Origin of the sequence: Pseudoalteromonas sp. S3776 (genome assembly GCF_005886915.1) — a bacterium.
Taxonomy (GTDB): domain Bacteria; phylum Pseudomonadota; class Gammaproteobacteria; order Enterobacterales; family Alteromonadaceae; genus Pseudoalteromonas.
The window spans coordinates 57,672-161,008 of sequence record NZ_PNCU01000027.1; the positions used below are offsets into that span (position 1 = coordinate 57,672).

The 103,337-nt window shown below is 40.7% G+C and carries 98 protein-coding genes and 1 tRNA gene (1 of these 99 only partly in view); 39 read left to right on the plus strand and 60 right to left on the minus strand.

Annotated elements, in window-relative coordinates; genetic code table 11:
* From CWC16_RS11855 to CWC16_RS11870, 4 genes are all read left to right on the plus strand, one after another.
* Nucleotides 1–665: the 3' portion of a sugar porter family MFS transporter gene (locus CWC16_RS11855; RefSeq protein WP_138541678.1), read on the plus strand. It extends 766 nt beyond the left edge of the window; the window shows 665 of its 1,431 coding nt (coding positions 767–1,431); its start codon lies off the left edge, out of view; the stop codon is at nucleotides 663–665.
* 135 nt (nucleotides 666–800) lie between these two features.
* On the plus strand, nucleotides 801–1,214 hold the full coding sequence (locus tag CWC16_RS11860; RefSeq protein ID WP_138541679.1) for a YeeE/YedE family protein: 414 nt from the start codon (nucleotides 801–803) through the stop codon (nucleotides 1,212–1,214).
* Between the two features lie 2 nt (nucleotides 1,215–1,216).
* Entirely contained in the window at nucleotides 1,217–1,618 is a 402-nt protein-coding gene (locus CWC16_RS11865) for a DUF6691 family protein (RefSeq protein WP_138541680.1), read from the plus strand.
* A 196-nt stretch (nucleotides 1,619–1,814) separates the two neighbouring features.
* A complete protein-coding gene (locus CWC16_RS11870) occupies nucleotides 1,815–2,339 on the plus strand; it encodes a CIA30 family protein (RefSeq protein WP_138541681.1) in 525 nt (174 codons plus the stop codon).
* An 18-nt stretch (nucleotides 2,340–2,357) separates the two neighbouring features.
* Here CWC16_RS11870 and CWC16_RS11875 read toward each other — a convergent pair whose 3' ends face one another.
* From CWC16_RS11875 to CWC16_RS11890, 4 genes are all read right to left on the minus strand, one after another.
* Entirely contained in the window at nucleotides 2,358–2,870 is a 513-nt protein-coding gene (locus tag CWC16_RS11875) for a hypothetical protein (protein ID WP_138541682.1), read from the minus strand.
* A gap of 138 nt (nucleotides 2,871–3,008) precedes the next feature.
* Nucleotides 3,009–3,485, minus strand: coding sequence for a BamJ family beta-barrel-assembly machinery protein (gene bamJ, locus CWC16_RS11880; RefSeq protein ID WP_138541683.1), 477 nt, complete (start codon nucleotides 3,483–3,485; stop codon nucleotides 3,009–3,011).
* Nucleotides 3,486–5,909: a Lon protease family protein gene (locus tag CWC16_RS11885; protein ID WP_249929242.1), complete on the minus strand. Its 2,424-nt coding sequence runs from the start codon at nucleotides 5,907–5,909 to the stop codon at nucleotides 3,486–3,488.
* A 77-nt stretch (nucleotides 5,910–5,986) separates the two neighbouring features.
* Nucleotides 5,987–6,445 carry a zinc ribbon-containing protein gene (locus CWC16_RS11890; RefSeq protein WP_138541685.1) on the minus strand — a complete coding sequence of 153 codons (459 nt, stop codon included), beginning with the start codon at nucleotides 6,443–6,445 and terminating at the stop codon, nucleotides 5,987–5,989.
* A 174-nt stretch (nucleotides 6,446–6,619) separates the two neighbouring features.
* Here CWC16_RS11890 and leuS point away from each other — a divergent pair, with 174 nt between their 5' ends.
* From leuS to lipA, 13 genes are all read left to right on the plus strand, one after another.
* A complete protein-coding gene (leuS, locus tag CWC16_RS11895; protein ID WP_138541686.1) occupies nucleotides 6,620–9,208 on the plus strand; it encodes a leucine--tRNA ligase in 2,589 nt (862 codons plus the stop codon).
* Nucleotides 9,209–9,700, plus strand: coding sequence for an LPS-assembly lipoprotein LptE (locus CWC16_RS11900; protein WP_138541687.1), 492 nt, complete (start codon nucleotides 9,209–9,211; stop codon nucleotides 9,698–9,700).
* On the plus strand, nucleotides 9,700–10,737 hold the full coding sequence (gene holA, locus CWC16_RS11905) for a DNA polymerase III subunit delta (RefSeq protein WP_138541688.1): 1,038 nt from the start codon (nucleotides 9,700–9,702) through the stop codon (nucleotides 10,735–10,737). The genes CWC16_RS11900 and holA overlap by 1 nt, the downstream gene beginning before the upstream one ends.
* Nucleotides 10,738–10,748: 11 nt before the next feature.
* Nucleotides 10,749–11,384: a nicotinate-nucleotide adenylyltransferase gene (nadD, locus tag CWC16_RS11910; RefSeq protein ID WP_138541689.1), complete on the plus strand. Its 636-nt coding sequence runs from the start codon at nucleotides 10,749–10,751 to the stop codon at nucleotides 11,382–11,384.
* Between the two features lie 54 nt (nucleotides 11,385–11,438).
* Nucleotides 11,439–11,756, plus strand: a complete 318-nt coding sequence (gene rsfS / locus CWC16_RS11915) for a ribosome silencing factor (protein ID WP_024033760.1) — start codon at nucleotides 11,439–11,441, stop codon at nucleotides 11,754–11,756.
* A 36-nt stretch (nucleotides 11,757–11,792) separates the two neighbouring features.
* Nucleotides 11,793–12,263 (plus strand): 23S rRNA (pseudouridine(1915)-N(3))-methyltransferase RlmH, encoded by a 471-nt coding sequence (gene rlmH / locus CWC16_RS11920; RefSeq protein ID WP_004585918.1) that lies wholly within the window; start codon nucleotides 11,793–11,795, stop codon nucleotides 12,261–12,263.
* Between the two features lie 9 nt (nucleotides 12,264–12,272).
* Entirely contained in the window at nucleotides 12,273–14,153 is a 1,881-nt protein-coding gene (gene mrdA, locus CWC16_RS11925; RefSeq protein ID WP_138541690.1) for a penicillin-binding protein 2, read from the plus strand.
* The gene (rodA, locus tag CWC16_RS11930; protein ID WP_138541691.1) at nucleotides 14,150–15,256 is read left to right on the plus strand and encodes a rod shape-determining protein RodA; all 1,107 of its coding nucleotides are present in this window, start codon (nucleotides 14,150–14,152) and stop codon (nucleotides 15,254–15,256) included. The genes mrdA and rodA overlap by 4 nt, the downstream gene beginning before the upstream one ends.
* The gene (locus tag CWC16_RS11935; RefSeq protein ID WP_138541692.1) at nucleotides 15,256–16,020 is read left to right on the plus strand and encodes a septal ring lytic transglycosylase RlpA family protein; all 765 of its coding nucleotides are present in this window, start codon (nucleotides 15,256–15,258) and stop codon (nucleotides 16,018–16,020) included. Before rodA ends, CWC16_RS11935 begins: the two co-directional genes overlap by 1 nt.
* Nucleotides 16,021–16,328: 308 nt before the next feature.
* Nucleotides 16,329–17,489, plus strand: coding sequence for a serine hydrolase (locus tag CWC16_RS11940; protein ID WP_138541743.1), 1,161 nt, complete (start codon nucleotides 16,329–16,331; stop codon nucleotides 17,487–17,489).
* Between the two features lie 179 nt (nucleotides 17,490–17,668).
* Nucleotides 17,669–17,947 (plus strand): DUF493 family protein YbeD, encoded by a 279-nt coding sequence (gene ybeD / locus CWC16_RS11945; protein ID WP_138541693.1) that lies wholly within the window; start codon nucleotides 17,669–17,671, stop codon nucleotides 17,945–17,947.
* A 19-nt stretch (nucleotides 17,948–17,966) separates the two neighbouring features.
* Nucleotides 17,967–18,620, plus strand: coding sequence for a lipoyl(octanoyl) transferase LipB (gene lipB / locus CWC16_RS11950; RefSeq protein ID WP_055017212.1), 654 nt, complete (start codon nucleotides 17,967–17,969; stop codon nucleotides 18,618–18,620).
* Nucleotides 18,617–19,582 carry a lipoyl synthase gene (lipA, locus tag CWC16_RS11955; RefSeq protein ID WP_004585911.1) on the plus strand — a complete coding sequence of 322 codons (966 nt, stop codon included), beginning with the start codon at nucleotides 18,617–18,619 and terminating at the stop codon, nucleotides 19,580–19,582. Before lipB ends, lipA begins: the two co-directional genes overlap by 4 nt.
* A 77-nt stretch (nucleotides 19,583–19,659) precedes the next feature.
* Here lipA and CWC16_RS11960 read toward each other — a convergent pair whose 3' ends face one another.
* Nucleotides 19,660–20,937: a VCBS domain-containing protein gene (locus CWC16_RS11960; protein WP_138541694.1), complete on the minus strand. Its 1,278-nt coding sequence runs from the start codon at nucleotides 20,935–20,937 to the stop codon at nucleotides 19,660–19,662.
* Between the two features lie 214 nt (nucleotides 20,938–21,151).
* The gene (locus tag CWC16_RS11965) at nucleotides 21,152–21,406 is read right to left on the minus strand and encodes a hypothetical protein (protein WP_138541695.1); all 255 of its coding nucleotides are present in this window, start codon (nucleotides 21,404–21,406) and stop codon (nucleotides 21,152–21,154) included.
* Nucleotides 21,407–21,567: 161 nt separating this feature from the next.
* On the opposite strand from CWC16_RS11965, the gene CWC16_RS11970 reads away from it, so the two are divergent.
* Nucleotides 21,568–21,807, plus strand: a complete 240-nt coding sequence (locus CWC16_RS11970) for an RNA recognition motif domain-containing protein (protein ID WP_055013969.1) — start codon at nucleotides 21,568–21,570, stop codon at nucleotides 21,805–21,807.
* A 110-nt stretch (nucleotides 21,808–21,917) separates the two neighbouring features.
* On the opposite strand, the gene CWC16_RS19880 is transcribed toward CWC16_RS11970, so the two are convergent.
* A complete protein-coding gene (locus CWC16_RS19880) occupies nucleotides 21,918–22,070 on the minus strand; it encodes a hypothetical protein (RefSeq protein WP_162838338.1) in 153 nt (50 codons plus the stop codon).
* Between the two features lie 155 nt (nucleotides 22,071–22,225).
* Here CWC16_RS19880 and CWC16_RS11975 point away from each other — a divergent pair, with 155 nt between their 5' ends.
* Nucleotides 22,226–23,848 (plus strand): M28 family metallopeptidase, encoded by a 1,623-nt coding sequence (locus tag CWC16_RS11975; RefSeq protein ID WP_138541696.1) that lies wholly within the window; start codon nucleotides 22,226–22,228, stop codon nucleotides 23,846–23,848.
* Nucleotides 23,849–23,900: 52 nt separating this feature from the next.
* On the opposite strand, the gene CWC16_RS11980 is transcribed toward CWC16_RS11975, so the two are convergent.
* From CWC16_RS11980 to CWC16_RS12100, 25 genes are all read right to left on the minus strand, one after another.
* Nucleotides 23,901–24,845: a general glycosylation pathway protein gene (locus tag CWC16_RS11980; protein ID WP_138541697.1), complete on the minus strand. Its 945-nt coding sequence runs from the start codon at nucleotides 24,843–24,845 to the stop codon at nucleotides 23,901–23,903.
* 242 nt (nucleotides 24,846–25,087) lie between these two features.
* Nucleotides 25,088–25,303, minus strand: a complete 216-nt coding sequence (locus tag CWC16_RS11985) for an EF-hand domain-containing protein (RefSeq protein ID WP_126006420.1) — start codon at nucleotides 25,301–25,303, stop codon at nucleotides 25,088–25,090.
* Between the two features lie 72 nt (nucleotides 25,304–25,375).
* Nucleotides 25,376–25,576, minus strand: a complete 201-nt coding sequence (locus CWC16_RS11990; protein ID WP_055013973.1) for a hypothetical protein — start codon at nucleotides 25,574–25,576, stop codon at nucleotides 25,376–25,378.
* Nucleotides 25,577–26,000: 424 nt separating this feature from the next.
* A complete protein-coding gene (locus tag CWC16_RS11995; protein ID WP_004585903.1) occupies nucleotides 26,001–26,213 on the minus strand; it encodes an EF-hand domain-containing protein in 213 nt (70 codons plus the stop codon).
* A gap of 543 nt (nucleotides 26,214–26,756) precedes the next feature.
* The gene (locus CWC16_RS12000) at nucleotides 26,757–26,972 is read right to left on the minus strand and encodes a TIGR02450 family Trp-rich protein (RefSeq protein ID WP_024033778.1); all 216 of its coding nucleotides are present in this window, start codon (nucleotides 26,970–26,972) and stop codon (nucleotides 26,757–26,759) included.
* A 101-nt stretch (nucleotides 26,973–27,073) separates the two neighbouring features.
* Nucleotides 27,074–27,424 (minus strand): cupredoxin domain-containing protein, encoded by a 351-nt coding sequence (locus CWC16_RS12005; protein ID WP_138541698.1) that lies wholly within the window; start codon nucleotides 27,422–27,424, stop codon nucleotides 27,074–27,076.
* 10 nt (nucleotides 27,425–27,434) lie between these two features.
* Entirely contained in the window at nucleotides 27,435–29,678 is a 2,244-nt protein-coding gene (locus tag CWC16_RS12010; protein WP_138541699.1) for a heavy metal translocating P-type ATPase, read from the minus strand.
* Nucleotides 29,678–30,112: a MerR family transcriptional regulator gene (locus CWC16_RS12015; protein ID WP_138541700.1), complete on the minus strand. Its 435-nt coding sequence runs from the start codon at nucleotides 30,110–30,112 to the stop codon at nucleotides 29,678–29,680. Before CWC16_RS12015 ends, CWC16_RS12010 begins: the two co-directional genes overlap by 1 nt.
* Before the next feature lie 149 nt (nucleotides 30,113–30,261).
* The gene (locus CWC16_RS12020; protein WP_138541701.1) at nucleotides 30,262–30,759 is read right to left on the minus strand and encodes a DUF2059 domain-containing protein; all 498 of its coding nucleotides are present in this window, start codon (nucleotides 30,757–30,759) and stop codon (nucleotides 30,262–30,264) included.
* Nucleotides 30,760–31,044: 285 nt separating this feature from the next.
* Nucleotides 31,045–31,377, minus strand: coding sequence for a Na+/H+ antiporter subunit G (locus CWC16_RS12025; protein ID WP_138541702.1), 333 nt, complete (start codon nucleotides 31,375–31,377; stop codon nucleotides 31,045–31,047).
* 9 nt (nucleotides 31,378–31,386) lie between these two features.
* Nucleotides 31,387–31,656, minus strand: coding sequence for a K+/H+ antiporter subunit F (locus tag CWC16_RS12030; protein ID WP_013464545.1), 270 nt, complete (start codon nucleotides 31,654–31,656; stop codon nucleotides 31,387–31,389).
* The gene (locus tag CWC16_RS12035) at nucleotides 31,650–32,186 is read right to left on the minus strand and encodes a Na+/H+ antiporter subunit E (RefSeq protein ID WP_055013981.1); all 537 of its coding nucleotides are present in this window, start codon (nucleotides 32,184–32,186) and stop codon (nucleotides 31,650–31,652) included. Before CWC16_RS12035 ends, CWC16_RS12030 begins: the two co-directional genes overlap by 7 nt.
* Nucleotides 32,186–33,703, minus strand: a complete 1,518-nt coding sequence (locus CWC16_RS12040; RefSeq protein WP_138541703.1) for a monovalent cation/H+ antiporter subunit D — start codon at nucleotides 33,701–33,703, stop codon at nucleotides 32,186–32,188. The genes CWC16_RS12035 and CWC16_RS12040 overlap by 1 nt, the downstream gene beginning before the upstream one ends.
* Nucleotides 33,700–34,053, minus strand: coding sequence for a Na+/H+ antiporter subunit C (locus CWC16_RS12045; RefSeq protein WP_055013983.1), 354 nt, complete (start codon nucleotides 34,051–34,053; stop codon nucleotides 33,700–33,702). The genes CWC16_RS12040 and CWC16_RS12045 overlap by 4 nt, the downstream gene beginning before the upstream one ends.
* Nucleotides 34,053–36,845: a monovalent cation/H+ antiporter subunit A gene (locus tag CWC16_RS12050; RefSeq protein ID WP_138541704.1), complete on the minus strand. Its 2,793-nt coding sequence runs from the start codon at nucleotides 36,843–36,845 to the stop codon at nucleotides 34,053–34,055. Before CWC16_RS12050 ends, CWC16_RS12045 begins: the two co-directional genes overlap by 1 nt.
* A 154-nt stretch (nucleotides 36,846–36,999) precedes the next feature.
* Entirely contained in the window at nucleotides 37,000–38,133 is a 1,134-nt protein-coding gene (locus tag CWC16_RS12055) for a hypothetical protein (protein WP_138541705.1), read from the minus strand.
* Nucleotides 38,117–38,995 (minus strand): lipoprotein NlpI, encoded by an 879-nt coding sequence (gene nlpI / locus CWC16_RS12060; RefSeq protein WP_138541706.1) that lies wholly within the window; start codon nucleotides 38,993–38,995, stop codon nucleotides 38,117–38,119. The genes CWC16_RS12055 and nlpI overlap by 17 nt, the downstream gene beginning before the upstream one ends.
* Before the next feature lie 140 nt (nucleotides 38,996–39,135).
* Complete coding sequence (gene pnp / locus CWC16_RS12065) at nucleotides 39,136–41,262, minus strand: polyribonucleotide nucleotidyltransferase (RefSeq protein ID WP_055017204.1); 2,127 nt, start codon at nucleotides 41,260–41,262, stop codon at nucleotides 39,136–39,138.
* A 324-nt stretch (nucleotides 41,263–41,586) separates the two neighbouring features.
* Nucleotides 41,587–41,856, minus strand: coding sequence for a 30S ribosomal protein S15 (rpsO, locus tag CWC16_RS12070; RefSeq protein ID WP_004585888.1), 270 nt, complete (start codon nucleotides 41,854–41,856; stop codon nucleotides 41,587–41,589).
* A gap of 109 nt (nucleotides 41,857–41,965) precedes the next feature.
* Nucleotides 41,966–42,910, minus strand: coding sequence for a tRNA pseudouridine(55) synthase TruB (gene truB / locus CWC16_RS12075; RefSeq protein ID WP_138541707.1), 945 nt, complete (start codon nucleotides 42,908–42,910; stop codon nucleotides 41,966–41,968).
* Nucleotides 42,910–43,317, minus strand: a complete 408-nt coding sequence (gene rbfA / locus CWC16_RS12080) for a 30S ribosome-binding factor RbfA (RefSeq protein WP_004585886.1) — start codon at nucleotides 43,315–43,317, stop codon at nucleotides 42,910–42,912. Before rbfA ends, truB begins: the two co-directional genes overlap by 1 nt.
* A 109-nt stretch (nucleotides 43,318–43,426) precedes the next feature.
* The gene (gene infB / locus CWC16_RS12085; protein WP_055013989.1) at nucleotides 43,427–46,084 is read right to left on the minus strand and encodes a translation initiation factor IF-2; all 2,658 of its coding nucleotides are present in this window, start codon (nucleotides 46,082–46,084) and stop codon (nucleotides 43,427–43,429) included.
* Between the two features lie 25 nt (nucleotides 46,085–46,109).
* On the minus strand, nucleotides 46,110–47,609 hold the full coding sequence (gene nusA, locus CWC16_RS12090) for a transcription termination factor NusA (RefSeq protein WP_138541708.1): 1,500 nt from the start codon (nucleotides 47,607–47,609) through the stop codon (nucleotides 46,110–46,112).
* A 38-nt stretch (nucleotides 47,610–47,647) separates the two neighbouring features.
* Entirely contained in the window at nucleotides 47,648–48,103 is a 456-nt protein-coding gene (gene rimP / locus CWC16_RS12095; protein WP_004585883.1) for a ribosome maturation factor RimP, read from the minus strand.
* Between the two features lie 281 nt (nucleotides 48,104–48,384).
* Nucleotides 48,385–48,461 (minus strand) — tRNA-Met (locus CWC16_RS12100).
* A 376-nt stretch (nucleotides 48,462–48,837) separates the two neighbouring features.
* Here CWC16_RS12100 and CWC16_RS12105 point away from each other — a divergent pair.
* Nucleotides 48,838–49,299: a globin gene (locus CWC16_RS12105; RefSeq protein ID WP_055013991.1), complete on the plus strand. Its 462-nt coding sequence runs from the start codon at nucleotides 48,838–48,840 to the stop codon at nucleotides 49,297–49,299.
* 83 nt (nucleotides 49,300–49,382) lie between these two features.
* The gene (locus CWC16_RS12110; protein ID WP_138541709.1) at nucleotides 49,383–50,939 is read left to right on the plus strand and encodes a cryptochrome/photolyase family protein; all 1,557 of its coding nucleotides are present in this window, start codon (nucleotides 49,383–49,385) and stop codon (nucleotides 50,937–50,939) included.
* 59 nt (nucleotides 50,940–50,998) lie between these two features.
* On the opposite strand, the gene CWC16_RS12115 is transcribed toward CWC16_RS12110, so the two are convergent.
* The 9 genes from CWC16_RS12115 to CWC16_RS12155 form a co-directional block, all read right to left on the minus strand.
* Complete coding sequence (locus CWC16_RS12115) at nucleotides 50,999–51,445, minus strand: Hsp20 family protein (RefSeq protein WP_055013993.1); 447 nt, start codon at nucleotides 51,443–51,445, stop codon at nucleotides 50,999–51,001.
* Between the two features lie 244 nt (nucleotides 51,446–51,689).
* On the minus strand, nucleotides 51,690–52,220 hold the full coding sequence (locus tag CWC16_RS12120) for a peroxiredoxin-like family protein (protein ID WP_138541710.1): 531 nt from the start codon (nucleotides 52,218–52,220) through the stop codon (nucleotides 51,690–51,692).
* 170 nt (nucleotides 52,221–52,390) lie between these two features.
* On the minus strand, nucleotides 52,391–53,785 hold the full coding sequence (locus tag CWC16_RS12125) for a sigma-54-dependent transcriptional regulator (RefSeq protein ID WP_055013995.1): 1,395 nt from the start codon (nucleotides 53,783–53,785) through the stop codon (nucleotides 52,391–52,393).
* 11 nt (nucleotides 53,786–53,796) lie between these two features.
* On the minus strand, nucleotides 53,797–54,168 hold the full coding sequence (locus CWC16_RS12130; RefSeq protein ID WP_055013996.1) for an Hpt domain-containing protein: 372 nt from the start codon (nucleotides 54,166–54,168) through the stop codon (nucleotides 53,797–53,799).
* 100 nt (nucleotides 54,169–54,268) lie between these two features.
* Nucleotides 54,269–55,084 carry a putative bifunctional diguanylate cyclase/phosphodiesterase gene (locus CWC16_RS12135; RefSeq protein WP_249929243.1) on the minus strand — a complete coding sequence of 272 codons (816 nt, stop codon included), beginning with the start codon at nucleotides 55,082–55,084 and terminating at the stop codon, nucleotides 54,269–54,271.
* Between the two features lie 289 nt (nucleotides 55,085–55,373).
* Complete coding sequence (locus tag CWC16_RS12140; protein ID WP_055013997.1) at nucleotides 55,374–55,664, minus strand: hypothetical protein; 291 nt, start codon at nucleotides 55,662–55,664, stop codon at nucleotides 55,374–55,376.
* 480 nt (nucleotides 55,665–56,144) lie between these two features.
* Nucleotides 56,145–58,949, minus strand: a complete 2,805-nt coding sequence (locus CWC16_RS12145) for a PAS domain-containing hybrid sensor histidine kinase/response regulator (RefSeq protein WP_171037654.1) — start codon at nucleotides 58,947–58,949, stop codon at nucleotides 56,145–56,147.
* Nucleotides 58,950–58,956: 7 nt separating this feature from the next.
* Complete coding sequence (locus tag CWC16_RS12150; protein WP_138541712.1) at nucleotides 58,957–59,553, minus strand: cysteine hydrolase family protein; 597 nt, start codon at nucleotides 59,551–59,553, stop codon at nucleotides 58,957–58,959.
* A 21-nt stretch (nucleotides 59,554–59,574) separates the two neighbouring features.
* Nucleotides 59,575–60,603: a response regulator gene (locus CWC16_RS12155; RefSeq protein ID WP_138541713.1), complete on the minus strand. Its 1,029-nt coding sequence runs from the start codon at nucleotides 60,601–60,603 to the stop codon at nucleotides 59,575–59,577.
* Between the two features lie 262 nt (nucleotides 60,604–60,865).
* Between CWC16_RS12155 and CWC16_RS12160 the strand changes: the two genes are divergently transcribed.
* Complete coding sequence (locus CWC16_RS12160; protein ID WP_004587283.1) at nucleotides 60,866–61,129, plus strand: GrxA family glutaredoxin; 264 nt, start codon at nucleotides 60,866–60,868, stop codon at nucleotides 61,127–61,129.
* A gap of 162 nt (nucleotides 61,130–61,291) precedes the next feature.
* Nucleotides 61,292–63,094 (plus strand): DEAD/DEAH box helicase, encoded by a 1,803-nt coding sequence (locus tag CWC16_RS12165; RefSeq protein WP_055017198.1) that lies wholly within the window; start codon nucleotides 61,292–61,294, stop codon nucleotides 63,092–63,094.
* Nucleotides 63,095–63,897: 803 nt separating this feature from the next.
* Here CWC16_RS12165 and CWC16_RS12175 read toward each other — a convergent pair.
* The 8 genes from CWC16_RS12175 to prmB form a co-directional block, all read right to left on the minus strand.
* Nucleotides 63,898–65,454, minus strand: a complete 1,557-nt coding sequence (locus CWC16_RS12175) for an AbgT family transporter (RefSeq protein ID WP_138541715.1) — start codon at nucleotides 65,452–65,454, stop codon at nucleotides 63,898–63,900.
* 151 nt (nucleotides 65,455–65,605) lie between these two features.
* A complete protein-coding gene (locus CWC16_RS12180) occupies nucleotides 65,606–65,881 on the minus strand; it encodes a YfcL family protein (RefSeq protein WP_055014003.1) in 276 nt (91 codons plus the stop codon).
* 4 nt (nucleotides 65,882–65,885) lie between these two features.
* Nucleotides 65,886–67,016 carry an ATP-NAD kinase family protein gene (locus tag CWC16_RS12185; RefSeq protein ID WP_055017195.1) on the minus strand — a complete coding sequence of 377 codons (1,131 nt, stop codon included), beginning with the start codon at nucleotides 67,014–67,016 and terminating at the stop codon, nucleotides 65,886–65,888.
* Nucleotides 67,006–67,560, minus strand: a complete 555-nt coding sequence (locus CWC16_RS12190) for an elongation factor P hydroxylase (protein WP_138541716.1) — start codon at nucleotides 67,558–67,560, stop codon at nucleotides 67,006–67,008. Before CWC16_RS12190 ends, CWC16_RS12185 begins: the two co-directional genes overlap by 11 nt.
* Before the next feature lie 101 nt (nucleotides 67,561–67,661).
* Nucleotides 67,662–68,309 carry a glutathione S-transferase family protein gene (locus CWC16_RS12195; RefSeq protein ID WP_138541717.1) on the minus strand — a complete coding sequence of 216 codons (648 nt, stop codon included), beginning with the start codon at nucleotides 68,307–68,309 and terminating at the stop codon, nucleotides 67,662–67,664.
* 117 nt (nucleotides 68,310–68,426) lie between these two features.
* Nucleotides 68,427–68,804, minus strand: a complete 378-nt coding sequence (locus tag CWC16_RS12200; protein ID WP_138541718.1) for a DUF4112 domain-containing protein — start codon at nucleotides 68,802–68,804, stop codon at nucleotides 68,427–68,429.
* Nucleotides 68,805–68,923: 119 nt separating this feature from the next.
* Nucleotides 68,924–70,021: a chorismate synthase gene (gene aroC / locus CWC16_RS12205; protein ID WP_138541719.1), complete on the minus strand. Its 1,098-nt coding sequence runs from the start codon at nucleotides 70,019–70,021 to the stop codon at nucleotides 68,924–68,926.
* Between the two features lie 58 nt (nucleotides 70,022–70,079).
* Nucleotides 70,080–71,015, minus strand: a complete 936-nt coding sequence (gene prmB, locus CWC16_RS12210) for a 50S ribosomal protein L3 N(5)-glutamine methyltransferase (RefSeq protein ID WP_138541720.1) — start codon at nucleotides 71,013–71,015, stop codon at nucleotides 70,080–70,082.
* A gap of 151 nt (nucleotides 71,016–71,166) precedes the next feature.
* Here prmB and smrB point away from each other — a divergent pair, with 151 nt between their 5' ends.
* Nucleotides 71,167–71,724 (plus strand): endonuclease SmrB, encoded by a 558-nt coding sequence (smrB, locus tag CWC16_RS12215; protein WP_138541721.1) that lies wholly within the window; start codon nucleotides 71,167–71,169, stop codon nucleotides 71,722–71,724.
* A 15-nt stretch (nucleotides 71,725–71,739) separates the two neighbouring features.
* Nucleotides 71,740–72,672 (plus strand): AEC family transporter, encoded by a 933-nt coding sequence (locus CWC16_RS12220; RefSeq protein WP_138541722.1) that lies wholly within the window; start codon nucleotides 71,740–71,742, stop codon nucleotides 72,670–72,672.
* Nucleotides 72,673–72,678: 6 nt separating this feature from the next.
* Here CWC16_RS12220 and CWC16_RS12225 read toward each other — a convergent pair whose 3' ends face one another.
* Together CWC16_RS12225 and sixA are read right to left on the minus strand one after the other, a co-directional pair.
* Nucleotides 72,679–73,029, minus strand: a complete 351-nt coding sequence (locus CWC16_RS12225) for a RidA family protein (protein ID WP_138541723.1) — start codon at nucleotides 73,027–73,029, stop codon at nucleotides 72,679–72,681.
* A 15-nt stretch (nucleotides 73,030–73,044) separates the two neighbouring features.
* Nucleotides 73,045–73,515 (minus strand): phosphohistidine phosphatase SixA, encoded by a 471-nt coding sequence (gene sixA, locus CWC16_RS12230; protein WP_055014015.1) that lies wholly within the window; start codon nucleotides 73,513–73,515, stop codon nucleotides 73,045–73,047.
* Nucleotides 73,516–73,697: 182 nt separating this feature from the next.
* Here sixA and CWC16_RS12235 point away from each other — a divergent pair, with 182 nt between their 5' ends.
* Nucleotides 73,698–76,421: an insulinase family protein gene (locus tag CWC16_RS12235; RefSeq protein WP_138541724.1), complete on the plus strand. Its 2,724-nt coding sequence runs from the start codon at nucleotides 73,698–73,700 to the stop codon at nucleotides 76,419–76,421.
* 55 nt (nucleotides 76,422–76,476) lie between these two features.
* On the plus strand, nucleotides 76,477–78,735 hold the full coding sequence (locus tag CWC16_RS12240) for a sensor domain-containing protein (protein WP_138541725.1): 2,259 nt from the start codon (nucleotides 76,477–76,479) through the stop codon (nucleotides 78,733–78,735).
* Nucleotides 78,736–78,997: 262 nt separating this feature from the next.
* Here CWC16_RS12240 and efpL read toward each other — a convergent pair whose 3' ends face one another.
* The gene (gene efpL, locus CWC16_RS12245) at nucleotides 78,998–79,570 is read right to left on the minus strand and encodes an elongation factor P-like protein EfpL (RefSeq protein WP_055014018.1); all 573 of its coding nucleotides are present in this window, start codon (nucleotides 79,568–79,570) and stop codon (nucleotides 78,998–79,000) included.
* 194 nt (nucleotides 79,571–79,764) lie between these two features.
* Here efpL and CWC16_RS12250 point away from each other — a divergent pair, with 194 nt between their 5' ends.
* On the plus strand, nucleotides 79,765–80,151 hold the full coding sequence (locus tag CWC16_RS12250; protein ID WP_004587303.1) for an MmcQ/YjbR family DNA-binding protein: 387 nt from the start codon (nucleotides 79,765–79,767) through the stop codon (nucleotides 80,149–80,151).
* Nucleotides 80,152–80,188: 37 nt separating this feature from the next.
* Here CWC16_RS12250 and CWC16_RS12255 read toward each other — a convergent pair whose 3' ends face one another.
* The 3 genes from CWC16_RS12255 to fadI all read right to left on the minus strand — a co-directional run bounded on the left by CWC16_RS12255 (nucleotide 80,189) and on the right by fadI (nucleotide 84,502).
* Nucleotides 80,189–80,698 carry a GNAT family N-acetyltransferase gene (locus CWC16_RS12255; RefSeq protein WP_138541726.1) on the minus strand — a complete coding sequence of 170 codons (510 nt, stop codon included), beginning with the start codon at nucleotides 80,696–80,698 and terminating at the stop codon, nucleotides 80,189–80,191.
* A gap of 271 nt (nucleotides 80,699–80,969) precedes the next feature.
* Complete coding sequence (gene fadJ, locus CWC16_RS12260; protein WP_138541727.1) at nucleotides 80,970–83,192, minus strand: fatty acid oxidation complex subunit alpha FadJ; 2,223 nt, start codon at nucleotides 83,190–83,192, stop codon at nucleotides 80,970–80,972.
* Nucleotides 83,192–84,502: an acetyl-CoA C-acyltransferase FadI gene (fadI, locus tag CWC16_RS12265; RefSeq protein WP_138541728.1), complete on the minus strand. Its 1,311-nt coding sequence runs from the start codon at nucleotides 84,500–84,502 to the stop codon at nucleotides 83,192–83,194. The genes fadJ and fadI overlap by 1 nt, the downstream gene beginning before the upstream one ends.
* Nucleotides 84,503–84,831: 329 nt before the next feature.
* Between fadI and CWC16_RS12270 the strand changes: the two genes are divergently transcribed.
* The 9 genes from CWC16_RS12270 to CWC16_RS12310 all read left to right on the plus strand — a co-directional run bounded on the left by CWC16_RS12270 (nucleotide 84,832) and on the right by CWC16_RS12310 (nucleotide 94,093).
* On the plus strand, nucleotides 84,832–85,788 hold the full coding sequence (locus tag CWC16_RS12270) for an AAA family ATPase (RefSeq protein ID WP_029773481.1): 957 nt from the start codon (nucleotides 84,832–84,834) through the stop codon (nucleotides 85,786–85,788).
* Between the two features lie 3 nt (nucleotides 85,789–85,791).
* Nucleotides 85,792–86,736 carry a DUF58 domain-containing protein gene (locus CWC16_RS12275; RefSeq protein WP_138541729.1) on the plus strand — a complete coding sequence of 315 codons (945 nt, stop codon included), beginning with the start codon at nucleotides 85,792–85,794 and terminating at the stop codon, nucleotides 86,734–86,736.
* A gap of 2 nt (nucleotides 86,737–86,738) precedes the next feature.
* Entirely contained in the window at nucleotides 86,739–87,173 is a 435-nt protein-coding gene (locus CWC16_RS12280) for a DUF4381 domain-containing protein (RefSeq protein ID WP_138541730.1), read from the plus strand.
* Nucleotides 87,166–88,152, plus strand: a complete 987-nt coding sequence (locus tag CWC16_RS12285; RefSeq protein WP_138541731.1) for a vWA domain-containing protein — start codon at nucleotides 87,166–87,168, stop codon at nucleotides 88,150–88,152. Before CWC16_RS12280 ends, CWC16_RS12285 begins: the two co-directional genes overlap by 8 nt.
* Nucleotides 88,152–90,053: a VWA domain-containing protein gene (locus CWC16_RS12290; protein WP_138541732.1), complete on the plus strand. Its 1,902-nt coding sequence runs from the start codon at nucleotides 88,152–88,154 to the stop codon at nucleotides 90,051–90,053. The genes CWC16_RS12285 and CWC16_RS12290 overlap by 1 nt, the downstream gene beginning before the upstream one ends.
* Nucleotides 90,047–91,711: a BatD family protein gene (locus CWC16_RS12295; protein WP_138541733.1), complete on the plus strand. Its 1,665-nt coding sequence runs from the start codon at nucleotides 90,047–90,049 to the stop codon at nucleotides 91,709–91,711. The genes CWC16_RS12290 and CWC16_RS12295 overlap by 7 nt, the downstream gene beginning before the upstream one ends.
* Before the next feature lie 63 nt (nucleotides 91,712–91,774).
* On the plus strand, nucleotides 91,775–92,332 hold the full coding sequence (locus CWC16_RS12300; protein WP_039972214.1) for a sigma-70 family RNA polymerase sigma factor: 558 nt from the start codon (nucleotides 91,775–91,777) through the stop codon (nucleotides 92,330–92,332).
* On the plus strand, nucleotides 92,332–93,084 hold the full coding sequence (locus CWC16_RS12305; RefSeq protein WP_138541734.1) for a DUF3379 family protein: 753 nt from the start codon (nucleotides 92,332–92,334) through the stop codon (nucleotides 93,082–93,084). Before CWC16_RS12300 ends, CWC16_RS12305 begins: the two co-directional genes overlap by 1 nt.
* Before the next feature lie 163 nt (nucleotides 93,085–93,247).
* On the plus strand, nucleotides 93,248–94,093 hold the full coding sequence (locus tag CWC16_RS12310; RefSeq protein ID WP_138541735.1) for a Tim44 domain-containing protein: 846 nt from the start codon (nucleotides 93,248–93,250) through the stop codon (nucleotides 94,091–94,093).
* A 114-nt stretch (nucleotides 94,094–94,207) separates the two neighbouring features.
* Here CWC16_RS12310 and CWC16_RS12315 read toward each other — a convergent pair whose 3' ends face one another.
* From CWC16_RS12315 to CWC16_RS12330, 4 genes are all read right to left on the minus strand, one after another.
* Nucleotides 94,208–95,398 carry an amino acid aminotransferase gene (locus tag CWC16_RS12315; protein WP_138541736.1) on the minus strand — a complete coding sequence of 397 codons (1,191 nt, stop codon included), beginning with the start codon at nucleotides 95,396–95,398 and terminating at the stop codon, nucleotides 94,208–94,210.
* A gap of 80 nt (nucleotides 95,399–95,478) precedes the next feature.
* The gene (locus tag CWC16_RS12320) at nucleotides 95,479–96,138 is read right to left on the minus strand and encodes a GAF domain-containing protein (RefSeq protein WP_138541737.1); all 660 of its coding nucleotides are present in this window, start codon (nucleotides 96,136–96,138) and stop codon (nucleotides 95,479–95,481) included.
* A gap of 56 nt (nucleotides 96,139–96,194) precedes the next feature.
* Complete coding sequence (locus CWC16_RS12325) at nucleotides 96,195–97,844, minus strand: SpoIIE family protein phosphatase (protein ID WP_055017183.1); 1,650 nt, start codon at nucleotides 97,842–97,844, stop codon at nucleotides 96,195–96,197.
* Nucleotides 97,844–98,149, minus strand: a complete 306-nt coding sequence (locus tag CWC16_RS12330; protein WP_004587319.1) for an STAS domain-containing protein — start codon at nucleotides 98,147–98,149, stop codon at nucleotides 97,844–97,846. Before CWC16_RS12330 ends, CWC16_RS12325 begins: the two co-directional genes overlap by 1 nt.
* A gap of 129 nt (nucleotides 98,150–98,278) precedes the next feature.
* On the opposite strand from CWC16_RS12330, the gene CWC16_RS12335 reads away from it, so the two are divergent.
* Nucleotides 98,279–98,608, plus strand: a complete 330-nt coding sequence (locus CWC16_RS12335) for an SUI1 family translation initiation factor (protein WP_138541738.1) — start codon at nucleotides 98,279–98,281, stop codon at nucleotides 98,606–98,608.
* Nucleotides 98,609–98,620: 12 nt separating this feature from the next.
* Here the strand turns inward: CWC16_RS12335 and CWC16_RS12340 are convergent, their stop codons facing one another.
* Entirely contained in the window at nucleotides 98,621–101,635 is a 3,015-nt protein-coding gene (locus tag CWC16_RS12340; RefSeq protein WP_171037655.1) for a bifunctional diguanylate cyclase/phosphodiesterase, read from the minus strand.
* A gap of 359 nt (nucleotides 101,636–101,994) precedes the next feature.
* Between CWC16_RS12340 and CWC16_RS12345 the strand changes: the two genes are divergently transcribed.
* Nucleotides 101,995–103,152 carry a chorismate mutase gene (locus CWC16_RS12345; RefSeq protein WP_055014034.1) on the plus strand — a complete coding sequence of 386 codons (1,158 nt, stop codon included), beginning with the start codon at nucleotides 101,995–101,997 and terminating at the stop codon, nucleotides 103,150–103,152.
* The last annotated feature ends 185 nt before the right edge of the window (nucleotides 103,153–103,337 follow it).

Sequence of the window (103,337 nt, forward strand, 5' to 3'; positions counted from 1 at the left end):
AGCCGAGTATTCGTGATTTATTTATTGATGGCAGTAAAAAAGTACACCCGATTGTATGGGCAGGTGTTGCGCTGAGTGTGTTTCAGCAATTTGTAGGTATTAACGTGGTATTTTATTACGGCTCTGAGCTTTGGCAAGCCGCTGGGTTTGACGAGTCGCAATCGTTATTTATAAATGTATTAGCAGGTACGACTAATATTGTATCGACCTTTATAGCTATTGCCCTTATTGACAAAATTGGCCGTAAACCACTGCTATTAGTAGGCAGTATTGGTATGTTTATCAGCTTAAGCGCGCTTACTTATATATTTGGCAGCGCAGGTCTTGATGAAGCAGGCAAACTTGCTCTTAGCGATAACATGGGTACGCTTGCGCTTATAATGGCTAACTTATTTGTAGTATTTTTTGGCTTAAGTTGGGGCCCTGTTGTATGGGTGTTATTAGGCGAGATGTTTAATAACCGTATTCGCGGTGCAGCGCTTGCTGTTGCAGCAAGCGCTCAGTGGGTTGCTAACTTTGCCATTACCATGACCTTTCCTATTATGCTGGCTAACATTGGCCTGGCAGGTGCGTACGGCTTTTATGCGTTATCGGCACTTATTAGCATATTTTTTGTGGCTAAATACATTACAGAAACCCGTGGTAAAACACTTGAGTCTATGTAATAGGCCTAATTAAAAGCGGTGATATTAACCGCCAGCTAAAAAGGTATCGGGTGCTAATTACTTTGCACCAAATCAATAAATATCAATGAAATGGAGCAATCAGGCTGAGGTATGTCTGTTGTTTGGAGAATTTAAATGGTTACCGAGTTTACACCAATAGCCGCAGCGATAGGTGGTGCTTTAATAGGAATAGTGTGTGCACTATTACTTATTCTATATGGGAAAATAGCTGGCATATCTGGCCTTGTTAAATCTGTGTTTAACAAACACACGACTGAGTCGCGCTGGAAATTATATTTTATTGTAGGGCTATTATTGGCCGGTATTGCGGTGCGAATATTTGCGCCGTCTTTATTAGAAGGTGAGCTGAGCTTATCTCCTGTGCTTATTGTTGTAGCTGGGCTACTTGTTGGTATGGGTACCTCGCTCGCCAATGGCTGTACAAGCGGCCATGGCGTATGTGGTATGTCGCGTTTTTCTACCCGCTCGTGGGTTTCAACATGTATATTTATGGCCGTGGCTATAATTACAGCAAACTTGGTGGGGTAAAAATGACTGCATTAATTCATGTTGTTTTAGGGTTTATGTTTGGTTTAGGGCTCATTATTAGTGGTATGACCAACCCCGACAAAGTACTTAATTTTTTAAATTTTCAAAATCAATGGGATGGCAGTTTAATTATTGTGATGGCTGTTGCTATGGGAATAATGATGCTTGCGTGGTTTTGGGTAGCTAAAAAAGATAAACCACTACTTGGTGAAGCTTTTACATTAAGTGACGTTAAAAACGTTAGTCCTCGGCTAATAACTGGCTCTGTTTTGTTTGGCTTGGGCTGGGGATTAAGCGGAATATGCCCAGGTCCGGGCTTAGTACAACTTACCTCACTAAAAATGGAGTATTGGTTATTCTTTGCAGCCGTACTGAGCGGTATGTGGATAGCTAAAAAAGTATAAACTTAACTATTACTGCTTATCAAAACTGGCAGCTATAAGCTGCCAATTTTAACTACTGTAATAACCTCTCTACTCGTTTGAGTATTGACTGCCCATTTTGGGGCATAACATGCTGCTTACACCATAAAGTTTACAACTAAGTGAACAAATAATCTGTTGCGCCGTATAAACAGCTTAACGTTACTCATAATAAGCCATATCCATGAAACAGCTCTCATCACTTTTTGTATTTAATGCGTTATTTTTAACGGCAAATGCGAATGCCAGTTTAAATTGGTATGTAGTAAACGACTCCGTAATGGGCGGTGTATCTAATAGCCAAGTGAGCCAAACTGCTACAAGTTTAATATTTAAAGGGAATGTATCGCTTGAAAACAACGGCGGTTTCGCATCAATACGTACCGAACTTGACACCCAAGGTCAAAATGCTAGCGCTATAGCGCTGCGGGTTAAAGGGGATGGCAAAACCTATCAGCTAAGACTTAGAACATCCGACTACCTTGATGGGCCAGCCTATATGCACTCATTTAACACAACTAAAAACGAATGGATGGATATTCACTTTACTCAACGTGATTTTACGTTAACTTTTCGTGGCCGCGTGCTTGAACAACAACCAACTATTAATTTTAATGACATTAAACAACTAGGCTTTTTAATTGCAGGTAAACAAGAGGGTGAATTCAAACTTGAGGTAAGCAAAATCGAGTTTAAAAGCTAACTTATAAGCCCTAAGTTGTTAAATTCTATAGCTATCGCCACGCCTTTTAATTTCACTAATAACCAGCTCAATCATTTGCTGCTTTATGGCCGCTTGCTCTGATTTTAATTCCACGAGTTGTAGTTCAAGCCTATCTATTTGATCTTGCTGTTGTGTATTTTTATATTTTTTTGCACCTAGGTGATCAGCATCTAAAGCTGAATTTGCATCACTTTTATTTAGCTCATAGGCGCTACTATTTACTGATAAACTTCGCTGAACTGGGCTTTGCTTAAGTTTATTAATTTGCTCTTGTAATGCAACAATTTGACCTGTGAAATGTTTATATACTTTTTCTAAGCTTTTATACTGGTTGCCAAACGTTGCGTTATCTTCGCTGTATTTTTGTGCTTTAGTATCTAAAAACTTTGATAACACATAGTTTGGTTCTTCCTCACTCTCTTGCTCGGTAAGTTGTTTATCTGGCTGCTTTAGAGGCTGAGAGTTATTACTAAGTACTTTATAGGAAATGGGAGACGGTGAAATATTCATTACTTTATCCCTAAAATAGTGTGTCACTATTATAGGTATCGACCTATTAATAAAATCCTTGAGTAAATTTTATTGTTAGCCAATAGCAAAAAGCCCCACTTTATTAAAGTGAGGCTTTAGTAGTTTATTACTAAAAACTTACGATTCTATTGCTAATAATTCTACTTCAAAAATAAGCAGTGATGCAGGGGGTATGCTCCCTACTCGCTTTTCACCGTAGGCGAGTTGATGCGGTACATAAAATATGTATTTATCACCTGGGCTCATAAGTTGTAAGCCTTCGGTCCAGCCTTTAATAACTTGATTTAAACCAAAGCTTATTGGCGTTTTACGCTCTACTGAGCTGTCAAATACGGTGCCATCTATTAACGTGCCATGGTAATGCACGTTTACTTTACTAGTAGGGTTAGGTGTATTTTCGCTTTCACCTTTGTGCAGCACTTTGTACTGTAGGCTTGAAGCGGTTTCTATTACGCCCTCTACTTTTGCGTTAGCGACAAGGTAGTCGGCTTCAATTTGCGCGTTAATGCCAGCTTGTTGCTTTGCTTTTTTACTATTTTGAAAAATTAAAAAACAAAATATAGCGATGATCACCGCTAAAATTATATTGATCATTTAGTGTTTGTCCTCATCTTCATCGGCTTCTTTATCTTCTTCGCTATCGCCATTAACTATGTCGGCTATGTCTTTTAAGCGTGCCAAAGCAATACCGTTGACAGAATCCTCTGGGTATTGCCCTTCAATAATATCGCCTGCATCAATATCCATTAATAAGTTAAGTGCTTGGTCTACCGTTTCTACTGCGTAAATATTAAATTTACCACGCTCAACCGCTTCAAGTATTTCATCATCAAGTACTAAGTTAACTTGGTTTGATTTAGGAATAATAACGCCTTGCTCGCCTGTTAAGCCGCGCATTTTACACAGCTTAAAAAAGCCTTCTATTTTTTCGTTTACACCACCAATGGCTTGCACATCACCGTGTTGGTTAATAGAGCCTGTAAGGGCTATAGACTGGCTAATTGGTAAACTGGTAATAGCCGAAATAAGCGCACATAACTCAGCAAGTGAGGCGCTATCGCCATCTATATAACCGTAGCTTTGCTCTATAGCTATGTTAGCACTTAGCGTTAAGCTAAAGTGCTGGGCGTATTTGTTACCTAAATAACCGGTAAGTAGCATTACACCTTTTGAGTGAATTGCTTTACCTAGCTCGGCTTCGCGTTCTACATCTATTACACCATCGGCGCCAGCGTATACGGTAGCGGTAATACGTGCGGGTGTACCAAACGACGTATCGCCAATGTGCAGCACTGTTAAGCCGTTAACTTTACCAATGGCTTGGCCTTGTGTGGCAATAAGCGTGTGGCCTTCTTTTATATCGCTTAGCATGTTTTCGCTTATTTGGCCGGTGCGGTACTGCTTACCTTCAATGGCTTCATCAATATGATGCGCATCAATTAGTATTTGCTTATCTTGCTTGGCGTAAAAGCTGGCCTCAGCTACCAATTCAAGTACATCGGCAAAACGCGCCGATAATTTATTATGGTGCTCTGCTTGGCGGTAGCTAAATTTAAGTAACCGCACCATGGCGGCCTCTGTGGTTGTGCACTTTAACGTTTGCTGACAGTACTCACTCACTTTAGTAATAAATTGGTACTGAAGTTTATCGCTACTAGGTAAATAGTAATCAAAGTCGGCAAGTACTCTAAAAAGCTCTGCAAATTCTTCATCGTACTCACCTATGGTGTAATACAAATCTCGCGAGCCTAATAAAATAATTTTTACATCAAGCGGAATTAATTGCGGGCGCAGTGTAAAACTGCTGCCAACTGAGCTGTCTTGGTACGGTAAATCGTTTTTAATTTGGTGCGTTTTAAGCGACAGCTTTAAACCATCCCACACTTGCGGGTTAGCCATTACTTTTTCGGCATCCATAATTAAATAACCGCCATTTGCACGGTGCAATGCACCTGGCTGTATAGAGCGATAACTTGTTATAAGCGAGCCTTGCGATGTTGAATACTCAATTTTGCCAAATATATTGCCAAAGGTTGGGTTTGGCTCATACACCACAGGTGCGGCATCGTCTTCTTTAAATTCAACTAAAATGTTAGGCGCAAAAAAGTCGGTAAGCATGCCTTTACGATCAAAGTCTTCTTTGCTTTCTTCGCTTTCATCTTCGTCGTCTAGCCATTCAAGTACTGCGTCAATTATTTCTACGCGAATGTCTTTTAAGTAGCGCAGAACACCAATATGTGCAGCGTATTTATGCTCTAAATCTTTTAATAGCGGCTTAGTTGCTTGCTCGGCTGTGGCTTTTTTAAGGTTACGCTGTTTTTCTTTTGATTCGCGTTTCCAGCGTGGCAGCTCAATTAGCGCTTCAATTAAGGCATCTTCTAGTTTTTCTATTTTTTCAAAAAACTCATCGCGAAGCTCTTCATCTAGGGCGGCAAATTCGTTATCGCTTAACTGTCTGCCTTCAACTAAAGGCGCAAAACCCACGGCGTTTTTCTCTTCTATTAGCGCTACGCTTTGCTCAAGCGCCATTTCTTCTACTGCGGTAATAGCGCTGTCGTAAGCGTCGTTAAATTCGCTCTCGATTGACTTTTTTTTGCGTTGGTAAGCTGGGTTATCAAAAGCTGCCGGAAAGGTGTCGAGTACTTCATCTAAAAATGAGTCGATATCGTCACTTAATTGCTTGCTTTGCCCTGCTTGCATAAATAGCGCAATTGGCTCGCGGTGGTCGTCGTAATTATTAACATACAACCACTCGTTAGGTGTGGGGCGATCTTTTGCGTGTTGTTTAAGCTTGTCTTTTACGAGTGTAAATCGGCCATGGGCGGCCTCACCCATTACATACACATTGTAACCTGGTAAATCCATTCCTAATGAAAAGTCGAGGGCACTTTGGGCACGTTGTTGCCCTATAAAGGTAAGTTGCTCTGGGTATGGATTGCTCATACACGTGCTAACGTGATTAGTAGAAATGCTCGGAGCGAGCTGTGAAACAGATAATGGCAGCAGTTTTTTCGTCATTCTAACTTCTTTTTGTACCAACATACTCGCTGGCTTTGGGCGTATTAAGTGGCCTACAAGCCACTTAATACATATATTTAGGGTTGTAATGCCTTACGGCTAAAATAAATACCATCACATTCAATGCACGGTGTAATTTGTGTAGCGTGATAAATATCAAAACTATGGGTGCAATTCTTACATACTAATGTGCCCATGGCTATCCATTCGCCAACGTGGTACACCCCATTGTGCTTAAAATCTTGACTAAGAGACTGCCATTCAAGCTGGGTTTTGTCTTCTATGTGCGAGAGTTCATACCATAACGATTCTTTAAGCTCTTGCCATGCAAGCGAATTATAGTGCGATTCGTTTTCTTGAACGTGTTCTATGTCACGCTGCAAATAACTTTTATAGAGTCCGTATTTTTCTTTGCCTAGGTTTTTAAGTGCTTGCTCAGATTCAACAAATCGGGTCATTGCATCTTTTACTTCGTGATCTTTTACATCTTTTAACCACGTGGTGAGCTCGTTAAGCCATGTTTTATAATCTGCCATTTTATACTCCATCAAAATCAAGGGCGTGTTGGCCTTTAACATAGATAAATATAGGTTAACCTGCACTGAAAGTGAGATTTTAACAAAACCGTGCTTATACGCTGTGATTAGGCTTTTATTTGGGGTATCCTATCGGCAATTTTTTATTAGTTTGCAAGAAGTCTGGAATCATAGATGCAAGAGCAATATAACCCGCAAGACATAGAGTCAAAAGTCCAAAGTTACTGGGAAGAAAACCAGGTATTTAAAGTCACCGAAGATGAGAGCAAAGAAAAGTATTACTGTCTTTCTATGTTCCCATACCCAAGTGGCCGACTGCATATGGGTCATGTGCGTAATTACACCATTGGTGATGTTGTTTCTCGTTTCCAGCGCCTGCAAGGCAAAAACGTAATGCAACCAATGGGTTGGGATGCGTTTGGTTTACCTGCAGAAAACGCCGCTATCAAAAACAAAACAGCGCCAGCTAAGTGGACATACGAAAACATTGATTACATGCGTAACCAACTTAAGCAATTAGGCTTTGGTTACGACTGGGATCGTGAAATTGCAACCTGTCACCCAGAGTATTACAAGTGGGAACAATGGTTTTTCACTAAGCTGTACGAAAAAGGCCTAGTGTATAAAAAAATGTCGACGGTTAACTGGGATCCGGTTGATCAAACTGTACTTGCAAACGAGCAAGTAATAGATGGCCGCGGATGGCGCTCTGGTGCAGTGGTTGAGCAAAAAGAAATTCCACAGTGGTTTATTAAAATTACCGACTACGCACAAGAGCTTTTAGACGATTTAGACAAGCTAGAAGACTGGCCTGAGCAAGTTAAAACCATGCAGCGCAACTGGATTGGTCGCTCTGAAGGGTTAGACATTGAGTTTACACGCACCGACAACAACGAAAAATTTAGCGTATACACTACCCGCCCAGATACCTTTATGGGTGTAACTTACCTAGCCGTTGCCGGTGGCCACCCTATTGCACAAGAAGCCGCTAAAAACAGCGATGCAATTGCAATGTTTGTTGAAGAATGCAAAAACACCAAAGTTGCCGAAGCAGACATGGCCACAATGGAGAAAAAAGGCATTGCAACCGGCTTTTACGCGACTCACCCATTAACGGGCGAGCAAGTACCAATTTGGGTTGCTAACTTTGTATTAATGCATTACGGCTCAGGCGCGGTTATGGCAGTACCTGCACACGACCAACGCGACTATGAATTTGCCACAGCATACGGCCTAGATATAAAACAAGTAATTGCACCGGTTGAAGGCTCTGAGCTTGAAGTAAATCTAAAAGAAGAAGCATTCACTGAAAAAGGCGTGTTAGTTAATTCTGGCGAATTTGATGGCCTTGATTTTGAAGGCGCATTTAACGCTATTGCCGACAAACTAGAAGCACTGGGTGTAGGTAAGCGTAAAGTTAACTTCCGCTTACGCGACTGGGGTGTTAGCCGCCAGCGTTACTGGGGCTCACCAATCCCAATGCTGAGCGACGAAAACGGTAACGAATTAGCCGCCACCGAAGAAATGCTGCCAGTACGTTTACCAGAAGATGTAGTTATGAATGGCGTTACTTCGCCAATCAAAGCAGACCCAGAATGGGCAAAAGCAACGGTAAATGGCGTACCAGCAACACATGAAACAGATACCTTTGACACCTTTATGGAGTCGTCTTGGTACTACGCACGTTACTGTAGCCCACGTCATGACGAAGGCATGCTAGACCCAGCAGCAGCTAACTACTGGCTACCAGTAAACCAATACATAGGTGGTATTGAGCACGCTATTTTACATTTATTGTACTCGCGTTTTTTCCATAAGTTATTACGTGACTTTGGTTTAGTAAATTCAGACGAGCCATTCGATCGTTTACTTTGTCAGGGCATGGTACTTGCCGAAACGTTCTACCGTAAAGATGACAAAGGCGGTGACGTATGGATTTCGCCAAGCGATGTAAATACCGAAACTGACGAAAAAGGCCGCGTAACGAAAGCATGGCATAAAGAAGATGGTGAACCTGTGTTCTCATCGGGCATGAGCAAAATGTCTAAGTCTAAAAACAACGGTATAGACCCACAAGAAGTAATTGCCCAATACGGTGCAGATACTGTGCGTTTATTTATGATGTTTACCGCACCACCAGAGCAAACGCTTGAATGGTCAGACTCAGGCGTAGAAGGAGCGCACCGCTTCTTAAAACGTATTTGGAAATACGCAGTAGATGTGAAAACAGTTGGCTACCAAGCTCTTGATAAATCAGCGCTTAGTAACCCACAAAAAGTACTGCGTCGTGAGCTACACAAAGCCATTGCAAAAGTGAGCGATGATATTGAGCGCCGTCAAACGTTTAACACCGCAATTGCTGCCATTATGGAGCTCTCTAATAAGTTATTAAAAGCGCCATTAAACGATACGCAAGATGTTGCTATTGCTAACGAAGCATTAGAAGCCCTACTTATTATGCTTGCACCAATTACGCCGCATTTATCGCACCAGTTATGGCAAGAGCTTGGTAAAAAGGGCGACATTTTAGATGCAGCATGGCCTAAAGTTGATGAGTCTGCCCTTGTTGAAGATGAAAAATTAATCATCGTACAAGTAAACGGCAAACTACGCGCTAAGCTAACCGTAGCCGCCGATGCAACACAAGAGCAGGTAGAAGCACTTGCGTTTGCTGAGTCTAACGTAACTAAATTTACTGATGGCGCAACCATTCGTAAAATTATTTACGTACCGGGTAAACTACTTAACGTGGTAGCTAACTAAATGGTTAGCTTTAACACCCTTAAAAACACATTAGCCTTAGTGCTAATGTGTTTTGTGTTATCTAGCTGTGGCTTTCATTTAAAGAAAGCCTCTAGCCTGCCTGATAACCTTAAAACGCTTACACTTAAAGGTGATGATGAAAAATCATCGTTATTTTTAAACCTTAAAAAAGAGCTTAAAGCCAGTAACGTAGAACTAACGCCTTCGGCTAAAAATGTTGCTCAGCTGTACTTACGCAAAGAAAGCATTGAGCGCCAAACCTTGTCGTTGTTTCAAAATGGTCAGGTGGCTGAATACGAGCTTGCCTACGGGGTTAGCTACGTTGTTAAACGCCCGGGCGAGAAAGCCATTGAAAAACGCTTTGAGCTTTATCGTAACTACCAAGACGACCCCGATCATGCACTTGCAAAAGCAAAAGAGCTTGAGCTGCTTATTAGCGAAATTCGTCAGCAAGCTAGTCGTCGTATTGTTAGAGAGCTGTCGCAACTATAATGCGCTGTTATGCTAATCAGTTACCGAGTGAATTAAATAAAGGTTTAAAACCTTTTTATTTAGTGTTTGGTGAAGAACCGTTTCAAGAAGCGCAATGTGTGCAGCAAATACGCGACACGGCAAAAGCCCAAGGCTTTGATGAGGTAATAAAATTTACCCTAATGCAAGGGTTTGATTGGCAAGAAATTATAGCTCAATATCAAAGCATGTCTTTGTTTAGCGCGCGCACTATTATTGAGCTTGATTTAAACCAACAAAAACCTGGCCCCCCAGGTAGTAATACCTTTAAAAAAATAGTCGAGTTAATTAACCCCGACACCATTTTAATTGTAAAAGGGGCTAAAGCCAGCCAAGACGTACAACGTGGCGCCTGGTTTAAAGCGCTCGATAAACACGGTGTATTTGTACCGTGCTACCCGCTTGCAGGAAACCATTTAAAACGCTGGTTAGATGACCAAGTAACGCGCCTTTCTCTGAATATGCAAAACGAAGCAAAACTGAGCTTAATTAACGCCACCGAAGGCAATTTGTTAGCGTGCTTTCAGGAGCTCGAAAAGCTCTCGCTACTGCATGGTAATGCCTTAATAACTCAGCAACTTGTGATGCAAGGGCTATTAAATCAAGCCAAGTTTGATATTTTTGACTTAAGCGATGCCCTATTAAATGGTCACGCCAAGCAAGCAATTAAAGTACTTAATAAACTGGCCAGCGATAACACCGAAGTGGTGAGTATTTTATGGGCTATAAATAAAGAGCTCACCAATTTGCTCACTATTCAGCAAGGGCTTTTAAATGGCGAGCCTATCGCACAGTTATTTAAAAAAAATGGTATTTGGAAAAACCAGCAAGGCCCAGTGCAAAATGCGATTAACCGCTTAAATATTAATACCCTTGAGCAAATAAGCAGTGAGCTTGCACTGTTTGATTCAAGCTACAAACAAGGCAACTTAATTGCGCCTTACCAAGCGCTTGCGCATATTTGTATTAAGTTTTGCCAGCCGCTTGATATTCCAATGCCTTGCCACGCACTTAACTAAAGATATTTAACATGATTGCAATTTTTGGCGGCACCTTCAACCCTGTGCATTTAGGCCACCTCAATATGGCCTCGCAGTGTGTAAATACATTTAACTTATCTACGTTATATTTTATGCCCTGTGCCCTACCCGCGCACAAAGCTGCGCCGGGAGTAAGTACAGCGCACCGTATTAACATGCTCAATGCCGCTATAGCCCCTTACCCTCATTTTGCACTTGATTTAAGAGAGCTTAATCGCACCGGCCCGTCGTATTCATTGTTGAGTTTACAAGAACTAAGAGCAAAGCACCCAGATACGCCCATTCTTTTTTTAATGGGCATGGACTCGTTTAATAACCTCGACAAATGGTACGAATGGCAGACCATTACACAGCTTTGCCATATTGTTGTATACCAACGCCCGGGGCAAACGTGTAACCCAAATAAAGCGCTTAAAAGCTATATCAGCAACGCCCACACTGAAGCGCCACACCAACTTGACACACACAACTTTGGTAAGCTTTATTTTTTACCGGGTGAACCCCTTGATGCCGCCTCAAGTACTATTCGAGAGCAATTAAAAAAAACCAATAAAAATAATGAACTATTACCCGAACCTGTCAGTCACTACATTAAGCAACACCAGCTTTATCAAAGTGATGATTAAAACCCCCTAGCATGTTAAAATGCACGCTATTAAATTTAAAATTGAGACAATACCTTGGATTCGAAACAACTACTTGCCTTTGCACTAGACAAAATTGACGATATGAAAGCACGCGACGTGGTACAACTTGACGTACGTGACAGCTCAGACATTACCGATTACATGGTTGTGTGTTCGGGTACTTCTAAGCGTCATGTGCAATCAATTGCTGATAACGTAGCAAAAGAAGCTCGCCACGCTGGCGAAGAACCTTTAGGTTACGAAGGTCAAGACGAAGGCGAATGGGTACTGGTAGATTTAGGTGATGTAGTTGTACACGTGATGCAAGATCACGCACGTAGCTATTACGATCTAGAAAAACTGTGGGGCTAAGCGCCACTCTTTTTTAATTGAGCTTGGAAGTATTACGTGAAAATACAAATGATTGCCGTTGGCACAAAAATGCCAGCGTGGGTGGAAACCGGATTTGCAGAGTACCAACGCCGTTTTCCTAAAGATATGGCGCTTGAGTTAATAGAAATTCCGGCCGGTAAACGCGGTAAAAATGCCGATATTAAACGCATTTTACATACCGAAGGTGAAAAAACCTTAGCCGCTATTCCAAAAGGTAATCGTATTGTTACTCTAGAAGTAACAGGTAAACCACTTGATACTCACCAGCTTGCTAAAAATATGGAAAAATGGCAGCTCGATGGCCGCGACGTTAGTTTGCTTATTGGTGGTCCTGAAGGGTTAGCCCCTGAGTGCATTGCCGCCTCTGAGCAAAAATGGTCGTTATCTAACCTAACGTTGCCGCACCCTTTAGTGCGTATTATCGTTGCCGAAAGCCTATACCGAGGCTGGAGCTTAAATAACAACCATCCTTATCATCGCGAGTAACGCCTTGTTATGATTAAGCAAAGACCCACAATACGCGACCATTCCGCTGAGGCAAACCTATTTGCACGGCGCGCATTTGTGGGTTTTATTTTTGTTTTAGGCTTAGTGGCAATTTTGCTCTCTAACCTCTATACCATTCAGGTAAAAGAACACACCGACTATCAAACCCGCTCTAACGATAACCGTATTAAAGTCATTCCTATTGCGCCGAACCGTGGCCTTATATACGACCGCAACGGTGTACTGCTTGCTGAAAACAAACCCGTTTATAACCTCGAGGTTATTCCTGAAGAGGTCGACGATTTAGCTGAGTCACTCGAGCAAGTTAGCAAAATAATTACGATTACCGAGCAGCAAAAAAAAGACTTTATCGATGATATAAAGCATACACGCCGCTTTAAGTCGCAAGTACTAAAAGCCCGCTTAGATGAAACTGAAGTGGCCAAATTTGCGGTTAACCAACATAAATTTCCTGGTTTTAGTATCGAAGCCCGCCTTGCTCGCTTTTACCCGTATGGCGATACACTCACCCATGCTCTAGGCTACGTGGCAAAATTAAACCGCAAAGAGCTCAATAAGTTAGAACAAGAAGACCAAGCCACTAATTACCGTGCTACACATGATATTGGAAAGCTTGGTATAGAAAAATATTATGAGCAGCTTTTGCATGGCCAAGTAGGCTCTCAACGCGTTGAAGTAAATAATCGCGGTCGGGTTATTCGTACATTAAGTATGACCCCCCCGCAGCCTGGCAGCGATTTAGTACTTACCTTAGATATCGGTTTACAACAAATAGCTCAACATGCGCTTAAAGATATGCGCGGCGCGGTTGTAGTAATGGATGCTAAAGACGGTGGCGTATTAGCACTTTATTCAAACCCAAGTTACGACCCTAATTTATTTGTGCACGGTATTAGCAGTAAAGATTATAAAGCACTGCTAAACCCCGACCGCCCCCTTATTAACCGTGCCACTCAAGGACGCTATGCACCGGCTTCCACAGTAAAACCCCATATGGCCATACTGGCACTTGAAGAGAACATTGTCAGTGAAAGTACTTCAGTGTGGGACCCTGGTTTTTTTCAAATACCCAATGTTGAACATAAATGGCGCGATTGGAAACGCTGGGGCCATGGCCACGTAGATGTTTACAAAGCGATTGAAGAGTCGTGCGACACTTACTTTTACGATGCAGCATACCGCTTAGGCATTACAAAAATTAGTAATTTTATGGCCCGCTTTGGCTTTGGTGACTTATCGGGGATAGACATACACGAAGAAACCACCGCCATATTGCCCTCAAAAGAATGGAAAGAAGGCCGCTTTAAAGAGTCGTGGTGGCGTGGCGACACGATTTCCGTAGGCATTGGGCAAGGCTATTGGACAGCTACCCCTATTCAAATAGCTAATGCGACTAATATATTGGTTAATAAAGGCATAAACCATCCGCCACATTTAGCACAAGTGGCTAAAAAAGAAGACCAAGTGACGCAAATTAACAACGAAGAAAAACCGCCGGTAGTACTTAACAACCCAGATAACTGGCGTATTGCGCTCGATGCGATGCACAATACCGTGAAAAAAGTAACAGGTACTGCGCACCGTGCATTTAAAGGCGCTAATTATGATCCGGCGGGTAAAACAGGTACCGCGCAAGTAGTGAGTATTGCCCAAGGTGAGCGTTACGATGCCAAGTCATTAAAAGAACGCCAACGCGATAACGCGATTTATATTGGTTTTGCTCCGTATGACGACCCTAAAATTGTGGTTTCGATTGTAGTTGAAAACACCGGTGGCGGCAGCTCTGTGGGTGCGCCAATTGCACGTGAGCTAATGGATTATTATTTTGCAGCTAACCCAATAGAACTTGCTAGGAATTCCGCGCAATGACCGTACTTCATAACAAGCGCTCTATATGGATGCGCATGCATCTAGACTTACCGTTACTAATTGCTTTATTACTCATGATGGCTGGCAGTATTACTATCGTATATAGCGCAAGCGGCCAAGATTCAGCCATGATGATCCGCCATATTACCCGTATGGGTAGCGCTATTATAGGCATGATAGTGCTTGCTCAGTTCTCTCCCGCGACACTTAAACGCTTAGTGATCCCCCTTTATTGTGTTGGGTTACTCATGTTGGTCGGCGTATTGCTATTTGGCGTGAGCTCAAAAGGTGCTCAGCGTTGGTTAAATTTAGGCATTACTCGTTTTCAGCCCTCAGAGCTCATGAAACTGGCTGTCCCTATGATGGTGGCTTGGTATATTGGCCGAAATCAACTACCCCCTCGCCCGTTACACCTAATTATTGGCTTTGTCATAGTGATGCTGCCTACCTTATTAATCAAAGAACAGCCCGACTTAGGCACCTCAATTTTAATTGCCAGCTCAGGAATATTTGTGTTGTTTTTATCCGGTTTAAGCTGGCGTTTAATTGGCTTTTTAAGCTCTGTTGTCGCACTGGCTGCATGGCCATTTTGGCACTACGGTATGCACGACTACCAAAAGCAGCGGGTATTAACGTTTTTAGATCCAGAGAGCGATCCGCTGGGCTCGGGGTATCATATTATTCAATCTAAAATAGCTATCGGCTCTGGCGGTATAGAAGGCAAAGGTTGGCTTCAAGGCACGCAATCACAACTCGAATTTTTACCAGAGCGCCATACAGACTTTATTTTTTCGGTATTAAGTGAAGAGTTTGGCTTATTTGGTGTGTGTATTTTATTGAGCCTGTACTTATTTATTATTGGTCGAGGTTTATACATTGCGGTAAACGCGCAAGATGCGTTTGGCAAATTATTGGCCGGCGCCCTAACCCTCACCTTTTTTGTATATATTTTTGTAAATATAGGCATGGTATCGGGGTTGTTGCCTGTTGTAGGTGTACCTTTACCCCTTATTAGTTATGGCGGCACCTCTATGGTGACGTTAATGGCCGGATTTGGCATTATTATGTCAATTGCGACAGATAAAAGGATGCTTTTAAAATAATGAATAAGCCTACCCAGCTGTTATTTATTTCAGCCTTAATATTTATGTTAAGCGCATGTAGTAGCGGCTCTAATAGTCGTTATCATATGAAGCACGATGCCGCACCACTTCGCGCGCCAACCGCACTTGAAATGCAAGATGCCGTTGTGGTGGATGTTAAAAAAAGTGCCAGTGCAAGTCGCCCGTACGAGGTATTAGGCAAGCGTTATACGCCAATGCTTGATGAAAAAGGGTATACAGAGGAAGGGATCGCTTCGTGGTATGGCCGTAAGTTTCATGGTTACCATACCTCAAACGGTGAAATTTACGATATGTTTGCCATGAGCGCAGCGCATAAAACCTTACCTCTGCCAAGCTTTGTACGCGTTACTAATATTGCCAACAATAAATCGGTGATTGTACGTGTAAACGACCGTGGCCCGTTTCATGATGACAGAATAATAGATCTTTCGTATGCTGCAGCTTATAAATTAGGCTATTACACTCACGGTACAGCCAAGGTTAAGCTAGAGGCGATTACGCTCGACAGCATTCCTGCACGTAAAACATATATACAGGTAGCTGCGGGTAGTACGCTTAGCAATATAGAAGCGTTAGCTTCTACATTACGCCTGCAATATCAAGTGCCTACTAATATAGTAAAAGCAGACAACATATATCGTTTGCATTTGGGCCCGATTAAAGATGCCCAACATGCACAAGACGTATTAAAAAAATTAAAACAAAACCAATTTCAAAACGCGTTCTTGCTTTACACTCAGTAAGACTAATAACTAAACCATCCCAAGGTGCAAATTAAGCGTTGCGCAGGGGCTTAAATCTAGGTGTTACTTTTTAAATGGTTGGCCCTTTTAAAAAAACATTACAGAGAGTAGGTACTAGTAAAACGTGCTTAGTGTTGGTTTAAAAACGTTTAAGACTAGGTTATTGATTTAAACAATGGAGTGACTATTATTGACAATCAATACCTTGCCTAAGTAGTTTTTAATACCAACGATGCTCGCATCTTGGGTTAGTTTGGGTATAAGATGGACATAACGCGAATTTTTAACTTTAACCATTAATGAGTATGATGAAATCAATTAAACATAAAATCCTCAAAGGTGTATGCGGCTTAGTTTGCACAGCCGCCGTATTTTCAGCCAGCGCCCAAATTATTCCGGCACCACCTCAAATTAATGCAAAAGGTTATTTTTTAGTAGACTTTACAACCGGTAAGGTTATTGCTGAAGGCGAATCTGATACAAAGCTAGCCCCAGCGAGCTTAACTAAAATGATGACCAGTTATGTAATTGGTACTGAAATTAACGCCGGTAACATTGCGCCAACCGATATGGTTACAGTGAGCGAAAAAGCCTGGGCTAAAAACTTTCCTGAATCGTCAAAAATGTTTATTGAAGTAGGCAAGCAAATAAGTGTTGATGAGCTTAACCACGGTATTATTATTCAATCAGGTAATGATGCGTGTGTAGCCATGGCCGAGCACATTGCAGGAAGCGAAAGCGCATTTGCTGATTTAATGAATGCCCATGCTGCTAAATTAGGCATGAGCAACAGCCACTTTATTAATAGCCACGGCCTAGATACAGATGAGCATTACACTACCCCACGTGATATGGCAACGCTCGGCGCTGCACTTATACGTGATGTCCCTGATGAATACGCACTTTATAAGCAAAAATCGTTTACGTATAACGGCATTAAGCAATATAACCGCAACTCGTTGTTATGGGATGAAAGCCTAGATGTTGATGGCATTAAAACGGGTCATACATCCGAAGCTGGATACAGCTTAGTAACGTCTGCGACTAAAAACGACATGCGTTTAATAGCGGTAGTTATGGGCACATCAAGCGAGCGCGCACGTAAAGTAGAAAGCAAAAAGTTACTTAACTACGGATTTCGCTTTTTTGAAACAATTACACCTTACAAAGCCGGCGACAGCTTTGCAGAACAACGTATTTGGATGGGTAATAAAGAAAATGTATCGTTAGGTATTTTAGAAGATACGCCAATTACTATTCCACGTGGTCAACATAAAAACCTTAAAGCTAACTTTGAGCTAGATAATACGCTTGAAGCACCTTTAGCGAAAGGCACTAAAGTAGGTACCTTATTCTTACAACTAGAGGGCGAAGACATTGCACAATACCCACTGGTTACACTTGAAGAAGTGGAAGAAGGCAGCTTCTTTAGCAAAATTTACGACTACTTACGCTTACAAATTATGTAAACGTAAAAATAAACCCACAGTTGTTGGGTTGTTAAACAAAGCGCCTCTGTTATGAGGCGTTTTTTTTTGCTTGAAAAATGCTAGAATGCGCCCCATATATGCAACACTGCTAATTGCCTATCTGTATTAAGCTTCGAGCTTTGCATAGAGTCCACACTTTTGTATGAGGAGTCACCGTCGTGGTTCAACCTGTTAAAGATACTAAATTTGATGAGTACCTAGAGTACCCTTGCCCATTCACATTCAAAATTATGGGTTTAGCGAACGTTAATCTAACAGATCAAATTCTAACTAAATTACAACCTATTGCCCCTGGTGACTACGCACCAAAAGTAAAGCCAAGCAGTAAGGGCAATTATGAATCTGTTACCTTAGTGGCTACGGTTACCAGCGGTAAGCATATAGAAGAAATTTACAACGTGATCAGCAGCATTGATGACGTACGCCACATGCTTTAAGCCATAGTTGAGACTTATTGTGAACGAAAATACGTTAATCGTACGCCAACTCGGCCGCCAGCGTTACATGCCAATTTGGCAAAAAATGCAAGCCTATACCGACACCCGTGATGACAGCTCGCCAGATGAAATTTGGCTTGTAGAGCACGAGAGTGTATTTACACAAGGCCAAGCAGGTAAAGATGAGCATTTACTTGCCCCCGGTGATATAGAAGTCATTAAGGTAGACCGTGGCGGGCAAGTTACTTACCACGGCCCTGGCCAACAAATGATGTACGTATTATTTAATTTGCGCCGCTTAAAAATTGGCGTGCGTGAGCTTGTTACGTGGCTTGAAGAGTGCATTATTGATACCCTTAGCGAGTATAATATTAAAGCCTATGCAAAAGCCGATGCACCCGGTGTGTACGTAAACGACAGTAAAATTGCATCGTTAGGATTACGTGTTCGTCGTGGTTGCTCGTTTCATGGATTAGCATTAAATGTTAACATGGACTTAAGCCCGTTTTTACGCATCAACCCATGCGGTTATGCCGGCATGAACATGGTGCAAACGAAAGAATTAAACGGTCCTCAAAACTTAGCACAAGCAGGTGAAGGACTGGTAAAACACATGATAAAGAAGCTTAATGCAACACAGGTTAAGCATACTGAAGGGTTTGAAAACGAATGAATAAACCAGTCAAAATGGAACCAGGTGTAAAACTACGCGACGCAGAAAAAATGGCGTTGATCCCCGTTAAAGTTTTACCAACAGAAAAAACTGAAATGTTGCGCAAGCCAGAGTGGCTTAAAATCCGCTTACCAAAATCAACAGAGCGTATTGACGGTATTAAACAAGCAATGCGTAAACACGGCTTGCACTCTGTATGTGAAGAGGCCTCGTGCCCTAACCTTTCTGAGTGTTTTAACCACGGTACTGCTACCTTTATGATTTTAGGGGCTATTTGTACTCGTCGTTGCCCATTTTGTGATGTTGCCCATGGTCGTCCATTAAAACCTGATGCAGCAGAGCCTGAAAAGCTTGCACTAACAATTAAAGACATGAAGCTTAGCTACGTGGTTATTACCTCGGTTGACCGTGATGATTTACGTGATGGCGGCGCACAGCACTTTGCCGATTGTATTCGCGAAATTCGTAAGCACAACCCAACCATTACCATTGAAATTTTAGTACCTGATTTCCGTGGCCGTATGGACCGAGCTCTTGAAATTTTAATTGAGACACCACCTGATGTGTTTAACCACAACCTAGAAACAGCGCCGCGTTTATACAAACTTGCGCGCCCAGGTGCCGATTATAAATGGTCATTAGAGTTACTTCGTCGCTTTAAAGAAGCGCATCCAGAAGTTAAAACCAAATCTGGCTTAATGGTTGGTTTAGGTGAAGAAATTAGCGAAATTGAAGAAGTGCTACGTGATTTACGTGCGCATAACGTAGACATGCTTACTGTTGGCCAATACTTACAACCTTCTAAGCATCACTTGCCAGTTAAACGCTACGTGCCACCAGCGGAATTTGACGCATTAAAAGAATACGCTGATGAAATTGGCTTTACACATGCTGCCTCTGGCCCATTTGTTCGTTCCAGCTATCACGCTGACCAACAAGCTGCAGGTAAAGAAGTAAAATAATTGCTTTTTAAAACGCATTAAAAAAGCCCTTAGCAATTAATTTGCTAAGGGCTTTTTTCTTTATACTCAATTATATATCACTGTGCTAAAACGCCCTTTTTAATCACAAAATCAGCAAACCGTACTTGCTCTTCCTCAGCGCGAAGGCTATCAGTTTCGACTATTGAGCGATAGATGCCCCATTTAGGGCGAGCAAAGTCCTCATCGCTAAAGCCACGCCACATATCTATGTTTTGCTCGCTAATGCTAAATAGCTCTTCGTTGTCACTTAAACGCCTTAGGGTCATTTCAAATTGCCCCGCTTCACTAAATGTAGCTTGTATAAATACCGCAACCCATTCATCAGTAATGAGTGACCAGTCAGTTTCTACAAGGTTTTTATCAAGCCCCGTGCTGTTACCATTTTCGTCAAAGCCAGCGCTATAACGCACTTGCAATTGATTACCCGTACTGTTTTTTTGCGCCCCAGAGAGCGTAATAATAGGTTGGTCGTCGTTGCCATTAGTATTATCGTTGCTGTCATTTCGAGCTTTTATTTGAAAAAAATGACTAAATTTACTACTTAGCTCAAGTTCGCTAGAGACTTTAAACCTCCAATGGTATTGTACTGTTTCGTCTTTAAACGCAAGTGTCGCTGCGGGTGATTTGTCATACGATTTAATTTCGTTGCGCTGGCGGTCGGTTGCGCCTTTGTCTTTATCTTGGTCTTCATCACGATGTGCTAAAAACACAAAGTGATTACCTACTATTGAGTCAGTATCTTCAATAATATGCACAACACCTTGATGATTACCGCTATACATATCAGGCGACTCTATTGCCCCTTCACTAAACGCATTTTCTATTAGTGTATAAGCAGTTAACCCTGTATTTTCGCCATCGGCATTGAGGGTTGTTTCTTGCGTTACTGTAAAGTCATCACCCCGTGCAGCGCCTATAATGGTTATAGACACTGTCGCTTCGGTACCATCTGCCGATGTGACAGTTATTTCATCAAGTAAGGTTTCATTTTCGTTTAGTGCAATCACAGCGGCATGGTCGCTATTAAGCATATATGACCAATTCCCATCCTCAGCTAAGTTAAATAAACCATAAACTGTCGTGATATTACTTTGTGCTTTAAATACTGCTTCGCTGGCTTGTGCATCGGTTATAGATAACGCTCCTGTTATTGCAATATCACGAGTGTTTTCAATACTTACAGCCATTTCACCACTAATTACTGCAGCGCTTTGTGCGACTACCGATGCATTGACAGGCTCACTTTTTGATCCTGAGCTACCGCACCCTACAGCTAAAATACCCAAAGAACAAACAGAAGAAATAGTTAAAACACGCAAGCCAAATTTCGACATAAACAACCAACTCAAGTTAATGGTAAGTAAATAAAATAAAATATAACTTACCAATTATTTGTTTTAATAACTAGATTTTTATTACCAGAATAACGAAATCGGTTTTAACTTAATAAGGAGATAACTTGATTTTAGCAGTATACTTGGAAGGATGGCTTCATTGGACAAGGAAAGTACAAAATGAAAAAGCCGATTATCTACCGGCTTTTATAAGTTAACCTTCACAAGTAGCTAATTTAAAACCACTAACATGTGATGACCTATTTGCAACAGAGTTGCGGGCCCATTCAGCTTTACTTCTAATGTCTTGCAAAATTTTTGCGGATTGACACTCTTTATATGTTTTATGATAACTAATAGCATTTGTTTTTTCAGCGTTCAGCAAAACAATGGTATCATTATTTGAACTTGTGGTGGAATTACAAGCTGTTAACAATAAAGCAGAAATACAAACTAGTACTTTTTTCATAATCGTCCCTCTTAATTTAAACTTATTTTTAATTTAGTATGTTTTTTATGCATTGTAAATATTTGCTCTTTTCTCCCAAATTAAATAAAAGGCTAAATAAAATTAGGTTAAAGGCAAGTTACTTGAGATAATCCACAACGAACCCCTTATTTAGGTTATATATGAAATTATTAGTTCGTAATTTGTCTCGCGCTACCACAGAGCAAGACCTTCGCACGTTGTTTGCAGCACACGGTAAAGTAACTACCTGTAACTTGGTGCTTGATAAAGAGACTGGTTTATCAAAAGGCTTTGCCTTTGTAGAAATGCCAAACGACATAGAAAGTAGAGGCGCTATTAAAGCTCTTAATCAAACAAGCGTTGATAAAAGCAAAATTCGCGTAAAATACGCAGATGAATAATTAGCTACTTGCTATATATGATTAAAACCAGCTATTTGCTGGTTTTTTACGTTTTAAGTTACGCTATAGGACAGATTAATATTAGCGCGACGCTTTAAAACATTAATCGCCTAGGGTGCCGCTTTTTTTATACTAATTGTACCTAACACTACAAAGGATGCAGCTAAAGCAAAAAACATCGCTTGTTGTGCGAGCAAAGCTGCTGCAAAAAATGCTACACCGCTGCCTATAAACAGGTATCCGCTTTTTTTAGATTGGTTCATTGTGTGTGCTCCATTTATTGTTGTCGATTATTTATACACCCCATACCAAATATTTTCAATTTTTCAAAAATAGAACAGGCAAAGTGATAAATATTCGACTCAAATTAATGCATCCTTTATATTAAAAGCCAATTTAAAAAACTATTCAGAAAACTATGGCATCATCTCTTTTAAAAAGCGCTAGCTTAAGCCTGCTAGTCGCTCTCTTTGGTTGCTCTGAGCCTGCAAGCGAGCATTCTTCTTTAGAAAATACCCCAGGCGTTAGCCTAAATAACGTTAAACAGCATATAAAAATGCTTGCCTCTGATGACTTTCAAGGTCGTGGTCCACTTACCCATGGTGAAGTAAAAACAGTGGGTTACTTGAGCGAGCAATACGAAGCAATGGGTTTAACTGGGGCCTATAATGGCAAGTATTTACAGCCAGTAAAAATGGCCATGGTCACGGCTAATCAAAACATGCAATTACAGGTAGGCGACTTAAAGTTTAAAGCAGGTAACGATTTTACCGCCCGCACAGAGCAATTACAGCCACTAATTGATGTACGAAACTCTGACATTGTATTTGTGGGTTACGGTATTAATGCCCCCGAATACAACTGGAATGATTACAAAAACATTAATGTTGAAGGTAAAACCGTTATTGTATTGGTAAACGACCCAGGCTTTGCGACGCAAAACGATACGTTATTTACAGGTAACGCTATGACCTACTACGGCCGGTGGACTTACAAATACGAAGAAGCAGCACGCCAAGGTGCCAAAGCGGTATTTATTGTGCACGAAACGGCCCCTGCTGCTTACCCTTGGGGTGTGGTTGAAAGTTCAAACACGGGGACTAAATACACCCTAATGGACAATAACCTAAACGCCTCTAAGCTCCCTGTTATGGGTTGGCTAACACTTAATACTACAGAGCAAATTTTTAATGCCGCACAACTTAACTACGAAAATTTAAAACAAAAGGCTTTAAGTGATGACTTTAAAGCCACAGCGCTTAATTTAACAGCCAACCTTTCATTTAAAAATGAAGTATCGCATGCCAAATCACATAACGTGGTTGCGCAAATTACGGGAAACGACGCCCCTAATGAGTACGTGGTAATAGGTGCGCATTGGGATCATTTTGGTACCAAACAAACCGACAGTGGCCCTAAAATTTATAACGGCGCAGTAGATAATGCTTCTGGCACAGCGGCCACACTTGAAATTGCCCGCATTATGAATCAAATCCACCAGCAAACACCGTTTAAGCGCTCTATTTTATTTGCTAATTTTACCGCTGAGGAAACTGGCCTCATCGGCTCACAAGAGTTTGCAACCGGTGGTGTTGTGCCCACTAAACAAATGGTTGCTCTATTAAATATTGACGGGATGAACGTGTTAGATGGCACTGATTACATTTTGCAATACGGTAACGATTTATCCACCCTAGAGAGCTACCTAGCAAATGCGGCAAAAGCACAAGATCGTGTTGTTAAAATGGATCCTCGCCCGCAAAATGGATTGTTTTTTAGATCGGATCATTTTTCTTTAGCTAAGCAAGGTGTGCCTAGTTTATTGTTTATGAGCCTTGGCGATACCGACCCTGATTACATTGCGCAAAAATACCATAAAGAAGCAGACGATTACTCGCCGCAGTGGTCATTAGGTGGTGTAAAACAAGACATAGAGCTTATTGTTGATATAGCCACAAAACTTGCTAACAATGGCGATTGGCCTACATGGACGAGTGACTCAGACTTTAAAACAAAGCGCGAGCAAGATAAGCCGCATTAGTAAGCAATGTTTAAAGCTAAATAGCAATTATACCCATCTTATTGAAATCCTCCTACTTGGAGGATTTTAATTTTGAGCGCGCCCGCATTAGTAAGGTTTCGGCTTTAGCCCCTAAATACACATAAATAGCCAAGGCTATTAAAAGCCCTACCACCGCAAGCATCATCGCAATGGCCGGTAATAAGTATTCAGCTTGCCCGAGCGCCGCTTTAAACATGGTTAATAGCGCCTCAATAGATATTGCAATTAGCACGGTAGATATAAACCGAGTAATTGTGCGCCGTGTAGATGAGTGCCTAAATATATCCTTATGCATTAAAATCTCTTCTTCGAGAATGGTTTTCCCTAAATCAAACACGGCCAACGCTAAAGTAATATATATAATAATGCTAAAGGGCTCGAGGGGATCAGAGGCTGAGTCAAAGTGGGTTAATAATGCATATATATCGTTAAATACGATGCTCAGTAAAAACAGAACCAAAGTAAATAAACACGCCACAATCACCCCATAACCCGCTTTAAAATAAGGCGAAATACCGGCTCGCGCGCTGTCTCCCATTACAAACTCAATTAACTGGGTTAAGCATACGTCTAGCACTAAATAATGTTGCTGGTTAATTGGCTTTTTCAGCTCTTTAATAGCCGAAATACATAAATGATTAGTTGCGATAGAAATATACGGATCGGTAAAGCACACCGAATCGGTTTGTTTAGATTGTGAAAAGTAAGGGCGCTCACTTAAATCTTGCTGATTACCTTGCTCAGCTAATTTTTTATAAGCACGCTTAAAGCACACATTATTGCCTTGCTGAAGCCCAGATTCGTTTAAACAATATTGCAGCTCTAAAAAGGGGTATTGCTTTACTAAAAAACGCGTATCTCGATTTTTGTTAAGCCCATCTTCAATACTCATTAAAATAGAGTCAAGCAAGCTGTGTATTACTTGCTCATACTCATGGTAGCGCTCAACGCTACTTATATAACTCATTCGCGCCATAATTGTTTACTCACTCAGTTGCTCTAGCGTTAACTAAGCAAGTTTAAAACCACTTAAATATATTGTTTAAAATCAATATGTTATGAATAAACATAATTGAAATTGCACCCTTTTGGTGATAAAACGGCATTTATATTTTATTCGGCGCACAAAAAAGCAGCTAAGTATTAAATACTTAGCTGCTTGGCGAGTATGATCTTTAAACATTTGGTTAGTGCGTAAACCTACGTATGCGCCTAATTTTATTGTACCTTTGAAAACTCTTGCTGAGAAAGCTCACCATTTCCATCTGTATCTAACTTATCAAATAGCTGAACTAACTGAGCATTAGCCTGTGCTTCTGATTTGCTAATAACGCCATCGCCGTCAGCATCAAAAGAGTTAAAATCTACCGCAGCAAAGGCTGCTGAAGATGATAAAAGAGCAACAAGTGCTAGCGTTTTATTTACTGTTTTCATAATCGTTCCTTAGGCATAATAAACAGATTAAAGGTGAGAAATCCTTTTCGAAGATCCATTAAGGGGTAATTGTTAATATTCAAAAAAGTCATTTTCGGTAACGCCATTTCGGCTTTGCATATTTAATTGCTGCATTATTTGTTCTGCTGAATGATCACTTTGGTTTGCTAAATCACCCTCGCCTTGCATAGGTGTTTTAAACTCTGTATTTGCCAATACCACCGATGATGACACCAAGGTGATAAGTACAAATGTTGTTTTGAGCTTAGTCATAATGTAATCCTTCAATAATATGCATTACCTGTATAAATTTGCGCTGAGGTGGTTACAATTCACTTCCTTGTTATTCTTTTTAATAAGCTCCCTTGCCTATTTAGGTTGTCTTTGGCAACTCAGAATCATGCTTACACCACAGCGCATTAATCGTCTGCGCTTGTAAAACCTTTGCTTAAAAAAAGTTTACCGTTTGTGTTGGTATCAAACTTTGCAAATGTGCCAGAAAATACCAGCGCTATTGCAAGCAAAGTTGGGTATCGCTTTTACATATCGATTCCTTCGCTATGCGTTTATAATAAAATGCCCTGTGTATTACACTGTCCTTGTTATTCTTTATGGTAAGCTCCCTTGCCTACTTAGGTTGTCTTTGGCAACTCAGAATTAAACGTGCCACTGGGCGTTAACTACTCAAAGCACTCACTTATGCTTTGTCGAACTCACTCTTAGATAGCTCGTTGTTTTTGTCAGTATCAAGTTTTGTAAACTGACTCATTAATTCAGCATCAGCAGATGCTTCTAACGGGCTTAATGTGCCACTGCCATCTTTATCGAGTGTGTCAAAATCTGTTACTGCAAAAGCCGCTGATGAAGAGGCTAAAGCCATTAATACCAATGTTGATTGTGCCTTTTTCATAATGAAATCCTTCATAGGGTTGGAGGAGTAACCAATTAACGTTACCCACGTTTTGCTTAATACAGCTTAGTTATTACAACTTCAGTGCCATTTTTTATTTTTAATTGATAAACAATGAGTTACATGAAAAGTACATGTATAGATGAAGTTTCGAGGGGTATTTTTGTTGCTTTTTAGCAACAGCTAGATGAGCCACTTAATATAAACATTTAAAATCAATAGCTTATACTTTATAAAAAAGCCACACATGAGCTAAAAGCTAACAAAAAACATAATGTGGGGAAGTTTAAGAATAAACTAGAGCTGAACAGCTTAATTAAAACAATTAAACACTATAAAACCTAAATTATAAACAACTGAAATATAATAATATTTATAAAGTATTTGGCGTTTATTTTCTAAAAACACGGCAAGCCTGTAAAAAACAGGCATTTGTTGCCAAATGGCGAATTTAGTAAAAAACAGGGATCAAAAAAAGGATGCGCATAGCATTTATTTGGGGATAACAAATTGACGTTTTTTTAAAGTATAAAAACAATTTTACTACTTCCACCCTTGACGCCATTTTTGTGTGTCTTTTAAATCTCGCCAGCGTATTGAGTACTGATTTTTAGAAAACACCGACTCGGTAATACATTCAATTACATTACCTTCTTCATCGTATTCTACTTCTACAATTATAAAGTGTTTTTCTTTATTAATAGCTGGGGTAGCAGTCCACTTACTGTTTAGTAATTTTTTAGGGTTTAAGTTATTCATTAAATAATCTAGTGTGCTTAAATAACACTAATACGACATAACCCGTTGTTTAGCTCAACATAAAGTTAGACCGTATTAATGTTACTTCATCAACTCACTGGTTACTCAGCGATTAACTTACCTTTATACATTTTCATTTGGCATTGAAAGTCATACTCACCTGCTTTAAGTGCTGGCAAAGTGATTTTATTCTCTCCCATTGCAAGGCTTTCACTTACATCAAGCTGTGGGAACACCACCGTTTCGGTGCACGGTGCACTGTCTTTTCTATCAAATGTAAGTGTTACTTTTTTATTGGCAGCCACCTTTATATGGCTTGGTTGATAAACGCCGTTATCTACCACTATGGTTTGCGTATTGTCATTACTGTGTATTTGCTTTGGCTTATAAAGCCAAAACCAATAAATAATGGCCACAATTAATACTGCACCCAGTAAATTTATGATTAACATTATCGACTCCTTAGCGCTTATTGGGTTTATAAAAACGTAAGCGATTAGCATTGGTGACGACTGTCAGTGATGAAAGCGCCATAGCTGCGCCCGCCACTACAGGATTTAGTAGCACACCAATAAAGGGATACAACACACCGGCAGCAATAGGAATGCCCGCAACGTTATAAATAAAGGCACCAAACAAGTTTTGTTTAATGTTTTTAATTGTTGCGCTGCTAATGGCAATAGCATCGGCAAGGCCATGCAGCGAGCCACGCATTAAAGTAATATCGGCGCTTTCGATGGCTACATCGGTACCTGTGCCAATCGCAAAACCGACATCTGCCTTAGCAAGCGCGGGGGCGTCATTGATCCCATCACCCGTCATACCTACAATTTCGCCTTGCTGCTGGCGTTTAGTGACTTCATTTACTTTATCCTCTGGTAACACTTCTGCGATAAAATCATCAATACCGACTTTTTTAGCCACAGCGTGTGCGGTCGCTTTATTATCGCCAGTGAGCATTACTAGATGAATACCTTCATTTTGCAGGCGCTTAATTGCCTGTACTGAGTCTTCTTTTAGCGGGTCCGCCACCGCAATTAAGGCCATAAGTTGGTTATTACAGGAAAAATACATCGGCGTTTTAGCTTCTTTTGCAAAGGTGTGTGCTTGCTCAGCGGCCTCATCAACAACAATCTCGTATTTATCCATAAGCGCTTTATTACCAAATAACAAAGTCTGCTCATTCACCTTACCGCTTACACCTTTGCCGGTAATGGCGTCGAAGTCAGTCGCTTTACTCAAGGTGACGTTTTGTTTTTTAGCGTGCTGCATAATAGCCTCTGCCAGAGGGTGCTCAGAGCTACTTTCGAGGCTTGCAACTAATTGCATTACGTTATTTTCATCTGCGTTATTAAACGTTACAACATCTGTTACCTGGGGTGCACCTTGGGTGATGGTGCCGGTTTTATCTAAAATCATGGTAGTAATTTTAGAGGTAGTTTGCAGTGACTCGCCATTGCGAATTAATATGCCAAACTCGGCGGCTTTACCTATTCCCACCATTACCGACATAGGCGTTGCTAAACCCAGCGCACACGGGCATGCAATAATCAGCACGGTGGTTAACGCTACCACCGCATAAGCAATTGAAGGGGCTGGACCAAAATTTAGCCATGCAAGGGCTGCTAATATCGCAATTATCATTACTGTGGGCACAAATATGCCTGAAATAACATCGGCTAATCGCCCTATTGAAGGCTTAGAGTTTTGCGCACGTTTTACCATATTAATAATATTGGCAAGGGTTGTTTCTTGCCCTATATGTGTGGCTTCAAATAATAATGTGCCGCTTTTATTAATGCTGCCAGCAACTACTTTGTCGCCGGTTTGTTTACTCACAGGCATAGGCTCACCCGTGAGCATAGATTCATCTAATCTGCTGCTACCTTCGAGGACATCACCATCTACCGGGATTTTTTCGCCTGGGCGTACCCGTACATGGTCGCCCTTTTGCACATCACTAATGTCTATATCTTGCTCTTTGCCGTCGCGTATTACGCGGGCTGTTTTTGCTTGTAAGCCAATTAAACGCTTAATAGCCTGCGAAGTACGTCCACGCGCTTTCACTTCAAAAGCCAAGCCTAAACTAATTAACCCAATTATCATTGAAGAAGCTTCAAAATAAACGTGCCTTGCAACCTCAGGTAGTAAGCTAGGCGCAAGTACAACACACATTGAATATAACCACGCAGTGCCCGTTCCGAGGGCAATAAGTGTATCCATGTTAGCACCATGATTTTTAAATGACTGCCACGCGCCTTTATAAAACTGCTTACCTGCTACAGCCATAACGAAAAACGTGATAATACCGACCACACCCCAAGCTATGCGCTGGTTAGTGGTTGTCACGCTCATATCAAAAATAAGCCCATAAATCATAAGCGGCACGCCCACACCTAAAGCCAGCATCATGTTGCGCATTAGCTTTTTGTAATGTGCCTCGTCTGACTTGGCTTTTTCATCAAGCGCATCTTGCTCTGATGTGTTATCCATAGGTTTTGCGCCATAACCTATATTTTCAACGGCGCTAATTAATGTGCTTTGCTGCGCGCTGCCCTCTACTCGTACCGTGCGATCTGCAAAGTTCATTTCTACATTGTTTGCGCCTTGCACACTATTAAGGGCTTTTTCTATTTTGGCTACGCAACTGCCACAATTAGCCCCTTCAATAATAAAGTTTTGCTCTGTTGTTTTATTGCTACTCATTACACATCCCCGCTTTTTTCTTGCTCTGCAAGAGGGTCAACAAACGTCTCTATTAAGCTACACACATCACTTACAACAGCGCCGTCTGCCGATGTTTCCCACTGCTTTAACGCCGCCTGCATACGCACTCGTAATTTAAGGGTTTCTTGAAACAAGGCTTCGGTTTCTTCTAAACGCTTTGCAATAATTTGCCGTGTAAGTGGGCATGGGCAATGCCCTTGTTCTGACTCACCAATGATATGCTGTATATCTTTAAGGGAAAACCCGAGCTTTCGGGCGCTTATAATAAACTTTAAACGTTGGCGGTCTGCTTTTGTATATTGTTGATAGCCGTTACTTTGGCTACGTATGGGCCTTAAAAGGCCTATTCGTGTGTAATGACGAACTGTATCAGGCGTTACACCCATTAACGTCGCTAATTGCTTAACATACATAATTTAGCCCCCTTAGATTTTAGAGCTCAATTGTAAACCTATGTGTGACACACAGGTCAATAGAGAGGCCACATTAAAATATAATTAAAAAATTACTGGAGCTGATAAAATAAAAGCGCGCTAATGAGCGCGCTTAAGAGAAAGGGGGATTAATTTTCTTGTTGGCGAGAGGCTTTTAGCTCTTCACTTAGCTCACCGGCTATTTGCTGAATTTTTGGCATTGCATCTTGTACTAAGCTTTGCGACATTTGCATAGACTCTTGCATTACTACAGGCATTTTTTGAAGAATTTTTTGCCCTGTTTCAGTTTTATAAAACGCCAACATGTCGGCAATTTCTTGCTCGTTAAAATGTTTGTCGTAAACGTTAACCATCATCGGCTGCATTTTTTTCCAACTCATTTCAGTTTTAAGTACATTGGTCATATCTGCATAGTATTTATCAAAAATAGCTTGCTCAGAGGACTTAACACCCATTTGTGCAGACATATTTTTCATCATGCCTTCAACTTGCCCGTACATAGAGTCAACCATAGCATCCATGTTCATCACGTTAATTAGCTCATCTATTTTTTGCTGCTTAGTGGCCTCGTCAGCCAATACGCTGCCAGAAAATATAAGTAACGAAAGTAATAGTGCCTTAGCCATTGTCATATCCTTAAAAATAAAAAGTAAGGCCATACTCACATGATTTATATCAATCCGCAATAATACTTAATCATTTTCGGGGCGAAACGTGTTGCTGCCTAGATTAAAAAATCTTATTTAGAACAACTAAATAGAGAGTTTTTGCCTAGTTATCAATGCGCTTTTCCAACCTCAGAGCAAATCACTTAAAGCTAATGAGTAAAAAATAGTTCGTAAATGCGCATGCCCATACTAAAAAGGCCAAATAAAACATGTTTATTTGGCCTTTTTATGAATGTCCTAGGACTAATCTTCTTCTACGTTATCGAGCCCTTTTGTACCTTCTTTAGCTTTAAGCTTATGATGAATTGCTGACTTTATTAACATATACCCACTAATCGGGGCGGTAATTAATAAAAACACGGTAATCAATATCTCTTTAACACTAAAGCCGTGCCCTGAATTCGCAAAAAACACCATTGCTGCAATAAGTATACTTGCCATGCCTAAGGTTGTTGCTTTAGTTGGTCCATGCAATCGCATGTAAAAGTCAGGCAATTTAATCAAGCCTAATGAACCAATTAAAATAAACAGCCCACCAAACAATAACAATATGGATACAACCCATTCGCTTATCATTTTAAAATCCTATTCAATTATGTCGCCACGCAGTAAATACTTACACACAGCAACTGTACTAATAAAACCAAGCATAGCTATTAGCAATGCGGCTTCAAAATACAGGCCTGTGCCCATGCTAATACTGTATAAAATAATTAATGCAATGACGTTTATATACATAGTGTCCAGCGCCAAAATGCGGTCTGGCACCGATGGGCCTATAATAAGTCGCCATAAATTCAGTAATAGCGATAAGCCAATCATAGAAAAAACAATGAGTAATACAGTATCTAGCATTGAAAAATCTCCTTTAGGGGAGCTTCGTAGCGTTGTTTAATTTGTTTAATAAGTGCCTCTTCGTCTTTTAAATCGAGTACATGTATAAGTAAATAACGCTGTGTGGGCGTTTCACCTTCGTTAAGCGATTCTGGGATAGGGTACACTTCGGCACTTACTGTACCCGGTGTGAGTGATACACAACTGGCAAGAATCGTAATTGGCATATCATGGCTCAAATCTATAGGGACTTTTACAAAAGCAGGGCGTAATTTTTTAGCCGGACCCACTATTAACAAGGCCACCTGTAAATTAGCGACTACTATATCGTAAAGAACAATAAGTAGTTGTTTTAAAGCCAACCCCGGTTTTAGTATTAGCGGTTGTGGATCACGTAATGAAAAACTCAATAAGGGTATAAATATCGCTAAAAACGTTGCTAATACCAAGTGCCCTGGCGATACACTATTATTGAGTAGCAACCAGATCACAAATAAAAAGAAACTACGAAACGGCGTTGGCAACCAACGATAACGGGCTTGTAATCTCATTACTTCCCTCCTCTCATTACGGCATTAATACCACCATTAATGTCATGCAGTTGCGTAGCAGCACTGAGCATATAATCGCTGATAGGACCACCAAAAATAACTAACAATGGAGAACATGCCAATAACCCAACAATTATTAAAATTTGTAATGGGTGGGCATTAACGCCATCAGTACTCTCGCCCTTCTTTGCTTTTCGCTCCCAAAACAAACTGGTGCCAGCACGCGAAAGTGCAACTAATAAAACAAAGCTAGTAATTAAATAAACAGGCCAAAATAGTAAGGCTTGCTCGCTATTCAAGGTTGTTTTGAGGATCCAAACTTTTCCAACAAACCCCGATAGCGGTGGCATTCCTACAACGGTTAATACAGCAATTACAAAGCACGCCCCTAACAAATAGGGTTGGCTTACAGCGCGGCCAGCAACAAGTCTATCCCCTACTTTCCCTCTTTGTGTGGCAATTAAATCAGCTAATAAAAACAGTGCGGCACTGACTAAAGTAGAATGTACTAAATAATAAAGCAGTGCAGCTGTTGCTGTGACGTTTTGCAAGGCAATTAGAGCAACTAATGTGCCCACTGATACAACTACTAGGTTTGCCGTTAACTTGCGTAAATCTTGTGCTGCCATTACGCCAATTCCACCGACCACTATGGTGGCAATAGCTAAGCCCCATAACCAAGTTTGCGCCATATGCTCAAGCTCGCCGGCTTGTTCACCAAATATAACGGTATAAACGCGCAACATCGCGTATACGCCTACTTTGGTCATAATCGCAAACAACGCAGCAACGACAGGTTTTGCACTTGCATAGGTATTAGGTAACCATAAATGCAAAGGTAATAGCGCACCTTTTAAAGCAAATACAACTAACAATAGCAAGCCACCCGCTTTGGCTAAGTAAACATCGTCCCCTGTTAGCAGCGATACTTTTTGAGCCATATCGGCAATGTTTAATGTACCCAGTACGCCGTATAAAATACCCAACCCAATTAAAAATACGCTCGAGCCAACTAAGTTTAATATTACATATTGAAGTGCGGCGCGCGTATTTTGCTTATCACCTGCGTGCATAAGTAATGAGTATGAGGCAATAAGAAGTACTTCAAAAAATACAAATACATTAAACAGATCGCCTGTTAAAAATGCGCCATTTACACCTAATATTAAAAAGTGCACTAAAGGGTGAAAGAAATTACCTTTAGCATCATCACCTGCACAGCCATATAAAATGACTCCCATTCCTAAAAAGGATGTAAGTGCAACCAATAAAGTAGAAAGCATATCGGCAACAAGTACTATGCCAAAAGGCGCTGACCAATTACCAATTGCGTATACATTGATACCACTGTTATACACATGGATTAGCAGCATTGCACTGGCGATAAACGTGACCACCGCCATGATTGATGAGGCAATACGACGAATACGTAAGCTTTTACCACATGGCGGCAAAAGCAATATGACTGCTGCCAGCATAGGTAACAGAATAGGCAAAGAGCTTAAATGTTGAATCATTTTTGCTCCTTGCTATCGGCCGTGCTTTTTATTATTTGCCCATCAACATGATCGCTACCCAAATCGGCTCTACCACGTATTGCTAAAATAACCACAAATGCAGTCATAGCAAAACCTATTACAATGGCGGTTAACACTAAAGCTTGAGGCAATGGGTCTGCATAATCAGTACCTGTCCCAAGCACGACTGCTTTATTAATGGTTAAACGACCTGCAGAAAATAAAAATAAATTGACTGCATATGAAATCATAGTAAGTCCAAGCACCACTGGGAACGTACGCGCCCTAAGTAGTAAGTAAACACCACAACTCACTAACACTCCAACGCAAGATGCGTACAATAGCTCCATTAAATATTTACCTCTTTTTTCTGGGTATCTGCTGTCATGTTGCCAAGGCTTGCTAATATCATTAATGTAGCTCCAACTACTGTTAAGTATACGCCCAAATCAAACACAATCGCACTTGCAAGCTCTGTTTTGCCAATAAATGGAATATCAAAATAATCAAACCACGTTGTTAAAAATGGCCTATCGAAGAACCAGCTGCCTACACCAGTAAACAAGGCAATACCAATACCCGAAGCGATGATTTTGCGATAGTTAACTGCAAAGCGCTCACTTATCCAAGCTGACCCATGAGCCATGTACTGCAATATAAAGGCAATCGACGTTACTAAACCTGCAATAAAGCCACCGCCAGGTAAGTTATGGCCACGTAAGAAAATATAAGCCGATACTAATAATGCAAGCGGTAATAAACTATGCGAAATACTGGCAAGTAGTATAGGGTGGCGTTCACGCGCCCAAGGTCGCCCTTCACCATCACTTGCAGGCATAAACAGAGGAATACGCGACAGCACTTTAAATATTCCCAATGCTGCAATACCTAACACCGTGATCTCACCCAAGGTATCAAAGCCCCTAAAATCGACCAAAATAACGTTTACTACATTCGTACCGCCACCGCCTGTTTTAGCATTAGCGATAAAGAAATCAGATATTGATTCAAGCGGTCGTGTAAGAAGTGCGTAGCAAATACTTGCAACAACTACACCTAATGTTGATGCAATGCCTAAATCTCGTAATACCCTAAGTGAACTAGACTCTTTAGGTGTATGCTGAGGTAGGAAAAACAATGCTAGCATTAGTAAAATTACGGTGGCTACTTCAACGGTAAGTTGCGTAAGCGCTAAATCAGGGGCAGAAAAACGAGTGAACGCAACTGACACCATAAGCCCCACAATAGAAATCATTAATAAAGCAACTACACGAGAACGATGCCAAATAACCGTAGCCAATGCGCCAATAATTAATAACCCAGCGCCAATAGCATTGTGCACATCGACAGGGATACTCGCCATACTGCCGGCTAACTGTTGCATTTCAAACAATGGCCACCCCGCACACAATAGCACCACAGCCAGCATTACAAAAACGTAGCGCTGCAATGAGCCGTTTTCGATGCTACTTACTCTGTTTTGAGACCAAGTAATAGCCCTAAGGACAATTACCTCGAACGTTTTTTTAGCATTAAGGGGTGGTAACGAGGCTTGAAATTGAAATAAGTATTTGCGGTTAATATAAATAAATAAACCGCCCACCACAGCCATGGCACTCATCAATAAAGGAAGGTTAAAGCCATGCCAAATAGCCAGTTCGTACTCTGGAACTTGTTGACCAAGGACAGCCAATGATGCGGCATGTAAAATTCCATCAACAGAGAAATGTGGAAACATACCTACAAGCACACACAGCACAACCAGCACTTCAATTGGCAATCGCATATAACGTGGAGCTTCATGTGGTTGGCGTGGTAAATCTATGGGGTCGCCGTTAAAAAATACATCATGGATAAAGCGTGAGGAGTACGCCACAGAGAGCGCCCCTGCAATGGTCGCTAAAACCGGGATTAACCACGACATAGAGCCCAACACTTGTTGATGTAAGGTTTCGGCAAAAAACATTTCTTTAGATAAAAAACCGTTGAGCAATGGCACACCCGCCATTGAGGCTGCTGCGACCATTGCGAGTGTCGCCGTGTAAGGTAAATACCGCCACATGCCGTTGAGCTTACGCATATCACGCGTACCCGTTTCGTGATCGATTATACCCGTTGCCATAAATAATGAGGCTTTAAAAGTGGCGTGATTAATAATATGGAATATCGCCGCTACAGTAGAGAGCTCAGTATCAAGGCCCAGTAACAACGTAATTAAACCTAAATGGCTAATAGTTGAGTATGCTAACAGGCCCTTTAAATCGTGTTTGAACAACGCGATATAAGCACCAAACAAAAGCGTTGCTAAACCAGTCAAACCCACCAGTAAAAACCATGTGTCTGTGCCTGAAAGCACAGGATGAAAACGCGCTAATAAAAATATACCTGCTTTTACCATCGTCGCAGAATGCAAATACGCGCTTACTGGGGTTGGGGCTGCCATAGCGTGAGGGAGCCAAAAATGAAATGGAAACTGTGCCGATTTAGTAAATGCGCCTAGCAAAACTAATACAAGTGCAGTTTCGTATAAGTCATGAGATTGCACAATTGCCTTGCTAGCTAAAATTACATCCAGGTCGTAACTACCAACAATATCGGCCACTAACATTAAACCTGCCAGCAATGCTAAACCACCGGCACCGGTAACAGCTAGTGCCATACGCGCGCCCTTTCGCGCTTCTGTTTTATGCCACCAATAGCTAATTAATAAAAATGAGCTAATGCTGGTTAATTCCCAAAACAGCCAAAGTTGAATAACATTGTTAGACATAACAATGCCTAGCATGGCCGTCATGAACAACAATAAGTAACTATACAGCTTAGCTAAGGAGTCGTTTTTACTCAGATAGTAACGTGCGTAGGTAATGACCAGTATGCCTATGCCCAAAATCATAAACATAAACAGTAGGCTCAAGCCATCAAGACGAAATGATAAATCCAGCCCAAGTGCGGGGATCCACGTTACAGCATAACGAATTGTTTCACCTGCTAAAATAGCGGGAGTGTGGTATAGCGTAATACCTAAAGCTGTTAAAGGCGCAAGCACAGTCACAGCTGCAGCTTGCGTACGGGATAGTTTGCCGGTGCATGAAGAAATAACACTGCCAATTAAGGATAACAAAGGTATCCAGAGCAAAGTCATAATGTAGGGCCTTTTATAATCATAAGTTTATCCTTACGTTTTATACATCACGAAAAGATGCTTTTACTGTCTGTTTTTAAACGACATTAATACGTACAGTTATACTTATAAACAGCCATTTTGTCTATAGATAGCAAGCCTATTCGATTTAATTTTAATCAAGGGTTAAGGTTTCTTGTTGTTGTATTTGTTTCTGCCACAACGCCCTGTACCTCTTTGATAAACCTAGTTGTTGATACTGCATAATAGACCAATCCTTACTAGGCTTATATGCTACGCCCCCTTGCTGGCAGCTCTCACTTTTGTGCCAACCTGTAGGAGGCGGCTCGCCCTGTGAAATATATAAATTAGGCGCAACATAACCTTGCTTTGAACAAAGCCACTTTTGTTTGCTCTGCGGGAGCGTATATTCATCTTCAAACCCGCTAAAATGCATAAGCTCGTGTAAAAAAACATGATAGTTAGCGCTGGTACTTAGCTGCATTTGTTTGCCCATAACATTAGCCGTACCGTTTTTACTCATTATCACACTGTAGCCAAACTCTTTTGCAACCTTGGCTTTCAAAGCTTTATTTTTCCATTTACAGTTGGCCATAGAAAGTGTGTTTTTACACTCCAATGCGCCAGCGGCGTAAACCGGTTCGCTAAAACAAAACACCCCTTTTTGCGGTTCGGGTACTTTATTAAACTGTTTAGTGAAGCTTTGTAATTTATAAAGCCCTTCGCGATGAACGCCTATCATAACGACATTGTAGATACAGGTGCTATTACTAGCCGGTAAGGTATTTAAAGCCGTGAACCCAAGATTTTTTAAAAAAGCGTTTGGGATACGTTTGTAATGATTTGAAGTATGAAGTGCTAAGTGGTTATACGCATCCCCTTTGGGCAATAATTCTTGCTGCTTTAATAATAGTAAATCGTCCCAGCGCGATCGTGCCAAGAGAAGATTAGCTAAATCCTGTCGCTGGGCGTGGGTAATGTAAGTTATACTTTGTAGCCAAAATAACTTAGCTTGCTCGTTTTTATTTTTTTTTATCAGCTTTAAAGAATAATTGTATTGGGCTGATGGGATGTTTTCACGCGCTAAAAAGCCCAAGGTTAATCTGGGAAGATGCGCGATATTATTTGAAAAGTAGCGAGGGAATTGCCAATAGCTTTGCAGCGGATCAGCCTTCGTATTAAGTACATGCCAAAAACCATTACTGCTTAAATGGTTGCTAGAGCCCGCAATAAGCAGGCTAAATAGCAAACCACTTAAATAACACAGGTATTTAACTAGCGTCTGCACCAGCCATAAGCTCAAGCTCTAAACGCGCATATTTATATTCAATAAACTCATGCACATTAGTGGATAATGCCAATCTAAAGTAATCCGCAGCTAAGTACTGCTTGCCTGCTGCTTGGTGCATTTTGGCTAAATAAAAATACGCCTCGCACAAACGCTGTGCGTATTCTTGCTCAGATTTAACACCTTCGCTAATACCCGATAAAAACGTATGCTCACTCATATCGCCAGTATAAAGCGAAATTAACTGATACGCCCATTGCGATTCATCAAGTGCTGCGGCATTTGTTTTAAGAGCGGCTAATGCTTGTTGTTTATCCTCTTGCGACTGTGCAAGATAAAGCCATAGCACTCGGTAAGGATCGTTTGGTGATCGCGCTAAAAACTCATCAAAGTCACTTTGCGCCAAGTTTGCTCTTTCACCATAATACAGTGCAATACCACGGTTTAAATAAGCGTATTCATGCTCTTCATTAAGCTCAAGGGCTGAGTCAAAAAACTCATACGCTTTTTCGTATTGCTGCATTAAAGTATGCTGAATACCTAAAAAGTTATACACCTCAGCTAAATCAGGCTTTAGTTTTATAGCGCGGTTAAAATCAATGCGCGATAACGTGGTCATTCCTAGGCTATCAAATAATACCCCACGGTCATAATAAAGCTTAGCTTGTTGCTCGGTACTTAAATCGGCTCTATTTAATAGCTCAGAGTAACGTGCAATCGCAATTTCGCTTCTAAAGTCGGATGCAAGGGGTGCAGTAAAAGGCACATTAACAATCGGCGTAGGTTTTGATTCAGTCGTGGTTTGGCAAGCGCTTAAAGACAAAATAGCAAAAGATGCCAAAGCTAAGTGTTTGAGTATCATTAAAATCCTTAATACCAAGATATATCGCAATAAAAATAAGACAGACCTTGTCTAATAAGGTTTCATTAAAGCATAAAAAAAGGGGCTAAACAGCCCCTTTTTTATTATCCCGCGTATATTAACGGGTTAAAGTTTAGCAATTATGCGTCTTTTGACTCATCAGCTGCAGGTGCTGCTGATTCCATTGCTTCTTTAATGCTTAGACGTACACGGCCTTGGCGGTCTACTTCTAATACTTTAACTTTAACTTCTTGACCTTCACTTAAGTGGTCAGTTACGTTGTTAACACGCTCTGTGCTGATTTGAGAAATGTGCACAAGGCCATCTTTACCAGGAAGAATGTTTACAAACGCACCAAAGTCAACAATACGTACCACTTTACCAGTGTAGATAGTACCTACTTCTAGTTCTGCTGTTAATTGCTCAATACGTGTAATTGCGTTTTGCGCGCTTTCACCGTCTGTTGCAGCAATCTTAATTGTACCGTCATCTTCAATTTCAATTGTTGTGCCTGTCTCTTCGGTAAGTTGACGAATTGTAGCGCCACCTTTACCAATTACTTCAGCAATCTTCTTAGCAGGAATTTGCATAGTGTAGATGCGAGGAGCAAACATTGATAATTCTTCAGAAGGAGCAGAAATCGCTTCATCCATTACACCTAAAATATGTAAACGTGCCGCTTTAGCTTGTTTAAGCGCAATTTGCATGATTTCTTGTGTGATGCCTTCAATCTTGATATCCATTTGTAGTGCAGTGATACCGTTAGTAGTACCTGCAACTTTAAAGTCCATGTCACCTAAGTGATCTTCATCACCTAAGATATCTGAAAGAACAACAAACTTCTCATCTTCTTTCACTAGACCCATCGCGATACCCGCTACAGATGCTTTAATTGGTACACCCGCGTTCATAAGTGCTAATGACGTACCACAAACAGATGCCATTGAAGACGAACCGTTAGATTCAGTGATTTCAGATACAACACGAATTGAGTAAGGGAACTCAGTAAGTGTAGGCATTACAGCTTGAATACCACGCTTAGCTAGGTTACCGTGACCAATTTCACGACGCTTAGGAGAGCCTACAAAACCAGTTTCACCTACACAGAATGGAGGGAAGTTGTAGTTAAGCATAAAGTGGTTTTTATGAGTACCCGTTAAATCATCGATTAACTGCGAATCACGTTCTGTACCCAGTGTAGCAGTAACAAGCGCTTGTGTTTCACCACGAGTAAAGATTGCAGAACCGTGAGTACGTGGTAATACACCCGTCATTACGTCTAGTGCACGGATCATGTCTGGTTCACGACCATCGATACGTTTTTCACCTGCAGTGATGCGGCCACGTACAATTTTCTTCTCAAGTGAACCGAATACTTTACCTACTTCTTGCTTATCAAGCGTTTCATCTTCAGCAAGCTCGCTTGTAAGCGCTTCAATTACTGCGTCTTTTGCTGCAGTTAATGCTTCTTTACGCGCTACTTTATCAGTAATACGGTAAGCTTCACCTACTTTTTCAGAAGCAAGTTCAGCTACTTTTTCTTCAAGCGATACGTTTTTCTCAGGTGCAGTCCAATCCCATGTAGGTTTACCTGCTTCTGCTTTAAATTCGTTTATTGCATTGATGATAGCTTGAGATTGCTCATGGCCGTATACAACCGCACCTAGCATTACATCTTCAGCAAGTACATCAGCTTCAGACTCAACCATTAGTACTGCGTTATCAGTACCTGCAACAACTAAATCTAGTTGGCTTTCTTCAAGCTCTTTTAATGTCGGGTTTAGTACGTATTCACCGTTGATGTAACCAACGCGTGATGCACCAATTGGGCCGTTAAAAGGGATACCAGAGATAGCAAGTGCTGCTGATGTACCAATCATCGCAACCATATCTGGTTGGATTTCAGGGTTTACAGATACAACGGTTGCAATAACTTGTACTTCGTTTACGAAACCATTTGGGAAAAGTGGACGAATTGGACGGTCAATAAGACGTGCAATAAGTGTTTCGCCATCGTTAGGACGACCTTCACGCTTTAAGAAACCGCCAGGGATACGGCCGGCAGCGTACATACGCTCTTGGTAGTTAACTGTTAATGGGAAAAAATCTTGACCAGGTTGAGCTTCACGCTTACCAACTACAGTAACTAATACTGATGTATCGCCAATACTTGCTAATACTGCACCGTCAGCTTGACGTGCGATTGCACCTGTTTCTAGGGTAACTGTGTGTTGGCCTAGTTGAAATTCTTTAATAATTGCTTGCACTTAAAATATTCCTTAAATGTTTTTATATTTCAATAATAAGTGTCATTAAAAGGGCCAATTACAGTACATAATTGTATTCAGTTGGAAATCAATTAAGTACTACAATTGGCAAAATTTTTAATGACTGCAGATAACCTATTTATCTACGCGCATAGTATATACCAAAGCGACCTAAAATTGCGAGCCTACCCAAAGATAAAACACAATCGCTTTTGCCTAATCGTTTATTGATTTTTACTTATATTTTAAGAAGGTGTATTGGTAGGTTAAAAATTTAGGCACAAAAAAAGGAGCTATAAAGCTCCTTTTCTCGTAATCTAGTTCTTAGCGACGTAGGCCAAGCTCTTGGATTAGTGCAGTATAACGCGAGATATCTTTACCTTTAAGGTAATCAAGCAATTTACGGCGAGTACTTACTTTACGAAGCAGACCACGACGTGAGTGGAAGTCATGCTTGTGGTCAGCAAAGTGACCTTGAAGCTTGTTGATATCAAAAGTAAGTAAAGCTACTTGTACTTCAGGTGAACCAGTGTCGCCTTCAGCACGTGCAAATTTAGCAATGATATCGATTTTTTCTTGATTGCTTAGTGACATAATAACTCCAAAAGTTAAATTTAATAGGTGCTTTAGCCGATCACTAATTCAGCCAAAACGATTGAGCGGGCGTATTCTACCAACTATGAGGATAACTACAAGTGAAAGTTTACTCAGGTTGCTGATTAGATAAGCCGCGCTTTGATTTTAAATGCCCATCAGGGTTGCGCTCACCGGTCCCAATAAACACACCATCAGCTAAGACCTTAATGGCCCCTTCGGGTAAATCTGTGCCTACTACTACGGCTTGGCCATGGCTAAACGCAACACCCTGCTCTTTACTAATTTCTACAACGGGTAAATCAACCAGCGCACTATCCATTGGCAATAGCAGTTCATCAAGGTATGTAGAAGGGGCAACCTCCTCTTCTTTAGCCTTCGCTAATAGAGTTTCAAGGTGCTCAAGCGAGACCATTTTGTCTTTAGGATAATGGCCAACCGCCGAACGATGCAACATAATAACATGTGCGCCACAGCCTAGGTTTTCGCCTAAATCATCTACAATGGTACGGATGTATGTACCCTTAGATACATGCGCAGTCATTTGCACTTCATTGTTTGCTTCATCAAACTCATCAAGCGACAAACTAAACACGTTTATTTTTCGACACTTTCGCGGTACTTCAATGCCCTCACGCGCGTATTTATATAAAGGTTTACCTTCATATTTAAGTGCCGAGTACATTGATGGATACTGATCTGACTCGCCTAAAAACTTTTCAACTTCTGTAGCTAACTGTTCCGTGGTAACGTTTACATCACGGGTTTCTACCACTTCGCCATCTGAATCAGAGGTAGTTGTTCGCTCCCCTAGTTTTGCTCTTACCACATAGGTTTTATCTGTATCGAGCAAAAATTGGGTAAATTTAGTCGCTTCACCAAAGCAAATAGGCAGCATGCCAGTGGCCAGTGGATCTAGCGCACCGGTATGGCCAGCTTTTTGAGCAAAATAAATACCTTTAGCTTGCTGTAGGGCTTTGTTCGACGAAATGCCTTGAGGTTTGTTTAACAACAAAATACCATCAATCGGACGGCCTTTACTGCGTCTAGCCATTAGTCTTTAGTGCCTTCTTCGCTATCAGTTTCATCATCAACATGTTTAGCGTTATCTTCGCGAATAACCGAGTCCACTAAGTTAGAGATACGCATCCCTTCCATTAGTGAGTTATCTACTACAAACTTAAGCTCAGGCATTATACGAGCACGAATACGCTTACCCAGTAACGAGCGAATATAGCCCGTTGCTTCGTTAAGTATTTTTGCGCTTTCTTTTGCTTTGTTCTCATCTTCGGTATTAAACACCGTAATAAAAACTTTTGCGTAAGATAAATCGCGCGATACTTCTACCGCAGACACTGTCACCATGCCTAAGCGCGGATCTTTAATTTCGCGTTGTAAAATAACAGCAATTTCTTTTTGAATTTGCTGAGCAACACGATCAGTGCGAGAAAATTCTCTCATGATTGTTTTCCTAAAATCATAACTTACTGAATTAAAATAATAAGTTAATTAAATAATGGATACAGAAATGGGGGCAAAGCCCCCATTTACAATCTTAGCTTACGAGCAATTAAAGTGTACGTTGTACTTCAACTGTCTCAAATACTTCGATTTGGTCACCAACGCGCACGTCATTGTAGTTCTTAACACCGATACCACATTCCATGCCGTTACGTACTTCTTGAACGTCATCTTTAAAGCGACGTAGTGACTCAAGCTCACCTTCGTAAATAACCACGTTATCACGTAATACACGAATTGGTGCGCTGCGTTTAATAGTACCTTCAGTCACCATACAACCAGCAATTGCGCCAATTTTTGGAGACTTAAATACGTCACGCACTTCAGCAAGACCGATAATCTCTTGCTTAAACTCAGGCGCAAGCATACCCGACATGGCCTGCTTAACTTCTTCAATTAAGCTGTAGATAACACTGTAGTAACGTAAGTCTAAGTTTTCAGTATCAATCACTTTACGTGCAGATGCGTCAGCACGCACGTTGAAGCCAACTACGATTGCGTTAGATGCAGCAGCAAGTGTTGCATCAGTTTCAGTGATACCACCTACGCCAGAACCAACAATCTTCACTTTTACTTCATCAGTAGAAAGCTTAGTTAGTGAGTCTGAAATCGCTTCGATTGAACCTTGAACGTCTGCTTTAAGTACCACGTTAACTTCAGATACATCGCCTTCAGCCATGTTAGTAAACATGTTTTCAAGCTTAGCTTTTTGCTGACGAGCAAGTTTAACGTCGCGGAATTTACCTTGACGGTATAAAGCAACTTCACGCGCTTTACGCTCATCTTTAACAACAGTCGCTTCATCACCTGCTGCCGGAATACCTGATAGACCTAGAATCTCTACAGGAATAGAAGGACCCGCTGATTTAATGTCTTTACCGTTTTCGTCTTTCATTGCACGAACACGGCCGTATTCAAGGCCACACAGTACGATATCACCTTGGTTAAGGGTACCGGATTGAACTAAGATAGAAGCAACTGGGCCGCGTCCTTTATCAAGACGAGATTCAATTACAACACCTGCTGCCATGCCTTCTGATGGAGCGCGAAGCTCTAAAAGCTCAGATTGCATAAGAACAGCTTCTAGTAAGTCATCAATACCTAAGCCTGTTTTAGCTGAGATATGAACGTACTGCGTATCACCGCCCCAATCTTCAGGAATAACGTCTAGCTGAGCTAGTTCGTTTTTAACGCGATCTGGGTCTGCGCCTTCTTTATCCATTTTGTTTACAGCAATGATTAAAGGAACGCCAGCTGCGCGAGCATGCTGTACCGCTTCTTTAGTCTGTGGCATTACACCATCGTCTGCTGCAACCACTAGGATTACAATATCTGTTGCTTTAGCACCACGTGCACGCATTGATGTAAACGCGGCGTGACCTGGTGTATCTAAGAAAGTGATCATGTTGCCGTTAGTTTCAACGTGGTATGCACCAATGTGCTGTGTAATACCACCGGCTTCGCCTGATGCAACTTTAGCAGAACGAATGTAATCAAGCGTTGATGTTTTACCGTGGTCAACGTGACCCATTACAGTTACTACTGGTGCACGCGGCTCAGACTTACCATCTTCATGGCGGTCATTTAGTACTGTTTGCTCTAATTCGTTTTCTTTAACAATGATAACTTTGTGGCCCATTTCTTCAGCAACAAGTTGTGCTGTTTCTTGGTCAATTACCTGGTTAATGGTAACCATGTCACCCATTTTCATCATTGTTTTAACAACTTCAGCGCCTTTAACTGCCATGCGTGATGCAAGCTCTGCAACTGTAATTGTTTCGCTAATACGCACTTCGTTTTTAACATCTGCTGTTGGTTTTTGGAAACCGTGTTGTAACGATGTAGGTGCTTTTAGCTTACCTTTACGGCCTTTACCACCTGCAAATTTATCTTTTGCTGGGGCTTTTTTCTTTTTCTTAGCACGGCGTGCGCCTTGCTCATCACGTGCATCGGCAACATCTTCTGCCTCACGTGCGTAAGTAGAAGTCGTAAGATGGTGATCCGCTGTTTCTTCGCGTTTCTTACGTTCTTCTTCCTCTTTCTTCCAGCGAGCTTCATTCTCTTCAGCTAGCTTTCTTGCCTCTTCTGCTTGACGTTTCGCTTCTTCTTCAGCTTTCTTCAATGCGGCCTCTTCTGCTTCTTTTTGCAGACGCTCAGCTTCGATGCGATCTTTCTCAGACTTAGCACTTTGCTCTGGGGTCATCTGCTGTTGTTTAGCCTTACGCTCTGCTTCTGCTTTGCGCTTAGCTTCTTCTTTGGCTTTACGATCAGCTTCTTCTTTTGCTTTACGTTCTGCCTCTTGTTTCGCTTTTAATTCTGCGGCTTCTTGTGCAGCTTTTTGCTGCTCTTCGATACGCGCTTTTTCTTCAGCGGCTAGACGCTGCTGCTCTTGTTCTTGCTCAATTGCGCTTTTTTTCACGTAAGTACGTGTTTTGCGAACTTCAACTTGAACAGCCTTTGCTTTACCCGTAGAACCAGTCACACTTAATGTGCTTTTGCTCTTACGCTGTAAAGTCATGCGTGCTGGGCCTTCTGAACCAGTACCACCGTGCGATTTGCTTAAGTGATCTAGTAGCTGTGCTTTTTCAGCCTCAGTTACATTATCACCCGCTTTTTTAGTGATACCCGCTTGTGAAAATTGCTGAAGCAATTTATCAACAGTTGTACCTATATCGCCGGCTAGTTTTTCAACATTTACTTCTGCCATAGTGTGTAATACCTCCGTTAATAAATTACTCGTCTGCGAACCAACAAATATTACGTGCAGCCATAATTAGCTCACCTGCTTTTTCAGGTAAAAGCTCTGTAATATCTACTAATTCATCAATACCTTGCTCAGCTAAGTCTTCAAGTGTTACTACACCTTTGCTTGCCATAACAAATGCTAGATGGCGTTCTAAACCCTCAAGCGCAAGTAAGTCTTCAGCCGGTTCTACACCTTCTAAGCTTTCTTCCGTTTTAAGTGCTTTAGTTGTTAATGCATCTTTAGCGCGTGAACGCAGCACATCAACTGTTTCTTCATCTAAGCCGTCGATTTCTAAAAACTCTGAAGCAGGCACATAGGCTACTTCTTCAAGTGTTGAGAAACCTTCGTTAATAAGTAATGATGCAAATTCATCATCAATATCTAAATTTTCAGTAAATAAGTTGATTAACTTATCTGACTCGGCTTCATTTTTAGCGCGCATGTCATCAACCGTCATTACGTTTAGTTCCCAACCAGTTAATTGGCTAGCTAAACGAACATTTTGACCATTACGACCAATTGCTTGTGCTAGGTTATCGGCTTCTACTGCGATATCCATTGAGTGAGTATCTTCATCCATTACGATTGAAGCCACTTCTGCTGGTGCCATTGCATTAATTACAAATTGTGCCGGGTTGTCATCGTAAAGTACGATATCAACACGCTCGCCACCAAGTTCTGATGATACAGCTTGAACACGGGCACCACGCATACCAACACACGCACCTACTGGGTCAATACGCTTGTCATTTGATTTAACGGCAATTTTAGCGCGTGAACCCGGATCGCGTGCTGCAGCACGAAGCTCAATCATTTCTTCGCCAATCTCTGGCACCTCAATGCGGAATAATTCCATCAGCATTTCTGGTTTTGAACGCGTTACGAATAACTGTGCGCCGCGTGCTTCAGGTTTAACTTCGTATAGAAGACCACGGATACGATCTCCTGGACGGAAGTTTTCACGTGGCAGCATATCGTCACGGTAAATAACTGCTTCGGCGTTGTTACCTAAATCAAGTACGATTGCATCACGTGTTGCTTTTTTAACGACACCTGTTACTAGCTCGCCTTCTTGATCTTTATACGCTTCTACAACTAAAGCGCGCTCAGCTTCACGTACTTTTTGTACGATAACTTGCTTTGCCATTTGTGTAGTTATGCGGTCGAATTTGATAGATTCAATCTGTTCTTCAACATAATCACCCAGTTGCAAGTCAGGTTCTTCAACCTGAGCTGCTTCTAATGTGATTTCGCTGTAAGGGTTTTCTAATGAACCATCTTCTTGAATTTCTGCAATCTTCCAACGACGGAATGTATCGTAATCGCCAGTTTTGCGGTCGATAGATACGCGCACTTCAATTTCGCCATCGTGTTTTTTCTTTGTCGCTGTTGCTAGAGCGAACTCTAACGCTTCAAAAATCTTTTCTTTTGGAACCGCTTTCTCATTGGAAACGGCTTCAGCAACTAATAATATCTCTTTTGCCATGGGTAATGCCTCGCTTGCCCTATTCCTTCGCACTCGAATTAAAACTTTGCGATGATGTTCGCACGTTCGATATTGCTAAGCATGATTAAGTGCTCTTCGCCATCGCTTTTAAGTGTGATCATATCACTGCTAACTGCTACTAAGTCGCCTTTAAAATTACGGCGACCATCTTGTGGAAGCTTAGTACGCACGCGTACTTCCTCTCCTTGCGCCTTCTCGTAGTGATCTTGTTTGAATAATGGACGATCAACACCAGGAGACGATACTTCCAAATCATATTCGTTTGTAATTGGGTCTTCGACGTCTAAAATCGCACTAATTTGGCGACTCGCATCCGCACAATTATCAACAGATATCCCATCCTCATGGTCAATATAAACCCTTAAGGTAGAATGGCGGCCTGCTTGTACAAACTCAAGACCATGTAATTCAAAGCCTAACATTTCTACTGCAGGCGTTAGCATGGTTAATAAATCTTGCTCAAGTTTTGTCACGAAAATCCTCCATACAAACAAAAAAAGGGCTTATAGCCCTAAAATACTGAGTTTAAGTTTTGATTTAATGACAAGACAAAAAATCAATGGTGCAGATACAACAACGCCCCGAACCAAGCGGGGCGTCACACCAATAAAGCATAAAACTGTGTGGCCTTTGGCCAAGCTTGGCTGCGGGTCATTTTACTGACCTAATTAAACTACATTAGCTTAAACGCAAAACGCGCATTACTTAGAATGCGCGATACAGAATTAGTAAGGTTATACCTAACTATAAAAATTGGTTGCGGGAGCCGGATTTGAACCGACGACCTTCGGGTTATGAGCCCGACGAGCTACCAGGCTGCTCCATCCCGCGCCAATAGATATCAAACCTAAAATTCAATATCGCTGTTAGTGGTTAATCAACCGCTAAACAATGGCGGCTATTATAAGGATATACGGGGTAATTAGCAACCATAATAACTAATAAGTTTGATAAAATCAGTGACCCCCCATTTTAAGCTTCGCTAGTATGTATTATGATTATACAGACATTAAAATGGTAATTGTAGCGTCACTAACATCTACGTAAAAAGCCGTATATTCATAAATAAAATGTCTAAAATTCATAAAAATGATACAAATTTATGCTTTTTACGTTTAGATTACGTGCGATATGTGAGCGACGCACTATACTAAAAGCTCTCCGATGTGGATAAAAATAAAAATTACAAAATTTAATGAGATTGCTAATGAATACTTATCAGCCACAATTAATTAAAAGTTTGCATATAGTTAAGCCAAACTTTCACGCGTTTACAGCACGCTTTCATGCCAAGCTTGAAGAGTCAAATATTACAATGCAATACCCAAGTGCGGCCTACTTTAACGAAAAAAGTTATATACTGTATTGCGTTTTAGAACGCATAGTTAGGCATTTGAATAACCCATCATCTGTTGCCCCCTTTTTAGCCTTTCACTTGCAATATTTAAAAAAGAGGAATGTTACGCCAAGGGAAATATCACTACTTTGTGACGCCTTTTACGACACACTAAGCGAGCACCTAGGACGTTTTTTTACAGCACAAACGCAAGTTGCTTGGCAAAAAGCGCTTCGTTATTTTGAAAGCTTTGCTAATACAACATTGTTTAATAAAACAAATGTTATTTCGCTAGAACAAAAAATATCTCAACTTCGCGCAAATAAGGTTTAAAAGACTCACTGATTTTTTGGTTATGAGCAGACTTCCTAGATCTGTGTTGTCGATTTTTACGTACAACTAAATTTAGGTGGTTTATGTCTCGTTTTAAGGTTTTGCGCCTGATATTAGGTGATCAACTAAATGCTTCACATTCGTGGTTTAAAGAAAAAAGCCCTGATACGCTTTATTTAATCGCCGAGTTAAATCAAGAAACCTGCTATGTTAAGCACCATGTGCAAAAGTTATGTGCTTTTTTTTATGCGATGGAGCGTTTTGCTACGGCTTTACAAAGCGCCAATTACAGCACACTTCACCTTACCCTTGATGATACCCACCAAGACAAAACCTTACCCGACTTGATTACGCGAATAGCTAAACAGTACCAATGTAGTGAAATACATTATCAATACCCTGATGAATACAGGCTCAAAGCACAGCTGAGCAAGTTTAAGAAAGAATCACCTTTTACCGTTAAAGCCTATGACACTGAACATTTTTTGCTGCCATTTGAACGTATTAACGAACGATTTGAAAAAAACAAACATGTGACTATGGAGCACTTTTACCGTGCTATGCGCAAACAATACAATATTCTTATGAATGGGAGTAGCCCACAAGGAGGACAATGGAACTTTGATAGTAAAAACAGAAATAAATTTAAAAAAGCAGATTTAAACGCTATTCCCCCGCCAAAAATATTTGATAACGATGTTAGCAATATCATTAGCAGACTTAAAAAACATAACGTAAATTACTTTGGTCAAATAAACCCCAAGCAGCTCCCGTGGCCGCTTACTCGCAACCAAGCAAAAACCTGTTTAGAGTATTTTTGCACTCACCTATTAAAAAACTTTGGCCAGTTTCAAGATGCAATGACCGATCAAGTCGCCAATAACGCAAGCTTGTACCATAGCCGTTTATCGTTTGCTTTGAATGCAAAACTAATCCACCCGCTGTACGTTATAAAGCGTGTAATTGACGAATATAATGCTCACCCTGATAAAATTTCGATTTCTCAAGTAGAGGGCTTTGTTAGGCAAATCCTAGGTTGGCGTGAGTACGTCCGCTGCATATATTGGGTAAACATGCCCGACTATGCACAAAAAAATCAATTACAGGCAAAGCAGTCGTTACCGAATTACTTTTGGGATGGTGATTTAAAAATGAATTGTTTAAGTCATGCTTTAACTCAGAGCTTAGACACCGCCTACGCTCACCATATTCAACGGTTAATGATCATTGGTAATTTTTGCTTATTAACGGGCGTTGACCCTAATGAGGTCGACCAGTGGTATTTGGGGGTTTATATTGATGCCATTGAATGGGTTGAAATGCCTAACACCCGTGGTATGAGCCAATTTGCAGATGAGGGTATTATTGCCACTAAACCCTATGCAGCCAGTGGTAATTACATTAATAAAATGAGTGATTACTGCAAAAACTGTCACTACGATGTTAAACAAAAAGTAGGTGATAAGGCGTGCCCTTACAATAGCTTATATTGGCAATTTATGGACAAACACCGCGCACTACTTGAAAAAAATCCACGCATCGGCATGGTATATAGAAACTGGGATAAACAAGCGCCTGAGCTCCAACAACAGACCTTAGACCAAGCGAATTATTATTTAACGCGCATAAACGAGTTATAGAAAACAAAAAAGCCGCCTAAGCTTAGGCGGCTACAATCAAAAAATATATAAACTAGCGATTACTTACCTTCAATTAGGTTGCTAGCGCCAATTTCAATTTTGCGAGGTTTAAGTGCTTCCGGAATTTCGCGCTCTAGGTCTATGCTGAGCAGACCGTTAGCTAAATCGGCACCAAGTACCTTTACATGATCCCCTAGTTGAAACTTACGCTCAAAGTTACGCTCTGCTATACCTTGATGAATAAACTTGCGTTCTGCATTTTCATCTTTATTTGGTTTAGTGCCTGCAACTTTTAAAGTGTTGTTCTCTGACTCAATGGTCAGTTCATTTTCACTAAAGCCAGCAACGGCCATAGTGATTCTGTATTTGTCTTTATCGAGCGCTTCAATGTTGTAAGGGGGAAAGCTAGGCTGCTTGTCTGTACGCGCTGCCGCATCCATTAAAGATGCTAAATGATCGAAGCCGATGAATGAACGATAAAGTGGTGATAAATCTACTGTACGCATAATAATATCCTCATATTTAAGCGATATAATGTTGTTACTTTTCGTTTGAACAAGTACAACATAATTAAATTAATAATATAAATTTCAATAACTTCTGTATTTTTGGGACCCATCAGGCGTCCTCACTAAACTATTTATGGGCAGTAAAATAGTTTTCAAGTAATTTTTATTAAAAAAGTGAAAAAAATAAAAAGGGCACAAAAATGTGCCCTCATCGTCTATTCAACAAATTTCTCAGTACACGTTACTTAATAAAAGTACCGCGAATTGGGTAGTCATTTTCGCGTGAAAATTTAATACCGCCTAACAACTGCTTAAGGCTTGGGCGAACAAATGGACTATTTGATTTATCAAGCATTTGCACTTGGTTGTCTTCGTTTAAAACAATAATGCAAGGCTCAGCAAAGGGGTGATCTGTTTCAGCATCACTACGCGGCTCACTAATGTATAAGCCTAAATCTGTCATTTGCTCCATGGTCAAATTGTAATAAAGGGGGTAATTTACATCTATTTTTTCAAGATGCTTTTTAAGCTGCTCTTCGCTATCGCCACTTACTGCTACAACTTCTACACCTGCGCTGGCAAAATCGTCATGCATTGTTGCAAGCTCGTTGAGCTGCTCGGTACATTTAGGGCAATGCTGGCCTCTGTACACCACTATCATTTTCCAAGGTTTGTCACTTACGCGGTCAACTAAATTCACGTCGTTGTTATCTAAATCGCTTACCACTAAAGGCTGCATTACACTTGCTGGCTGTAAATTAACGTTACTCATTGTGATCTCCTTTTACTATTAAACTTAGGGTGTAGTGATAGAGCTTAGGGTATCTTTGTTTATTTCAACCATGAAAATGTAACTGAGAACGAAATAACAGGCGACTCGCTTTTATTAAGTAGCATTAGGACAGTATAAACACCAAGCAGGTGTAAGTAAGAAACGTAAAGCTAACTCCAACCTTTTATTTTTCTGTAAATAGTCGAGGCGCTTACACCCAAATAGGCCGCAGCAAGTGGAATGTTATCATCGCATACCGCTATTGCCGACTCTATTGCTCTTTTTTCAACCTGCCAAAGGGGCTCTATGTCGTGCACGCCCATAAGTGAGTTAGTTTGTAATGGCTCTGAAGATTGGGATGGGCTAGTATTTTTGCTTGGAATAGCAGAATTAACACCGAATGAGCTTGGTAGCATATCTAGCTCAACAATTTCACCATCATTAATAACAACTATATTTTCTATAACATTTTGCAGCTCACGAATATTACCGGGCCAATCGTAGTTGCAAAAAAGATTTTCAACTTCTTTTGAAAAACGATGGAACAACTTAGCGTTACTTTCACTTTTTTGTTTTAAAATATGCTTTGCAAGCAACATAATATCGCCAGCTCGCTCACGCAGCGGTGGTAATTTTACAGGAATAACATTAAGTCTGTAGTATAAATCTTCCCTAAAACGCCCTTCAGCAACTTCAACTACGGGACTTCTATTTGTTGCACACACTAGCCTAACATTACTGTGTAAAACCTCGCTACTGCCTACTCGATTAAACGCGCCGGTTTGCAGAAAACGTAATAGTTTAGCTTGCAAATTAAGCTCCATTTCACACAACTCATCTAAAAATAAAGTGCCACCATTTGCCACTTCTACAGCGCCTTTTCTATCACTTAACGCGCCGCTAAAAGCCCCTTTTACATGACCAAAAAACTCGGATTCAAATAGCTCTCCAGGAATAGCAGCACAGTTAATGGCTATAAACGGCCCTTCACTTCTTGGACTCGTGTCGTGTAACGTTTGCGCGCACACCTCTTTCCCTGTACCACTTTCACCAGTAATAAAAACACATGCTTTACTTCGTGCTGCACTATCTAAAAGCCTAAACACTGTTTGCATTGCGAGTGACTCACCAATAAATGCTGAAGTGCTTGGTGCTTTTTGTTTTTGAACTTTAACAGCAGGAGTGGTTTTCTGTGAAAGCGCACTATCAACTGCGCTTACTAAGCGCTGCCCTGAAAACGGTTTCTCTAAAAAATCAAAGCCTCCTAAGCGCATTGCCTCAACAGCTACATCAATAGAGCTATTTGAGGTGATCATCACGACATTCGCTGGCTTTTCCTGTTTTTTTACAAACTGCAGCACCTCTAAACCACTAATATCGGGTAAACAAACGTCCTGCACAATAACGTCGGGCATCGTGTCTTTTATAGCAACCAAGGCTGAATAACCATCGGTAAAGTGCCGGCATTCATGGCCAGCCTGCTCTAGTTGGCTGGCGTATAGAGCCCCACTTGCAATACTATCTTCAACAATATAAATCAGTGCTTTTTCTTGAGGATCGTTCATAGCAGAACCTTTTAAGTAATATTTTGTGCAATAACTTGATATGCAGCATGGGTTTTTTCTAGATTATGTTGAACGATTTGGGCAGCATGGATATTTTCTTCAATGGTAACCGGTGGGTAATCATGTAACTGGCTAGCTAGGGCTGCCAAAGTTAAAGCACCGTAAAGCGCGGCAGAATTTTTAAGTACGTGCATTATATCTTTAATATTATCTTCATCTTGCTCATCAATAGCTTGTTTAAGTCGAAGTCGCATTTCCTCTAATTCAGTAATAAATAAATTTACCAGCCTTACTAAAGTGAGTGAGCCAACATCTTGCTCTAATTGCGCTAGCACATGTGCTTGAGTAATGGTGTTGTCTATATGTTCTTCTGGTATTGGCATATCAGGCCTTTATTTATTATTGTAATGTAATGCTTCACTAGGTTTATACTTTTAGAGTAAGTCGTTTTTCGCATTTTGCAAATTGAAACATTCAGTTAAGTTACATTTTTACCCAAGTCTCCGTATTATTAGCTAAACTACTTGGTCTTCCGAGTAAGTAACCTTGTGCTACATCACACCCTAGCTGCTCTAATATTTGTAATTGCTCGCGCTGTTCAATCCCCTCAGCAATGGTTTCAAGGCCTAACCTTTGCGCCATAGCGATAATTGCGCTGCACAACGTAAAATCCTCATTGTTAGTTGTAATACCGCTTATAAAACTACGGTCTATTTTTAGCCCATCAATATTAAACTGCCGTAAAAGCCCCAGCGAAGCATAGCCCGTACCAAAATCGTCTAGCCAAATTTTCACCCCTTCTTTGTGAAAATGCTCAAATGTTTTGGCTATACGCTGAGGACTTTTGATTAACGCTGTTTCTGTTAATTCTACTTTTATGGCCGCTGGATCTATCTGATATTTATCGAGTAAAGTCATTACTTTAGAGAACACATTCCCTTCAATAATTTGGATAGGTGAAATGTTTAGTGAAATAGTTATATCGTCCATACCTATCTTTCTCATTTCGCTTAAGTCACTCAGTGTTTGCTTAAAAATCCAATCCCCCAAATCTAAAATCATGCCTGATTGCTCCACATGCGGTATAAATTCGTCGGGGCCAACCGCACCATAGCGTGAAGATTCGCAACGTACTAAAGACTCAAAGCCAACTAGTTGACCACTAGTTAAAGACACAAGAGGCTGATAAACCATATTAAAGCAATGGTTTTTCATAGCATGCGTCATAATTTGCTCTAGTTCGTGCCAGCGTGCAATGTTGACCGTATTGGTAGGCTCTAAGCTTTTAAACGCATTCATAAATTTCTCCACAAATAAAGGCAAAACATAAACTTGTTATACATTAGCAATATACAGACCAAAAATACGTATAAAAGAATAAATAAAGTCTATACTTTCAATGAGTTAAATTCATCTATTTAGCTTGAAATCATCTGGAGGGATATTTGCATTTTGCAAATCACACTGACACGCAAGTTGAGGAAAAACACGTAAAAAAATGGCGTTTTGCGTTTATAGATCAGCATTAAATAAAAAGGCTGACCTAATTACTTAGAGTCAGCCAAAAATACTAAAGGGGAAGTATTGTTTAATTGTTTAAACCTTGCGAGCCTGATTGCTCAGCTTGCTCATTGATGTTTTGGGCGTAATTTAATGAAGCACTTTCAATAGTGGCATTGTCTAACTCACTATTACTAAATTTATTCGTAAACATCTCAGTATTGCCTTCGTTAACAGGCTCAATAGTAACTGTGCCTCTCAGTGCCGTTGCACCCACAATAACCGCTGCAACAATAATAATAGACAGCACCATTAACTCAGGAGTAAGAACAAAAGACATTTTTTTTGGTTGCTGTTTAACTTTAGTATTAGTTTGCATAATAGACACCTTAAAATCATATGACGATATAATAAATTTGTAACTGCGATTATTTCGCTTTACTTGATGTCTATGTAGCGAAAGCCATGCCACATTAAATTAAATGAGGATAAAAAATTTAAGTCTTTATAAATCAATAATTAAAATAATATGTTTAATAGAAGAAGATAAAAACTCGCTGAGTAACCAATTGCATTATGAAATTCAATTTCATTTTGATTTGCAAAATGCAAACCAATTTAAAAATAATTCAAAAGGAGCAGGTATGGATTAGTTTTATAATCAAAAGAAACTAGTATTAAGGTACCAATTAGTCGTTTAGTTAACAGCTTAAGGTTTAGTAAAATAAAAAAATTAATTCATAGTACATTTTAAAACACGTCTCTACCTTCAAAAAATCATTAACTTTAAATATCGATGTAAGGCCTTATTAGGTCATATTTAGCTTTCATTTAAGCTGTAATACAACGGTGTTACTTTTTACTTTAATAATGACCAAATTTCATTAATACGCTCTAGCTTAGAGTGTTTAACGTCATCAAGTTTTGGTAAGTATTGATTCAAAAGCAGATTAAGTTTTGTGCTAATTATTGGTTTTGCTAAATAGTCATTCATCCCTGCCTTAATAAAACGCTCTTTATCGCCATGAATAGCATTCGCTGTTAGCGCTATAATAGGCGTCACGATAGATAATTCTCTGATTTTTTTAGTCGCAGAAATACCGTCTAAAATTGGCATTTGTATGTCCATAAATATTAGATCTATTGTTTGAGTTTTAACTTTTTCAACTGCCTCTAGTCCGTTGCTAGCTATTTTTACTAAACACCCTTGCTGCTCTAAAAATTGCTGAATGACTATTTGATTATTTTTATTGTCTTCAACAACAAGTACATGTGTACCTTTAAATGGTTGAGCCTTTATTGTGTTTGTATTTTTCGAAATTTCTTTTTTATTAGTAAAAATAATATTAAGGTGAAAAAGCGCTTCCTCAAGTGCAACAATTGCTCTAGGGAGGTGAGAAGGTTTAAAAGGGCCATTTAATCTAAGCATGCCATCGCTTGGTGCCTCTTCCTTTTGGCTCTTACCTAATAAATCTATAAGTAATAGGCACGGCTCATTTAAACGTGGGTGATTTTTTAAAAATTGTTGCGCTGCCTCTAAATCACGCTTGTTAGTTGTAACAATAGCGTCAGGTGTTGCAATAGAGTTTAATTTCGATAGGTTTTGAACACGTGAGTAATCAATAGAGTGGCGGGTAAGCATATGCTCTATCGCTGTGTTTAGGGGGGAGTTTTTACTGAACACACAAACATTAGGTTTTTTCGCTCTCGCAGAAAACCCTTCCCTTTGCACTTGCCCGCTTGTGTCTATGAGTAACGGGTAAGTAACAATAAACTCACTCCCTACACCAAACTGGGAGTTGACAGTAATATCCCCCCCTGCAGCATCACATATTTGCTTACATATGGCTAACCCTAAACCACTACCGCCATATTCTCGTGTAATAGAATTATCAGATTGAATAAAGGGCTTAAACATACTGTCGAGTTTGTTTTGAGCAATCCCTATACCAGTGTCTTTGAAGCTAAGCTGCAACGTAAATTTATTGTTTTTAAATTCGGCACACTGAGCGGTGACGATGAGTGCCCCTTTTTGGGTAAACTTAATAGCATTCGAGAGTAAGTTTATAGCTATTTGTCTTATACGACCATGATCGCCAATCACCTGAACCGGAACATCTGGGTGCAGATCAAAAATGAGCTCAAGCCCTTTTTGTACAGCGCTTTCGCTCACTATATCAATAGCCTCTTCTAAACAAGTGTCGAGACTAAATGGCTGATTATCAATCGAAATTGCTTGTGCTTCAAAACGCGAGTATGTCAATACATCGTCTAATATACTTAATAACGCATCTGAGCTTGTTTTAATCATCTGAGTGTAACGTTTTTGCTCAGTCGTAAGCCCTGTGTCATGCAAAATATCAGCGCACCCAATCACCGCATTTAAAGGTGTACGTATTTCATGACTAATATTTGCCATAAATCGACTTTTAGACTCCGCCAACGACTCTGCCTGATGCTTAGCTTCTAAGAGTATTTGTTCAGCTATTACACGCTCTTGAATATCCACAACGGTAGCGGCTATAGACGTTAAGTGTGTACCGTTAAATGAAGTAATTGGTGTAAGGGTCATTTCAACCCAGTTTGGCTCGTTTAGTGCGTTAGTGAATCTAATATCCAAACGTTTTACTTCTCGGCTGCCATCTGTATAGCTGGCGAGAGCCGTATTTAACTTTTCAACATCCTCACACATTATAAAATTAGCAATGGGCAAACCAAGGTGTTTATTCATGTCAGTTTGAAAGAAATCTTGCCACGCTTTATTCATAAACAATAAACAGCCTTGCGCGTCTAACCGCAATACAATATCAGGGATATTATCGACCACAGAATGGTAGTTATATTCTATTTCGGCCATTGCTTGTTCAGCTTTTACACGCTGGGTAATGTTCGTTTCTATGGCTATAAAATGTTTAACTCTTCCATCGTCGTCTTTTACCGGAGTGGCATCAATAGCCACCCAGTATTCGTTTTGATACTTATCATAATTGACCGTTTCAATTTGAAATGGCTCGGCATTTTTTATCGCTTTAGCCATTAATTGGCGTGATTCTGAGCTGGTTTTTGGTCCTTGCAATAGCTTACCGGGGCTTAGCCCGATGACTTCCTCACATTTATAGCTGGTCAGTATTTCAAAGCTTTTATTAACCCATTCTATTTTACCGAAACGATCGGTAATTATGACTAAATTATTAGTGTGACTTGCCACTAAAGAGAGTCGCTTGGCATACACTTGTTGCTCAGTGAGCAGGTATTGGTAATCTTTGTGGCGTTGTATATCATGTAAAGAGCCAATAAAACCGCCGTTATCGTCACACGCTAAGCGCATTTCGAACCAATTACTTAGCCCATCATTGTTTCTAACCTGCAGCTCTATGCTGGCGCTAAATGACTCATCAAAAATAGACTCAATATATGCCGACAGCTTTAACGAGTCTTTGGTCTCTAACAGTGATGTGATTTTTTTACCTATGAGCATGGCCGGTGTAAACCCTAGCTTATTGAGCCACGCTTCGTTGACGTAACTAAAAACTAAATGCTTATCGCATTCAAATACACATTCATCAAGCAAAGCAAGTAGTTTAGTTTGCCTGCGAGTGTTTGATGAAAGTTGCTCAATTAACGCATAGTGGACTTGTACTTGTAGCTCATCTTTCTCTTCCATTTTCGCCTCATTCATTTACTAACTCGGCATGGCTGCACACCTTGGCATAGAGTGGAAAAACGTCTTCACAGTAAAATGTTTGCTCAAATGGCGTTCTGCTTGATGTGCAGTCATTAAGCACCGTTACGTTAAAACCCAGCTCCACAGCTGAACGTGCAGTTGAATCAATACAAATAGAAGTCACCGTGCCAGCCAAAACAATATCGGTTATTCCGTTTTTATTGAGTACATTCGCAAGCTCTGTATGAGTAAAGGCATTGAGCCCTCGTTTACCTGGAATTTGCACAATACGTTCGCCATATCTATCGAACTCTTTAATGCCTTGCGCCCCGTACGAGTTTGCTTTAAAAGCACCAACTTCGGCAATGACCTTTAAAATACCAATGGGGTTTTTAAGCTCGCTGTAATCTTGTGTAAAGTGAATGGGTGTACTAAGCACTAACGCGAATTTGTCTATGTATTTGTCTAACAGCGCTAAGGTGTTATTTACCACACCGGTTACCCGCGATGACTCTTCAACAACTTGATATAAAATGCCATCAGGTGAAAAATAGTCGTTTTGAAAGCCTATAAGTAGCAAAGCTGTTTTTGATAAATCGTTCATAGCGTTCTCCGAAATAGAGTTTTAGGCAGCTTGCCAAGGCTTTATAAACTCTTCTAATACCGCTTTTGTAACTGGTTTTTGAAGATAGTGAGTCGCCCCTTTTTCAAAAAGCTGCGCAATTTGCTGCTCTTCAGTAATGCCCGTTAAAATCACTTTTGGTGTATTGTCGTTTGGGGTATTTTGCTTAATGAGTTGCTGGGCTACATCACTGCCAAACATTCCCGGCATACGCTCATCTAACAGCAGTAAATCGAAAGGTTCTTGCTGGGCAATGAGTAAGGCACTTGAGCCATTTTCTGCGCACGTCACGGCGCACCCAAGCATTTCAAGCATAACTTTGGTAGCAACTTGACTTGGTAAGCTATCATCAGCAACCAGAACTGATAATTTATTGTGAGTATTAAGGTTATTTATCGCGTGCACTAAATCAGTATCAAAAAAAGGCCACGCTAATACCGGCTGTGACATAACCTGTTGGTCTTGTAACTCACTGAGCGCATCAAATGCACAAATTTTTATGCTTTGTGAATCGTCATTATTTAAAAGGTGGTTAGCGAGCGCTTCTGCAGGTAAGTGACGTGCATCTTCGACATTTAAAACATTATCGTTGCTGCCCTCGGCGAGTTTTAAACCAAAGTTTTGTGCATTTGAATTAACTAAGTAGTGAATGCTTTGGTGTAAATCTGGGTTACTATTTGATGTACCGACCCACTCCTTACCTGTATCAACAGATAATATTGGCTCACGGGTTGCTAGCAAACCATGAATGTCAATGGTGTGCATTTCAGGGTTAGAGTCTACCCAGTAATTTAAATTAACACCCTGTAAATTGGCCTCTACTGTTAGCACAAAATGGCTTTTAGCGGCTTTTAACGAAGGCAAAATAAACGCCTCACATTGTATAATCATCTGCTCAGGGGCAATCTGTAAACAAATATAATTACACTGTAATTTGTTGATGAGAGTAATTGGCACATTGGTGTTATTTGTTTTGCAAAAGCGTGCAATTACCCCTTGGATAATTTCTAGTACATGGCTGTTATTACTCATCATCATTCCTAACAGGTTGGCTATGCACTTAAATATCAATTTATATGCCACCTGCATGCCATTACTAATACGATGAATTTATTAGGTTTAAAAACTACTTAACTTAAAGGCAATCGAGTTTTTGCAAATTGCAATTCAAAATGCATGGCAAATGAAAAATTAAGCGACTTTACATAAAAACAGAACTTAACAATCGATTTTTTGCGCTTTAAATTATTTATTAATCGTTTAATATGAACCTAAATTTATTGAGGAGAGTATTATGCTTACTGTAATTTTTGGCCGCGAGGGCTGCCCTTTTTGTGTACGTGCTAAAGACGTAGCCGAGCAACTATCTAATGAGCGTGATGATTTTAAATTTCGTTATATCGATATCATCAAAGAAGGTATTAGCAAAGCTGATTTAGAAAAGTCTGCAGGTAAACCCTGTCCAACTGTGCCGCAAATTTTTGTAGATCAAACACACATTGGTGGATTTACTGAATTTGAAGCCTACGCTAAAGAAAACCTAGGGCTATACAAATAACCCTATGTATATAGCTTGTTAACCAGTTTAAAAAATCAAAAACTTAAACTGGTTAAATTTCGACCAACATCAATCACATACAAATTAGTTGTAATTTATACAAGCAATTGCCTCGTATTTCCTATACAATGCGCGCCTCTTTAAATTCGTTGAGGCGTATTAATGTCAGAACCAGTCACGTTTGAATCTCTAAATCTTTCTCCTGCAATTTTAAAGGCAGTTGAAGAGTTGGGTTACAAGACACCATCTGAAATCCAAGCTCAATGTATACCGTTATTGCTAGAAAGAAAGGACGTACTGGGACTAGCACAAACGGGTACAGGTAAAACAGCAGCATTTGCACTGCCGTTACTAAACAATATTGACCCGTCTGTGAAACAGCCACAGATCCTTGTACTCACACCAACCCGTGAGCTTGCGATCCAAGTTGCTGAGGCATTTGAACAATATGCAAAAGGTACTCGTGGTGTAGAAGTATTAGCACTATACGGTGGCCAAAGCTACAGCATTCAATTAAGCGCACTTCGTCGTGGCGCACAAATTATTGTTGCTACTCCAGGTCGATTAATCGATCACATTAACCGTGGCACTATCAAGTTTGATGCTTTACAAGCACTAGTACTTGATGAAGCCGATGAAATGTTACGTATGGGCTTTATCGATGATGTAGAAAGCATCATGGAAAAAACGCCACGTGAAAAGCAAACATGTCTTTTCTCAGCAACCATGCCTAAGCAAATTCAAAACATCAGCAGTAAATATATGAATAACCCTGAACAGGTTCATATTTCTGCTAGAAACTCAACGACATCATCTGTTGAGCAAGTGTTTTGGAATGCTCACGTACATAAAAACAAAGCCATTGTTCGTTTCTTAGAAGCAGAGCAATACGAAGGCGCTATTGTGTTTGTACGTACACGTAACGACACAGTGCAACTTGCTGAGTTATTAGAGCGCGAAGGTTTCTCTGCAGCTCCACTTAATGGTGACATGAACCAGCAAGCACGTGAGCGCACGGTTGACCGTTTAAAAAGCGGAATGATCAACATCGTTATTGCAACAGATGTAGCAGCACGTGGTCTTGATGTTGACCGTTTAAGCTTAGTTATCAACTACGATATTCCGCAAGACTCAGAAGCTTACGTTCACCGTATTGGCCGTACAGGTCGTGCTGGACGTACTGGTAAAGCGATTTTATTTGTTAAGCATAACGAACGTTACTTGCTTAAAAATATTATTCGCCATACTAAATCTGAAATTGCACAAGTTGAACTACCTACAGCTAAAGTAGTTGAAGAAAAGCGTATTAATGCGTTAAAAGAAAAGCTTACGCTTGCTCTTGAAAACAAAGACATTACGTTCTTCAATGAAGTAGCTGCTAGCATGGCGCAAAAACTAGACTTATCTTTAGAAGACTTAGCAGGTGCGTTACTGTGTTTAGCACAGCAACAGTCACCAATTAAAGTTGAAGAAGTGAAGGTTCAACCTCGTAACGAGCGTAATTCACGTAACGAGCGTGGCGATCGTGGTCGCCGTGGTGACCGCCCTGAGCGTAAACCTCGCGAGCGTAACAGCCGCGATGCAGGCCCTATGGATACTTACCGTATCGAAGTGGGTCGTGAGCACGGTGTACAGGTTAAAAACATTGTAGGCGCGATTGCTAACGAAGCGGACATCTCAAGCAAGTTTATTGGTGACATTCGTCTACACGACAGTCACAGTACGGTACAATTGCCGCAAAACATGCCTAAAGATGTACTTGATCACTTCCAAAAAGTGTTTATTTGTAAACGCCCAATGGGTATGACACTAACAAAAGATCAAGGCCCAGCTGAGCCACGTGGTGAGCGCGCTGAGCGTCCAAGTGGCGACAGAAAGCGCAACTTTAACAAAGACAACCAACGCGGTGATAAGCGTGGTGGTCCTCGTAAAGAACGTCGTCCAGTGAGCTTCACATCTAACTAAGCGTTATAGCTTACGTTGTAAAAAACCTTGCCATGAAAGTGCCAAGGTTTTTTTGTTTTAAAGCCACTGCTTTAGTAAAAAATCAAAATTCTGTAAACTAAGAAAAAACTATAATTCACGGATGAATTAAAATTGAAAAAAATCTACGGCAACTTACTCTTTATATCCATAATAAGCTTACTTCTACTGTTCATTGTACTCCCTATTTTAATAGACTTTACAGATCCGCCATTTATAGAAAATGAAATTTATGACGCTATTTTTTATATAGCGCTTCCTATTTTTTGTGGCTTACTATTTATCTATATAAATATATTAATATTCAATAAGTATAGACGCTGCAGTACATACAGAGAGCATCTTAAATATAGCTTTTCAGATACAAAAACGAAGTTATCAATAATCCTTACATACCCATTATTTCCTATCTTAATCTACGCAACTCTTTATTTTGCATTATCTGCTCCCATTAAATTATGGGCTTACTACACGCAGGGCGATTATTGGTATAAGGAATATATCCTCACCGATGTGCAAGAATGTGGATCGGATTATGAAGATAGCTGTACTCGTTTGTACTTTAAGGACCCTAAAACGAGTGAAATTCATGATTTTAGATGGTACGACGATAGGTCTACAATAATGAACAGCAAAAACGATTATGTGTATATTGTTGGTGAGGCGAGTTTATTTGGCTATATAGTGAGAGAATTAGAAAGGTAATAAAAACTTTTTTATACATTGCAGCATTTTTATATAAAAAACCTCACTCAAGTGAGTGAGGTTATTAAACCAAGATTTAATTATGGTAACGTTGGGTAAACGTAACTCGCATCTAACCCTAACGGAATACCGAGTGCCCAATACCCTAGCAAGAAAATACTCCAGCCAATCATAAACGCGATTGAGTAAGGGATCATAAGCGCGATGAGCGTGCCTATACCCGTATCTTTTACGTACTTTTGGCAGTACACCACAACCAATGGGAAATACGGCATAAGTGGGGTAATAATGTTTGAGCTAGAGTCTCCGATTCTGTAAGCCGCTTGGGTTAAATCGGGTGATATACCTAGTTGCATTAACATTGGCACAAAAATAGGCCCAAGTAACGCCCACTTTGCTGAGCTGGAGCCAACGAACAAATTTACAAAACCGGTTAAAAATATAATACCCACAACAGTTACAGCGCTGGGCAACTCCATTGCTTTTAAAAGCTGAGCCCCTTCAATGGCCATCAACGCCCCTAAGTTAGACTTAGAAAACGCAGCAATAAATAACGCACAAAAGAACGCCATAACAATGTAGTAAGCCATACCACTCATTGCTGTACTCATCGCATCTATCATATCTTTTGAGGTTTTAAAGGTGCCAACGGTAAAACCATACACGGCACCAGGTATCCAAAATAATAAAAAGATTAGCGGCACGATAGATTGCATAAGGGGCGATCTAAAATTAGTTAGTGAGCCATCGGCACTGCGCATTGCCGAATCGGCAGGAGCGGATACAAATGCAAGTAAAGCCAGCCCTGCAATCATTACGCTACTAGCTATAAAAAAAGCGCGTTTTTCATCACTTTTAGCTTCATCAAACGCGGGTAAGTTTTGGGTATCTTCATTAAGTGGTGTGTTTTTTAACCGAGGCTCTATTATTTTGTCAGTGATATACCAGCCTAATAACACAATAAATAAGCTCGAAGCAGAAGTGAACGCCCAATTATTAAGGGGGTTTATCGACATATCGGGGTTAATAATTTGCGCCGCACTTTGCGTAAAGCTTTGCAGTAATGGGTCTATTCCTGATGGAATAAAGTTAGCGCCAAAACCGCCGCTCACCCCGGCAAATGCCGCTGCAATACCCGCTAACGGGTGTCGCCCTGCGGCAAAGAAAATAACACCGGCTAATGGGATCACCAATACGTAGCCAGCATCGGTAGCTGTATGGCTTACAATAGCCACCAAAATGACTGAAGGGGTTAACAGTTGTCTTGGGGTAACTTTAAGCATTAGCTTAAGGCCCGTATTGATATAGCCCGAGTGTTCAGCCACTCCCACACCTAACATGGCAACCAGCACCACCCCTAGCGGTGCAAAGCCCGTAAAGGTTTTTACCATAGAAGATAAAAACGAGGCGAGCGAGTCACCCTCTAATAGGTTATTTACAACAATGGCTTGACCTGTCCGTGGGTCTAGCGCGTCAAAGCTCACCCCCGACAGTAACCACGAGCACAACCAAATAAGTAACATAGCGAATAAGAAAATAATCGCCGGATCGGGAAGTTTGTTACCCACCCGCTCCACAAAATTTAAAAAACGTGCGATTAACCCTGTAGGTACCGCAGCTTGATTATTATTGTTCATTTAAAGCTCCCAAAATAGGTTTAAGTAACAATATACTATTAATGTGTAACAGTAAATTAACTAATAAATCTATTATGGGCACAAATAGAGCATAAAAAAACGCGGCTTCATTATCGTTGCCGCGTTTTTATAATTGTGAACTAAACATCCGTTAAGCGAGGGCTTTCACTTCTTCCCAAAGCCTAACAACCAAGGTTTTATCTTCTTCGTTTAGCTCGCCATTGCGGTATGCTTTTACTAAGCTTTGCTCCACAGTTTCGTTGAGCTCATCAATAGAAATTGTCAGCTCTTCTACTTGGGCATAGCCTACTGCAAGGTCGTAATGTCCGCGCAAGTAACCACCAGCGAACAGCTCATCATCTGTTGCTTTAATTACTAAATCATCAAAGTATTGCTGCGCAGCATCAATATAATTCACTAAACTCATTGTGTTACTTCTCCTGGTTTTCATAACCGACAGCATACATAATATGGTCGTTATAGCCGGTGGTTACTTTAATGTAACCTGTTAATTCATCATCTAAAGCGCTATCGCCGGTGTCACAAATAAGTGGACGCCCGTTCAACGCGTGTAATTTGGTTTTAGTTGCCACCACTATGATATTGTCTTTGCCGATGGCACGGATAAGCTCAGGGCTTAGCTGCTGGTTACCGCGACCAAAAATATGGCCTTGCCCGCCGATTAATGTAATAACCAATTGAGTCGCATGCCCTTGCGTGTACTCAAGTAATTGCTTAGCCGTTAAATCTTGCGCAACGAGGGTTTGATTTTTAATTAAATCAACACCTAACAATGTGTTCTCAAGCCCCATTTCTTGCATTATGGCTTCAACGGTTGAGCCACTTCCCATGATGTAATAAGTGTCTTCATCCATTTCACTCACCACATGCGCTGCAATATCGGCAAGCACGAGCTCGTCTGTTTCTTTACCGCCATTTTTAACCGCTTGTACATAACGTACTTCGCTTGGTATTTGCATTTCACCGTAGCGCTTAGCTTTTACGGTGCCTTGCCTAAACGCCTCTTCGTCAATATCCATTACATCGGCATCTGCAAGTGTAACCAGCTCGCCTTTTACTAGCATTTCTACTACTCGTCCAGCTGCTTTAGGGGTAATGGCATAGACGCCAGAGTGAATTTTACAGCCAGCAGGTATACCCAGCACTGGTATAGTATCTTCTATGGCATGACAAATATTACGCGCAGTACCATCGCCACCAGCAAACAGGACTAAATCCACACCTAAATTTTTAAGTAATTTAGCGCTGGCCTCTGTATCGTCGGCGCTTGTTACGGTATTAGCGGTATAAATTACTTCAACATTAAAGCCTAATGCGCGTGCTGTTTTTTCGCCCATATCGCCATTTACAGTATATATTGTTAACTGCTCTTGATAGGGTACAAGCACTTCTAGGGCTGCCTGTGTGCGGCTGTTAGCTTTGGCTTGCGCACCCAGCTCAATTGCCTTTGCAGCCGTGTTTTCGCCATCGCTCCCTTTTAAAGCAACGCTGCCACCAAGTCCTGCAACAGGGTTAATAATTAAGCCTAACTTAAACTGCATTTTGTAACTCCTGAGGGTGATGCCAATTAAATTGCTGAGCGGTTAACGGCCACGGTGTTTTATAAAAATCACTTAACGCTTTTAATAATGCATGGGTGCGTGCGTTAACTCCCTGCTCTAATAATATTAATACTTGCTGGTGTACTCGCGCCTGAAAGTCAAACCGACAAGTTTGCTCGCCGTTCAAATTATCTACCGACACATTAAAATCAAAGCCCGCAGCGGTGCTAAGTAGCCACTCTATTGCTTGTGGCTTTATTTCTACATTTTCGAATTCAGCTTGCTGGTGTTTATCTCGCCCATCTGGACAATACCAATACCCATAATCTTCAAGCTCTCTGCGTTTATTACCAGCCACTAACCAATGTGCTATTTCATGCAGAGCACTGGCGTAAAAGCCGTGTGCAAATACAATTTGATTAAACCCATGGGTATTATTGGCAGGTAGATAAATAGGCTCATCATCGCCTTTTACTAAGCGAGTATTATGACTTTGAAAAAAAACACTATCGAAAATAGATATAAGATCGGCAATTTGATGCATAAAAACTGATTAATTCATCTCGGTTACAGCGCAAAATTAGCGCACTAAAAACGAGACGAATTGTACGGGCTTTTACCTTTAAAGTAAAAGTGATGGGCGAGTTATACCTCTACCCCCGCCTCATCGCACTGCACTATATCGGTTTCGTTAAGTGCTTGGGTTATCCACTTTTGCAAAACAGGGCAACGCATCACAAAATCACAATATTGCTGCGCCTGTTCTGATAGCGTAATTTGATAGGTTTTTAAGCGCAATACAATGGGCGCGTACATTGCATCGGCAATACTAAAGTCGCCAAAAAACCATACATTGGGAAACACATCTTGTTGCAGTGCAAAGATCTCATCTATGCGAGCGATGTCTTTTAGTGCTTCGTTTGATAGCTCTACTTTACGGGTTGCTCGTATGTTCATTGGCATTTCGTTTCTAAGTGCCATAAAGCCTGAATGCATTTCAGCGCTTAACGCGCGTGCTTTAGCTCTTTGGGTAATATATTTTGGCCATGCGGCACCAGATAAATAAGCATCGTTAATATATTCACAGATTGCGAGCGAGTCCCACACCTGCAGATCACCATCAATTAACGCTGGCACTTTTTGAACGTGAAAGTGTTGTTTTAGTTCATCGTAAAAATCACTGGTGTCGAGCACAAGCTGGGTTTCGTCAAATGGGACATCAAATTTACTCATTAAATACCATGCGCGTAATGACCAGCTAGAGTAGTTTTTATTACCGATAAATAATTGCATTTTGTATATACCAAAGTGAATAGGCTTCTCTACCTTACTAGGTGATTAAACAGCCAACAACACTTTGTTTTTTATTCTGAATAAAAAAATTAAAAGCCTGTAAAAAGACTATTAGTATCAATTAGCTAGCTGCGCATTTAAATATTTTTTTAATAAACGGGTATTGCGGGTGTTGGCTTTGAAAAAAGCATCAAATATATCGCCAAAAAATGGAACTAAACCGCCTACAAAATCAATCAGCATATTAATGATCATCTTTGTTTTTATGCGTTTACTTACACCAAAACGCTGCGCCTCTACTAATACATAGCTTGATAAAATAAGCCCTGCGGCATCCCCTATAACGGGTATTAAGCCAATCACAGCCTCTAAGCCAATATTAAATTTAGTAAAAGGAATACCAATGCTGCTGTCTGTTAGCTTACTAAAACGCTCTAGCCTTGCTATAGCAGCTTGGGTTTCAAGGTGTGTGTTATCGTGCTTGTTATCGTTCATGATTACTCTCCTCCTTAAAACAGTATATAGCGTAAACTTGAACAACCCCTGAAAGGCTTAAAAGCAAATTACAGGCACAAAAAAGCGCGGTTCTCCGCGCTTATTTAAAGTATTAACGGTTATACAGAGCCGTTAATTGGTCCATGTCCGTGGTTAACATGTGGGTTTTGCCCGCGCTGGCGCAGTAAATGGTCCATTAGTGTAGTGGCCATCATTGCCTCAGCAATAGGAATTGCACGAATACCAACACACGGATCGTGACGCCCTTTGGTGATCATCTCTACTGCTTCGTTTTCAGTATTAATGCTTTTACCTGGAATAGTGATACTTGATGTAGGCTTAAGCGCAATTGAGGCAATAATATCTTGCCCTGTAGAAATACCAGCAAGTACGCCACCTGCGTGGTTTGAGGTAAAGCCTTCTGGGGTTAACTCATCACGATGCTCTGAGCCTTTTTGCTCAACTACATCAAAGCCATCACCAATTTCTACACCCTTAACGGCGTTTATGCTCATGAGTGAATGTGCAATCTCAGCATCTAGTCTATCAAATACAGGCTCGCCTAATCCTACTGGTACATTGCTAGCCACAACTTTTACTTTAGCGCCCACTGAGTCACCTTGCTTTTTAAGGTCTCGCATATACTCATCAAGCGCTTCCAGCTTACTTGCATCAGGGAAAAAGAATAAGTTGTTTTCAACTTCATCCCAGTCGTAGCTTTCGGCTTTTATTGGCCCTAGTTGGCTTAGGCATGCTTTTACTTCAATACCATGAAACTGCTTTAAGTATTTTTTAGCAATGGCGCCTGCCGCTACACGAATTGCGGTTTCACGCGCAGAAGAGCGACCACCGCCGCGATAATCGCGCAGGCCGTATTTGTGCCAGTAAGTGTAATCGCCATGACCTGGGCGAAACACATCTTTAATTTTACCGTAGTCTTTTGAGCGCTGATCGGTATTTTCGATAAGTAAACCAATGCTGGTGCCTGTGGTTTTGCCTTCAAAAACGCCTGAAAGAATTTTTATTTGATCGTCTTCTCGGCGCTGCGTTGTATAACGGCTTTGCCCAGGTTTACGACGGTCTAAATCAATTTGTAAGTCGGCCTCTGTGATCTCAAGGCCCGCGGGAGCACCATCTACAACACCGCCTAGAGCAACGCCGTGGCTCTCACCAAAGGTGGACACTTTAAACAACTGCCCTATGCTATTACCTGCCATTAACTTTCCTCATTCCTAATGACTACAAAAGTTGCCGAGCATGTGCTCGGCTTAAAATTTATTCAGCAAAATACGTATCAAGCTGCGCTTTGCTTATTACAAATACACCTAAGCCACCTTGCTCAAACTCAACCCACTCAAAGGGTGCGCCCGGATACAAGGCATCCATATGTACCATAGAGTTACCAACTTCTACAAATAACAAACCGTTATCAGTTAGATGATTGCTTGCATGCTCTAAAATAGTACGTGTAACGTCTAAGCCATCATGGCCAGATGCTAAACCAAGCTCAGGTTCATGATGAAACTCACGTGGTAGATCAGCCATGTCTTCAGCATCAACATACGGTGGGTTGGCTACTATTAGGTCATACTTTTGCCCTGGCACACCACTAAATACATCTGACTGAATAGGCAGTACGCGGTCGCTTAGCATATAGTCGTTTATATTTATATCTGCTACTTCAAGCGCTTCATACGATATATCAACCGCATCTACTTGCGCCGTTTCAAACGCCTGAGCAAGCGCAATGGCAATACAAGCAGAGCCTGTGCATAAATCTAAAATACGGTTAACGCTTTGCGGCTGCTCAAGCCACGGTGAAAACTTATTAGCAATAAGTTCTGCAAACGGCGAGCGCGGAATAAGCACACGCTCATCGACATAAAATGGCATGCCCGCAAACCAAGCAGTGTTTGTTAAATATGGCACCGGCGTGCAGTCGTTTATACGCTCTGCGATTAACCCTGCTAGGCGGTTTTTTTCTGTACTTGTTAACCGCGCATGCATTAACTCTTTGGGGGCATCAATAGGTAAACTTAAAGCGGGAAGTAATAAGCTAACGGCTTCATCCCACGCGTTATCTGTGCCATGTCCAAAAAATATTCCACTACTTGCAAATTGGCTTGTAGTCCAGCGTAACCAGTCATGTAACGTTGACAGTTCTGCAACAGCTTCATCAAGTGTTGCTTCTTCTATTTGTAAATCACTCATATTTTTTACCTGTTTTAGCTAACTGACTGTTTTGAGTCTTTGCAACGATTGCATTGCCTAACTGTGCTGAGCAAATTACAATTGCCCCTCACCTTTATATTGTACCGCCTTTTGCGCTGCGTTTTTACGTTTTTTTGTTTAGGTAAAATTTATGAAAAAAGACATCTCATCACAATCGTCCCTAAGCAATGACGACATTGACCTTTTTCGCCAAACAATTACAGGCGCTAAGGTGCTTAAACAAGATACCCATAGGTTTGATACAAAACCTAAAGTGTCACAAGCGAAGCAATTTGCCCAGCAAAAAAAGCAGGTTGAGTCTGAATTTTTCTTTTCTGACGAATATATCCCCGATATAGACACAAATAGCACCATTAACTATGTGCAAAATGGTCACGACTCTTTTTTAGCAAAACAGTTGCGACGCGGCGACTTTGCGCCCGATTTAACACTCGACCTGCATGGGCTTAATAAAGAACGTGCAAAAGATGAACTCGCAGGGCTTATTCACGAGTGCAAAAAACAGCATTATTACTGCGCGTGCATAGTGCATGGCATTGGTGAGCGTGTTTTAAAACACAAAGTACCGCAGTATTTGGTACAGCACCCTGATGTAATTGCCATGCATCAAGCACCGCTAGAATATGGCGGGCGCGGTGCCGTGCTGATTTTAATTGATTTACCACAAAGTGATGAGTTTAGACGCTAATTAAAGGAAGAATACGTGCAAATTTTTTCGATTATTTTTCCCTTAATTTTTATTGTCGCACTGGGCTACACCTGTTGTTATTTTAAGTTTTTTAATCAGCAGCATATTGCCGGCTTAAGTAAATTTACTTTTTATGTGAGCTTACCCGCCTTTTTAATGCTCAATATGTCGCAAATAAATTTGCATCAAAGTATTAGCCTCGAAGCATTTTTAAGCTTTTATATTCCTGTATTAGCGGTATTTGCTTTGGGCATACTTATTGATAGGCACTATTTAACTAAACAAGCCAATGCTGGAAATTATCAACAGCATAGTGTGTTTGGTCTTGCTGGAAGTTATTCAAATATGGTGTTAGTGGGTATACCCATTGTTATTGCTTCACTTGGCAAAGACATGATTGCTATCGCCTTTATGATCATCACATTTCATAGCACGCTGCTTTTTGCGTTAACTTATTTAATAGGCGCGAAAGGAAACACAGCTGACTTCTCGTGGGCAAAATTTGCTAAAAACATGGTCCTTAACCCTATTGTGTTAAGTATTGGCTGTGGATTACTTTTAAATGTGTCGGGAATTACATTATTTGCTAATTTAGCCAATGCCTTAGAGCTACTTGCAAGCCCTGCGATTGCATGTGCTTTATTTGTGTTAGGCGCTAATTTGGTGTTTTATAAGGTGGCAGCAAATTGGCAGCCGGCCCTTATTTCATCACTATTAAAAATACTGATTTTGCCTGCTGCTGTGTGTGTAGCAGCTACGTGGGTGTTTGCATTAGATACGCAAATTCGTAACGTACTGGTATTGCTAAGTGCCTCGCCTGTTGGCGTTAATGCGTATTTAATTGCAAGCCAATTAAATACGCATCAAGTTACACTCGCCGGTGCAGTGGTGCTTTCAACGGTGCTTAGTGTAGTAAGCTTTTCGTTTTGGCTTGCTGTGCTTTTATAACAACACTTATTTAAGTGCGGCCACTACCGAAATTTCTACTAATAGTGCATCGCGCGCCATTTTAGCTTCAACACAGGCGCGTGCTGGTGCATAACCTTCTGGTACCCATGCATCCCAAACCGCATTCATATCGGCAAAATATTCCATGCTTTTAACGTAAATAGTTGCGCTGAGCATATGCTTTTTAGAACTCCCCGCCTGCTCAAGTAAGGCCTCTACTTTATCGAGCATTGTTTGCGTTTGCTCTGTTATGTTTTGCTCTGCGTTGCTGCATACTTGTCCGCACAAATAAACGGTTCCATTATGCTTAACTATACGGCTCATGCGCGCACCTGTTTCAAGGCGTTCTATACTCATAGTTATCTCTTTTTTCTATATATTGGCAGGCGCGTTGATATTAATATATTCACTGCGCTGTGAGGTTTCATCGTACTGAATTACAGCAACCGCCGCGGTGTTAAAAATAGGCATATTACCCGGGGTGAGTTGATCAACTATATAGCTGACAATAGGCATATGGGCGACCACCAACCAGGTATTGCACTGGGGGTGCATAGCAATAAGTGTTTCTAAATAGTCAGCTGCTATTTGTGGCTTTCCCTCAGGAATAATATCGCTACACGTTTCACTAAATTTGAATACATTGTTTTTCTCGACTTCTTTAGCTGTTTGCTGTGCCCGCGAGTAAGGACTTACCAACAAAGCGTCAACAGAAAAATGTTGGTGTAACCATAAGCCCATTTTTTCTGCCTCTGCATGGCCTTTCGGTGTTAGATTTCTTGCTGCGTCGTTAGCTTGCATCGGTGTTGCTTCGCCGTGGCGCATAATTAAGATTGTTTTCATAAATAATCAACCGATTAATGAATATAAAACAGTAGCCAGTTTGCCCATTTGTCCGCTATATTAACTATTATTCCAAAGAATAATTCTCTCATGATATTCAGGTAAATCTTTTCGCTATTTTTCGCTGTCCTGAAGCTATCATCTGTTGTTAACAAGTAAACGTTTAGTTTCAGGAGCATCATTTGAATATCAGCCGCAATGATAACAGAGCATACCGCGCCATTACACTCGACAATGGGCTAAAAGTATTATTAGTGCAAGATAAAGATTCAACTAAAGCCGCTGCTTCTATGGCCATAAACGCTGGCCATTTTGATGATCCCCTTGATAGACAAGGCCTAGCACACTTTTTAGAACATATGCTTTTTTTAGGTACCGACCAATACCCTGATTCTGGAAGCTTTAATAATTTTGTTTCACAAGCTGGCGGCAATACTAACGCATGGACCGGCACTGAGCACACTTGTTATTTCTTTGATATTAATAATCAAGCACTTGAAGGTGCACTTGCACAGTTTAGCCGTTTTTTTATAGCCCCATTATTAAACCCAGCAGAAACCGAAAAAGAGCGTAATGCCATCGACGCTGAGTTTAAATTAAAAATAAAAGACGACGGTCGGCGCATTTATCAGGCTCATAAAGAAACCGTAAACCCAGCCCACCCTTTTGCAAAGTTTTCTGTTGGCAATTTACAAACACTTGCAGATAGAGAACGCTGTATAAGTGACGAGCTCAGAGACTTTTTTACTAACCACTATCAAGCACAGTGGATGACACTAGTGATATGCGCGAATGAACCGCTCGATACACTAGCACAGTGGGTACAACATTACTTTAGCCCTATCAAAGGGGATAAAGACCAAGTAAAGCCCGCTATCAATGAACCTTTGTACCGCGCACAAGACATAGGCAAAATACTGCATATAGAACCACATAAGCACATGCAAAAGCTTATAGTTAGTTTTGCTATGCCAAATATTGATGACTTTTACCGACACAAAACGGTAAGTTTTATAGCCCACCTACTAGGCTACGAAGGCGCAGGCTCGCTGTACTCTATTTTAAAAGAACAAGGGTGGATTAACGCCCTTTCTGCCGGTGGCGGTATAAATGGCAGTAACTTTAAAGATTTTAACATTAGCATGGCCCTTACCGATGAAGGCATTGAATACTTTGAAGACATAATAGAAATTGTGTTTGAGTATATTTGCCTAATCAACGACAACACCGACAAACTACCGCGCCTGTATCAAGATAAAAAAAACCTGTTACAAATTGCGTTTGATAACCAAGAAAAATCGCGCTTAATTGATTGGGTAAGTAACCTGAGTATTAATATGCAGCACTACGACGAAGCTAACTATGTGCAAGGCGATTACTTAATGGAGGGTTTTAATAAAGCCGCTCACGAAATGGCTATGCAATGGCTTACCCCACAGAATATGCGCTTGGTACTTATTCACCCAGGCGTTGAGGCAGAGCACACAACCGCGTGGTACAACACCCCTTACAAAGTTGAGGCAATTTCGCCGCATTGGCTGGAGTCGCTTTCACATATAAATAAACCCTTAAACACCATGCTGCTGCCTACAGCAAATCCTTATTTAACAAAAGAAGTGGTGTTATATGAAGTCGAAAAACCACAAACAAAGCCTGTATTGTTAGTTAAAGAGCCTGGTTTTGATTTTTGGTTTAAACAAGACAACACCTTTAGAGTAGCCAAAGGTCATTTTTATTTAGCAATGGACTCGCACTTTGCAGTAAAAGATGTAAAACACATGGCCTTAACTCGCCTTTTTAGCGACTTATTTATGGACAGTGTCGGTGAGCAATTTTACCCTGCAGAACTAGCTGGGCTTAGTTATCATTTAACCTCACATCAAGGCGGGCTTACGCTTCACACCGCGGGGCTATCCACGAGTCAGTTAGAGTTAGTGGAGCAATTACTTGATGCACTGTTTAATGTTGATATTTGCGCCCGTCGCTTTGCTGAATACAAAAAGCAACTGGTAAGACACTGGCGAAACAGTAACCAAAATAAGCCCGTAAGTGAGCTATTTAGCGTGTTAGGGGCTAAAATAATGCCATGGAATCCGCAGCCTAACGAATTAGCTACAGCACTTAAAAATACGTGTTTTCAGCAATTTAACGAATTTCGAGTCGACTTTTTTAAAGCTTTACATGTTGAGTCCTTTTTACATGGTAATTGGCAGCATACAGATGCAAAAGTGTTCCATAAAAAAGTGGCTGAACATCTAAAAAGTGCCGCTGCTATTGAAGATTTAACACGCCCGCTGCATGAAATAGATCAAGTAACCCGCTGTCAGCTTGAACTGCCTTGTAGCGACCACGCTATGGTTATTTATTATCAGGCGCAAACCTCTGATGTAAATGAAAAAGTAAAATTAATGGCGCTTAATCATCTAATAAACCAAGATTACTTTAATGAACTGCGAACAACCCAGCAACTAGGATACTTAGTTGGCACAGGTTACGCCCCTTTTAACACCCGAGCCGGTATCGCTTTTTATATACAATCACCAAAATTTGAAGCTCAAACCCTGCTGCACAGACATAATCATTTTGTAAGCCAATTTATTGCCAACCTAGACGCCCTAGGTGAAACATCATGGCAGCAGCATAAACAAGGGTTAGCAACTCACATAGCTGAAAAGGATAAAAACCTACGGTTACGTTCACAGCGCTTTTGGCTTGCAATAGGTAATAAAGATCATAACTTTCATATGCAAAAACGCCTGCTAGAGGCTCTCCATACGCTTACCCTTGAGCAAATAAAGGCCTATACAATGGCTACTTTTGCAGACGATAGACCAAGGTATGAGTTATTAAGTAGCGCAAAAGTAAATAAATCGCAAAAAATGCCGCTTTGCTCGCAATCTCTTTGACTCTAAAGGAGGCATGATTTAAATTATTGTTTGTTAATTAGTAGTAATAAAACAAATGATAAAAATAACAATAATAAAATGTAGTTTTTGCTGGTTGCTGCTAAGCCTATCACCCGCAGCGGTTGCCTTTGAACACGCCTTTAATATAGATACCCACACTGTTTTAACTGTTTCCAGCGCCCTCCTCGCGCTGGCTTTGCCGTATCTATTATTGGTAATTTATAAATTAAAGCGCTCTCGACTGCAGCATAGCCTCTCGGAAAAACGCTTAAAAAGCACCGTTGAAGGCAGTGGTGATACACTTTGGGATTGGAATATAAAAACAGGCGAAGTTATTCGCATTAACGACAAATACATGATGGACTCAACAACGTTAATGGGCTTTCCGCCAAACAAAAGCTTAATTCACCCACACGACATTGCTTCAGTAGAGCATTTACTAAAAAAACACTTTGCTCAAAAGTCTGCTTTTTTTGAAGCCACTTACCGCATTAAAGACACCTTTGGCCACTGGCACTGGGTATTAGACCGCGGAAAAATAATAGAAAAAGATGCTAACTTAGCCCCACTGAGGATGACTGGCACAGTGCGCGATATTTCAGTGTTAAAATCAACACAAGAGCGTCTCAATTTATTTGCTAAGTGTGTTGAATCTCTTACTGATGCACTCGCTATCTATGATAAAAACTTTAACTTAGTTGATATAAACCCCAGCTTTTTAACCCTGTTTGGTGGCGTTAGAGAGCAGTACCTTAAAAAGCCTTTTAACTTACCTGGTTACGATAAAAGCTATGTAGAAAACATTAAAAATATAGTACGAGAGCGTGAACGAATTCAACAAGAGGTAAAACTGCGCAATAGTGAGCGAGTTTTACTACCTATAGAAATTTCTATTGATGAGATAAAAAACGCTCAACACCAAATAACAAACTATGTCGTGGTTTATTCAGATTTAACTGAACGTAAAAATGCACAATCGCAGTTACATAATTTATCAAATAGAGACCGCACGACCAGTTTGCCAAATAGAAATTTATTTTTTACCGACCTACAAAAGCTAGTAAAACAAAACACCCATCACGCCCTTTTGGTATTTGATTTAGATAACTTTAAAAAGATAAATGATTCATTAGGCCACCAGCTAGGCGACAGCCTATTAGCAAAACTGGCTATGCGATTAAATAAATTAACTCGAGAGAATGATGTTTTTTACCGCCTAGGAGGTGATGAATTTGCCTTAGTCATGGCAGATACTAATGATATTCATGTTATTACTCGCATGGCAAAGCAATTTTTAGCCGCTATTGCCACCCCATTTAAAATGGCAGGCCATGAGCTTGCGATTACCTCAAGCGTAGGCATAGTGTTATTCCCTGAAGATGGCAGTACGCCAGAACTACTGTTAAAAAACGCTGATACCGCTATGTATCACGCTAAAAAGAAGGGTAATAGTTATCTTTTTTTTAACGACACTATGAACCGCCAAGCGGTTAAACGCTTACAAATAGAAAACCTAATGCGCTTTGGTCTAAAAGAAAACCATTTTGAAGTGTATTACCAACCAAAAATGAATATTCGCACAGGTAAACTCACCGGAATGGAGGCATTAGTGCGCTTTATAACGCCCAAAAAAGGCGTTATTAGCCCCGGCGTTTTTATTCCTATTGCAGAAGAAACCGGGCAAATTATAGAAATTGGTGAGGTGGTTTTAAACAAAGCGTGTCGCGATGTAAAGCAGTGGCTAGACGATGGGCTATTTAGCGGCCGCGTTGCAGTTAACTTGTCGGCTAAGCAGTTTAGCTTACCAGATTTAACAACCCGTATTGACGTGATCTTACAAAAAAACGAACTCCCCTCTTACTTTTTAGAGCTGGAAATTACCGAAGGCACCGTAATGGACGACCCACAAGAAGCCATTGCAATTATGCGCTCGCTAAGTGCCCGTGGTATTCATTTAGCCATGGACGATTTTGGCACAGGTTATTCATCTTTAGCGTACTTAAAACAATTTCCGCTCAATACCTTAAAAGTAGACAAAGCATTTATTGATGACATGACCACCGAACGAGGCCGTAATATGGTTGACTCTATTGTGACGATTGCACAAAACCTCGATTTACATGTGGTTGCTGAAGGTGTGGAGCAAGCAAGCCAAATTGACATACTTAAAACGCTAAATTGTGAAACGGTGCAAGGCTATTTCTATTCTAAACCGCTTTCAAAAGATGAATTTACCGCGTTTTTGAAACAGCAACAAAGTAACTCTACGCCAAGCCTTATTAGTGCTAATAAACACTTAGCGCAAATAAGATAATGCCATGGGGCAAATACACAAATTGGCTTCTACATTGTGTATGCAAGCACCTGTGTACGGAAAAGCAAACATCTTCTCCATTAAACTTAAAAGCAAAGCTACGTATTTTAGGGCAAATAGGCCCGTTTAATCAGACGAATTAGTAGCGGGTCTGGCTATCAGCTTATATAAATTAAGTATTGATATAGATTGTGATTACTTAGTTTATAAAATTTTGGCATAAAAAAGCCGGCATAACGCCAGCTTTATCATATAGCTTGGGCTACTTTTCAGCGCGGCCCATAAATTTGTGCTCAGCCGTATTAATACGGATACGGTCGCCCGTAGAGATATGCTCAGGCACCGAAATGGTTAAACCCGTGCTCAGACGTGCAGGCTTAGAGCGCGCACTCGCAGAAGCACCTTTGATTGAAGGGTCAGTCTCTTCAACAACCAACTCTACGCTCGATGGCAAATCTAAACCTACAGGCGAGCCATCAATCACAATAACATGTACGCCTTGCGTTTCTTCGTTAACGAATTGAATTTCTTCTGCTATTGCCTCTTTATTTAAGTTATATGGCGTGTAGTCTTCATTATCCATAAACACGTATTCATCGCCATCAATGTATGAAAGCATTGCTTCGCGGCGAGTTAAATCTGCTAGGGTTAGCATGTCGCTGTCTTTGAAGGTTTCGTCTACTTTTGCACCTGTTACTACATCGTATAAACGCATACGGTACAAACTACCGCCTGCACGACCTTGTGGTACTGAACGTACAATATCTTTAACTACCAACACACGATTATTAAACTCAATCGCGGTTCCTTTTTTAACGTCACTCGCCTTTGGCATGGGGGTTTTCCTATTATTTTTTTGATTGCCAGAAACATACCACGAACTGGGTATTGTTCAACTAAAAATACGTTAATTTGGGGCTGCATTTGATATAGACTTGCAAAATTTTAATTTAAAACTAAATACCTATAATCAAAAGCGAAAAAAACTGCTATGGTATCTCTACCGAGTATGACTTCAAGGATTGGATCATGGACCAAAACACAGTACATGAGTATTTAGTAAAGAAGCCCTTGGTGCAAGTGACAAAACCATTTGCTCAAGAGGTTGATGTTTATAAAGTAAATCATAAAATGTTTGCCACCCTTGCCTTAGGTAATGATGGAGACGTTAATGATGATGGAGATCCTATTTGGTGGCTTAATTTAAAGTGCGATCCCGATGAAGCACTTAAATTGCGTGATATTTTTCCTGCGGTGATCCCTGGCTATCATATGAACAAGCGGCTTTGGAATACGGTGATATTAGATGGCTCTATTCCACAAGGCGAAATTGAAAGAATGATCGATAATTCGTTCAAATTAGTTGTTGAGAATATGCCAGAAAAAGACCGTAAAGCAATTGAAGCACATCTATAGAAACCACCATCACGGGCTAGCTTGCTAGCCCTATTTGCTACAACTTTAATGTGTATATCAAATCATCATAACGTGTATTATTAATAGTATGCGCTTGCGTATTAGTGCCCGTTAACGTTAGTCCACACTTTTGTAATACTTTTTCAGAGCCTATATTCCCCTTTGTAACCACGGCTTTAAACTGTGTAATACCCCATTGTTGCCATGCCCACTCAATCACGGCACGCAGTGACTCACTGGCAAAGCCTTGATTAAAATACGCGGGTAAAAACAAATAGCCTAGCTCAGCTTGCTCAAGCTCGTACGTAAACCCCGTAACACCCATGGGCTCATTTGAACGCTTATCAAATACGACAAGGCAAAACGGATGAGTAGAAGTGCTATCCCAGCTTTTTAAACGTTGTTCAAATCGACTGCGTACAAACGCTTCACTGGGCATATCGTAGCAATAACGGATCACGGTTGAATTTTGATGTAACTGCAAAAATAATGGCCAATCACTGCTTTGAAGTGGGCGCATTGCTAGTCGTGCTGTAAACAACTGCATAATGATTTACCTCTTATCTGCTTAGCTGCAAATTAAGCTAACATAATTTATAGCAAGCAACTTAATTATAAGCCTTATTTGAAGGTAAAAAACCTGTCGATAACTAAATAAAGACTGGCAATCTAAGTTTATAAATGCACGTTTTTAACACAGTATGCACCGAGGTTAGCCCTAAAGAATAATTGCTTATCATTGCGCCCTAGTATTCTATATTTACAAATAGCAGGTATAAAAAAACCGCATATAATGCGGTTTTTTTAATCAAGCTGTTTTACGAGTCTTGCTTTGGAGAGTCAACGCTCTCTTCTTGAGGTTGCTCATCAGCAGGCTCTGCTTCTATTGCTTGTTCAGCAACAGGTGCTGGGCTTAGCTCAGTTGTAACAGGCTGCGTTTGATAAAACTTAGCGTCTGATTCAGCCATACTTACTAACGTATCGCACGGAGCAAAGTTCGCATTGCTATTAGCCAAAGTAGACATTTCAGAGCTAACCTTACTTGCGCCCAATTTATCCATGTAGCTAAACGGTCCACCTAAAAACGGTGGGAAGCCAATGCCAAATATAGCGCCAATATCGCCATCACGTGGGCTGGCAATAATGCCATCGTCTAAACAACGTACTGCTTCGTTAAGCATTTGTGATACACAACGCTTAGCAATCTCGCTTTTATTTAAACGCGGAGCAGGTGTCACACCTAATAGCTCATACACTGACTCGTCAACTTTTTTGCTCTTTTTATCGTACTCATAAAAACCACGACCCGTTTTACGGCCTAGGCGTTTTGAATCAATCATACGAGAAAATGCATCTGGCGCTTTAAATCGCTCGCCTAATTCTTTTTCAAGAATTGGGGCAATTTTAGAGCCTATATCGATCCCTACTTCGTCAAGTAAAGCAAGCGGCCCCACTGGGAAGCCAAACTCTACAAGTGCTGCATCTATTTTTTCAATTGGCTCACCGGCAAGCATTAAATTAGCCGCTTCATTTACATAAGGCGCTAAAATACGGTTTACGTAAAAACCAGCCATGTCTTTTACCACAATGGGCGTTTTACCTTGCTTACGAGCAAAGTTAACTACACGTGCTATGGTCTCTTGTGACGTGCCTTCATGTGGAATAATTTCCACTAGTGGCATTTTTTCAACTGGCGAGAAGTAATGCAGACCAATCACGTTTTCTGGACGCTGCGCCTGCGCTGCAATTTGTGAGATAGGCAGTGATGACGTGTTACTAGCAAAAATAGTATTGCTTTGACATTGCTGCTCTATATCAGCAACCATACCTTGCTTTAAGGCTAGGTCTTCAAATACAGCTTCCACTACTAAATCAATGTGTTTAAAGCCGCTGTAGTCAGTAGTACCGGTAATACGGTTCATGGTTAACTGCATATCAGCTTTAGACATAATACGGCGCTTAAGGCGCTTATCTAAAATTTTGTAGGTGTAGTTCATAGCATTACTAATGCCCTGCTCTGCTACATCTTTAATACGCACAGGTACCTTGGCTTTTACTGCGCTTACATGCGCAATACCAGCCCCCATTAAGCCACCACCTAAAACGGCAGTTTTACTGATAGCCGGCGCATCATCGCTGCGCCACTCTTTTTTCATTTCCGTGGTTGCAAAGAAAATACTACGAAGCGCTTTAGATTCATCACTCATTACAAGTGTTGCAAAACTTTCAGCTTCTGTTTTGTATGCTTTTAATTTATCAAGCTCTACATTTGCACGCACAGCCTTAATAATTGCAAGCGGTGCAGGGTAATGTCCGCCGGTTTTTTTAAGTACGTTTTCTTTCGCCTTTTTAAAGATAAAGTTACGACCAAACGGGTTCGACTCTAATAATTTGCTTACTTTATCAAGCTTAGGCTCTTTATCTGCTGGCTTTTTCTTAGCTGCAAATTCTTTAGCAACTTTTAACAATACACTTTGTGGCACAACGTCGTCTAATACGCCCGCTTTTTTAGCTTGCTTAGGGCGAATCTGCTTACCTGTTAGCATCCACTCTAGCGCTTTTTGAATGCCTACAATTTTAGTTAAACGCTGCGTACCGCCACCACCTGGTAATAAACCAAGTTGTACTTCAGGCAGACCTACTTTAGTAATATCGCTATCCGTGCCTACGCGGTAATCACACGCTAAAGCAAACTCTAAACCACCACCAAGCGCCGCACCATGAATTGCGCTAACCGTTGTGTAAGGTAGCTTTGTCATATCAAAAAAGGCTTGATGACACAGCTCACTGATTGCTAAAGCATCTTCACGTTTTTGCACGCTATCAAGCATTTTTACATCAGCGCCCGCGATAAAATTATCGCTTTTACCACTAATAAATACCATACCCTTTACTGACTCTTGCTTGGCTTCTTCAAGTAAAGCTTTTAAGTCATCAGCGAATGAGTCGCGCAGGGTGTTCATTTTTTCACCCGGCACATCAATGGTTACTACGGCAATTTTGTTTTCATCTACCGTTAAATTAAATACTGAATCTGACATTACGCGCTCTCCAATACAAAGGCTGCACCTAAACCACCAGCAGCACACGCTGTTGTTAATGCTAAACCGCCACCACGACGTTTAAGCTCGTGTAAGCTTTGCGTAATTAAGCGAGCACCTGTTGCAGCAAATGGGTGACCATATGCTAAAGAGCCGCCGTTAACGTTAAACTTATCCATGTTAATTTCGCCAATTGCTTTGCTACGACCAAGTTGCTCTTGCGCAAACTTATCTGATGCAAACATTTTCATGTTAGCCAGCGCTTGTGCTGCAAATGCTTCATGCATTTCAATTAAATCTAAATCAGCAAGCGTAATACCTGCCCTATCAAGTGCGATAGGCGTTGAATGCGCTGGGCCCATTAGCATATCTTGCTCTACACCAATTGCCGAGAACGCAAAACTGCGTACATAACCTAAAATTTCGTAGCCTAGTGCTTTTGCTTTGCTTTCGCTCATCATCAGTACGGCAGCTGCACCATCGGTTAAGGGTGTTGCGTTTGCTGCGGTAACCGAGCCATGTTGGCGGTCAAATACTGGTTTAAGCTTAGCGTAGCCTTCAACGGTAGAATTTTTACGGATGTTATTATCTTCTTCAATAAAGCTTTTATATGGCGGCAAGTGCGCCGTCATAACTTCATCTTTTAACTTGCCATCTGCCCATGCTTGGGTTGCAAGCGAATGCGAGCGATGCGCGAGTGCATCTTGATCTTCACGGCTAATGTTGTGTGTTTTAGCCATTTGCTCAGCTGTTTGCCCCATAGAAAGGCCTGTCGAGTACTCAGCAACCGCTGGCGGTACTGGTAATAAATCTTTTAAACGCAGTTTTGAGAATATTTTCAAGCGCTGGCCTAAGGTACGCGCTTTGTTTAAATCAACTAAGCTACCTGCCAATTTTTTACTTACGCCAATAGGCAGCACTGAAGATGAGTCAGCACCACCAGCAATACCTACATTTACAGAGCCTGCCATAATAGACTCAGCTACATTGGCAATGGCCTGAAAGCTGGTAGCACACGCACGCGATACAGAATACGCATCTACACCTACAGGCATACCCGTACCTAATACTATTTCACGCGCAATATTTGGTGCTTCTGGCATTTGCACTACTTGACCAAATACAAGTTGATCGATTTCTGACTTGTCGAAATTTAATCGTTCAAGCATTTCGTTAACCACCAACTTACCCATATCAAGGGCCGGTACATGGTGAAACGCTGTTGCTTGTTTTGCAAAAGGAGTACGTAAGCCGCTAACGATGGCAATACGGTCGCCTTTTGGTGTTTTTAGTATATTTTGCTCAGACATTTATGCTCTCCCGCTGACAGGTCTGACCTGTTTGTTTTCCTCGATTCTAAACAACCCGTGTGCTAAAGCCAATAGATAAACACAAATTTATACAAAAGCACTAAAGCTAGATATACACATAGTGCTTAATATTGACTACCACAATAGGCTTTTTTACGCGTTTTTACAAAGATTTGTGGTACGCTAAAAACCGTTAAAAAATAACGAACTATTTTTAAAAATACAGTCTAACTCTTGAGTTACTCACTTATAAACCTTATAACTAGGTCAGTATTAATCACCTAAAAAAAATTAGGTACAAACCCAGCTGACGAGGAAGTCTATTTATTATGGCAGCTAACGCATTCAAACAATTAAAAACGTACTTAGATACACAAATTATTGGCCAGCCAGAGCTTACTCAAGCACTCCTTATTGCCATTTTAGCTGATGGGCACCTATTAGTAGAAGGCCCACCAGGGCTTGCAAAAACCCGTGCTGTTAACGCCCTTGCTAAAGGCATTGAAGGCTCGTTTCAACGCGTTCAGTTTACACCCGACTTATTACCTGCGGATGTCACAGGCACCGATATTTACCGCCAACAAACAAGTGAATTTGTGTTTGAAAAAGGCCCTTTATTTCATAACCTTATCTTAGCCGATGAAATAAACCGTGCCCCAGCAAAAGTACAATCAGCGTTATTAGAAGCCATGGCAGAGCGCCAAGTAACGGTAGGTAAAAACACCTACCCGCTTAGCGATTTGTTTATGGTAATGGCTACCCAAAACCCGCTGGAGCAAGAAGGGACTTACCCGCTGCCAGAGGCACAATTAGACCGCTTTTTACTACATTTAAGCATTGATTACCCAGGTGCAGAGCACGAGCTAGATATACTGCGGTTAACCCGTGGTGAAGCGCTTAATGAACACCAAGCGGTAATGCAGCAAATTACCCAAAGCGACTTATTTGCCGCTCGCCAAGCTATTTTAGGTTTGTATTTAGCCGAGCCGCTTGAGCAATATTTAGTACAGCTTATTATTGCAACTCGTGAAGGGGCTAAGTTTGATGAGCAACTTGGCCGTTGGATTGAGTTTGGCGCAAGCCCCCGTGCCACCATTGCACTTGATAAATGTGCCCGTGCCCACGCTTGGTTACATGGCCGCGACTTTGTAGCACCCGATGACATTCAAGCCGTTGTACATAATGTTCTGCGCCATCGTATTATTTTAAGCTACGAAGCACAGGCTGATGGCATTACTAAAGATCAGGTAATAAGCCGCATTGTTGAACTTGTAGCCGTACCCTAAGTTATGCAAACACAATTAGACTCAAAGGCGTGGCTAAAGCAAAGCCATAGCCACGGTGTAAATTTAGCGTTAAAAGAGCTTATGTATTACAAAGCAAAAGCGCAATTGCTAGAGCTTGCACCAAAAGTTAAAATTAAAAACAGTTTAGCTGGGCAATACCTTGCGCCTCACAAAGGCCGAGGCATGGAGTTTGCCGAAGTACGCCATTACCAGCAAGGCGATGACATTCGCTCTATTGACTGGCGAGTAACAGCGCGTACCGGCGAAACCCATACAAAGCTTTTTCAAGAAGAAAAAGAGCGCCCTGTGTTTGTATTTACTGATTTTTCAAACTCTATGCTATTTGGCTCAAAGCTGCTGCTTAAGTCGGTACAAGCTGCGCACATTAGCGCGCTCGTTGCTTGGTCGGCGTGTCAGCGCGGTGATAGAATTGGCGGCATTGTGTTTAACCAGCACTCGCATTTAGAACTTAAGCCAAGCGCACGCGAAAAAGCCGTTCTTAAACTTTGCCATAACCTATGCGACAACCACCAACAAGCACTTAACAATATAGACAAACAACCCACTAACAACTTTAGCGATAATTTAAAACGCCTTAACCATTTAGCAAAACCTGGCAGCTTGGTGTATTTAGTCTCTGATTTTAATGCCCTAGATGATGCAAGCTTTAAGCAATTAGAAATTTTAAGCCGCCACTGCGAGCTGATAGGCTGTCATATAAGTGACCCATTTGAGCATCAGCTCCCTGCGTTTAAACAAACTGTAACGGTAAGTGCAAATAATCAAGACTTTGCCCTTCCACTAATGGACAGTAATTTTAGAAAACGCTTTGCAAAAAATGCCGAGCACGCATTTAGTACTCGCCTTAACCGCTTAACTAAATCAGGCCTTAATTTAATATCATTCAATGCAGCCAGCCCGCTTGAACTGCAATTAGTGAGAAAGTAACCATGCAATCCAATCCACTCGACGGCCTGCACGACATAATAGCACCAAGCCAAGTAAGTTGGTGGCCACTCGCTCCTGCTTGGTGGGTTATTATTACCCTGTTATTTATATTAATTTGTGCAGCTGCTTTTTGGTTTTACAAAAATCACAAATTTAAAAAGCCAAAACGTTACGCAATAGATTTAAGTAAAACAGAACAAAACCCGCTCACCCTTCATATTATTTTAAAGCGCCTTGTTATTGAGTATTACGACAAACGCCTAGCTGCACAGTCAACCACTAATTGGTGCAATACGCTTAATGCGTTAACAGGTTTAAGCTTTAGCGAGCAGGAAATACTCAGCCTGTATAACACCGAGCAAGCAAACAAAGAACTAACCGACAAGTTTCGCCAAGGTATTAAACAATTTAAGTTAAAGGAGTCAGTACATGTTTGAATTTAGCTGGCCCTGGTTATTTTTATTACTGCCGCTGCCTTTATTACTTTTATTATTAAAGCCAGCTGCAAGTAGCGCACAAACGCGCCTTCGCATTCCTAGCTTTGCTCAACACAATTTAGCCACACACAGCTTTGAACAAGGCACACGTAAGTTAAGTATTTTTGAATGGACTTTATGGTTATTACTGGTAACAGCGGCTGCAAACCCAACGTGGTTAGATGAGCCTATTTCATTACCTAATGAAGGACGCGATATAATGCTTGCGGTCGATTTATCAGGCTCGATGACCGAACAAGACATGGCCTACAACGGCCAATATGTTGATCGCCTCACTATGGTAAAAGCCGTATTGAGTGACTTTATAGAGCAGCGTCAAGGTGACAGGCTAGGGCTGATATTATTTGGCGATACCGCATTTTTACAAACGCCGCTAACTCGCGATGTTAAAACCGTAAGTAAAATGCTTAGCGAGTCTCAAATTGGCTTGGTAGGGCGCGCCACCGCTATTGGCGATGCGCTAGGTTTATCGGTAAAACGTTTTGCCAATAAAGATAAAAGTAACCGCATTGTGGTGCTATTAACCGATGGGCAAAACACCGCGGGTAATTTAAAACCTGAAGACGCCCTACTCCTTGCCCGCGAAGAAGGTATAAAAGTGTATACCATCGGGGTTGGCTCTGATAACCGACGCGGCTTTAGCCTTTTTAATATGGGCGGTATGAGTGGCGGCAGCTTAGATGAGAACCTATTAAAAGATATTGCTGAACAAACCGGTGGGCTATATTTTAGGGCCAAAGATGTAGCTGGACTTCAGCAAATTTACGCAGAGCTCGATAAGTTAGAGCCAATTAGCGCAGATGAGCAAACATTTCGCCCGCAAAGCTCATTGTTTTACTACCCACTACTTATTGCTATTTTGCTCATTAGTTTAAAAATACTGTTAAGCACCTTACGTGCATTAAAGGAGCCTAACTAATGGACTTTACATTTATTCGCCCCGCTGTTTTGTGGCTTTTGATACCAGCGCTGGCTTTGTTTTTTATCGCCTTTATTAAGTATAAAAAACAAAGCGCAGATAACCTAATAGCGATTCATTTGGCGCCGTTTATTATGAACGAGTCAAACACTAAAGCCAGCCAACCACTCTGGTTGGTTGCTGTATTTTGCTGTTTAGCGATTATGTTTAGTGCAGGCCCTAGCTTTGAAGAAAAACAGGTCCCTGTATTTCAAAGTAAAAGCGCTCGTGTAATTGTAATGGATATGTCGTACTCAATGTACAGTACCGATATAGCACCAAATCGTTTAATGCAATCGCGCTTTAAGGCACTCGATATGATTGAGCTGTTTAAAGAAGGCGACACGGCTTTAGTTGCTTATGCCGGCAGTGCCTATACTATTTCGCCACTTACAAACGATGCCACTACGCTTAGCAATTTAATTCCGAGTTTAAGCCCTGACATTATGCCCGATAAAGGCTCTAATGTTTTAGCTGGCCTTGATATGGCAAAGGAGCTTTTAACACAAGCAGGCTATATTGATGGCGATATAATATTAGTCACTGATGGCATAGACCAAGAAGAGCAAAGCGATATTACTAGCTTTACCAGTAATTCCTCTTATCGGCTAAATATATATGGCGTTGGCACAGAGCAAGGCGCGCCGATTAAATTACCTGAAGGCGGCTTTTTAAAAGACAGCTATGGTCAAATAGTCATTCCCACTATTAATATTAGCCGCTTAAAAAGCCTAGCGACGCGAAGTGGTGGAAAGTTTGCCCTTTACCAACCTAGCAGCAGCGACATAGCTACTTTTGCACCAAGTGCCAATAGTGAGTTATTAAAAGATGAAAAACAAAGCCATGCCCTTTGGCGTATAGACGCCGGTATATACGGGTTACTTATTTTACTGCCCTTAGGTCTTTATTTATTTAGAAGTGCAGCATTTTTAGGGGCCTTTTTGGTACTCAGCGTTTTGCCAACCCAGCAAGCAAGCGCATTAGAGCTCCCCTCTTTTTTAAAAAATACTGATCAGCAAGCACTTGATGCTTATAAAAATAAAGATTTTGAACAGGCCGCCAATGCCGACTCAAGCAGCTTAAAAGGGGCCGCATTGTACCAACAAGGTAATTTTGATGCCGCACTAGAAGCCTTTAGTAATGATAAATCAGCCACTGGTTTTTATAACTATGCCAACGCGCTTGCCAAATCAGGACAGCTAGAACAAGCCATAGATGCTTACAAACAAGCACAAACGTTACAACCTAACTTTAGCGAAGCCGCTGATAACCAAGCTTTGGTTGAGCAGTTGCTCGAGCAGCAACAGCAGCAACAGCAAGAGGGTGATTCGCAAGATAATCAGCAACAATCTGATCAAAGTGAGCAACAAAACAATCAGCAATCAGATCAAAGCCAACAAGGTGAAAATAGCGATTCTCAATCAGAGCAAAGCCAAGGCGAGCAATCACAAGATCAGCAAGGTGAGCCAAGTGATGAGTCTGACACTGAGCAAGACCAACAAAGTGCTGAGTCGGGTTCACAATCAGATAAACAAAATGAGCCAGACCTACAAACTCAGCCACAAGCTAATCAAGAGCAAAAACAGCCTGAGCAAACAAACGAAGAACAGGCTGAAAATGCTCAGCCGCAAACAGCGCAGCAGCAAACGTTAACAGATGAGCAAAAGCAAAACGCGCAACAAGCCGCGCAAGCACAAGCCCGTGAGCTCACCAACGAAGAGAAAGAAAAAGCCCAGCAGCTTAACCAGTTATTAAGAAAAGTACCGGACGATCCGGCAATTTTATTACGGAATAAAATGCAATTAGAAGCCCAAAAAAGACAATATCAACGTCGCCCTACAGGAGTAGAAAAATCATGGTAATGCGATTATTTTGCTGTTTATTGCTATTAAGTGCGATGCCATCATGGGCCGCCACCAAATTAGAGGCAAGTGTAGATAAAAACCCAGTCCTTGCTGGCGAGTTTTTTATGCTTAACATTTCAGTGGACGACACAATAAAAACCGAGCAACCCGACACCTCGGTGTTACTTAAAGACTTTGTCGTTGGGCCCACAAGTTTGAGTACGCGCACCAACATTATAAATGGCAGTATTAATAAGCAAACAACGTGGTCTGTAAAGTTAATGACCCGTAATGAGGGCGAATACACCATTCCAGCCTTTACCGTGGCCGGTTTAAGCTCGCAACCTATAAAATTAAAAGTGGCTAAACGCGCAGCCGATGCTGATAAAAATAACGATATTTTTTTAAAAACATCGCTCTCAAGTGACGCGTTGTTTGTTCAAGAAGCTGGCGTATATACGATTAAACTCTACCTAGCAAAAGAGCTACTTGATGGCAGTTTAAGTACACCAACCATGGAGGATGCCCAACTTACTCAATTAGGTAAACAAGCCGAAAGCTATGAGCTTGTAGATGGTAAACGTTATTTAGTGATCACCCGAGAATACTTACTACAACCGCAAAAAAGCGGCGTATATACGATTACAGGCCCTACGTTTCAGGGCCGTGTACAACAAAACTACCGCCAATTAGAGGTGTCTGCTTTAGGGGATGATCAGCAACTTGAGATAAAACCTATCCCAGCAAACTATAAAGGCGCATGGCTACCAAGTGAATTAGTTAATATTGATGAGCAGTGGCAACCTGATGAAAATACAGTAGAAGTTGGCACACCTATTACACGCACTATTACCTTAACCGCATTAGGGGTTACTAAAGAGCAACTGCCTGAAATTGATATGAAAACCATTGCGGGAATTCGCAGTTATCCCGACGAGGTAGAAACAAACAATGCAGTAAGAAACGGACGGGTTGTATCTCAGCAAACAGCGTCATTTGCGTTATTACCACAAAAAGCAGGTACCTACACCCTACCTGAAATAACATTGCCTTGGTATAACACCAAAATAAACCGTATTAGCTATGCTAAATTACCTGAACGTACTATAACCGTAACACCAAGCGCCAATGGTATAAACCCAAACACTGCTACAAACGACCCCCTTAATACAGGTGAGCCAAATTTGCCTGACAATAATCTAAGTAATACAGAGCAACTCAATACAGCAGTAGCCACGTCGCAAAGTGTTATTCCGCTTTGGTTAATTATTGTTGCCGTGCTGGGGTATATTTTTTGGATAATCACTGCAATTTTTTATTGGCTAAGCCGTTCTACTAATAATGAGCCAAAAAATAACAGTGCACCTGTAAATAAAGCCCAACCGCTTTCATTAAACGCGCTTAAAAATGCAGCTAAATCAAATAATCTCAATGCATTTTATAGCGAACTAAATGCGGTAGCGATTAAGCTTACGGGCAAAAAAGTGACTGCGATAGATACGTTAATACACAACATCAATAATGATGAACTGGCGACGCAGGTTAACCGTTTACAGTCAGCTCTTTATGCAAATAGCAGTGCAGATGTCGATCTTAATGCTATTATTAACATAATTGAGCAGCACCAAGTTCAACGTATAAAGTCGCAACAAGCTGTATTAAAAGACCTTTATTAACTAGTTTGATAAATTTAGGTCTTTTCATGCATTAAATAATAAATTTTAATTAAAAAAGTACTTATGCTTGGAAAGAAAAAATCAAATAATCAGGTCTTAGTTGATATGGCAGAGAAACAAAAGCGCTATGAAGCCTTGGTCCATGTATATAATAAGGAGCTTTATCGCTTTGCTTATTGGTTATGCCGTGACCCACATATTGCAGATGACCTAGTACAAGAAACGTTTTTACGTGCTTGGCGCTCGCTTGACTCATTATTGGACCAAAAAGCCGCCAAGCCGTGGCTGCTGACTATTTTGCGTAGAGAAAATGCACGTCGCTTTGAGCGCAAGCAATTTGACTACAGCGATGTAGAAAACGATACACTTGTCGATGAAACCAGTCATTCGTTAGATGATGAAATGGAACAAACGGTTATCCAACGCCAAATTGCGCTGTTATCTGATGAATACAGAGAACCCTTACTTCTGCAAGTTGTTATGGGGTGCTCTGGTGAAGAAATAGCAGAGATTCTCGATTTAAATAAAAACACGGTTATGACTCGTTTATACCGTGCCAGAAACCAACTTAAAGAGGCTTTAAGCCGTGATGATGAACAACTTAAAGGGGCATCAAAATAATGGATGAACTTGAGTTTCGTCGACGCACTATTGCGCAGCCAAACGATTTAGAAAAGGAGCTTTTAGAATTTGCTAAAGAAAGCTCTGAGCGACAAAACTTTATTAACGACATGAAAGACTTTGATAAACAAATTCAAGATGCGTTAGATGTGCCTGTGCCTGACAATCTTGCTGAGCGTATTCTTTTAAACACCTCGTTAAAAGAAAAAGCAATGCAAGAAGAGCAAGCAACTGGGGATAACGTTGTAGATGCACGCTCACGTTTTAAGTTTGACCGTGTTCACTTAGCCCTAGCCGCGTCTTTTTTTGTAGCTATTGGCGCATTCTTTTTTAGCACAGAGCAACACATTGCCCACGCAGCAGGTGAACATGCTTTAACCCATGTTTACCATGAAATTAGCGCCCTTGAAAAAACCAATGCTATTAGCCTACAAAGCGTTAACGATAAGCTTGCACTGCTAGGCGCTCATATAGAAGAGCTGCCTGGTAAGATTACTTATGCAATGTTTTGCGATTTCAAAGGAGAAAAAGGTTTGCACTTAATTTTTGAGTCAGACTTTGGCCCAATGACAGTGTTTATTGTTCCTTCTGAGAATAAGTCGTTTGGGTTTGGCGAAGATGATTTTCATGATTCTCGTTTTGCAGGGCATATTAATCGAGGCGAAAAAGCCGATACTATTTTAGTGGCAAATACCGGCGCGCCAATTAATGTGTACAACGAGCGGGTTACCAATGCTATTCGTTGGCTATAACTTTAATGTTATTTTAAAAGCGCTAAAATAAGCGCTTTTTTTGTGCCTATAAACAATTGCCACTGTTTACTTATCACTCGTTCACGTTGATTTTAAGCGTAATTTATTAAGTTCTACAACAAAGTAAATTATAATTCCTGCTCGATTTAAATTAAGGAATTTCATGAAGAACATCATCGTTATATTTTCTTTACTAGCACTACTTTGTACTGCCAGTTTTGATGTACATGCACGTAAAAAATTTGGTAGCAGCAAACGCGGCAAAACCCCAACAACTCAACAAACCGCACAAAAGCAAAAAGCTGACACGACAACACAAGCCCCGGCTACTAAAGCTAAGTCGAATAAAAAAGGCATAATGGCGGGCGTACTAGGTGGACTTTTAGCCGGTGGGTTAATTGCAGCAATGTTAGGTGATAATTTTGAAGGGTTTCAGCTATTGGAAATGATTTTATTAGCTGGAGCTGCATTTATTATATTGAAGCTTGTTATGGGCTTTATACGCGCTAAACAATCCCCGCAGCTTGCTGGCAATAATATGGGGCAAAATGCATTTAAACACGCTCAATCTGAGCAGCCTATAAATAATAGTTTTGCTCAGCAAAGTACTAGCGCAGAACAGGTGCCTTATAACTTACCACCCAATTTTGACGTAAATGGCTTTTTACAAGGTGCGCGTAGCCATTACCATACGCTACAGATAGCATGGAACAATGCTGATTATGCAACGATGGCTGAATACCTAAGCCCAGAGTTAGCACAAGAATTTAAAGCAGAACGCGAAGCGATTGAAAGTGTAGACACTGAAGTTATGTTTATAGATGCAGAGCTTGTTCGCGCCGATACAACAGCGAGCGCTTGGCAAGTAAGTATTCGCTTTAAAGGTAAGTACCGTGATTTAGGTGATAAAAAAGAAGAGCCAATTTTAGAAATTTGGCACCTTGAGCGCTCAACATCAAATGATGCACCATGGCTGATTGTTGGTGTTGAAGACTTAATTGAAAGCTAAGCTCATTTTAATACCAATCCGCATAATTCAGTGATCTATTTTGAGGAGGGGTATAAATTAAAAAAACCGCACAACCTTTGGTTAGTGCGGTTTTTTTGCTATTTAGCAGACGATTTATTTACATACGTCAGCGACAGCATTTGCAAAGTATTCAATATTTGCATCGCTAATACCGGCTACGTTTACGCGGCTAGAACCAACAATGTATATACCGTATTCTTTTTGTAGGCGCGCAATTTGCTCTTTATTAATGCCTAAGAAAGAAAACATACCATGTTGACTTTCAATAAACGAAAAGTCTTGCTCTATTTCTTTTGCTGCTAAGCTTTCTTTGATTAAGCTACGTAAACCATTAATACGATTACGCATTTCATCAAGCTCACTGTGCCACATTTGTGTAAGTTCTGTGCTGCTTAAAATAGTGTTTACAATGTCGGCACCGTGCGCCGGTGGCATTGAATAAATACTACGTACAACGCTTAATAGCACAGAGTTTGAAATATCTGCGGTTGCAGCGTCTTTTGCAATAATAGAACACGCACCAATACGCTCACGATATAAACCAAAGTTTTTAGAACAAGATGAACAAATAATTAGCTCTTCTACCGCATCAGCTAAAATGCGAAGCCCTCGTGCATCTTCTTCAAGTGATGAGCCAAAACCTTGATAAGCAATATCAATAAGTGGTGTAAAGCCGACTTCTTTTGCAAGCTGAGCAACGGTGTTCCATTGTGTCTCGTTTAAGTCCATACCACTTGGGTTATGACAACATGCATGAAGTAGCACAATGTCCCCTTTTGGTACTTGCTTAAGGGTGTTTATCATGTCGTCAAACAATAAGTCTTTGTTTTCGTAATCGTAGTACGGGTACTCTTTAACGTTTAAGCCTGCTGCTTCAAACAAGCTAATGTGGTTAGCCCATGTTGGTGTAGTTACCCATACTGTTGCGTCTTTATTGCAACGTTTAATAAACTCAGCCGCAACGCGAAGTGCGCCTGTGCCACCTGGCGCCTGTGCAGTACGTACACGGTTTGCTAAAAGCGCTTGATGCTCACCTAATAGTAGGTTTTCCATTTTTTGACAGTAGTCTAAGTTACCCGCTAAACCAATGTAAGATTTGCTTGTTTCGTTTTCTAGACGAAATGCTTCAGCTTTTTTTACCGCTTTTAATACCGGTGTATTGCCTTGCTCATCTTTATAGACACCTACACCTAAATCAATTTTATTAGGGTTTGTATCTTGTTTATAGGCTGCCATAAGGCCAAGAATAGGATCTGTTGGTAATGGTTTTAATTCTGAGAACATTAGCTATCTCTTATCATTAATTAGGGGTTGGCTGTTGTAGTAAGCTTAACATAAAAGCTTACCTTCTTGGCTAGTGATATTTACACTAGAAAGTGAGGAATTTTAATGCAGCACGCAACTAATACAGCCAATGTACGGCTATCAAAAAAGTCGTTACTGAATGCCTCCGCATCAACAATACCGACGCACTCATGTTGATCATTAAACAAAGGTAAACAGGTTTCAGCTTTTACTTTAGGGTCGCACGTATAGTACTCGCCACCTTGTGCTAAATAGCTCTCAACGTTGTTAATTACACGCCCACGCTTAGATAACGCAACTTGTACATTATTACTGCCTGCTGCAAATGCATCAGTGAGAGGAAACAGTGGACGGCTTGGCGCGCCTTGATACGCCAGTTTTAATAATTGCGAGCCTTGAGCTGTGTCAATTGCCTGATAAATACCATACCAATCGACCTGTGTTTGCTGGGCTATGTAATTAACTATATTTTGCAGGTTTGCTAGTTTTTGCTCGTTTTGTGAAGTCGCACTCACGTAATCGGTGAGCTTAAATGGCTCATCTTGTAAATAACCAAACAAACTACATGCACCGCCTTCACCAAGTTCAGGAATTTGGTACTCCCAACGCACAGACGGCAACGCGCTCTGAGCAATATACTGTTCTAGCTGCTCTAGCTCTTTGGCAATTAATTGTGGGTCTATGTTTAATTGCGCAATATCAAGGTAAGAAGAAATCATTTGGCCATCCATACATCTAAAATTTTTTAGATAATACCATGGAAATTTTTTCTGAGCTATAGCAACTTATAACACAGTTCGACTTGGTTACCACTTGCGTTATACGTCACTTTTTCTGCCACTTCTTCGAGTAAAGATAAGCCGCGACCAAACTCTGCGTTGAGTTCGGTACGTTTTGAAGAGTCACTTGAAAACCCCCTACCCGAGTCACAAATAATAAAGTACAAGCACAAAGTATCTGGGCAATAACGCATATCAATAATGATCATCGCCTCTTTCATTTTGCTTAGTGCTTGCTCTCTTAATTCATAGTATTTAAAAAAGCCATCGTCTTGTTTTTTTATGTCTGAATCTAAGCCTAATACACCGTGATCAAGTGCGTTGTTATATGCCTCAGAAAGCAATAAAAATATATTTGAGCGATGCGACCTAAGCCCCTCAACACTGCTTAATACATTAACAACATCATACACAGGGTCTGTGCATTTAATTTGCTGCGCGTTTAAGCTAAGTGAAAAGTTAAACGCTAAATTAGAGTACGCCTCTTTGGCCTCAGGCTCTGGGGTTAGTGGCAAACAATTAAGCAGTACTAAACTTAAGTCGTCTAATTGCTCGCTACCATTGGCAAAAGTATTTACATTATCTATAACGCGCTGGCTGCTGATCATCGGCTTGCTTTTTAGTGCAGCTAAAAAGCGCTGCTCACCATAAAAAATATCAGCATCGTTGTTAGTTTCTATTATGCCGTCGGTTGAAAGCACTAAGCGGGTGTTTTTATCAACTTCTAAATTAATTAGCTCGTATTCAAATTCATCACTGTCTAAAATCCCCAGCGCCATGTGTTGCGATTCAAGCGTTTGCTTTACTTCACCATCAGTATTTATTAAGTAGGCATCGGGCAAGCCGCCCAACCAAGCTGAAATACTTTTGCCTGACGCACTGAGCTCAATAATGGTTGCCGCACAAAACATATGCTCCGGTAGTAAATTGTGCAGCAATATATTAATTTCAGAGGCAATATCATTAACTGCCATGCCTTTTTGCACCATAGTATAAAACACCCTAGATGCTGGCAGTGCGCCAATAGCAGCAGCTAAACCATGGCCTGTAAAATCACCCAACATGCAATATAAATTGCCAATTGGACTTTGCGCGACTAAAAACATGTCACCGTTAAACATAGAAGCAGGAGACAGGCTAAAGTCTAAATGATCGTTAAATTTATCTTGGTTTTCGAGCGAATTATTAAAAATGTGCTCAATAATTTCGTGCTCGCGCTCTATTTGATTGCGATGATACTCAAGCAGAGTGTTCTGTTGGTGGGCTTTTTTACTTAATTCACGCGTACGGCTATGCGCCTTTATTTTTGCGTTTAAAATTACCTTTTCAAATGGCTTTTGAATAAAGTCATCCCCGCCTACCTCTAAACAACGCTCAAAGCTGTTTTGATCTTCAAGCGAAGTAATAAAAATTATAGGTAGGTAAACGTCGTTATAGCGCTGCTTTATTCGCTTTGCGGCTTCAAAGCCATCCATTACCGGCATAAGCACATCGAGTAAAACAATATCAATGGCTTCTTTTTCTAGCACTTCTAGCGCTTCGAGACCGTTAAACGCTATTGATATTTTATAGTTTTCCTCAAGCAGCATTTTTTCCAGTAAGATGCGATTAAGTGCTTGATCGTCAACAATAAGTACGTGGGTCATTAGTTAATATCAAACTTTTTGTCAAAACGTGATATTTGCAGTATTTTTTTAAGCTGAGGCTGACAGTTACTAATCTCTATGGTTTGTACTTGGCTTTCAATGGTTTTTTTCATGTTAAGCAACATACCTAGTGCAGAACTATCCATGTAGTCGGTCTCTCTTAAATCGATAATCACTTTATTTGTTTTAGGCTCAATTTGCGCATAAGCTTGGCGAAATGATTGCACTAAATTAAAGTCAAATTTACCTTTAATTTGTATCGTTAAAGTACTTTCATCAACCGATAAACTCTTTGTTAAACTCATTCTAAACTCCAATTATATTTCCTTTGATCTAAATATAACCTGTTAAAAGTATTTAGCAAAAATAAAAACACTCGCCAGTAAATTTGTTATTATTTAATACATCAATAAAAACGTTTATTTAGGTAAATTATGAGTGATGACCGCTTAGTATATTCCACCGACATGGGCCGAATTAGCCAACCAAAGGTTGAGCAAGCACCCTCGGCAAAACTATTTAAAGATGGCTTTATCCGTATCGAGCGCCAAACTAAGGGGCGAAAAGGTAAAGGTGTCATGTTGGTGGTAGGTATAGACCCAAAAGCACACGATTTAAAAAAGCTAGCCAAAACCATAAAAAGTAAAATGGGCCAAGGTGGTGCGGTAAAAGAAGGCGTGATTGAAGTTCAAGGCGATGATCGCGAAAAATTAAAAGGGATTTTAGAAACCCTTAAATTTAAAGTAAAAATTGCGGGTGGTTAAACCCGCAACCTTTTATTTGCTACTAACACTATTAGGTTCATCATTTAATTTTTTGTACAACGCTGATAGCTCTTTCTCAGCAACCGGTTTGCTGTAATAAAATCCCTGCACAATATAACAATTATTATTTTGCAAAAACTCTATTTGCTCTTTGGTTTCAACCCCTTCTGCAACTACGTCTAATTTAAGTTTTTTCGCCATGGCTATAATAGCGGCGGTTATTTCCATATCATTAGGGTCGGTTGGAATATCTTTCACAAACGAGCGGTCAATTTTTAATATGTCGACCGGGAATCGTTTTAAGTAACTTAGTGACGAATAACCTGTACCAAAATCATCAATAGAAATTGAAATACCTAACGCTTTAAGTTCGTGTAACTGCGTTATAGCCGCTTCAACATTACCCATTAACATACTTTCGGTCAGCTCTAAGTGAAGTCGTTTAGGGCTTACACCTGTTTGCTTAATAATATTGCTTAACATAGGGACTAAATTAGCGTCTTTAAACTGCCGTGCCGATAAATTAATCGATACGTTGTTATCACGACCCTCTTTAGCTAAACGCACGGCAAACTCGCAAGATTGGTGTAATACCCACTCACCAAGCTCAACAATAAGCCCTGTTGCCTCAGCAATAGGAATAAACTTAGTCGGAGAAATAAGCCCTTCTATTGGGTGGAACCAACGCAGTAGCGCTTCATAACCAACTACATGTTGAGTTAATGAATTAATTTGCGGCTGATAATAAACCTCAAACTGTTTTTCTTTAATTGCATGGCGTAATTCATTTTCAATGAACAGCCTTTCATTGGCAGCTGCGTTAAGCTCTTGACTATAAAAATGGTAAGTATTACGCCCTTTTGCTTTTGCCTCGTACATTGCTAAATCAGCATGCTTTAAAAGCTGATCTTCTTCTAGGCTATCGTATGGGGCCATTGTAATACCAATACTGGCGCTGACTATCACTTCGTTATTGCCAAGTTTTATAGGCACGTTAAGTGTTTTTTGAATGGTGTTTGCCACATCGCTAGCATGCTCTTGGCTTTCAATACCGCTGAGTAAAACAGCAAATTCGTCGCCACCCAAACGGGCAATAGTATCTTCAGCGCGTAACCGTGCTTTAAGACGATTAGCCACTTCAATTAACAGCTGATCCCCCGCATCATGCCCTAACGTATCGTTAATTCGCTTGAACTCATCTAAATCAAAGTAAAAAAGGGCAAATGCATAATGGCCGCGCTCAGCCAAAGCCATTGATTTACGCAGCTGCATTCTAAAAAAGGTTCGGTTTGCTAAGCCCGTTAACGTGTCAAAGTACGCTAGCTGCTCCATTTTTCGCTGGCTTTCTTTAACAAACGAAATATCTTGCGCGGAGGCTACATAACTGGTGATCTCACCGCCGTCTTCGCGAATAGGAGAAACACTTAAAGACACCCAAATAGGCTGCTTATCATTGCCTTGAATCAAGGTATCCCCCCGCCAGTAATTTCTACTACGAAGGTCGATATTGATGTCTTCGACTAAAATAGCCATCTCTGATGCAATAATATTCAAAAGTGGTGCGCGATTAAAATGGCTTTCGGGGTAGCCTGTCATTTCAAGCATTTTGGGATTTACATATTCAATCACAAAATTTTCATCCGTGATCACTACCCCAGTCCCTGAGAAAGCAACAGCTTTTGAGAGTTTGTTAGCGGCTTTTTCAGCGATTTCTTTTTCTGTAATTCGCTGATTTAACCCATCTATAAGCTTACGAATTTCTACGGTCATATCTCTGAACGAGCCGTTCAGTGTACCTATCTCATCTTTATTCTCAGGCGGGAATTCAGTTAATAATTGCCCTTTACCAAACCCAGTAACCGCATGCACTAATGTGTGTATTCTGCGAAGCACTAACTGATACAGCGCTTGATGTAACAATAAGGCAACCAGTACCGCATAAAGCACAAACAAGCCAAAAAATTTCAGTTTTAAATCTTGCAGAGCTGAGAGCGTTGATGAGCGTTTTTTATAAACCCCAATATACCAGTCTAACTTGTCAATTTTACGAATATTAATAATGTGTGCTTCATCGTTTTGTACAAACGAATTAGCATACTCTGGTAATTTCATGGTAATTGCTTCATTTATAATGGCTTGCAATTGCGGATTAACAAATTCGTTTGTGGTTATGGTTTTATCTTTACTGCCATAGCTTGCTTGTAGCGCAGGATTAAGACTCGGATGTGCAAGTAGCTGACCTTTTTTATCAAATACCAGTAAATGCTTTTCTTTATCTCCAACGGGTAAAAAAGAAATCAACGTATTTAAATCAATATCGCTGCCCGTCACACCTAAGAATTCATTGTCTACATACAAAGGAACGAGCAAGCTAATGACCCATTTATGCCACACCTTATCGTAATAAACCTTAGACCAAACGGGCTCTCTGCTCGGGTTTAAATCACTTTGAACATATTTAAATGTTGCACCATTAGAACCCCTTAGTTCAGGCGGTGCGTTTAACGCCCAATTTGGGGGCGAAACACGGATGAAATCATCTTTAGTGATCATATAAAAATTAAAAAAGTCATGAATTAGGGTTGGTGAAATAATTTTCCATAACGACTCTGAGTTATTGAAGAGGCGCTTGTAAAAAGGAGAGTAATGCTGCTGAGGAAGAAATGCAGCTGAGAGGCCATCACTTGATGCACTGCGAATAGTGCCGTCACTATTAAATTGAAATTGGGTTTTGTTAGATAAATTAATTGCTGAGCTTTCGCTAAATAGCTGCTCTGAGACAACATTATTGGCTTGCTTGGCAACAGCCGACTTTGTTTTAATTAATGCGTCAAATTGCCTGATGAGTAATTCAGTAGAGCTTTTAAGTACTTCATGCTCTTCAAAAACTAATTGTTTTTCTTCAGATTTTAGCATCAGCGCGGCAGCGCACACACCGGCAATTAAACAAATTGCAGATATAAGCAATGACAGCTTTACACTCAAAGAATTTAGTCCAAAACGCGATGGAGGGCGTCTATACACCACAGGCCAACCTTATTATTTTAGTTGTTGTTATTTTTAGCTAATACCTGAAATATACCAGATCCCTATTCATATTTATAAACTATTTGTGAATTTTATCTAAAAGTTAGCCTGGAGCTGATAATTCTTCATCATGTTTATTTAAACTGGCTTGCTGGTTGACTTTGCCAGTAACACCTCATACATTAACAGGATGAAAATTATCTTATCTTGCACGTTTTTTTCTTTTTTTAGCTTCTTTTTATAAAAGAGGCTGAACTGTTTGTGAGATAAAATCAATCGAATAGCAAAGCCTCCCACTAGGGAGGCTTTTTTGTTTTAGTTGCGCACATGCAACTTATTTTTGGAATGAGGAAACCAAAATGACCAACGACGTTTTAAACGCGCTCAGACACGACATTAATGAAATAGATTCAGATTTATTAGTGTTATTAGCCAAACGCCGCCGCATAAGCCACGGCGTAGTAGAGTATAAAATTGCTAATAATAAACCGATTCGTGATGAAGCGCGTGAACTAGCCCTATTAGAAAAGCTAATAGGTTATGGTAAATCGCTTGGTCTTGACGCGTATTATGTAAATAACGTTTTTCAGACTATTTTGGAAGACTCTGTTTTACATCAGCAAGCAATGCTGCAAAAAAACCTTAACCCAGATGCATTAAGTGAAACACATCGTGTTACTTATTTAGGTGGGCAAGGTACTTACAGTCAACTAGCATGTCATAAGTACTTTAGCCGCCGCCCTGGCAAGTTGGTTGAAATTGGCTGTAGCTCATTTGACGAAATAACAGGCAAAGTAGAAAATGGCCAAGCAGATTTTGGATTACTGCCAATAGAAAACACCAGTTCGGGCAGTATTAACGAAGTGTTTGATTTATTACAACACGCTCAAGTATCAATTGTTGGTGAAGTGACCCACAGTGTAGAGCACTGCCTACTTGCAACCCCAGATACTGAATTAAGCCAATTAACCAAAATTTATGCTCACCCTCAGCCATTTGCTCAGTGCAGTCGCTTTTTACAAGGGCTGGGGGACTTACAACATGAAACCTGTGATTCCACCTCAAGTGCCTTGCAGTCAGCATTAAACACGCCAAATAGTGCGGCTATTGGCTCAGCGCAGGCGGGTAAAAATGTGGGCCTTGAAGTGATTAAGTCAAACCTAGCTAATCAAAGCGAAAACCACAGCCGCTTTATAGTCGTTGCACGCAAGCCACTGCAGGTGTCTAAACAAATACCCACTAAAACCAGCCTCATTATGGCCACTAAACAGCAAGCAGGTTCATTGGCTGATGCGCTAATGGTGTTTAAACAACATCAAATAAACTTAGTTAAACTCGAGTCTCGTCCTGTACCGGGTAACCCGTGGGAAGAAGTGTTTTATGTGGACTTAGAGGCAAACCTTGCCGATAACCAAGTAAAACATGCTTTAGAAGAGCTAAAAGAACATACTCAATATGTACGTGTATTAGGTTGTTACCAAAGTGAATCTTTACAAGCAGTAAGTGTAAATACCTAACCTAAAACGTTAATACCAAAAGGGCCTAAATAGGCCCTTTTTTAATCGCTCATTTAAAATGTTTTAAACGTATAGCCTAAGTAACTACACATTTTTAACCCTTTTATACCAATCCGCATAATTAAGTGATCTATTTTGAGGATGGATAAACGTGTTGATAGCAAGGCAAAAAATTCGCTATTTAG

What these genes read in the sequence shown, in the direction of transcription:
- CWC16_RS11860 (WP_138541679.1), top strand. Translation starts at nt 801, where the DNA reads ATGGTTACCGAGTTTACACCAATAGCCGCAGCGATAGGTGGTGCTTTA.
- CWC16_RS11865 (WP_138541680.1), top strand. Translation starts at nt 1,217, where the DNA reads ATGACTGCATTAATTCATGTTGTTTTAGGGTTTATGTTTGGTTTAGGG.
- CWC16_RS11875 (WP_138541682.1), bottom strand. Translation starts at nt 2,870, where the DNA reads ATGAATATTTCACCGTCTCCCATTTCCTATAAAGTACTTAGTAATAAC.
- bamJ (WP_138541683.1), bottom strand. Translation starts at nt 3,485, where the DNA reads ATGATCAATATAATTTTAGCGGTGATCATCGCTATATTTTGTTTTTTA.
- CWC16_RS11885 (WP_249929242.1), bottom strand. Translation starts at nt 5,909, where the DNA reads ATGACGAAAAAACTGCTGCCATTATCTGTTTCACAGCTCGCTCCGAGC.
- CWC16_RS11890 (WP_138541685.1), bottom strand. Translation starts at nt 6,445, where the DNA reads ATGGCAGATTATAAAACATGGCTTAACGAGCTCACCACGTGGTTAAAA.
- leuS (WP_138541686.1), top strand. Translation starts at nt 6,620, where the DNA reads ATGCAAGAGCAATATAACCCGCAAGACATAGAGTCAAAAGTCCAAAGT.
- CWC16_RS11900 (WP_138541687.1), top strand. Translation starts at nt 9,209, where the DNA reads ATGGTTAGCTTTAACACCCTTAAAAACACATTAGCCTTAGTGCTAATG.
- holA (WP_138541688.1), top strand. Translation starts at nt 9,700, where the DNA reads ATGCGCTGTTATGCTAATCAGTTACCGAGTGAATTAAATAAAGGTTTA.
- nadD (WP_138541689.1), top strand. Translation starts at nt 10,749, where the DNA reads ATGATTGCAATTTTTGGCGGCACCTTCAACCCTGTGCATTTAGGCCAC.
- mrdA (WP_138541690.1), top strand. Translation starts at nt 12,273, where the DNA reads ATGATTAAGCAAAGACCCACAATACGCGACCATTCCGCTGAGGCAAAC.
- rodA (WP_138541691.1), top strand. Translation starts at nt 14,150, where the DNA reads ATGACCGTACTTCATAACAAGCGCTCTATATGGATGCGCATGCATCTA.
- CWC16_RS11935 (WP_138541692.1), top strand. Translation starts at nt 15,256, where the DNA reads ATGAATAAGCCTACCCAGCTGTTATTTATTTCAGCCTTAATATTTATG.
- CWC16_RS11940 (WP_138541743.1), top strand. Translation starts at nt 16,329, where the DNA reads ATGAAATCAATTAAACATAAAATCCTCAAAGGTGTATGCGGCTTAGTT.
- lipA (WP_004585911.1), top strand. Translation starts at nt 18,617, where the DNA reads ATGAATAAACCAGTCAAAATGGAACCAGGTGTAAAACTACGCGACGCA.
- CWC16_RS11960 (WP_138541694.1), bottom strand. Translation starts at nt 20,937, where the DNA reads ATGTCGAAATTTGGCTTGCGTGTTTTAACTATTTCTTCTGTTTGTTCT.
- CWC16_RS11965 (WP_138541695.1), bottom strand. Translation starts at nt 21,406, where the DNA reads ATGAAAAAAGTACTAGTTTGTATTTCTGCTTTATTGTTAACAGCTTGT.
- CWC16_RS11970 (WP_055013969.1), top strand. Translation starts at nt 21,568, where the DNA reads ATGAAATTATTAGTTCGTAATTTGTCTCGCGCTACCACAGAGCAAGAC.
- CWC16_RS19880 (WP_162838338.1), bottom strand. Translation starts at nt 22,070, where the DNA reads ATGAACCAATCTAAAAAAAGCGGATACCTGTTTATAGGCAGCGGTGTA.
- CWC16_RS11975 (WP_138541696.1), top strand. Translation starts at nt 22,226, where the DNA reads ATGGCATCATCTCTTTTAAAAAGCGCTAGCTTAAGCCTGCTAGTCGCT.
- CWC16_RS11980 (WP_138541697.1), bottom strand. Translation starts at nt 24,845, where the DNA reads ATGGCGCGAATGAGTTATATAAGTAGCGTTGAGCGCTACCATGAGTAT.
- CWC16_RS11985 (WP_126006420.1), bottom strand. Translation starts at nt 25,303, where the DNA reads ATGAAAACAGTAAATAAAACGCTAGCACTTGTTGCTCTTTTATCATCT.
- CWC16_RS11990 (WP_055013973.1), bottom strand. Translation starts at nt 25,576, where the DNA reads ATGACTAAGCTCAAAACAACATTTGTACTTATCACCTTGGTGTCATCA.
- CWC16_RS11995 (WP_004585903.1), bottom strand. Translation starts at nt 26,213, where the DNA reads ATGAAAAAGGCACAATCAACATTGGTATTAATGGCTTTAGCCTCTTCA.
- CWC16_RS12000 (WP_024033778.1), bottom strand. Translation starts at nt 26,972, where the DNA reads ATGAATAACTTAAACCCTAAAAAATTACTAAACAGTAAGTGGACTGCT.
- CWC16_RS12005 (WP_138541698.1), bottom strand. Translation starts at nt 27,424, where the DNA reads ATGTTAATCATAAATTTACTGGGTGCAGTATTAATTGTGGCCATTATT.
- CWC16_RS12010 (WP_138541699.1), bottom strand. Translation starts at nt 29,678, where the DNA reads ATGAGTAGCAATAAAACAACAGAGCAAAACTTTATTATTGAAGGGGCT.
- CWC16_RS12015 (WP_138541700.1), bottom strand. Translation starts at nt 30,112, where the DNA reads ATGTATGTTAAGCAATTAGCGACGTTAATGGGTGTAACGCCTGATACA.
- CWC16_RS12020 (WP_138541701.1), bottom strand. Translation starts at nt 30,759, where the DNA reads ATGGCTAAGGCACTATTACTTTCGTTACTTATATTTTCTGGCAGCGTA.
- CWC16_RS12025 (WP_138541702.1), bottom strand. Translation starts at nt 31,377, where the DNA reads ATGATAAGCGAATGGGTTGTATCCATATTGTTATTGTTTGGTGGGCTG.
- CWC16_RS12030 (WP_013464545.1), bottom strand. Translation starts at nt 31,656, where the DNA reads ATGCTAGATACTGTATTACTCATTGTTTTTTCTATGATTGGCTTATCG.
- CWC16_RS12035 (WP_055013981.1), bottom strand. Translation starts at nt 32,186, where the DNA reads ATGAGATTACAAGCCCGTTATCGTTGGTTGCCAACGCCGTTTCGTAGT.
- CWC16_RS12040 (WP_138541703.1), bottom strand. Translation starts at nt 33,703, where the DNA reads ATGATTCAACATTTAAGCTCTTTGCCTATTCTGTTACCTATGCTGGCA.
- CWC16_RS12045 (WP_055013983.1), bottom strand. Translation starts at nt 34,053, where the DNA reads ATGGAGCTATTGTACGCATCTTGCGTTGGAGTGTTAGTGAGTTGTGGT.
- CWC16_RS12050 (WP_138541704.1), bottom strand. Translation starts at nt 36,845, where the DNA reads ATGACTTTGCTCTGGATACCTTTGTTATCCTTAATTGGCAGTGTTATT.
- nlpI (WP_138541706.1), bottom strand. Translation starts at nt 38,995, where the DNA reads ATGATACTCAAACACTTAGCTTTGGCATCTTTTGCTATTTTGTCTTTA.
- rpsO (WP_004585888.1), bottom strand. Translation starts at nt 41,856, where the DNA reads ATGTCACTAAGCAATCAAGAAAAAATCGATATCATTGCTAAATTTGCA.
- truB (WP_138541707.1), bottom strand. Translation starts at nt 42,910, where the DNA reads ATGGCTAGACGCAGTAAAGGCCGTCCGATTGATGGTATTTTGTTGTTA.
- rbfA (WP_004585886.1), bottom strand. Translation starts at nt 43,317, where the DNA reads ATGAGAGAATTTTCTCGCACTGATCGTGTTGCTCAGCAAATTCAAAAA.
- infB (WP_055013989.1), bottom strand. Translation starts at nt 46,084, where the DNA reads ATGGCAGAAGTAAATGTTGAAAAACTAGCCGGCGATATAGGTACAACT.
- nusA (WP_138541708.1), bottom strand. Translation starts at nt 47,609, where the DNA reads ATGGCAAAAGAGATATTATTAGTTGCTGAAGCCGTTTCCAATGAGAAA.
- CWC16_RS12105 (WP_055013991.1), top strand. Translation starts at nt 48,838, where the DNA reads ATGAATACTTATCAGCCACAATTAATTAAAAGTTTGCATATAGTTAAG.
- CWC16_RS12110 (WP_138541709.1), top strand. Translation starts at nt 49,383, where the DNA reads ATGTCTCGTTTTAAGGTTTTGCGCCTGATATTAGGTGATCAACTAAAT.
- CWC16_RS12115 (WP_055013993.1), bottom strand. Translation starts at nt 51,445, where the DNA reads ATGCGTACAGTAGATTTATCACCACTTTATCGTTCATTCATCGGCTTC.
- CWC16_RS12120 (WP_138541710.1), bottom strand. Translation starts at nt 52,220, where the DNA reads ATGAGTAACGTTAATTTACAGCCAGCAAGTGTAATGCAGCCTTTAGTG.
- CWC16_RS12125 (WP_055013995.1), bottom strand. Translation starts at nt 53,785, where the DNA reads ATGAACGATCCTCAAGAAAAAGCACTGATTTATATTGTTGAAGATAGT.
- CWC16_RS12130 (WP_055013996.1), bottom strand. Translation starts at nt 54,168, where the DNA reads ATGCCAATACCAGAAGAACATATAGACAACACCATTACTCAAGCACAT.
- CWC16_RS12135 (WP_249929243.1), bottom strand. Translation starts at nt 55,084, where the DNA reads ATGAATGCGTTTAAAAGCTTAGAGCCTACCAATACGGTCAACATTGCA.
- CWC16_RS12140 (WP_055013997.1), bottom strand. Translation starts at nt 55,664, where the DNA reads ATGCAAACTAATACTAAAGTTAAACAGCAACCAAAAAAAATGTCTTTT.
- CWC16_RS12145 (WP_171037654.1), bottom strand. Translation starts at nt 58,949, where the DNA reads ATGGAAGAGAAAGATGAGCTACAAGTACAAGTCCACTATGCGTTAATT.
- CWC16_RS12150 (WP_138541712.1), bottom strand. Translation starts at nt 59,553, where the DNA reads ATGAACGATTTATCAAAAACAGCTTTGCTACTTATAGGCTTTCAAAAC.
- CWC16_RS12155 (WP_138541713.1), bottom strand. Translation starts at nt 60,603, where the DNA reads ATGAGTAATAACAGCCATGTACTAGAAATTATCCAAGGGGTAATTGCA.
- CWC16_RS12160 (WP_004587283.1), top strand. Translation starts at nt 60,866, where the DNA reads ATGCTTACTGTAATTTTTGGCCGCGAGGGCTGCCCTTTTTGTGTACGT.
- CWC16_RS12165 (WP_055017198.1), top strand. Translation starts at nt 61,292, where the DNA reads ATGTCAGAACCAGTCACGTTTGAATCTCTAAATCTTTCTCCTGCAATT.
- CWC16_RS12175 (WP_138541715.1), bottom strand. Translation starts at nt 65,454, where the DNA reads ATGAACAATAATAATCAAGCTGCGGTACCTACAGGGTTAATCGCACGT.
- CWC16_RS12180 (WP_055014003.1), bottom strand. Translation starts at nt 65,881, where the DNA reads ATGAGTTTAGTGAATTATATTGATGCTGCGCAGCAATACTTTGATGAT.
- CWC16_RS12185 (WP_055017195.1), bottom strand. Translation starts at nt 67,016, where the DNA reads ATGCAGTTTAAGTTAGGCTTAATTATTAACCCTGTTGCAGGACTTGGT.
- CWC16_RS12190 (WP_138541716.1), bottom strand. Translation starts at nt 67,560, where the DNA reads ATGCATCAAATTGCCGATCTTATATCTATTTTCGATAGTGTTTTTTTT.
- CWC16_RS12195 (WP_138541717.1), bottom strand. Translation starts at nt 68,309, where the DNA reads ATGCAATTATTTATCGGTAATAAAAACTACTCTAGCTGGTCATTACGC.
- CWC16_RS12200 (WP_138541718.1), bottom strand. Translation starts at nt 68,804, where the DNA reads ATGAACGATAACAAGCACGATAACACACACCTTGAAACCCAAGCTGCT.
- aroC (WP_138541719.1), bottom strand. Translation starts at nt 70,021, where the DNA reads ATGGCAGGTAATAGCATAGGGCAGTTGTTTAAAGTGTCCACCTTTGGT.
- prmB (WP_138541720.1), bottom strand. Translation starts at nt 71,015, where the DNA reads ATGAGTGATTTACAAATAGAAGAAGCAACACTTGATGAAGCTGTTGCA.
- smrB (WP_138541721.1), top strand. Translation starts at nt 71,167, where the DNA reads ATGAAAAAAGACATCTCATCACAATCGTCCCTAAGCAATGACGACATT.
- CWC16_RS12225 (WP_138541723.1), bottom strand. Translation starts at nt 73,029, where the DNA reads ATGAGTATAGAACGCCTTGAAACAGGTGCGCGCATGAGCCGTATAGTT.
- sixA (WP_055014015.1), bottom strand. Translation starts at nt 73,515, where the DNA reads ATGAAAACAATCTTAATTATGCGCCACGGCGAAGCAACACCGATGCAA.
- CWC16_RS12240 (WP_138541725.1), top strand. Translation starts at nt 76,477, where the DNA reads ATGATAAAAATAACAATAATAAAATGTAGTTTTTGCTGGTTGCTGCTA.
- efpL (WP_055014018.1), bottom strand. Translation starts at nt 79,570, where the DNA reads ATGCCAAAGGCGAGTGACGTTAAAAAAGGAACCGCGATTGAGTTTAAT.
- CWC16_RS12250 (WP_004587303.1), top strand. Translation starts at nt 79,765, where the DNA reads ATGGACCAAAACACAGTACATGAGTATTTAGTAAAGAAGCCCTTGGTG.
- CWC16_RS12255 (WP_138541726.1), bottom strand. Translation starts at nt 80,698, where the DNA reads ATGCAGTTGTTTACAGCACGACTAGCAATGCGCCCACTTCAAAGCAGT.
- fadJ (WP_138541727.1), bottom strand. Translation starts at nt 83,192, where the DNA reads ATGTCAGATTCAGTATTTAATTTAACGGTAGATGAAAACAAAATTGCC.
- fadI (WP_138541728.1), bottom strand. Translation starts at nt 84,502, where the DNA reads ATGTCTGAGCAAAATATACTAAAAACACCAAAAGGCGACCGTATTGCC.
- CWC16_RS12270 (WP_029773481.1), top strand. Translation starts at nt 84,832, where the DNA reads ATGGCAGCTAACGCATTCAAACAATTAAAAACGTACTTAGATACACAA.
- CWC16_RS12275 (WP_138541729.1), top strand. Translation starts at nt 85,792, where the DNA reads ATGCAAACACAATTAGACTCAAAGGCGTGGCTAAAGCAAAGCCATAGC.
- CWC16_RS12280 (WP_138541730.1), top strand. Translation starts at nt 86,739, where the DNA reads ATGCAATCCAATCCACTCGACGGCCTGCACGACATAATAGCACCAAGC.
- CWC16_RS12285 (WP_138541731.1), top strand. Translation starts at nt 87,166, where the DNA reads ATGTTTGAATTTAGCTGGCCCTGGTTATTTTTATTACTGCCGCTGCCT.
- CWC16_RS12290 (WP_138541732.1), top strand. Translation starts at nt 88,152, where the DNA reads ATGGACTTTACATTTATTCGCCCCGCTGTTTTGTGGCTTTTGATACCA.
- CWC16_RS12295 (WP_138541733.1), top strand. Translation starts at nt 90,047, where the DNA reads ATGGTAATGCGATTATTTTGCTGTTTATTGCTATTAAGTGCGATGCCA.
- CWC16_RS12300 (WP_039972214.1), top strand. Translation starts at nt 91,775, where the DNA reads ATGCTTGGAAAGAAAAAATCAAATAATCAGGTCTTAGTTGATATGGCA.
- CWC16_RS12305 (WP_138541734.1), top strand. Translation starts at nt 92,332, where the DNA reads ATGGATGAACTTGAGTTTCGTCGACGCACTATTGCGCAGCCAAACGAT.
- CWC16_RS12310 (WP_138541735.1), top strand. Translation starts at nt 93,248, where the DNA reads ATGAAGAACATCATCGTTATATTTTCTTTACTAGCACTACTTTGTACT.
- CWC16_RS12315 (WP_138541736.1), bottom strand. Translation starts at nt 95,398, where the DNA reads ATGTTCTCAGAATTAAAACCATTACCAACAGATCCTATTCTTGGCCTT.
- CWC16_RS12320 (WP_138541737.1), bottom strand. Translation starts at nt 96,138, where the DNA reads ATGATTTCTTCTTACCTTGATATTGCGCAATTAAACATAGACCCACAA.
- CWC16_RS12325 (WP_055017183.1), bottom strand. Translation starts at nt 97,844, where the DNA reads ATGACCCACGTACTTATTGTTGACGATCAAGCACTTAATCGCATCTTA.
- CWC16_RS12330 (WP_004587319.1), bottom strand. Translation starts at nt 98,149, where the DNA reads ATGAGTTTAACAAAGAGTTTATCGGTTGATGAAAGTACTTTAACGATA.
- CWC16_RS12335 (WP_138541738.1), top strand. Translation starts at nt 98,279, where the DNA reads ATGAGTGATGACCGCTTAGTATATTCCACCGACATGGGCCGAATTAGC.
- CWC16_RS12345 (WP_055014034.1), top strand. Translation starts at nt 101,995, where the DNA reads ATGACCAACGACGTTTTAAACGCGCTCAGACACGACATTAATGAAATA.